The 115,343-nt window shown below is 60.7% G+C and carries 105 protein-coding genes, 1 pseudogene and 1 riboswitch (1 of these 107 running past the window's edge); of the genes and pseudogenes, 56 read left to right on the forward strand and 50 right to left on the reverse strand.

Annotated features, from left to right (window positions below):
* Positions 1–91 precede the first annotated feature (91 nt).
* Positions 92–415 (reverse strand): DUF1476 domain-containing protein, encoded by a 324-nt coding sequence (locus tag BXY39_RS12995; RefSeq protein ID WP_121939329.1) that lies wholly within the window; start codon positions 413–415, stop codon positions 92–94.
* 468 nt (positions 416–883) lie between these two features.
* Between BXY39_RS12995 and purC the strand changes: the two genes are divergently transcribed.
* The 10 genes from purC (at position 884) to BXY39_RS13045 (ending at position 9,533) form a co-directional block, all read left to right on the forward strand.
* Positions 884–1,645, forward strand: a complete 762-nt coding sequence (purC, locus tag BXY39_RS13000) for a phosphoribosylaminoimidazolesuccinocarboxamide synthase (RefSeq protein ID WP_121939330.1) — start codon at positions 884–886, stop codon at positions 1,643–1,645.
* A gap of 54 nt (positions 1,646–1,699) precedes the next feature.
* Positions 1,700–1,939, forward strand: coding sequence for a phosphoribosylformylglycinamidine synthase subunit PurS (gene purS, locus BXY39_RS13005; RefSeq protein WP_121939331.1), 240 nt, complete (start codon positions 1,700–1,702; stop codon positions 1,937–1,939).
* Positions 1,940–1,945: 6 nt separating this feature from the next.
* Positions 1,946–2,599, forward strand: a complete 654-nt coding sequence (purQ, locus tag BXY39_RS13010) for a phosphoribosylformylglycinamidine synthase subunit PurQ (RefSeq protein WP_121939332.1) — start codon at positions 1,946–1,948, stop codon at positions 2,597–2,599.
* Between the two features lie 12 nt (positions 2,600–2,611).
* Entirely contained in the window at positions 2,612–4,858 is a 2,247-nt protein-coding gene (gene purL / locus BXY39_RS13015; RefSeq protein ID WP_121939333.1) for a phosphoribosylformylglycinamidine synthase subunit PurL, read from the forward strand.
* A gap of 34 nt (positions 4,859–4,892) precedes the next feature.
* A complete protein-coding gene (locus tag BXY39_RS13020) occupies positions 4,893–5,399 on the forward strand; it encodes a glycosyltransferase family protein (RefSeq protein ID WP_121939334.1) in 507 nt (168 codons plus the stop codon).
* Complete coding sequence (locus tag BXY39_RS13025; protein WP_170163833.1) at positions 5,396–5,854, forward strand: glycosyltransferase; 459 nt, start codon at positions 5,396–5,398, stop codon at positions 5,852–5,854. Before BXY39_RS13020 ends, BXY39_RS13025 begins: the two co-directional genes overlap by 4 nt.
* 77 nt (positions 5,855–5,931) lie before the next feature.
* Entirely contained in the window at positions 5,932–6,165 is a 234-nt protein-coding gene (locus BXY39_RS13030; protein WP_121939336.1) for a BolA family protein, read from the forward strand.
* Between the two features lie 145 nt (positions 6,166–6,310).
* Positions 6,311–6,658, forward strand: a complete 348-nt coding sequence (gene grxD, locus BXY39_RS13035) for a Grx4 family monothiol glutaredoxin (RefSeq protein ID WP_121939337.1) — start codon at positions 6,311–6,313, stop codon at positions 6,656–6,658.
* A gap of 63 nt (positions 6,659–6,721) precedes the next feature.
* Positions 6,722–7,777: an aldo/keto reductase gene (locus tag BXY39_RS13040; protein ID WP_121939338.1), complete on the forward strand. Its 1,056-nt coding sequence runs from the start codon at positions 6,722–6,724 to the stop codon at positions 7,775–7,777.
* A 205-nt stretch (positions 7,778–7,982) separates the two neighbouring features.
* Positions 7,983–9,533: a patatin-like phospholipase family protein gene (locus BXY39_RS13045; RefSeq protein WP_121939339.1), complete on the forward strand. Its 1,551-nt coding sequence runs from the start codon at positions 7,983–7,985 to the stop codon at positions 9,531–9,533.
* A gap of 105 nt (positions 9,534–9,638) precedes the next feature.
* On the opposite strand, the gene BXY39_RS13050 is transcribed toward BXY39_RS13045, so the two are convergent.
* Entirely contained in the window at positions 9,639–10,517 is an 879-nt protein-coding gene (locus BXY39_RS13050) for a glycosyl hydrolase family 18 protein (protein WP_121939340.1), read from the reverse strand.
* A 730-nt stretch (positions 10,518–11,247) separates the two neighbouring features.
* Here BXY39_RS13050 and BXY39_RS13055 point away from each other — a divergent pair.
* The 3 genes from BXY39_RS13055 (at position 11,248) to BXY39_RS13065 (ending at position 13,986) form a co-directional block, all read left to right on the forward strand.
* On the forward strand, positions 11,248–11,979 hold the full coding sequence (locus BXY39_RS13055) for a dienelactone hydrolase family protein (protein WP_211332243.1): 732 nt from the start codon (positions 11,248–11,250) through the stop codon (positions 11,977–11,979).
* Positions 11,976–12,680: a phosphoribosyltransferase gene (locus tag BXY39_RS13060; protein ID WP_121939341.1), complete on the forward strand. Its 705-nt coding sequence runs from the start codon at positions 11,976–11,978 to the stop codon at positions 12,678–12,680. Before BXY39_RS13055 ends, BXY39_RS13060 begins: the two co-directional genes overlap by 4 nt.
* A gap of 109 nt (positions 12,681–12,789) precedes the next feature.
* Complete coding sequence (locus BXY39_RS13065; RefSeq protein WP_121939342.1) at positions 12,790–13,986, forward strand: BaiN/RdsA family NAD(P)/FAD-dependent oxidoreductase; 1,197 nt, start codon at positions 12,790–12,792, stop codon at positions 13,984–13,986.
* Positions 13,987–14,193: 207 nt separating this feature from the next.
* Here the strand turns inward: BXY39_RS13065 and BXY39_RS13070 are convergent, their stop codons facing one another.
* The 6 genes from BXY39_RS13070 to BXY39_RS13105 all read right to left on the reverse strand — a co-directional run bounded on the left by BXY39_RS13070 (position 14,194) and on the right by BXY39_RS13105 (position 20,189).
* Positions 14,194–14,781, reverse strand: a complete 588-nt coding sequence (locus tag BXY39_RS13070; RefSeq protein WP_121939343.1) for a YceI family protein — start codon at positions 14,779–14,781, stop codon at positions 14,194–14,196.
* Positions 14,782–14,818: 37 nt separating this feature from the next.
* Positions 14,819–15,448: a cytochrome b gene (locus BXY39_RS13075; RefSeq protein ID WP_121939344.1), complete on the reverse strand. Its 630-nt coding sequence runs from the start codon at positions 15,446–15,448 to the stop codon at positions 14,819–14,821.
* Between the two features lie 67 nt (positions 15,449–15,515).
* Positions 15,516–16,148 (reverse strand): YceI family protein, encoded by a 633-nt coding sequence (locus BXY39_RS13080; RefSeq protein WP_121939345.1) that lies wholly within the window; start codon positions 16,146–16,148, stop codon positions 15,516–15,518.
* A gap of 223 nt (positions 16,149–16,371) precedes the next feature.
* Positions 16,372–18,027, reverse strand: coding sequence for a response regulator (locus BXY39_RS13085; RefSeq protein WP_121939346.1), 1,656 nt, complete (start codon positions 18,025–18,027; stop codon positions 16,372–16,374).
* The gene (locus tag BXY39_RS19190; RefSeq protein WP_147453578.1) at positions 18,024–19,586 is read right to left on the reverse strand and encodes a sensor histidine kinase; all 1,563 of its coding nucleotides are present in this window, start codon (positions 19,584–19,586) and stop codon (positions 18,024–18,026) included. Before BXY39_RS19190 ends, BXY39_RS13085 begins: the two co-directional genes overlap by 4 nt.
* A gap of 159 nt (positions 19,587–19,745) precedes the next feature.
* Complete coding sequence (locus BXY39_RS13105; protein WP_170163834.1) at positions 19,746–20,189, reverse strand: baeRF12 domain-containing protein; 444 nt, start codon at positions 20,187–20,189, stop codon at positions 19,746–19,748.
* A gap of 267 nt (positions 20,190–20,456) precedes the next feature.
* On the opposite strand from BXY39_RS13105, the gene BXY39_RS13110 reads away from it, so the two are divergent.
* The 7 genes from BXY39_RS13110 to BXY39_RS13140 all read left to right on the forward strand — a co-directional run bounded on the left by BXY39_RS13110 (position 20,457) and on the right by BXY39_RS13140 (position 26,774).
* On the forward strand, positions 20,457–21,776 hold the full coding sequence (locus tag BXY39_RS13110) for a hypothetical protein (RefSeq protein WP_147453579.1): 1,320 nt from the start codon (positions 20,457–20,459) through the stop codon (positions 21,774–21,776).
* Between the two features lie 239 nt (positions 21,777–22,015).
* The gene (locus BXY39_RS13115; protein WP_121939351.1) at positions 22,016–23,185 is read left to right on the forward strand and encodes an SPFH domain-containing protein; all 1,170 of its coding nucleotides are present in this window, start codon (positions 22,016–22,018) and stop codon (positions 23,183–23,185) included.
* Positions 23,186–23,190: 5 nt separating this feature from the next.
* Positions 23,191–23,664: an NfeD family protein gene (locus BXY39_RS13120; protein WP_121939352.1), complete on the forward strand. Its 474-nt coding sequence runs from the start codon at positions 23,191–23,193 to the stop codon at positions 23,662–23,664.
* Between the two features lie 260 nt (positions 23,665–23,924).
* Positions 23,925–24,278 (forward strand): cupin domain-containing protein, encoded by a 354-nt coding sequence (locus BXY39_RS13125; protein ID WP_121939353.1) that lies wholly within the window; start codon positions 23,925–23,927, stop codon positions 24,276–24,278.
* Positions 24,279–24,337: 59 nt separating this feature from the next.
* Positions 24,338–25,207 (forward strand): cyclase family protein, encoded by an 870-nt coding sequence (locus BXY39_RS13130; RefSeq protein ID WP_211332244.1) that lies wholly within the window; start codon positions 24,338–24,340, stop codon positions 25,205–25,207.
* A 92-nt stretch (positions 25,208–25,299) separates the two neighbouring features.
* Positions 25,300–25,959: a TetR/AcrR family transcriptional regulator gene (locus BXY39_RS13135; RefSeq protein WP_170163835.1), complete on the forward strand. Its 660-nt coding sequence runs from the start codon at positions 25,300–25,302 to the stop codon at positions 25,957–25,959.
* Positions 25,956–26,774, forward strand: coding sequence for a dienelactone hydrolase family protein (locus BXY39_RS13140; RefSeq protein ID WP_121939356.1), 819 nt, complete (start codon positions 25,956–25,958; stop codon positions 26,772–26,774). Before BXY39_RS13135 ends, BXY39_RS13140 begins: the two co-directional genes overlap by 4 nt.
* Before the next feature lie 132 nt (positions 26,775–26,906).
* On the opposite strand, the gene thiC is transcribed toward BXY39_RS13140, so the two are convergent.
* From thiC to rpsD, 5 genes are all read right to left on the reverse strand, one after another.
* The gene (gene thiC, locus BXY39_RS13145; RefSeq protein WP_121939357.1) at positions 26,907–28,811 is read right to left on the reverse strand and encodes a phosphomethylpyrimidine synthase ThiC; all 1,905 of its coding nucleotides are present in this window, start codon (positions 28,809–28,811) and stop codon (positions 26,907–26,909) included.
* A riboswitch (TPP riboswitch) is annotated at positions 28,809–28,942 on the reverse strand. It overlaps the preceding gene by 3 nt.
* A 76-nt stretch (positions 28,943–29,018) precedes the next feature.
* The gene (locus BXY39_RS13150) at positions 29,019–29,651 is read right to left on the reverse strand and encodes a LysE family translocator (RefSeq protein ID WP_121939358.1); all 633 of its coding nucleotides are present in this window, start codon (positions 29,649–29,651) and stop codon (positions 29,019–29,021) included.
* Between the two features lie 65 nt (positions 29,652–29,716).
* Positions 29,717–31,807, reverse strand: a complete 2,091-nt coding sequence (locus tag BXY39_RS13155; RefSeq protein ID WP_121939359.1) for a S9 family peptidase — start codon at positions 31,805–31,807, stop codon at positions 29,717–29,719.
* A 105-nt stretch (positions 31,808–31,912) separates the two neighbouring features.
* Positions 31,913–32,410, reverse strand: a complete 498-nt coding sequence (locus BXY39_RS13160) for a GNAT family N-acetyltransferase (RefSeq protein WP_121939360.1) — start codon at positions 32,408–32,410, stop codon at positions 31,913–31,915.
* A gap of 158 nt (positions 32,411–32,568) precedes the next feature.
* On the reverse strand, positions 32,569–33,180 hold the full coding sequence (gene rpsD, locus BXY39_RS13165; protein WP_121939361.1) for a 30S ribosomal protein S4: 612 nt from the start codon (positions 33,178–33,180) through the stop codon (positions 32,569–32,571).
* A 425-nt stretch (positions 33,181–33,605) separates the two neighbouring features.
* On the opposite strand from rpsD, the gene BXY39_RS13170 reads away from it, so the two are divergent.
* Complete coding sequence (locus BXY39_RS13170) at positions 33,606–35,297, forward strand: ATP-binding protein (protein ID WP_121939362.1); 1,692 nt, start codon at positions 33,606–33,608, stop codon at positions 35,295–35,297.
* Between the two features lie 85 nt (positions 35,298–35,382).
* Here BXY39_RS13170 and BXY39_RS13175 read toward each other — a convergent pair whose 3' ends face one another.
* Entirely contained in the window at positions 35,383–36,279 is an 897-nt protein-coding gene (locus tag BXY39_RS13175; protein ID WP_121939363.1) for an NAD(P)-dependent oxidoreductase, read from the reverse strand.
* Between the two features lie 203 nt (positions 36,280–36,482).
* On the opposite strand from BXY39_RS13175, the gene BXY39_RS13180 reads away from it, so the two are divergent.
* The 9 genes and pseudogenes from BXY39_RS13180 to BXY39_RS20055 all read left to right on the forward strand — a co-directional run bounded on the left by BXY39_RS13180 (position 36,483) and on the right by BXY39_RS20055 (position 47,580).
* On the forward strand, positions 36,483–39,008 hold the full coding sequence (locus tag BXY39_RS13180) for a penicillin acylase family protein (RefSeq protein WP_121939364.1): 2,526 nt from the start codon (positions 36,483–36,485) through the stop codon (positions 39,006–39,008).
* Between the two features lie 241 nt (positions 39,009–39,249).
* On the forward strand, positions 39,250–40,176 hold the full coding sequence (locus BXY39_RS13185) for a flagellar motor protein MotB (RefSeq protein WP_121939365.1): 927 nt from the start codon (positions 39,250–39,252) through the stop codon (positions 40,174–40,176).
* Between the two features lie 208 nt (positions 40,177–40,384).
* A complete protein-coding gene (locus BXY39_RS13190) occupies positions 40,385–42,223 on the forward strand; it encodes an SLC13 family permease (RefSeq protein ID WP_121939366.1) in 1,839 nt (612 codons plus the stop codon).
* A gap of 29 nt (positions 42,224–42,252) precedes the next feature.
* Positions 42,253–42,981, forward strand: a complete 729-nt coding sequence (locus tag BXY39_RS13195) for an arginyltransferase (protein WP_121939367.1) — start codon at positions 42,253–42,255, stop codon at positions 42,979–42,981.
* A gap of 233 nt (positions 42,982–43,214) precedes the next feature.
* Positions 43,215–44,426 (forward strand): TRAP transporter substrate-binding protein, encoded by a 1,212-nt coding sequence (locus tag BXY39_RS13200; protein WP_245999181.1) that lies wholly within the window; start codon positions 43,215–43,217, stop codon positions 44,424–44,426.
* Between the two features lie 28 nt (positions 44,427–44,454).
* On the forward strand, positions 44,455–44,970 hold the full coding sequence (locus BXY39_RS13205) for a TRAP transporter small permease subunit (RefSeq protein WP_170163836.1): 516 nt from the start codon (positions 44,455–44,457) through the stop codon (positions 44,968–44,970).
* Positions 44,967–46,526 carry a TRAP transporter large permease gene (locus BXY39_RS13210; protein ID WP_121939370.1) on the forward strand — a complete coding sequence of 520 codons (1,560 nt, stop codon included), beginning with the start codon at positions 44,967–44,969 and terminating at the stop codon, positions 46,524–46,526. Before BXY39_RS13205 ends, BXY39_RS13210 begins: the two co-directional genes overlap by 4 nt.
* Before the next feature lie 165 nt (positions 46,527–46,691).
* Positions 46,692–47,096 carry a VOC family protein gene (locus BXY39_RS13215; RefSeq protein ID WP_121939371.1) on the forward strand — a complete coding sequence of 135 codons (405 nt, stop codon included), beginning with the start codon at positions 46,692–46,694 and terminating at the stop codon, positions 47,094–47,096.
* A gap of 111 nt (positions 47,097–47,207) precedes the next feature.
* Positions 47,208–47,580: pseudogene (locus BXY39_RS20055) on the forward strand (VOC family protein).
* A gap of 46 nt (positions 47,581–47,626) precedes the next feature.
* Here BXY39_RS20055 and parC read toward each other — a convergent pair.
* From parC to folK, 10 genes are all read right to left on the reverse strand, one after another.
* Positions 47,627–49,879 carry a DNA topoisomerase IV subunit A gene (gene parC, locus BXY39_RS13225; RefSeq protein ID WP_121939372.1) on the reverse strand — a complete coding sequence of 751 codons (2,253 nt, stop codon included), beginning with the start codon at positions 49,877–49,879 and terminating at the stop codon, positions 47,627–47,629.
* Between the two features lie 64 nt (positions 49,880–49,943).
* Positions 49,944–50,678: a DNA repair protein RecO gene (gene recO / locus BXY39_RS13230; RefSeq protein WP_121939373.1), complete on the reverse strand. Its 735-nt coding sequence runs from the start codon at positions 50,676–50,678 to the stop codon at positions 49,944–49,946.
* Positions 50,679–50,712: 34 nt separating this feature from the next.
* Entirely contained in the window at positions 50,713–51,651 is a 939-nt protein-coding gene (era, locus tag BXY39_RS13235) for a GTPase Era (protein WP_121939374.1), read from the reverse strand.
* The gene (rnc, locus tag BXY39_RS13240; protein ID WP_211332247.1) at positions 51,648–52,343 is read right to left on the reverse strand and encodes a ribonuclease III; all 696 of its coding nucleotides are present in this window, start codon (positions 52,341–52,343) and stop codon (positions 51,648–51,650) included. Before rnc ends, era begins: the two co-directional genes overlap by 4 nt.
* Positions 52,340–53,113, reverse strand: a complete 774-nt coding sequence (locus tag BXY39_RS13245; RefSeq protein WP_121939375.1) for a pyridoxine 5'-phosphate synthase — start codon at positions 53,111–53,113, stop codon at positions 52,340–52,342. Before BXY39_RS13245 ends, rnc begins: the two co-directional genes overlap by 4 nt.
* Before the next feature lie 5 nt (positions 53,114–53,118).
* Complete coding sequence (locus BXY39_RS13250) at positions 53,119–53,718, reverse strand: DUF2062 domain-containing protein (RefSeq protein WP_211332248.1); 600 nt, start codon at positions 53,716–53,718, stop codon at positions 53,119–53,121.
* 108 nt (positions 53,719–53,826) lie between these two features.
* The gene (gene pyrE / locus BXY39_RS13255) at positions 53,827–54,411 is read right to left on the reverse strand and encodes an orotate phosphoribosyltransferase (protein ID WP_121939377.1); all 585 of its coding nucleotides are present in this window, start codon (positions 54,409–54,411) and stop codon (positions 53,827–53,829) included.
* Between the two features lie 115 nt (positions 54,412–54,526).
* Positions 54,527–56,665 (reverse strand): RelA/SpoT family protein, encoded by a 2,139-nt coding sequence (locus tag BXY39_RS13260; RefSeq protein ID WP_170163837.1) that lies wholly within the window; start codon positions 56,663–56,665, stop codon positions 54,527–54,529.
* 231 nt (positions 56,666–56,896) lie between these two features.
* Positions 56,897–57,292 (reverse strand): DNA-directed RNA polymerase subunit omega, encoded by a 396-nt coding sequence (rpoZ, locus tag BXY39_RS20060; protein WP_121939378.1) that lies wholly within the window; start codon positions 57,290–57,292, stop codon positions 56,897–56,899.
* 165 nt (positions 57,293–57,457) lie between these two features.
* Entirely contained in the window at positions 57,458–58,036 is a 579-nt protein-coding gene (gene folK, locus BXY39_RS13270; protein ID WP_121939379.1) for a 2-amino-4-hydroxy-6-hydroxymethyldihydropteridine diphosphokinase, read from the reverse strand.
* Between the two features lie 223 nt (positions 58,037–58,259).
* On the opposite strand from folK, the gene BXY39_RS13275 reads away from it, so the two are divergent.
* Together BXY39_RS13275 and BXY39_RS13280 are read left to right on the forward strand one after the other, a co-directional pair.
* Complete coding sequence (locus tag BXY39_RS13275; RefSeq protein ID WP_245999183.1) at positions 58,260–58,928, forward strand: LabA-like NYN domain-containing protein; 669 nt, start codon at positions 58,260–58,262, stop codon at positions 58,926–58,928.
* Between the two features lie 81 nt (positions 58,929–59,009).
* Entirely contained in the window at positions 59,010–59,693 is a 684-nt protein-coding gene (locus BXY39_RS13280) for a uracil-DNA glycosylase (RefSeq protein WP_245999185.1), read from the forward strand.
* A gap of 102 nt (positions 59,694–59,795) precedes the next feature.
* On the opposite strand, the gene BXY39_RS13285 is transcribed toward BXY39_RS13280, so the two are convergent.
* The gene (locus BXY39_RS13285; protein WP_121939380.1) at positions 59,796–60,041 is read right to left on the reverse strand and encodes a hypothetical protein; all 246 of its coding nucleotides are present in this window, start codon (positions 60,039–60,041) and stop codon (positions 59,796–59,798) included.
* Positions 60,042–60,386: 345 nt separating this feature from the next.
* Here BXY39_RS13285 and BXY39_RS13290 point away from each other — a divergent pair, with 345 nt between their 5' ends.
* Positions 60,387–60,860: a hypothetical protein gene (locus BXY39_RS13290; RefSeq protein WP_121939381.1), complete on the forward strand. Its 474-nt coding sequence runs from the start codon at positions 60,387–60,389 to the stop codon at positions 60,858–60,860.
* Positions 60,861–60,956: 96 nt separating this feature from the next.
* On the opposite strand, the gene BXY39_RS13295 is transcribed toward BXY39_RS13290, so the two are convergent.
* Entirely contained in the window at positions 60,957–63,179 is a 2,223-nt protein-coding gene (locus BXY39_RS13295; RefSeq protein ID WP_121939382.1) for a TonB-dependent receptor family protein, read from the reverse strand.
* A gap of 208 nt (positions 63,180–63,387) precedes the next feature.
* Between BXY39_RS13295 and BXY39_RS13300 the strand changes: the two genes are divergently transcribed.
* Positions 63,388–64,227, forward strand: a complete 840-nt coding sequence (locus tag BXY39_RS13300; RefSeq protein WP_170163838.1) for a cyclic nucleotide-binding domain-containing protein — start codon at positions 63,388–63,390, stop codon at positions 64,225–64,227.
* A 37-nt stretch (positions 64,228–64,264) separates the two neighbouring features.
* Here the strand turns inward: BXY39_RS13300 and smpB are convergent, their stop codons facing one another.
* The 3 genes from smpB to BXY39_RS13315 all read right to left on the reverse strand — a co-directional run bounded on the left by smpB (position 64,265) and on the right by BXY39_RS13315 (position 66,532).
* Positions 64,265–64,747: an SsrA-binding protein SmpB gene (gene smpB / locus BXY39_RS13305; RefSeq protein WP_121939384.1), complete on the reverse strand. Its 483-nt coding sequence runs from the start codon at positions 64,745–64,747 to the stop codon at positions 64,265–64,267.
* Positions 64,748–64,843: 96 nt separating this feature from the next.
* The gene (gene dapA / locus BXY39_RS13310) at positions 64,844–65,731 is read right to left on the reverse strand and encodes a 4-hydroxy-tetrahydrodipicolinate synthase (RefSeq protein ID WP_121939615.1); all 888 of its coding nucleotides are present in this window, start codon (positions 65,729–65,731) and stop codon (positions 64,844–64,846) included.
* Between the two features lie 273 nt (positions 65,732–66,004).
* Complete coding sequence (locus tag BXY39_RS13315) at positions 66,005–66,532, reverse strand: EF-hand domain-containing protein (RefSeq protein ID WP_170163839.1); 528 nt, start codon at positions 66,530–66,532, stop codon at positions 66,005–66,007.
* Positions 66,533–67,085: 553 nt separating this feature from the next.
* On the opposite strand from BXY39_RS13315, the gene BXY39_RS13320 reads away from it, so the two are divergent.
* The 3 genes from BXY39_RS13320 to BXY39_RS13330 all read left to right on the forward strand — a co-directional run bounded on the left by BXY39_RS13320 (position 67,086) and on the right by BXY39_RS13330 (position 72,192).
* Positions 67,086–68,090, forward strand: coding sequence for a sensor domain-containing diguanylate cyclase (locus BXY39_RS13320; protein ID WP_170163840.1), 1,005 nt, complete (start codon positions 67,086–67,088; stop codon positions 68,088–68,090).
* Positions 68,091–68,327: 237 nt separating this feature from the next.
* Positions 68,328–68,762 carry a hypothetical protein gene (locus BXY39_RS13325; RefSeq protein WP_147453582.1) on the forward strand — a complete coding sequence of 145 codons (435 nt, stop codon included), beginning with the start codon at positions 68,328–68,330 and terminating at the stop codon, positions 68,760–68,762.
* Between the two features lie 187 nt (positions 68,763–68,949).
* The gene (locus BXY39_RS13330; protein ID WP_245999195.1) at positions 68,950–72,192 is read left to right on the forward strand and encodes a zinc-dependent metalloprotease; all 3,243 of its coding nucleotides are present in this window, start codon (positions 68,950–68,952) and stop codon (positions 72,190–72,192) included.
* A gap of 41 nt (positions 72,193–72,233) precedes the next feature.
* Here BXY39_RS13330 and BXY39_RS13335 read toward each other — a convergent pair whose 3' ends face one another.
* From BXY39_RS13335 to BXY39_RS13380, 9 genes are all read right to left on the reverse strand, one after another.
* Positions 72,234–73,034: an SDR family NAD(P)-dependent oxidoreductase gene (locus tag BXY39_RS13335; RefSeq protein ID WP_121939618.1), complete on the reverse strand. Its 801-nt coding sequence runs from the start codon at positions 73,032–73,034 to the stop codon at positions 72,234–72,236.
* Between the two features lie 211 nt (positions 73,035–73,245).
* Positions 73,246–73,524 (reverse strand): SEL1-like repeat protein, encoded by a 279-nt coding sequence (locus BXY39_RS13340; protein ID WP_121939387.1) that lies wholly within the window; start codon positions 73,522–73,524, stop codon positions 73,246–73,248.
* A gap of 270 nt (positions 73,525–73,794) precedes the next feature.
* On the reverse strand, positions 73,795–77,016 hold the full coding sequence (locus tag BXY39_RS13345) for a type 2 lanthipeptide synthetase LanM family protein (RefSeq protein WP_121939388.1): 3,222 nt from the start codon (positions 77,014–77,016) through the stop codon (positions 73,795–73,797).
* 124 nt (positions 77,017–77,140) lie between these two features.
* A complete protein-coding gene (locus BXY39_RS13350) occupies positions 77,141–77,341 on the reverse strand; it encodes a mersacidin/lichenicidin family type 2 lantibiotic (RefSeq protein ID WP_121939389.1) in 201 nt (66 codons plus the stop codon).
* 649 nt (positions 77,342–77,990) lie between these two features.
* Positions 77,991–78,347, reverse strand: a complete 357-nt coding sequence (locus BXY39_RS13355; RefSeq protein WP_342779463.1) for a GMC oxidoreductase — start codon at positions 78,345–78,347, stop codon at positions 77,991–77,993.
* Between the two features lie 91 nt (positions 78,348–78,438).
* Positions 78,439–78,786, reverse strand: coding sequence for a calponin homology domain-containing protein (locus BXY39_RS13360; RefSeq protein ID WP_147453583.1), 348 nt, complete (start codon positions 78,784–78,786; stop codon positions 78,439–78,441).
* 74 nt (positions 78,787–78,860) lie between these two features.
* Complete coding sequence (locus tag BXY39_RS13365) at positions 78,861–79,061, reverse strand: mersacidin/lichenicidin family type 2 lantibiotic (protein ID WP_121939392.1); 201 nt, start codon at positions 79,059–79,061, stop codon at positions 78,861–78,863.
* A gap of 659 nt (positions 79,062–79,720) precedes the next feature.
* The gene (locus BXY39_RS13375) at positions 79,721–81,364 is read right to left on the reverse strand and encodes a GMC family oxidoreductase (RefSeq protein ID WP_121939394.1); all 1,644 of its coding nucleotides are present in this window, start codon (positions 81,362–81,364) and stop codon (positions 79,721–79,723) included.
* Positions 81,364–81,777, reverse strand: a complete 414-nt coding sequence (locus BXY39_RS13380; RefSeq protein ID WP_170163841.1) for a gluconate 2-dehydrogenase subunit 3 family protein — start codon at positions 81,775–81,777, stop codon at positions 81,364–81,366. Before BXY39_RS13380 ends, BXY39_RS13375 begins: the two co-directional genes overlap by 1 nt.
* A gap of 67 nt (positions 81,778–81,844) precedes the next feature.
* Between BXY39_RS13380 and BXY39_RS13385 the strand changes: the two genes are divergently transcribed.
* Positions 81,845–82,891, forward strand: coding sequence for a methyltransferase (locus BXY39_RS13385; RefSeq protein WP_121939396.1), 1,047 nt, complete (start codon positions 81,845–81,847; stop codon positions 82,889–82,891).
* Here BXY39_RS13385 and BXY39_RS13390 read toward each other — a convergent pair.
* Positions 82,886–84,064 carry an ATP-binding protein gene (locus BXY39_RS13390; protein ID WP_121939397.1) on the reverse strand — a complete coding sequence of 393 codons (1,179 nt, stop codon included), beginning with the start codon at positions 84,062–84,064 and terminating at the stop codon, positions 82,886–82,888. The genes BXY39_RS13385 and BXY39_RS13390 overlap by 6 nt on opposite strands.
* Positions 84,065–84,452: 388 nt before the next feature.
* Here BXY39_RS13390 and BXY39_RS13395 point away from each other — a divergent pair, with 388 nt between their 5' ends.
* Positions 84,453–85,019, forward strand: coding sequence for an outer membrane lipoprotein (locus BXY39_RS13395; RefSeq protein WP_121939398.1), 567 nt, complete (start codon positions 84,453–84,455; stop codon positions 85,017–85,019).
* A 172-nt stretch (positions 85,020–85,191) separates the two neighbouring features.
* Here BXY39_RS13395 and BXY39_RS13400 read toward each other — a convergent pair whose 3' ends face one another.
* From BXY39_RS13400 to gatC, 4 genes are all read right to left on the reverse strand, one after another.
* A complete protein-coding gene (locus BXY39_RS13400) occupies positions 85,192–86,307 on the reverse strand; it encodes a glycine zipper 2TM domain-containing protein (RefSeq protein ID WP_121939399.1) in 1,116 nt (371 codons plus the stop codon).
* Between the two features lie 138 nt (positions 86,308–86,445).
* Positions 86,446–87,948: an Asp-tRNA(Asn)/Glu-tRNA(Gln) amidotransferase subunit GatB gene (gene gatB / locus BXY39_RS13405; RefSeq protein WP_121939400.1), complete on the reverse strand. Its 1,503-nt coding sequence runs from the start codon at positions 87,946–87,948 to the stop codon at positions 86,446–86,448.
* Between the two features lie 3 nt (positions 87,949–87,951).
* Positions 87,952–89,451, reverse strand: a complete 1,500-nt coding sequence (gene gatA, locus BXY39_RS13410; protein ID WP_121939401.1) for an Asp-tRNA(Asn)/Glu-tRNA(Gln) amidotransferase subunit GatA — start codon at positions 89,449–89,451, stop codon at positions 87,952–87,954.
* Positions 89,452–89,463: 12 nt separating this feature from the next.
* Positions 89,464–89,754 carry an Asp-tRNA(Asn)/Glu-tRNA(Gln) amidotransferase subunit GatC gene (gene gatC, locus BXY39_RS13415; RefSeq protein WP_121939402.1) on the reverse strand — a complete coding sequence of 97 codons (291 nt, stop codon included), beginning with the start codon at positions 89,752–89,754 and terminating at the stop codon, positions 89,464–89,466.
* A 153-nt stretch (positions 89,755–89,907) separates the two neighbouring features.
* On the opposite strand from gatC, the gene BXY39_RS13420 reads away from it, so the two are divergent.
* The 9 genes from BXY39_RS13420 to rnr all read left to right on the forward strand — a co-directional run bounded on the left by BXY39_RS13420 (position 89,908) and on the right by rnr (position 101,568).
* Positions 89,908–90,498, forward strand: a complete 591-nt coding sequence (locus BXY39_RS13420; RefSeq protein ID WP_170163842.1) for a GNAT family N-acetyltransferase — start codon at positions 89,908–89,910, stop codon at positions 90,496–90,498.
* Positions 90,495–91,706 carry a DUF3089 domain-containing protein gene (locus BXY39_RS13425; protein ID WP_121939404.1) on the forward strand — a complete coding sequence of 404 codons (1,212 nt, stop codon included), beginning with the start codon at positions 90,495–90,497 and terminating at the stop codon, positions 91,704–91,706. Before BXY39_RS13420 ends, BXY39_RS13425 begins: the two co-directional genes overlap by 4 nt.
* Complete coding sequence (ruvX, locus tag BXY39_RS13430; protein ID WP_121939405.1) at positions 91,703–92,179, forward strand: Holliday junction resolvase RuvX; 477 nt, start codon at positions 91,703–91,705, stop codon at positions 92,177–92,179. The genes BXY39_RS13425 and ruvX overlap by 4 nt, the downstream gene beginning before the upstream one ends.
* Before the next feature lie 70 nt (positions 92,180–92,249).
* Entirely contained in the window at positions 92,250–93,266 is a 1,017-nt protein-coding gene (locus tag BXY39_RS13435) for an aspartate carbamoyltransferase catalytic subunit (RefSeq protein WP_121939406.1), read from the forward strand.
* Positions 93,263–94,537: a dihydroorotase gene (locus BXY39_RS13440; protein WP_211332249.1), complete on the forward strand. Its 1,275-nt coding sequence runs from the start codon at positions 93,263–93,265 to the stop codon at positions 94,535–94,537. Before BXY39_RS13435 ends, BXY39_RS13440 begins: the two co-directional genes overlap by 4 nt.
* On the forward strand, positions 94,531–95,124 hold the full coding sequence (gene plsY / locus BXY39_RS13445; RefSeq protein WP_121939407.1) for a glycerol-3-phosphate 1-O-acyltransferase PlsY: 594 nt from the start codon (positions 94,531–94,533) through the stop codon (positions 95,122–95,124). Before BXY39_RS13440 ends, plsY begins: the two co-directional genes overlap by 7 nt.
* A gap of 54 nt (positions 95,125–95,178) precedes the next feature.
* Positions 95,179–96,351, forward strand: coding sequence for a DNA-processing protein DprA (dprA, locus tag BXY39_RS13450; protein WP_211332250.1), 1,173 nt, complete (start codon positions 95,179–95,181; stop codon positions 96,349–96,351).
* 148 nt (positions 96,352–96,499) lie between these two features.
* Positions 96,500–99,148, forward strand: coding sequence for a type I DNA topoisomerase (gene topA, locus BXY39_RS13455; RefSeq protein WP_121939408.1), 2,649 nt, complete (start codon positions 96,500–96,502; stop codon positions 99,146–99,148).
* Positions 99,149–99,270: 122 nt separating this feature from the next.
* Positions 99,271–101,568 carry a ribonuclease R gene (rnr, locus tag BXY39_RS13460; RefSeq protein ID WP_245999202.1) on the forward strand — a complete coding sequence of 766 codons (2,298 nt, stop codon included), beginning with the start codon at positions 99,271–99,273 and terminating at the stop codon, positions 101,566–101,568.
* A 17-nt stretch (positions 101,569–101,585) separates the two neighbouring features.
* Here the strand turns inward: rnr and BXY39_RS13465 are convergent, their stop codons facing one another.
* Positions 101,586–102,353 (reverse strand): response regulator, encoded by a 768-nt coding sequence (locus BXY39_RS13465; RefSeq protein WP_121939410.1) that lies wholly within the window; start codon positions 102,351–102,353, stop codon positions 101,586–101,588.
* A gap of 286 nt (positions 102,354–102,639) precedes the next feature.
* On the opposite strand from BXY39_RS13465, the gene rpmG reads away from it, so the two are divergent.
* Entirely contained in the window at positions 102,640–102,807 is a 168-nt protein-coding gene (gene rpmG, locus BXY39_RS13470; protein ID WP_121939411.1) for a 50S ribosomal protein L33, read from the forward strand.
* Positions 102,808–102,869: 62 nt separating this feature from the next.
* Here the strand turns inward: rpmG and BXY39_RS13475 are convergent, their stop codons facing one another.
* Together BXY39_RS13475 and BXY39_RS13480 are read right to left on the reverse strand one after the other, a co-directional pair.
* Positions 102,870–104,249: a PleD family two-component system response regulator gene (locus tag BXY39_RS13475; RefSeq protein WP_121939412.1), complete on the reverse strand. Its 1,380-nt coding sequence runs from the start codon at positions 104,247–104,249 to the stop codon at positions 102,870–102,872.
* Between the two features lie 3 nt (positions 104,250–104,252).
* Entirely contained in the window at positions 104,253–104,618 is a 366-nt protein-coding gene (locus BXY39_RS13480) for a response regulator (protein ID WP_121939413.1), read from the reverse strand.
* Between the two features lie 235 nt (positions 104,619–104,853).
* Between BXY39_RS13480 and BXY39_RS13485 the strand changes: the two genes are divergently transcribed.
* The 7 genes from BXY39_RS13485 to BXY39_RS13515 all read left to right on the forward strand — a co-directional run bounded on the left by BXY39_RS13485 (position 104,854) and on the right by BXY39_RS13515 (position 110,524).
* Positions 104,854–105,144 (forward strand): DUF3572 family protein, encoded by a 291-nt coding sequence (locus tag BXY39_RS13485; RefSeq protein ID WP_170163843.1) that lies wholly within the window; start codon positions 104,854–104,856, stop codon positions 105,142–105,144.
* Positions 105,141–105,803, forward strand: coding sequence for a hypothetical protein (locus BXY39_RS13490; protein ID WP_121939415.1), 663 nt, complete (start codon positions 105,141–105,143; stop codon positions 105,801–105,803). Before BXY39_RS13485 ends, BXY39_RS13490 begins: the two co-directional genes overlap by 4 nt.
* 9 nt (positions 105,804–105,812) lie before the next feature.
* Positions 105,813–107,087, forward strand: coding sequence for a DNA polymerase IV (locus tag BXY39_RS13495; RefSeq protein ID WP_121939416.1), 1,275 nt, complete (start codon positions 105,813–105,815; stop codon positions 107,085–107,087).
* A gap of 121 nt (positions 107,088–107,208) precedes the next feature.
* Entirely contained in the window at positions 107,209–107,937 is a 729-nt protein-coding gene (locus BXY39_RS13500) for a GGDEF domain-containing protein (protein WP_121939417.1), read from the forward strand.
* 141 nt (positions 107,938–108,078) lie between these two features.
* On the forward strand, positions 108,079–108,540 hold the full coding sequence (locus BXY39_RS13505; RefSeq protein ID WP_121939418.1) for a RidA family protein: 462 nt from the start codon (positions 108,079–108,081) through the stop codon (positions 108,538–108,540).
* A gap of 22 nt (positions 108,541–108,562) precedes the next feature.
* Positions 108,563–109,321 (forward strand): glycerophosphodiester phosphodiesterase family protein, encoded by a 759-nt coding sequence (locus tag BXY39_RS13510; RefSeq protein ID WP_121939419.1) that lies wholly within the window; start codon positions 108,563–108,565, stop codon positions 109,319–109,321.
* A gap of 42 nt (positions 109,322–109,363) precedes the next feature.
* Positions 109,364–110,524, forward strand: coding sequence for a GNAT family N-acetyltransferase (locus tag BXY39_RS13515; protein WP_121939420.1), 1,161 nt, complete (start codon positions 109,364–109,366; stop codon positions 110,522–110,524).
* 44 nt (positions 110,525–110,568) lie between these two features.
* On the opposite strand, the gene BXY39_RS13520 is transcribed toward BXY39_RS13515, so the two are convergent.
* From BXY39_RS13520 to pgmG, 4 genes are all read right to left on the reverse strand, one after another.
* Entirely contained in the window at positions 110,569–110,976 is a 408-nt protein-coding gene (locus tag BXY39_RS13520) for a VOC family protein (protein ID WP_121939421.1), read from the reverse strand.
* 91 nt (positions 110,977–111,067) lie between these two features.
* The gene (clpA, locus tag BXY39_RS13525) at positions 111,068–113,476 is read right to left on the reverse strand and encodes an ATP-dependent Clp protease ATP-binding subunit ClpA (RefSeq protein WP_121939422.1); all 2,409 of its coding nucleotides are present in this window, start codon (positions 113,474–113,476) and stop codon (positions 111,068–111,070) included.
* A gap of 115 nt (positions 113,477–113,591) precedes the next feature.
* Entirely contained in the window at positions 113,592–113,924 is a 333-nt protein-coding gene (gene clpS, locus BXY39_RS13530) for an ATP-dependent Clp protease adapter ClpS (protein ID WP_121939423.1), read from the reverse strand.
* 166 nt (positions 113,925–114,090) lie between these two features.
* Positions 114,091–115,343, reverse strand: the 3' portion of a protein-coding gene (gene pgmG, locus BXY39_RS13535; protein WP_121939424.1) for a phosphoglucomutase/phosphomannomutase PgmG. The gene runs 127 nt beyond the window's last position; 1,253 of the gene's 1,380 nt are visible here — the last part of the coding sequence; its start codon lies off the right edge, out of view; its stop codon occupies positions 114,091–114,093.

The following is a 115,343-nucleotide window of genomic DNA, read 5'->3' on the forward strand; positions in this document are numbered from 1 at the left end:
GCTCAAATCAAAACGCGCCATCATCCAACTCCTTCAAGGAGCTTGAAGCACAACCCACTCTATTTGGGAACCCTGTTTATGGGTACACTGCCTAGTCCCCTGTCAGCATCTGGGCCTTGGCCTCGGACATGCATTCCTCGAGATGTTTTTCCAGCCTGTGATCGGACATGTCGACGCCGTGTTTCTCAAAATCGGCGCGCACCTTGCGGATCACATACTGATCGCCGGCGTCCTCCAGGTCCGCGGCAAGGACCGAGTCGACATAGGCCGATATCTCGGCCTTGGGCATGTCCAGCGTTTGCGCGACCCATTCGCCGAACAGGCGGTTCCGTCGGGCGCGGACCTTGAACATAATTTCCTCGTCATGGGCGAATTTGTCTTCGAAGGCCTTTTCCCGGCTGTCAAAGGTGGTCATCAGGGCTCCCCCTCGGGCTGAATGAAAATGGAACTGGCTGTGCCGGCGGACAGAGACAGTCGGTCGCCAAACATACGGCACCCGATACCCAATATCCGGCCCACACGCAACCATCCGACAGACGCCGAATAATCAGACAGACACCAAATATCAAGAGGCCGGCGACAGCGGCCTATCCCTTCCCGCTATATTACGGCAGGGCCCCGATGCCACAAGGCTCTTGTGGGCGGGTCTTGCAGATTGGGCATACACGGCGCCCGCGCGCCGGGCGACGGACCGGATCACGGGACAGGCGGCCAATAGTTCAGGGCGTGAAAAAATGCGGGCCGATAGTCCAGTGTCAGCCACCGGCCTGTCTGAAACGCGCGCTAAAGCGTTGCCGCAGGCGTCCGCATATCTTATAGAAAGCGCGCATCCGGTATATGCGAGACGCGCTCGATCACCGGCAGCCAGGAGACACATCCGCGCATGAACCGCCGCAACATGGTATATGAGGGCAAGGCCAAAATCCTCTATGAGGGGCCGGAGCCCGGAACCCTGATCCAGTATTTCAAGGACGACGCCACCGCGTTCAACAAGAAGAAGACAGGCACCCTGTCGGGCAAGGGGGTGATCAACAATCACATCTCCGAGCATATCTTCAAGGCGCTGACCGACATCGGCATCCCCAACCATTTCATCGAGCGCATGTCCATGCGCGAGCAGTTGATCAAGGCGGTGGAAATCATCCCGGTCGAGGTGATCGTGCGCAATATCGCCGCCGGCACCCTGTCGAAACGGCTGGGCATCGAGGAAGGCACGCCCCTGCCCCGCCCGCTGGTGGAATATTGTTTCAAATCCGACGAACTGGACGATCCCCTGATCGCGGAGGACCATATTCTGACATTCGGCTGGGCCAATGACTGGGAACTTGAAGACATGACCCACCTGGCGCTCAGGGTGAATGATTTCCTGTCGGGCATGTTTGCCGGCATCGGCATCAAGCTGGTGGATTTCAAACTGGAATTCGGCCGCCTGTATGAAGGCGAAGAGGTCATCACCCTGCTGGCCGACGAGATCAGCCCCGACGGCTGTCGCCTGTGGGACATGGAAACCGGTGAAAAAATGGACAAGGACCGGTTCCGCCGCGATCTCGGCGGTGAAATGGAGGCCTATGCCGAAGTGGCGCGCCGGCTCGGCATCCTGCCGTCGGCGGATGTGAAGGATCTGTCCAGCCATCGCAAGGGATGAGCCGGAACGAAAATCCGAATTCGAAACGCTGAATTCATGAAGGGGAAATTGTCCATGAAGGCCCGTATTTACGTGACCCTGAAAGAAGGTGTGCTGGACCCGCAGGGCGCCGCCATTCGCGGCGCGCTTGCCAATCTCGGCTTTGAAGGCGTCGAGGGCGCCCGTCAGGGAAAGTTCATCGAACTGGTCCTGATGGAAGACGACCGCGACAAGGCCGAAGCCAGCGTGAAGGCGATGTGCGAAAAGCTGCTCGCCAACACGGTGATCGAGAATTACAGCTTCGAGCTGGAGTAACGCCCCATGGACAGCGCCGTTCTTGTTTTTCCGGGGTCGAACTGCGACCGCGATATGGCCGTCGCGCTGGAAAGCGTGACAGGCCGCACACCGATCATGGTCTGGCACAAGGAAACAGACCTGCCGAAGGTGGACGTGATCGCCATTCCGGGCGGGTTTTCCTATGGTGATTATCTGCGCTGCGGCGCCATGGCGGCGCAGTCGCCCATCATGCCGGCGCTTGCAGGCGCCGCCAGGGCCGGGATGCCGATCCTGGGCGTGTGCAACGGCTTTCAGATCCTGACGGAAAGCGGCCTGCTGCCCGGCGCCCTGATGCGCAACGGCAAACTGAAATTCGTCTGCCGTGACGTCAAGCTGACAGTCACGGCGGGCGACAGCCGTTTTACCGCCGGCTACGGCCGGGGGAGCGCCATCCATCTCCCCGTGGCACACCATGACGGCAATTTCGTCGCCGACGGCGATACGCTTGACAGGCTGGAAGGCGATGACCGCGTGGCCTTCACCTACAGCGACGACATCAACGGGTCCGCCCGCCGGATTGCCGGCATACTGAGCGAGAACCGCCGCATCCTCGGCATGATGCCGCATCCGGAACGCGCCGTCGATCCGCTGCACGGCGGCACCCATGGCCGCGCCCTGTTTGAAAGTCTTCTCGGGTAAGGACCGAATGTTATGAACGAACACACCGTCACAGCCGAGATCGTGGCCGAACACGGCCTGACACGAGAGGAATACACCCGCATCGAGGCCGCCATGGGCCGAGCGCCGAACCTTCTGGAGCTGGGCATCTATTCCGTCATGTGGTCGGAGCACTGCTCATACAAATCATCGCGCCGTCACCTGAAAAAGCTGCCGACCGAAGCGCCCTGGGTCATTCAGGGGCCGGGCGAGAATGCCGGTGTTATCGACATCGGCGACGGCCAGGCCGCCATCTTCAAGATGGAGAGCCATAACCATCCCAGTTTCATCGAACCCTATCAGGGGGCGGCAACCGGCGTGGGCGGTATTCTGCGGGACGTGTTCACCATGGGCGCGCGGCCCGTGGCCAATATGAACGCCCTGCGTTTCGGGGCGCCCGACCACCCGAAAACCCGCCATCTGGTCGAAGGGGTTGTCGCGGGCATCGGCGGTTACGGCAACTGTGTCGGTGTACCGACGGTGGGCGGCGAGACCAATTTCGATCCGGCCTATAACGGCAACATCCTTGTCAATGCGATGACGGTCGGCGTGGCGGATACGGACAGGATTTTCTATTCGGCTGCTGCCGGGATCGGCAATCCGGTGGTTTATGTGGGGGCCAAAACGGGCCGTGACGGTATCCACGGTGCGACCATGGCCTCGGCCGAGTTTTCCGAAGACACGGAAGAAAAACGCCCGACCGTTCAGGTGGGCGACCCGTTCACGGAAAAACTGCTGATCGAGGCCTGTCTGGAACTGATGTCCACCGACGCCATTGTCGCCATTCAGGACATGGGGGCTGCGGGCCTGACCTCATCATCCGTTGAAATGGCGTCAAAAGGCGCCGTCGGCCTGCGGCTGGACCTGGAGCGCGTACCGCAGCGCGAAAGCGGCATGGTGCCCTATGAAATGATGCTGTCGGAAAGCCAGGAGCGGATGCTGATGGTTCTCAAACCCGGCCGCGAGGCCGAGGCCGAGGCGATTTTCCGCAAGTGGGACCTGGATTTCGCGGTCATCGGCGAGATTGTCGAAGGCCGCAACCTGACCCTGACCTTTCACGGCGAGACGGTCGGCGACATTCCGGTGCCGAGCCTTGTGGACGACGCCCCCGATTATGACCGTCCGCACACGCCGACGCCCGCACGCGACCGGGCCGAGGTCCCCGCCCCCGGTGATCCGGTTGGCGATTTGGTCGACGATTTGGCCGGAGCGATCAAACGGCTCATCGGAGGCCCGTCGCTGGCCAGTCGCCGGTGGATCTGGGAACAGTATGACAGTCAGGTCATGGCCGACACGGTGGCCGGCCCCGGCGGTGACGCGGCACTGGTCCGGGTGCACGGCACGGACAAGGCGCTGGCCATATCCACCGATGTGACACCGCGCTATTGTTACGCTGACCCGTTCGAGGGCGGCAAACAGGCGGTGGCGGAAACGTGGCGGAACCTGACCGCCACGGGGGCGACGCCGCTGGCCATCACCAATTGCCTGAATTTCGGCAATCCGGAACGGCCCGACATCATGGGGCAGTTCGTCGGCTGTATCGACGGCATGGCGGCGGCGTGCGCCGCGCTCGACTATCCGGTCGTCTCGGGCAATGTCAGCCTGTATAACGAGACAAACGGTGTCGGCATTCTACCCACCCCGGCCATCGGCGGCGTGGGACTGGTCAGGGATGTCTCGGCACGGGCCGCCGCGGCCTTTGCCGGCGCGGGGCAGACCATTCTGCTGATCGGGAAGACAGCCGACGAGCTGGGGTGCAGCCTGTACCAGCGGGACATTCTGGGTGTGCCGGTGCAAGGAAACACGGGCGCCCCGCCGCGCGTCGACCTGACGGTTGAAAAAAGCAACGGCGATTTCGTGCGCGGCCTGATCGGGGACGGCACGGTGACCTGCTGCCACGACCTGTCGGACGGCGGCCTGATCGCCGGTGTGGTCGCCATGGCGCTGGCCGGCGGGGTCGGCGCGCACCTGAGGCTGCCGGACACGCTGCCCCTGCATGTCACCCTGTTTTCCGAAACCCAGGCGCGGTATCTTGTCGCGGTGGAGGACACGGCGGCGGATGACGTCCTGGCACGCGCCGGACAGGCCGGCATACCGGCCATCCGGATCGGCCGGACGGACGGGGACAGTGTCCGGATCGAAGGCGATGGAGACAACGCCCTGGCCCTTCCGATTGACCTACCCTTGGTCGAGCTGCGACAGCTGAGCGAAGCCTGGCTGCCCGACCTTATGGGGGACTGATCCGCACCCGTGATCCTGACGGCCGGGAGATGCCATGCCGCCGACCACTGACAGACCCAGGCTTCTGATGTGCATTCACGGGGGTGGATTCGTCACCGAATCCGCGATGATCGCCCGCGGTATCGGCGATGCGGTCGATCTGATTTATGCCATTGTGCGGGATGAAGTCAGTCTGGAGGGCCTGCCGGTACCGGACGGGCCGGTGGTGTATCTGAGCGCCATACGCACATGGGGCAGCCGGTCCCCCCTGCGGCTGATCCGGGGCATCGCGGCGAATGTCCGGGCCATACGTGCCGCTATCCGCGTCCATCGGTGCGATACGGTGCTGGCGGTGGGGTCCAATCTGGCCCTGCCGTGCTTTCTGGCGGCCCGGCTAAGCGGCCGCAAAACCGTTTTTATCGAAAGTCTGACCCGTGTCGACGGCCTGTCGCGCACGGCCCGGCTTTGTCTGGCCCTGCGTCTGATCGACCGCTTTTACGTTCCCTGGCCGGAGCTGGTACAATATTCAAAGCGGGCGGTTTACAAGGGGACAGTGGTGTGATCTTCCTGACCGTTGGCACCGGTCTGCCCTTCGACGCCCTGGTTGCCGAGGCCGACCGGCTGGCCGGGCTGGGTGTCTTTTCAAGTCCCCTGACATGCCAGATCGGCAATGGCACTTATGAGCCTCAACACGGCGACTTCTTCCGCTACAGCAAGAATATCCGCAGCCTGATCCGGGATGCCGACCTGGTGATCCTGCACGGCGGGATGACGGTGTATGAATGCCTTATGTTCGGCACGCCCTTCATCACGTTTCCCAACCGGACGGTCGCGGACGATCACCAGTATCATTTTCTGGAAAAACTGTCGTCGGTTCTGCCGGTGAACTGGTCACCCGATCCCGGCGACCTGGAGGCATGTTACAAACGACGGGATCGCTACCGTCCGGACACAGACGGGCTGCAATGCCTGTACGGCGATCTCAAGGCCTATCTTCTGGATCAAAAAACAGCCTGACCGGGCCGGCCCCGATTGCCAAAAAGCACACGGGGGATTATCTGATGGGGACCGCCAGTCAAGAGGGAGCGGCAATCATGGCCATGCACGCGGAAGACATTGAACAGCTGATCAAGGAAAGCCTGCCGGGCGCGGAGGTGCGGATCGAGGATCTGCGCGGCGACGGCGACCATTATGCGGCCCATGTGGTGTATGAAGGATTTCGCGGCAAATCCCGCGTCCAACAGCACCAGATGGTCTATAAAAGCCTGAAGGGACGGATGGGCGGCGAACTGCACGCCCTGGCTCTTCAGACCAGTGCCCCGGAATAGGCCGCCGCATGTCGGCCGCCCCCATCTGCAAAGCCGCCTTTTTCCCGTGATGAAGGCAGGTTTGCCTTGGCAAAAAGCGGACCGCACCCTATGTCATGGGGGAAACATGACTGTTTTGGTAACTTTTTAGACAGGAACTCATCGCATGACCGAAATCTCGACCCAGGATCATGATACCCAGGCGCGCATCCGGGATTATGTGCAGAAGGACGATGTCGTCCTGTTCATGAAAGGCACGCCCGTCTTTCCGCAATGCGGCTTTTCCAGCGTTGTATCGCAGGTTCTGAGCCATCTGAATGTGGCTTATGAAAGCTACAACGTTCTGGAGGATGCCGAGCTGCGTCAGGGGATCAAGGAATTTTCCGACTGGCCGACCATCCCGCAACTGTATGTGAAGGGCGAATTTGTCGGCGGCTGCGATATCGTGCGCGAAATGTTCGAATCCGGTGAATTGCAGCAGCTGATGACGGACAAGGGCGTGGCAGCGGCCTGACGCCGCCGCCGCTATTCCGCGCCTGCGGTTTCTCACACCCGTTTCCGGAAGGGTCTTTTCTTTATGGAACAGCGTCCGCTTGGCCGCACCGGCCTGTCGGTCAGTCTGATCTGTCTCGGCACCATGACCTGGGGCCGTCAGAATACGGAAGCCGACGGCTTCACCCAGATGGACATGGCACTGGACCGGGGCGTCAATTTCTTCGACACGGCGGAAATGTATTCCATTCCGGCGATTCAGGAGACATACGGCGCCACCGAGACCATCATCGGCAACTGGTTCGAGAAAACCGGCAAACGGGACAAGGTGGTGCTGGCGACCAAGGTCGTCGGACGGTCGAAGACATTTCCCTATATCCGTCCGCATCTGCACGACGGCCAGACCCGCCTGGACCGGGCCAGCATCACGGAAGCACTGGACAACAGTCTGCGGCGCCTGAAAACGGATTATATCGATCTGTATCAGGTGCACTGGCCGGAACGTCCGACGAATTTTTTCGGCCAGTTGCGCTACCGCGACCGCGACGACAAGGGGGCCATTCCGCTGGAGGAAACGCTGGGCGTTCTCGGTGATCTGGTTGACGCGGGCAAAATCCGCGCCGTCGGCCTGTCGAACGAGACCGCCTGGGGCGTCATGCATGCGCTCAGCCTGTCGCAGACGAAGGGCGTGCCTCGGATCGCCAGCGTGCAGAACCCGTACAATCTTTTGAACCGGTCTTACGAAGTTGGACTGGCGGAGGCCTCCATCCGCGAGGAGTGCGGCCTGCTGGCCTATTCGCCGACCGGCTTCGGCACATTGTCGGGAAAATTTCTGGACGGCGCCAAGCCGGACGGGGCGCGCCTGACCCTGTTCGGCCAACAATTCCCCCGTTATCTGGGAGACCGGGGGGTGGAGGCCACGCGGCGGTATGTGGCACTGGCACGCGATCACGGCATGGACCCGGTGACCATGGCGCTGGCCTTCATCAACAGGCAGCCCTTTGTCACGTCGACCATCATCGGCGCCCGCACGACCGACCAGCTGGAGGTCGCGCTGAACAGTGCCGGTATCGTCCTGCCGGATGATCTGGTGAAAGCCATCGACCGCATCGACGACGAGATCACCTTTCCCTCGCCCTGATCTCCCGTCCCGGCCACCCTCCCGGCCCATAACCGGACAGAACCCTGTCCCGTCACGGAGACGGACCGTCAAGGCCGTACGTCATGACAGGCCGCATGCGGTCCCGGCATTTGCCGCCAGCCGTTGTTTTTTTTCACAGACGGGGTAGAGTGGCGTCGGATTTTCCGGGTCCGTCCTTCCAACATGCGCTTTGCAGGGGCTTGCCATGCGCTGTCACACCCCGTTTTCCGCCACGCCGGCCACGACCATGACCGATGCGCCGCGCGTCCTTCTCCCGATGGTTTTGACAGTGCTTTTGGCCGTTCTTTCGGCCGCCTGCGCATCGACGCCGCAACTGCCGGCGAACGTGTCGGGATGCGGGACCTTTTTCTACGGGTATGAGGGACAGACGGGCTATACCGACATCCGGCACGGTGACGGCAGCCTGCGGCGCCAGCCGAAACCGCCGATTTTCGTCGGCCGCAGCCCGTTCGCGCAAACGCAGCAACCGGTTATGTACGACCTTCTGGGGGCAGTGAATGCGGTTGCCGCCCTGGACAGGCCGCCCATCACCATTGACGGTACCCCCACCAAAACCGTGAACATCCTTGTTCTGTCGGGCGGGGGGCAGTGGGGGGCGTATGGTGCCGGGTTCCTGACCGGCTGGTCGCTGGCCCGCGATACGCGCGACCGGCCCGGTGCGACCGCCGGCGCCCCGTTTGGCCGCAGCGAGATTGACGTGATCACCGGGATCAGCACGGGCGCGATGCAGGCGGCCCTTGTGCTGCCGGGCTCGGTCGACGGGGATGTGGACGGCATACCGGCGGAGACCATACGCCGGAAGGCGGACTGTCGGCTGACGCGGGAATATACCGCCGACACGGTGCAGCATCTGGTGAAGGAACGGTCCTTCTTCGCGTTTCTGGGCAATCCGGTCTCACTGTACCGGATGGACGGACTGGAAAAGCGGACCTATGAGGGCATTGCTGAATTTCTGGACGTCTATCGCGGATTGCCGTCCCGCAAGCGCGCCTATGTGGGGGCCGTCAATCTGGATGACAATCTTTTTTATGCCATTGACATGAAAGCGATTGCCGAACGCGTCCCGGAGGACGACGCGGCCGGCGCCTGTCTGGCGGAAACGGTGCTGGCCTCGGCCGCCATTCCGCTGGCCTTTCCCCCCCGCCAGATCGAGGGGGAATTATTTGTCGACGGCACGACCCGCAGCGGCCTGTTCTGGCCGACCATCATGGGCTATGACGCACTGGCGCAGGCGCTGGAAACAGGCGGGCTGAAACTGCATGTGTCGGTCATCATCAACGGCAACCAGTCATCACGCGATTTCAAATCCGTCCAGCGCGATCCGAACCCGGACCTGTTTTCCATTGCCGAATCCTCGTCCAGAATTGCCATCGACCAGATGTTTCAGGACGGCGTGTACTGGCTGGAAAACAGTCTGAAAAGCACGATCGGCGAAGGGGATTATCTGTCACGCTACACCTATCTGAGCAATCACGACATTCAGACCAGCGACGACCCCGACTGCGTGGCCGCACGCACCAACGGGAAAACCGAGCAATTCGATCCGTATTTCATGCGTTGCGCGTATAAAATCGGCTTTGCCCGGGGGCGCAACCAGCGGACGGCGTGGCTGCAATTCGATCTGATGCCGGGTGTCACACCGGCGCCGAAGGAAGACATGGCGCTGTTTGGCGGCCGGCAGGAAGCGGACGGCGCCCTGACCTGCCCGTACGATCTGCTGCCGGTACAGCCATAAGACACCCAAGCCGCAGCCACGCCGCCGTATCCACGCAGGGTGGCGCACCGCATAGCTTCACTCCGCCCAGTCGGGCACGGTTTCACTTTCCGGACTTGTCCGGTTTTACTCGGCGGCCCTTGTGGCGGACTGAAGATGCAGGGCCGCGCCGATCGTATCCACCCAGGTATCCTGCGGGTCGCTGAGAAACTGCCAGCCCATCATGCCCGCGAATGTGGGAAAGGCCTTGGAGACCGGCGCGATGATTTGCGGGGGGATCTGGTCCAGGGGCACATAGCCGCTGCCGGCATCGCCCGCCGTGACCGGCAGGCCGATGACCATGCGGCTCGGGTCTATCGGGGTCTGACCGTTCGCGCCATCGGCCCAGTCGGTATAGCAGGACAGAATGTCGCTCGGCCCTTCAAAGCCGGGATTGTTGTAAAACTGGATATTGAGATAGTCGATGGCATCGCCGGTGTTGGCCAGCACCTGCTGGTAGGCGAAATTCCAGCCTTGGACGAAATAGGGCCCCTGCGGCGCGTGAGTGATATATTTCTTCTGCCCCGGAAAGGTGCTTTGAAACGCCGCGGCGAGGGCGTTGGTCAGGTCCGAGATGAAGGCGACACCGTCATAGGGGTCACCATATGCGAGGGCGCCGGTATCCTCATAATCCAGATCGATCCCGTCAAAGCCGCCCTCGGCGACAAAGCGGGTCAGTGCGTCGGCCACGGCCGTTTCGTGACCGACAAGGGGCTGATAATTCGGCGAGCCCATGGTGCCGCCGCCGAATGAGATCAGCACGCGCTTGCCGGCTGCCTGGACGGCCTCGACCTCGGATTTCAGGGCGCTGACATCACCGCCGCTGAATGTGAAGGTCATCGGATCCTCGGAGGTGTTGATAATGAAGGTCACGATAAAGTCGGTGATCGGCGTCGATACGACATCGGAAAGCCGGTCGGCATTCTGCGTATACAGAACCAGCCTTTGCGCGGATGTTCCTGTCATGATCTGTCTCCATAATGGATAAGGGGTGAGTGAAGACGCGAACAAAATACAATCATTGATTTTATAATGACACAAGTTAGACTTTTGCGATAGCTCTATCCCCCCTGTAACACCATGCCCGCATCCGGCGGCATGACCGGCCGCCGGGTCACAGCGGGGCCCCACACCGGCGGCAGCGGCGTTCCATGAAAAGAGCCTCTTTGTCGGGACCGTACCGGCCCCCCATATCCCGGCCGCCAGAATTCGGGGTTTACGGGGTCACGGGATTTACCGGGTTACACTTTCATACGGCGCCCGCGCGCGAGACCTTGATCTATCTATCGATAGGTCAGTTTGTTGAAAAATCCGCATATATACCGGGAAATGACCCGGTGGACCGCTGTCTTCCGGACGGTCCCTGGCCGGTCCCCGACTGATCTTTGGCCGGTCCACGACAAGCCACGGCCCCCGCCCATACAGTCATAAGGCCACAGGCGCACAGTCACAGAAATTGATACTAACGCACTGAAAATAAGAGACTATATAGCTGTCAGGAGAAACCGGACATAAGCGTGGGGGGACCCTTCGCGGGTTCTTTGATCCTGCGCAAACCACCGCAGGCGCCCTGTGATACAATCGGGTTTTTCACAGAGCTTTCGCGTGCGGGATTTTGTCTATCGATTGGTAGGTAGAATTGTATGGGAATGGCCCGTATGTGCCGAATGGAGGGACGACAGAGGGGATTTCAGCCGTGCCGATACAGCCGACGGCCGATACAGGCACACCCGTCAGCCGGGATGTGATCATCCCGCCCTATGACCTGCCGGGACGGCTGTGTGTGCCGGCGAATGCGCTGGGTATGGTCGTCTTCGCCCACGGCAGCGGTAGCAGCCGGCACAGCCCACGCAACATGCAGGTTGCCGAAAGTCTGCAAAAGGCCCGGCTGGCAACCCTGTTGTTCGACCTGCTACACGGCCATGAGGCCCAGGACCGCGCCCGTGTTTTCGACATACCGCTTCTGGCGCGGCGCCTTGCCGCCGCCGGACACTGGACACGGGACGATCCGGAAACAGCCGCCCTTAACCTTGGATATTTCGGGGCCAGCACGGGAGCGGCGGCGGCACTTGTGGCGGCGGCCGAGGGCGCACCGCAGGTGCGGGCCGTGGTGTCACGGGGCGGCAGGCCGGACCTTGCGGGCAGCTATCTGACCCGTGTACAGGCCCCCACCCTGCTGATCGTCGGGGACCGGGATACCGGCGTTATCGAGCTGAATGAACAGGCCCGCGCCCAGCTTGCGGGCCGGCGGGAGATGCGCCTTGTTCCCGGTGCCACCCACCTTTTCGAGGAGCCGGGCTGTCTGGAGGCGGTGGTGGCACTGACGGTAGACTGGTTCACCCGTCATCTGCCGGATGAACCAGTGGACGACCCGGCGGACAAAGCAGAGGATACTCCAGAGGGCGCGGGGGTGGAGATACACCGATGATACGCGACCGGCAGGATGCGGGACAACGGCTGGCCGAGCGGCTTGCACGGTATGGCGGGGACGCCCCGCTTGTGCTGGCGCTGCCGCGTGGCGGCGTGCCGGTGGCCGCCGAAATCGCCCGGGCCCTGGACGCGGCCCTGGATGTGGTGCTGGTGCGGAAAATCGGCGCGCCGGGCCAGCCGGAACTGGCCATCGGCGCCATTACCGACGGCAAGGCCGTTCACATTGCCCTTAATGACAGTCTGATCGAGCAGTGCGGTATTTCCCGCGCCTATCTGGAACGGGAAGAGAAACGGCTGCTGAAAGCGCTGGAAGCACGGCGCAGGCGCTATGCCGGCGGCAGGCAGCGCAAACCGGCGACGGGACGGACGGTCATTCTGGTGGACGACGGAATCGCGACCGGAGCGACGGTGCGCGCGGCCATTCTGGCCATCCGCGAGGAAAACCCGAAACGGATCATCCTGGCGGCCCCAGTGGCACCGCCCGACAGCATACAAGTCCTGAGACCGCTGGTGGACGATCTGGTCTGCCTGGAGACACCGGCGGCCTTCCGCGCGCTGAGCCTGCATTATGCCGACTTCGAGCAGGTCAGCGACGATGAGGTCATCGCCTGCCTGTCCGCGTTCGGCACAGGGCCGGACCGGGCCGGGTACAGAGACGGGCACAGGAACGGCGATGGGGACACGAACGCGGACGTCTGAGAAATCCTGTCCCGGACCGCCGGCCCGTGGTAAAGCCCCTTCCAGGTCAAAACAGGCAGGCCAAGGCACAAAAGCAGCCTAGGGCGCAACAAGCGGGCAGGACAGTTTCGTGCAGCATTTCGATGTGGTCGTCATCGGCGCAGGCGCCGCCGGTCTTATGTGCGCGGGCGAAGCGGGCAAACGCGGACACCGCGTCCTCCTGATCGAGCATAACAAGAAGCCAGGGGCGAAAATCCTGATTTCGGGCGGCGGGCGCTGCAATTTCACCAATCTGGACGTACGCGCCGAGCGTTTTATCAGCCGCAACCCGCATTTCGCCAAATCAGCTCTCAGCCGTTACAGCGCCGGGGACTTCATGACCATGATGGCCGCACACGGCCTGAGCTGGCATGAAAAGACGCTGGGACAGCTGTTCTGCGACCAGAAGGCCGGCGCCGTGGTCGACATGCTGCTGGCCGAGTGCCGCAAGGGCGGCGTACAGGTGGCGCTGGGCGCCAGAACCACCGCCGTCAGCCGCGACGGCGACGGTTTCCGTCTGACGGGCAGCATGGGCGACATCCGGACGGCCAAGCTGGTGCTGGCCACCGGCGGCCTGTCCATCCCGAAAATGGGGGCGAGCGATTTCACCCACCGGATCGCACGGCAGTTCGGCCTGCCCCTGGTCCCGGCGGAGCCGGCCCTGGTGCCGTTCACCTTCGCGCAGGATGACAGGGCCTTCATGGCCGCGCTGTCCGGCGTGTCGCAGCCGGCGACCGTCGCCACCGGCGCGGGCAAGGGGGCCATGCGGTTTGCCGAAAATCTGCTGTTTACCCACCGCGGCCTGTCCGGCCCGGCGATCCTGCAGATTTCCAGCTACTGGACCCCCGACACCGCGATCACCGTCAATCTGCTGGCGGATGTGGACGATGTACCCGCATGGCTGGCGGCGGCCCGGCAGGCGCGCCCCAAGGCGGCGGCGGCCACTATCCTCGGCGAGCGGATGCCCAAACGCCTGGCCGATGCCCTGACCGAACAGGCCCGGATCATGGGCGCGACAATGGCGACCCTGTCCAACAAGGCGCTGGCCCGGCTGACCGACATGCTGACGGCATGGCGCCTTTACCCCGCCGGGACCGAAGGCTACGCCAAGGCGGAAGTGACGAAAGGCGGCGTCGATACCGCCGCGCTGAACCAGAAAACCATGGAAGTAAAAGACCAGCCCGGCCTGTTCATCATCGGCGAGGCGGTGGATGTTACCGGCTGGCTGGGCGGCTACAATTTCCAGTGGGCCTGGGCCAGCGGATGGGCCGCCGGACAGGCTGTCTGACACTTCGCAAGGCGATTGGCCCGCAGGCCTTGGAAGAAACCCGCCTTACTATAACGGTCAACGCCCCGGGGCCGGAGACGGCCGGCCCTCGGGCCTGACACGTATCGATCTGACACTGGTCAGTCCGAGACGCGTTAATTCGGGACTGGTCGATCCGAGATTGGCCGGTCTGTTAATCCTGATCCGAACTATGGCCGGATCATTCCCCTATTCCGCGCGGCGGACCGCTTCGACATGCAGACGGACATCGATGTTGGGCGACACCCAGTCACCGGTGGCGTCCGAGCCCGCGCCGATGGCGAAGTCCAGCCGGTTCAGGCTGACGGCCGCATCCATCACGGCGCGGTCGCCGTCCATCGCCACGGTGAAGGGCAAATCCAGCGTCACGCCGGTGCCACGGATGGTGACGGTGGCGCGGGCGCTGTAGGCGCCGCCCCCGGTGTCCTGAAAATCCCGCACGCTCACCGTGGCCTCGGGATGGGTCGCGGTGTCGAACCAGTCCTGTTTGACAAGCGTGCTGTCATAGAGCGGCGACCCGGTCGCGGCGGACCCGGTCGCGATGGTCACATCGGCCCTGGCGGCCGGCAGGGTGTCCGGTGCGAAAACGATATCCGCGCGCCAGTCGGCAAAGCGGCCCTCGAAAGGCTGGCCGGCATGGGTCCCGGCAAAGGCAATATGGCTGGCGCCATGATCGACCGTCCAGCCGCCGGCATGGACGGCGGAGCCGCCCGCCGCATGGACCACTGCCAGCAGGATCACGGCAAAAGACATCAGTGTTATGCGGATGTTTAGCATTGGGGGTCTCCTTGTCCTTGACGCTTTCCGGGGGTGGTCAGGCACCAGCTTCGGGGTGGGGATCGGGGTCGGGTTTGCGTTTCGGTTTCAGCATGGGGATCATGCGCGACAGAATATCGTCGCCGTCGATAACATGGTGTTTCAGCGCCGCGCCGGCATGGATCAGGACGATGCCTGCCAGGCCGTAGGCCAGCAGCCTGTGCACAGTCTTGAGCGTTTCCTCCACCGGCCCCTTGCGGTCCACCGGCAGATCGGCAAGGCCGGGCAGATGAGGCCATTCAAACAGGCCGAACCAAATGGTCGGCAGATCCCATACGCTGGCGGAGACCATGGCCCATCCGGCCAGCGGTATAGCCGCCATCAGGACATAAAGCGCCCAGTGGGTGACATGGGCGATGCCCCGCATCGCCTTCGCCATGGTGGCCGGCAGGGCGGGCGGGCGGTGCGTCAGGCGCCATGCCAGCCGTACGGCCAGCAACACCAGCAGGCTGAGCCCGAAGGATTTGTGCAGCTGATAGACGCGGAAGGCCAGCGCGCGGTCATCCGCCCGGTCGATCGCCCCGGTCATCCACAGGCCGGAGACAACCATGCCGGCAAGGGCAAAGGCCATCAGCCAGTGCAGGATGATCGCACCATATGTGTATCGGCTGCGGGGTGCTTGCGGCATGGGTGTCTCCATCCATATCGGCCGAACGGGCGGGCCGGGCGTGGGGGCGATGTGCGGCGTGACGCGGTTATCGGGCGATAAACTCGGCCTCGATCAGCACGGTCACATCGTCGCCGATATAGGGCACCAGATGCGTCATGCCGAAGTCGGAGCGTTTCACCACGGCCCGCGCCGAAAAGCCCAGCGCGGCCTTTTTGGCATAAGGGTGTTCGGCCATGGAGCCGTTCAGCGTCACATCCAGAACGACGGGCCGCGTTTGTCCCAAAAGGGTCAGATCACCGTGCAGTTTGCCCGTTGTCTCGCCGGTGAGTTGAAGGCGGGTGGAGGTAAAGGTGATCGCGCCGTATTCGGCGGTGTTGAAAAACTGGGGTCCGCGCAGTTCGGCGTCGAAATCGGTTTGATCGGCGAAGGGATAATCGGTTTCAAGAGACGCGGGGTCTATGGTGACGGACACGCGGCTGTCCGCCGGGGCGGCGGCATTATAGTCGATGCTGGCATCCAGCCGGGTAAAACGGGCGGTATAATTGGACAGGCCCAGATGATTGACCTTCCAGGTGACGCTGGCATGGGTCGGGTCCAGGCCGTAAACGCCGGACGGCACATCGGGCGCGGCCGATACCGGAACGGCGGCCGTGACGGCGGCGAGCAGGGTGCCGGCAACCGCCAGCGATGAGAGGGTTTTGCGATGCGTCGGTTTCATGGAGGCAGTCCTTTTCACTGTGTCGGCTTTACCGGGCCGGGTTCACTGTAGCGGCTTTATGTGTCTGGCCGGTCCGTCCGGCGATTGACCGCCCCCATATTGCCGTACCGCATCCCGGACACCAGACCCTGAAACGCGAAGCCCGTGTTGCCGAACATGCAACACGGGCCCTGTCCGAGCGCTTCGCCGTTCAGACCGGGCACCCTATGAAGGTTGGAAACCGTTAGAGAGAGACGGCGCGCGGTTTTCCGAAAAGCTCTGTCTGCCCATCCGCATAATCGACCATGATCTGCTGAACATAATCCAGATTGCGCGTCAGGACATCGACAATGTCCGGGTCGAAATGGCGGCCTTTTTCGGATTTGACCAATGTGTAGATATCGCCGAGCGCCCAAGCATCCTTGTAGCAGCGCTTGCTGGCCAGGGCGTCATAGACATCGGCAATGGCGACGATGCGCCCGTAAATATGGATATCCTTGCCTGCTTTTCCGTTCGGATAGCCGGTACCGTCCCATTTTTCGTGGTGTTCGAGGGCGATAATGGCGCCCGCCTTCAGGATCGGCTTGTCCGACGATACCAGCATGCGGTGACCCAATTCCGAATGGGTTTTCATCACCTCCCACTCCGCCGCATCCAGCTTGCCGGGCTTGTTGAGGATCGCGTCCGGGATGGCGATCTTGCCCACATCATGCAGGGGCGAGGCATACATGAGGATTTCGGCCTCGTCCTCGCTGAGACCGTATTCAAGGGCCAGCAGCTTGCACATGGCGGCCACCCGTTTCAGGTGATTGCCGGTTTCCATCGAGCGAGTCTCGACCGCCTCGGCAAGGCGGTAGACGACCTCGCGCTGGGTTTCTTCAATCTGCCGGTGCAGATCGACATTTTCAAACGCCACGCCGACATTGCGGGCATAGAGTTCGATCATGTCCCGGTCGATGGTTTCCATATCCACGTCGCCGCCGACATAGAGAAAATTCTCATGACCGCTGGGGCCCTTGTGGTAGCTGAGAATCTGCCGGTCCATGATGATATTCCTGTCGGCCGCCCTTTCCAGCAGTCCGCCGATCTCGGCCGGTAGTTCGTCCATGGTGTCTGGCATGGTATTTGGCATGGTGTCTGACATGGTGGTGTCGGGCATCCCCCCCTGGGACACCTGCCTTTCCGCGCGCGCGTACTTGCCGGTACCGGCCAGGATTTCAACCCGGCTGTCCTTACGCAGGGCGGCCATGGCATCGATGCGGCGGCCATAGAAGGCGTCCCCCTTCTTGACGCGCAGCAGGGACAGCAGCTGTTCCAGCGCCCCTTCGGCGAATTTCTGCATCGATGTCTGGGTAAAGATGTTGGCCGATGCGTCGATGATCTTCTTCAGGCCCCGACGGCTGTCTTCCAGCGCCACCATGTCGCGGTAGGACCTGAGGGATGCGCTCATCAATGTGAACAGTTTCTGCGCCGTCAGCTCGGTTTTTTCCTTATAGTCATTGATGTCGAAATCGATGATAACGCGTCTTTCGGGGGCCTGCCCCGGCTGACCGGTGCGCAAGACGATCCGTGTCAGCCTGTTGCCCAGCGTTTCCCGGATATAGCCGACCACGTCGAGGCCGGCATGCTCGGTCTCCATGACCACATCCAGCAGCACCAGCGCGATATCGTCATGCGCGGCCAGGATATCCCGAGCCTCGGCCCCGGAGTGGGCATCGAGAAACTGCAATCCCTTGCCGGCGAAGCGGTATCCGTTCAACGCCAGTTTGGTGACGCTGTGGACTTCCGTTTCATCGTCGACAATCAGGATTTTCCACGCGCCCTTTACCGGCCCGGCATCCCCTTGCGGGCTTTCCCCGACAGGACTGCGTTTCAGTTTCAGAGGCGAAGACCTGGTCATGATACGGTTCTCTCGGATGTGCTTTTCCTGTCCAGTTGGGAAATCGTCTCGCACGGGAAGCGGATGATGAATTCCGTACCCGCGCCCGGCGTGCTGTCGCATGTGACCGTGCCGTCCAGATTTCCGGTCACCAGATTGTGGAGAATGTGCAGGCCGAGCCCGGTTCCGCCCTGCCCCCGTTTCGTCGTGACGAAGGGGTCGAAAATTTTGTCCTTGATGTCCTTGGGGATGCCGGCGCCGTCATCGGCGAAGCGCAGGGTCAGACGGCCCTGCGCCTGGGTTTCGAAACGGATGCGGATCTGCCCCCCGGTGCCGGGCGGATAGGCGTGCAGCAGGGCATTGGTCACCAGATTGGTGATGATCTGACTGAGTGTGCCGGGATAGATTTCGACGATCAGGCCGTGCGGGCAGTCGACCTCGATATGGACCGGTGATTTCTTGGTGATGGGGCGCAGGCTGGTCAGGATGTCGTAGACATATTCCTTGAGAATAACGGGACGTTTTTCGTCCATTGTCTGGTCGACGGAGACCTGTTTGAAACTTTTCACCAGCTCCGACGTGCGCGTCAGATTGTTCTGAATGATCTCCAGCCCTTCCACCGTTTCCTGGAAATAGGCCGTCAGCCCTTCTTCCGTCAGGGTTTCCGCCTCATAGGCACCGCGTGTCTGCAGGGTCTGTTCCCGGACATGGCTGGCGGCTGTCAGACAGACACCGACGGGGGTGTTGATCTCATGCGCGACACCCGCAACCATGGTTGACAGGGATGTCATTTTTTCTGCCTGGATGACCTCATTGCGCCTGCGTTCGCGGATCAGCCGCCGGCGGGTCATGGCCAGATCGCGGTAGTCCCGCGAGATACCGGACGACACCACCAGCCCGAAAAACGGGACGGCAAGTCCCTTGGCGATGACCATGCCCAGCACGATCAGAAAGACACTGGACACCGTCTTGTCGACCAGGGGTTCAAATTCCTCGCTGTTGGCGGAAAATCCGTCGATGGTTTCTTCAAGCACATGCACGATGGCCAGACGGTCGCCATTCACCCCGTCCGCCCTGGCCACTCCGTCCACCCTGTCCACCCCGTTCATCTGGGCATGGTTTTCCAGCATGGTCAGGGTCCGATTGGCCAGATCGATATCCTCGCGGCACAATTCCAGCGCCCTGTGGGTGCCGAGCAGACGCATCACCATACGGTCGACGACATTGACGGCCTCGAGGCATGCCATGGGCTGTTTGCGAATATCAAGGACCACAGACTGTATCCTCTCAAGCGGGACCGTACCGCTTTTGTAGGCGCTGACCTGCTGATTGAGGATATGGACATGTTTCTGGTGCAGATAGTTCAGATTGTGCATGGTGCTGCCGAGCTGGATCTCATAGGCACCGAAGACGCTGAGCATTCCGGATATGAGGACGAGGCTGTTCAGCAGATTAAGCCTGAAGGGCACGGACAGGCTGGAGATTTTCTCCCGCCTTTTACGCCGAAGCCTTGCGCGCGATGCGCCGGCGGCGGGTATGGGCCCCAGACCATTTTCCAGTATCGACGATTTGGCACGCACCGCAGACCCCCTGCGACCCCCATCGCATGCGCAGTGTCTGGCTTTTCACAAACCTAACACCACGGCTGTGGCGCAGACAGGCGGACAGGCTGAATCGCGCCCGCCCCTTTTCATTTTGCAGCGGAGACGGCCGGCAATATACTTTATGGGGTTGTTTTACTACAAAAGGTCGCGCAGCTGCTCGGTCAGGTCATGCTCGTTCAGATGGACCAGATCGGACGGCTGTTCCACCGCCAGGCGGTTTTGAGCCTGTTTGTGCAGGTGGCCGCGTAATTCGCCAAGCGCCTTCGGCGGCGCGATCAGGACAAGCCGGTCGTACCGGTCCGCCAAAGCGCCCTTGTTCAGTCGGTCCGCCAGATCGGCGAGAAAACGGGTCTTGGCGTGGGCGCGCGGGTCCGCCCCCTCAAGGCGGTGACGACCCTGGCCGCCACTGTCGAAGGTCCTGCCGCGTGTGTCGGCCGTTCCGCGCGGCAGGCCGGCTTCCAGATCGGCGACACTGTCGTCCAGCTTGGTCAAACCGTCCTTTTTGCCGTGGCTGACAAAAATCCGCGCCTGTCCGCCATCGGCAACCACCAGCCATGTGACTTTTGTCTGCACCCGCATTGTTCGACCCTCCGTTCCTGTCCAGATTTGTAAAGCGTGTCTGTCGGCCATGTTAACACTTTGCCGCCATCCCGCACGCGGGAAATGACGTGTCTCGGGCACAAGGCAACGGCAATGGTATCGACACTGACAGTCGCGGCGGCGTTGGTGGCGGCACGCCATGACGAACATCCCTAAATAAATTGTATGTTTTCTACTTATGCTATATTAATCAAATGTATTAACCAGTTGTTTCTTCAATCGCTTTTCAAGGAAGGGGAAAAAGCCATGAAGACCAGCCTGCATCGTTTTGTCCTGATCAGCGCGGTGGCCGTGCCCGTCTGGCTGGCGGCGCCGATGACACCGGCCACGGCGGCGGACCGGGACGGCGACGGTATCGAGGACCCGGTGGACCCGGACATGGACGGTGACGGCATCGCCGACGACCCCAACGGCAACGGCAGGGTCGACCCCGGCGAGGACGGCAGTCCGTTCGATCTGGATAATGACGGTATCCGCGACGAACTGGACAAGGACATGGACGGGGACGGCACCCCCAATGACCGGGACCCCTTCCCCCGCGATTATGACGATGACGGCCTGCCCAACGATGTCGACCCCTTTCCACGCGATCATGACAATGACAACATCCCGGACAGCGAAGACGACGACGATGATAATGACGGCATCAAGGATGCCGACGATCCCAGCCCGCGCGACGGTATCGCCGACCCGGATGGCGACGGCCTGATCGACACGCCGGTGCCGGGCGTTCCCCTGCGCCCCGGACAGCGCGATCCCCATCCCGGCGATCATGACAATGACGGCAGTCCCGACAACGAGGACGACGATGACGACAATGACGGTATTCCGGACAGCCAGGACCGCTATCCGCGCGACCATGACAATGACGGTATCCCCGACGGCACCGACAGGGATGACGACAATGACGGTATTGCCGACGGCCGGGACGCCAGCCCGTACGACCATGATAATGATGGAAACGACGACAAGGATGACAGCGATGACGACGGGGACGGGACACCGGATATCCGTGACCCCCTGCCCCATGACCATGATAATGACGGCGAACCCGACCGCACGGACAGCGACGACGACAATGACAACAGACCCGACACGGCGGAAGACACCAATGGCAACGGGCGGGTGGATGCAGGTGAAACCAGCCCGGTCAACAGGGACACGGACGGGGACGGAACCCCCGACGGCGAGGACAGCGCGCCCCTGAACGGCGGCATGGCCGGTGACCTGGACGGCGACGGCGTCGACGATGTCGCCGATAGTGACGATGACGGCGACGGCATCAACGATGCGGATGACGCCCACCCTCGCGACCTGGACAATGACGGCGATCCGGATGTCACCGACCCCGACGATGACGGCGACGGTGTCCGCGACAGTGTGGAACGCCAGGCCGGGTCCAACCCCCGCGATGCCGCCAGCACACCAGGTGCCATATCCACCGCGCCCGGCCGAGAGACAGCAATTGGCGGCGGGGTTTCCGTGACGGCGCTGATTGCCTCCCTTCTGGCCGGACTTCTCGGCGGCCTGATCGGTGTGCGCCTGTTCAGGCGGCACGACGGCTAGGACCAAGAAGGCGGCCGGCCCGGCAAAGGCGGGCCGGATAGAAGCAATTTGCATATGCAAATTGTATATGCAAATTGCGGGCGCGGCGCGGCGTGAACACGGCACCACCTTGAACCGGGCGGTGACACCGCAAATATGCCCTAAAGCCCTTTCAGGCACCGCAAACGGACCGAAAGGGCTTTAGGAAAACGGCAAAGGCCGTTGCAAACGCGCCTGCGAAAGCAGGCAGGGGGAGCTTTATGGTAGAAACACTGATCCTGTTCGGTGTCCTGATACTGGTCGCCGTCATTCTGGTTTTTTCCGCCGTCGTTCTGGTACGGCAGGGCAATGAATACACGCTGGAACGGCTGGGCCGGTTCGTGAAGACACTGCGCCCCGGCTTTCATGTCATCATCCCCTTCATCGAGCGCATCGGTGCCCGCATCAATCTGATGGAGCAGGTGCTGGACATTCCGACCCAGGAGGTGATCACCCGCGACAATGCCATGGTGGCCGCCGACGGGGTGGTGTTTTTCCAGGTCATGGATGCGGCGAAAGCGGCCTATGAGGTGCGCAATCTGAACCTGGCCATTCTCAATCTGACCATGACCAATCTGCGGACGGTGATGGGGTCCATGGATCTGGACGAACTGCTGTCCAAGCGGGACGACATCAACGCCCGCCTGATGAGCGTGGTGGACGAGGCCACCCAGCCCTGGGGGGTGAAAATCACCCGTATCGAGATCAAGGACATCGCGCCGCCCCGGGATATCGTAAACGCCATGGCCCGCCAGATGAAGGCCGAGCGCGAGAAACGCGCCGCCATTCTCGAGGCCGAGGGCCAGCGGGAATCCGAAATCCTGCGCGCCGAAGGCGAAAAGCGCGCCGCCATTCTGGAGGCCGAAGGCCGGCGCGAGGCCGCCTTCAAGGATGCCGAGGCACGCGAACGCGAGGCCGAAGCCGAGGCGAAGGCGACGGAAATGGTCTCGACCGCGATCGCGGCGGGCGACGGACAGGCGATCCAGTATTTCGTGGCGCAAAAATATGTGGATGCGCTGAAGGATTTCGCCGCCTCGCCCAATGAAAAGCTGGTCTTCATGCCGCTGGAAGCGTCCAGCGTGATCGGAGCGATCGGCGGTATTTCCGACCTGCTGGGCGACATCGGCGGCAGGGCCGGCGGCGGCTCCGGTGACGGGCGCGGAACGGGGCGCGGAAAAACCCCCGCGCCCCTGGACAATGACAGAGCCCACAGGCCGTCCCCGGACAGCTCTGCATCCCCTGCACCCTTTGGGTCGTCCGGGTCTTCCCGGGCGTCCGCATCGTTCGGGACACCGCGGATGACCACCGGCTACGGCGCAATGCCATACGGCCTGGCGGACACCGGCGGCACACGCCGCACCAGCGACAGCGGCATCCCGACGGTGGAGTGACGATCATGGAAGGAAGTCTGGAAGGATTTATCAGCTGGCTCCTGGCCAATGGCGCGTGGCTGTGGCTGGCCATCGGACTGTTGATGCTGGCGGGCGAAATGGCCCTGCCCGGCGTCTATCTGCTGTGGATCGGACTGTCGGCCATGGTCACAGCGGGTTTTGCCGCGCTGCTGCCGGACCTCGGCCTGGTATGGCACGGGCTTGTCTTTGTCGCGCTGGCCGCCGGGTCGATCTATTCCGCCAACCGGTTTTTCTACGGGCGGCGCGGCGAGGCGGACGAGGCCCGCGTCAACCGGCGCGGCGGGCAGCATGTGGGCCGGGTGCTGACCGTGGTGGCGCCCATTGAAAACGGACGCGGCCACGTACAGATGGGCGACACGCGCTGGCTGGCCAGCGGCCCGGACACGGCGGCGGGCGCCAGGGTCCGCGTGACCGCCGTGGACGGCAGCCTGCTGATCGTGGAACCGGTGGAGGGCTGAGGCCCTTCCGCCCTCCCCCGACAGTGAACGATCGCTGACCGATTATTGGCGGATCATTGGCCGATCAGGTGACGGTAACCGCGCGTCTCGCGCATCGCATCGCTTAGGCCGACGGCAAAGGCGGTGATGTCGGCCTTCCGCTGTGGCGGGCATGGCGACTGTCCCTGTCAGAAAACTGTCCCAGCCTGTCCGGCATTGCGCCCTTCAAACCGGGCCGCACAATAGGATAGTGTTGCGGGATCAACGGTGCGGAGACATCCATGGCCATCAATGTAACGGAAAAATTCAACGCCTTCAGCGACCGGTGGCAACCCAAGCGCATCGCCGGGCTGAACGATTATGACGTGCGCATCGCCAAGATCGAGGGGGAGTTTGTCTGGCACGCCCATCCGGACACGGACGAACTGTTCCTGATCTGGAAGGGCGCGATGGATATACAGTACCGCGACAGAACCGTGTCCTTGAAGGAAGGCGACCTGCATGTGGTGCCGAAAGGCACGGACCACCGGCCGGTGGCGCACGGGGAATGCTGGATCATGATGATCGAACCGTCGGACACGGTGAACACCGGCGATACCGGCGGCGAAAGAACGCGCGCGGTGGAGACACTGTGAGTAGCAGGGTGAGTACCGGCTGACGGCGGCCCGACCGCCGGATTTGAAGGGGAAAAGACATGACAATCTTTCGGCGCCATCGGGGTCCAATCCGTACCACACACGGTATCAGGAGCCTGCCACCGCGTATAAAAGCCTGCGCGGCCATGCTGTTCGTGGCGGCCGGGGTCTTCGGTCCGGCGGCGCAGCACGCCGCGCGCGCAGCCGACACCATTGTCGATCTCAGCCATGCCTACGGGCCCGACACCATTTACTGGCCGACGGCGGAAAAGGGGTTCGAGCATACCGAGCTGGCTTACGGCGAAACGCCGGGGGGCTATTTCTATTCGGCCTATGCGCTGGCGACGGCCGAGCATGGCGGCACCCACATGGATGCGCCGATCCATTTTTTCGCCGAGCGGCGCACGGTCGATCAGATCCCGGTCGGCGACATGGTGCTGCCGGTGCGGGTGATCGATGTCTCGGCCCGGGCGGCGGCTGAGCCCGCCTACCGCCTGACGGTGGCCGATATCACGGCGTTTGAAGCCGCGCACGGACCGGTCCCGGCCGGCAGCGCGGTTCTGATGCGCACGGACTGGTCAAAACGCTGGCCGGATACGAAAGCCTATATGGGCGACGACACGCCGGGCGATGCCTCAAACCTGATCTTTCCGGGGTTCGGCGCGGAGGCGGCGCGCCTGCTGGTGGCGCGCGGCGTGAAGATGATCGGCGTTGACACCGCCTCCATCGACCATGGGCCGTCGACGGATTTCATGGTCCACCGCGTCGTGGCGGACGCCAACATTCCGGCGCTGGAAAACCTGACAAACCTGGCAGACCTGCCACCGACCGGTGCGACGCTGATCGCCCTGCCGATGAAAATCACCGGCGGATCCGGCGGACCGGCACGGGTGATCGCACTGGTCCCGGAACAGGACGGGCGCGACTGAAGGGCTGGTACCAGCCGGGCCCGCCACCAGCGATTTTGCCATGCAGATTCCGCTTGACGATGGATCTCTCACTCGTAAATATAATCACTGTTATGCCAAAAAAAATCGACCTCACCGCACAGCGCCACATGATCACCGATGCCGCCATCGGCGTCATCAACCGGACCGGGCTGGACGGCGCCCGCCTGCGCGACGTTGCCCGTGCCGCCAATGTGACGACCGGTGCGGTGACACACTATTTTGACGGCAAGGACGCGGTTCTGGAAGCAACGCTGGAGGAAGTTGTCCGCCGCACGCTGAAACGGATGACCGCCGCCACCGGACCCGGTGCCACCGAAAGTCCGGAACGCTTCATCCAAAGTGTCTGCGGGTATCTGCCGCTGGACGCGGAGAGCCGGGGCGAATGGCGCGTCTGGCTTGCCTTTTGGGGCCGCGCCATTTCCGACGAACGCCTGGGCCGCGTGCACCAGGGGTATTATCGCGGCATCACGCACCGGCTGATCACACCGTTGCGGGCGCTGGCCCCCGAGGGGCGCAAACCATCCCGCAAGCGGGCACTGGCATGCGCGGATGGCCTGATCGCCGCACTGGACGGCGTTGGCACCCGTGCCACGCTTGAACCGGATCTGTGGCCGCCCGACCGTCAAAAGGAAACCCTGACCGGCCTGCTGCTGCCGTTGCTGACGGCGTTTACCAACGGCACGGACACTCCGCCCCATGATCAAACCAGGCAAAAGGATGACGCGTCATGACCGCACGCAATCAACGGCGGGACGATCCGCTTGACGATTTCGACCGCCGCGCGATTACGCTGAACGGCACCACGAAAAACGTGTATGTGGCCGGCCACGGGCCCGGCGTCATCGTCATGACCGAAATGCCGGGCATCAGCCCCGATGTGGCGCGCTTCAGCCGCTGGGTGCGCGATGCGGGGTTCACGGTCCATATGCCGTCCCTGTTCGGCCGTGACGGCGCCGTGCCGGACGCCGAGGAAGGCGGCGCCGTGTTCAGGAAGGCGTGTGTCAGTGCGGAATTCCGGGCTTTTGCCGCCAATGGCTCAAGCCCGGTGACGCAGTGGCTGCGCGCACTGGCCCACCTGGCGCATGAAGAGTGCGGCGGGCCGGGCGTGGGCGCCATCGGCATGTGTTTCACGGGCAATTTCGCACTGACGATGATGCTTGAACCGGCGATGCTGGCACCGGTTCTGTCGCAGCCGTCGCTGCCGCTTGACGATCCGGCGGGGCTGGAGATCGCGCCGGATGAGCTTGCCGCCGTGCGCCGGCGCCTTGACCGGGACGATCTGAGCGTGCTGGCCTACCGGTTTGAAGGGGACCGGTTTTGCAGGGCGGAACGCTTTGCCGCCTATGCCGAGGCGCTGGGCGACCGGTTTCAGGCCCGCGTCCTGCCGGACAGCGCCGCCAACCCGGATGTGCCGCCATTTTTCGCGCAGCATGTGCAGTGCGCGCACAGCGTGGTGACAGCCCATCTGATCGACGAGGCAGGCCAGCCGACACTGGCGGCCCGCGACGAGATCTTGTCCTTTTTCACCGGGCGCCTTGCCCCGTAAGCCCCTGTGTTCCATGGCGGCCGCCGGGATAGCCGTCGGGATTTCCGTATAGTGCCGGTAGGCCGGCACCAAAGCGTAAAAAGCGCCCGCAGGCGCTTTTTAAGACGGCTTCAAGTTCGGGCTGTGTGCGGATTATTCCGCCGGACCGGGTGTCTTTTCCGCCGGCAGATACACTTCCGAACCGCGCTTTTTGAACTCGGCCGACATTTCGGCCATGCCGCGCTCGCGTTCCTCTTCCGACATGCGTTCCAGATCGCGTTTCTGGTTGTCCGTCAGGCCGTCGGCATAGTCGCGCACTTCCTGCGTGATTTTCATCGAGCAGAATTTCGGCCCGCACATGGAACAGAAATGGGCGACCTTGTGCGCCTCTTTCGGCAGGGTCTGGTCGTGGAAATCGCGGGCGGTTTCCGGGTCCAGGGACAGGTTGAACTGATCCTCCCAGCGGAATTCGAAGCGCGCGCGGGACAGGGCATCGTCACGGATCTGCGCCGCCGGGTGTCCCTTGGCCAGGTCCGCCGCGTGGGCGGCCAGCTTGTAGGTGATGACGCCCGCCTTCACATCGTCACGGTTGGGCAGGCCCAGATGCTCCTTGGGCGTGACGTAGCACAGCATGGCGGTGCCGAACCAGCCGATCATCGCCGCGCCGATGGCGGACGTGATGTGGTCGTATCCCGGCGCCACATCGGTCGTCAGCGGGCCGAGGGTGTAGAAGGGCGCCTCATGGCAGTGCTTCAGCTGCTCTTCCATATTGACCTTGATCTTGTGCATGGGCACATGGCCGGGACCTTCGATCATCACCTGCACATCGTGCTTCCAGGCGATTTTGGTCAGTTCGCCCAGCGTGCGCAGCTCGGCGAACTGGGCTTCGTCATTGGCATCGGCGATGGAGCCGGGCCGCAGGCCGTCGCCAAGGCTGAAGGACACGTCATAGGCCTTCATGATCTCGCAGATGTCCTCGAAATGGGTGTAGAGGAAGTTTTCCTTGTGATGGGCAAGGCACCATTTCGCCATGATGGAGCCGCCGCGGCTGACAATGCCGGTCACCCGCTTGGCCGTCAGATGGATGAAGGCCAGACGTACGCCGGCATGGATGGTGAAATAATCCACCCCCTGCTCGCACTGCTCGATCAGCGTGTCGCGGTAAATTTCCCACGTCAGGTCCTCGGCGACGCCGTCGACCTTTTCCAGCGCCTGATAGATCGGCACGGTGCCGATGGGCACGGGCGAATTGCGCAGGATCCATTCACGGGTGTTGTGAATGTTGCGCCCGGTGGACAGGTCCATCACCGTGTCGCCGCCCCAGCGGGTAGCCCAGACCATCTTGTCCACCTCTTCCGCGATGGAGGAGGTGACGGCCGAATTGCCGATGTTGGCGTTGATCTTGACCAGGAAATTGCGGCCGATGATCATCGGCTCGTTTTCCGGGTGGTTGATGTTGACGGGGATGATGGCGCGGCCGCGCGCGATCTCGTCCCGGACAAACTCGGCGGTGATGAAATCGGGGATTTCGGCGCCGAAATCCTCTCCGTCGCGGGCTGTTTTTGCGGCCTCTTCCGCCGCTTGCGCTCTCGCTAAATTCTCGCGCACGGCGACGAATTCCATCTCCGGCGTAATGATGCCGGCGCGGGCATAGGCCAGCTGGGTCACCGCCTTGCCGTCCCTGGCGCGCAGGGGCTGGACCTTCACCGGAAATTCGGGGGCGAGATATTTGTCATCCACATTGCCGTTGTCTTCCGGACGGATGTCGCGGCCGGTGTAGCGTTCCACATCGCCGCGCCCCTCGACCCAGTTTTGGCGCAACGGCGGCAGGCCCTTGTAGATGTCGATCTCGGCCGCCGGGTCGCTGTAGGGGCCGGAGGTGTCATAGACGCGCACCGGCGGCTCATTGGCCGTCGGGTGCAGATGGATTTCGCGCATGGGCACGCGCACATCGTCCATACGCTCGCTTGTCACATAGATTTTCTTCGAGCCCGGCAGCTCGCCGGTGGTGACGGAAAATCCGTTTGAATCGGTTTTCGGGTGTGCAGTATCAGGCATGGGTCAAGCTCCTGTCCCTTCGCTGGTGTCAGCCAGATCAGGTTCTAAGGGTCTGCCCGCTTGCCGGACACTCTCAGCCGTGGATTGCCTGACATCGGTAACAGGCGCGCACGGCTCCCCTCGGAACGGTGTTTAGGGGTCCTGTCTACGCCCGCCGCCGGTTAGCCGCAAGGAAAAGCGATATTTACAATTTTGGCGCGCGCACTCTCACGCGTCCGTCATCAGCCGGACGCCGAGGGCGGAGAGAAAGGCGCCCGTCACCCGGTCTGTCCAGGCCTTGACGCGCAGATAGGCATCGCGCAGCCGCCGGATGGAAAAGGCCCGCGCCACCGCCATATACCAGACGCATTCATTGACGAAGATCACGGCCAGCACCAACGCGACCGTGGCCGGGCTCGGGTCGGCCGGCAACAGCGTGACAAAGACCGAGCCGAAAAAGACCGCCGCCTTCGGGTTGGACAGTTGCGTCAGAATGCCGAGACGGATGCCCCGCCCCGCCCCGCGCTCGGGACTGTGGCCGGGACTGGCGGCGGCGGTGAGGGGGTCGCGCGCATGCCGCCACAGCATGACCCCGAGAAAGATCAGATACAGCGCCCCGGCCACCTTCATGCCCGCATACAGCCACGGCAGCTGCCGGAACAGCAGCGTCAGGCCGAACAGCGCGGCCATCGCCCAGATCACCGAACCGAGGCCGAGCCCGACGGCGATCCACGCACCGTAGCGGCGCGAGGCCGCGACCGAGGCCCGCGCCACCACCAGAAAGCTGGGGCCCGGACTGATGACCACCATCAAATGCACGGCGGCAAACCCGATCAGCAGCGTGGCGGTCTCCAGCATCATTCTTCTCCCCGTTTGCGTCATCTCTGCGCCCTGGCTGGCGGCAATGATATATCAGACCGGGCCGGTCACTCCTCAACCGGTGGAACCGGCGCGACAAAATCGGGCGCCTCCGCCCCGAACAGGTGATGGCGCATCCACAACAGCGCGTGTTCGGCAATCGCACGGCGGGTTTTCGGTTTGCGGGGCCCGTGGCCCATGCCGGCATAGACGACCATGTCGGCGGGCACGCCCTTGTCCCGCAACAGCTGGCGGAACTGGTACGCATTGGCGATGGGTACCCGTCTGTCATTTTCGCCGTGCTGGATCAGAACCGGGGTTTCCGCCCTGTCGATATAGGTCACCGGCGAGGTTTTGGCATAGACCGCATCGTCTTCCAGCGGGGTGGCGCGGAAATACTGGGTCGTGAACTGGGTGATGTCGGTGTTGTAATAATAGGTGCGCCAGTCGCTGATGCCCGCGCCCATGATGGCCGCCGTGCACAGGGTGGAATATGTGGACAGCATGGCGGAGATATGCCCGCCCTGGCTCCAGCCCAGACAGGCGATGCGGTTTTCGTCGACCAGACCGTCGGCGATCAGTTTGGTGACGCCGGCGATGATGTCACGCGCCGGGCCCAGCCCCAGATTGCGGCGGTTGCTGGTCTGAAACGCCTGGCCGTAGCCGGCGCTGCCGCGGTAGTTGACCTGAAGCACAAGGGCACCGCCCCCCTCGGCGGCCAGCACCTCGGGCGCGTAGATCGAGCGGGGCGAGGCGGCGGCCAGCGGCCGGTCGGTGCCGACGGGACCGCCATGGGTCAGAACATAGAGGGGATAGGCGCGTCCCTCTTCAAAACCGGCCGGCCTGGTCAGAACGGCCTCGATCTCCAGCCCGTCGTCACCGGTCCAGCGGATAAGCTCCTGCGCCGGCAGGTCGATACCGTCAAGCTGGGCGGAAAAATCGCTCAGGATCCGGCGCTTGCGTCCCTTGGCGGCCAGCAGAGCCACTTCCTCAAGGCCCGTTCTCGATGCCAGCCGCGCGGCAAAGGCCGACCCGTCCCGCGACACGCTGGGCAAAAAGACATAATCGCCGTCCCGGCTGATCCGGCGGGTACGGTCCCGGCGCACATCCCGCTCGAACAGAGCGCGGTCGGTCCGCTCGCTGGCGGAATAGCGCAGCACGTCGCCCTCAAACCACAGCAGGGCAGGATCATGCACGGTCATGTCGATCACCCGCGCCGGCGCCCCGTCCAGAGGGCGGATCACGATGTCGCTGTATTCGGCAAAGCCTTCGCCATTGGTGTAAGCGACGGCGCCCATATCCGCGCGCCACACGGGGGCCGATTTATAGCCCGGACTGTCGTCCAGAAGCGCCGGCTCGCCGCCAGCGGCGGGCATCAGATACAGGCGCCCCTTCAACAGATCGACCAGACGCGGGCTCGGCCATGTGGAAAAGGCGATACGTCCGCCGTCCGGCGACAATGTATAGTCGACGATGGAAAACGCCCGCCCGTCGGTCAGCTGCTCCGGCTCGCCCTCGGGCAGACCCGTGTCATCCAGGGCGATACGCCAGAGATGACGGTATCCGCCGTCGCTGCGCACCACCGTATAGTCGCCGTACCGCTCCTTGCGCGCCTCGGACTTTTTGCCGGCCTGGGTGTCGTCGCCGGTTTCGGACAGATAGTAAAGATAGGCGCCGTCGGCGCTGAACTGAAGATTGCCGGCGTCCTTGAGCGTGTCGGTGGCCTGGCGGGCCTCGCCGCCGGCGGGGTCGATCAGGTGCAGACGGCCGTCCCGCATGAAGGCCAGCGACCGGCTGTCCGCCGTCCAGGCGACCTCACCCACCGGCTTATCGGCAAAGGTCAACTGGCGCGGCGGCGTGCCGGACGCCGCGACCACCCACAGCTGGGTCCTGTCGGTATCGTCGTCAAAGGCGTTTTCAAACACCGTGAAGGCGATGCGGCTGCCGTCCGGGGCGATGACCACATCGCGCACGGAGCGCCGCGCCATGACGGCGTCCAGACGCGGCGAAACCACGAAACTGTCCGCCCCGGCCTTTTCGTCAGCCGGGCCTTCGGCGGGTTCGTCCGCCATTCGTGTTCCGGATGCCATGGCGGCACCGGTGCAAAAACCGGCAACGACCAGAAACCTGACAACCGCCGGCAGCACGCGCTTCAGCATTCTCGTCTCCCCCCTGAATGACGCCGTGGTGGCAGCCTATGACAGAAAGACGGCCCGGGCCAAGGTGCCGGGGGCGGAAAATCCGTTAAAACCTCAATCCATAAACTAAAGTTCTTTGATGAAATGCAATTCGGTCGTGTCCGAAATGTCACCGAGTGACCGCGTTTCATCCATGTGGTTGTAGCCTTCGCGGCGATAAAAACTGTGGGCGCGGGTGAAACGGCTGTCGGACCACAGCTCCATGGTCTTGCCGCCACGGCCGCGGGCGATCATCTCCACATGGTCCACCAGCGCCCGCGCGAACCCGCCGCCGCGCCGGTCCGCCTGGACGTAAAGGCGCTTCAGCTCGAACCGTCCGCCGCCATGATCGGCATAGGAGACCAGCGCGATAATCTCGCCGTCTTCCTCCACGACGAAGGCCTCGCCGCCAAGGGTCGCGATATGGCTGGCATAGGCACGCAGATCGCTGTCCAGATCGTCCAGATCGATCACCACGCCCTGGTCGGCATATTCGCGGAAACACCCGTCGATCAGACGGATGAGACCGTCGGCGTCACCGTCCCGCACCGGGCGCCAGTCATAATTCTCGTCAATACCGTGCATGGCCTCAGCCCCCCCTTTTGACTGAAAACAGTTATGATTTGACAATCTGATTGTCACAGGGTTCCGGCGCGGGCAAGACGGAATGAAATTACCGGGCACGAAAAAGGGGCGGCCCGAATACAGGCCGCCCCCTCATTTTTCCGGACTGTCCGGTCCCGTTAACGGGAGTAGAATTCGACCACCAGATTGGGTTCCATCACGACCGGGTACGGCACCTCGTCAAGGCTGGGCACACGCACGAAGGTGGCCTTCAGGCCCTCGACCGAGACATATTCCGGCACGTCGCGCTCGGGCGACTGGCCGGCTTCGATCACCATGGGGATTTCCCGCGCCTTTTCACGCACTTCCACCACATCGCCGGGGCGCAGCAGCGCGGACGGGATGTTGCAGCGGCGGCCGTTCACCAGAACATGGCCGTGATTGACGAACTGACGCGCGGCAAACACGGTCGGCACGAACTTGGCCCGGTAGACGATGGCGTCCAGACGGCACTCAAGGATGCCGATCAGGTTTTCGCCGGTGTCGCCCTTGCGGCGGTCCGCTTCATTATAATAGCGGCGGAACTGCTTTTCCGTGATGTTGCCGTAGTAGCCTTTCAGCTTCTGCTTGGCGCGCAGCTGTAGGCCGAAGTCGGAAATCTTGCCTTTGCGGCGCTGGCCGTGCTGGCCGGGACCATATTCGCGGGCGTTCACCGGGGACTTGGACCGGCCCCAGATATTTTCGCCCATACGGCGGTCAATCTTGTATTTCGCTTGTATACGCTTGGACATAGCCGAATCGCTCCTTTCTCTCAAGCGCCACAGACACGGTGTCGTATCGCCCGTATCGAACCATCCCCGGCACTGCATCGGCAGTGCGGGAACATCCGGGCGAGACGGCACATATTTGCCTGTGCGGACAGGACCACCGTTGGTCCTGCCCATTCGTGGATGGGCGGGGGATAGAGGCAGAGCCGGCAAAAGTCAACCGAAAAGCCGCGCAAAATCAGCGGCCGTCGTGCATTTTGACGCAAGGCCAAGCATTAAAGAAGTGTCATTAAGAATTAAGCAAGCCCTGTTCGCATAGTCTGGTCGCTCATTCCGGTAACGCGGTCAGGCCGATACCTGGGTCTGACCGATCATTCGGCTTGGTAAAATGGCCCCGGCCATTCGGGAAACCGGTCACGGACGGACACGGACGAATACGGCGGCACCGCATGAAGACACTGAAAAAACTGACCATACCGATTGTCCTGGTCATTGCCGGACTGGTCGTGATCTCGGCGGTTTGCGATCATCTTCTGATGCTGGACCGCCAGTGGGCGCTGAACACTCAGCGCGATCTGGTGCGGGCCCAGGCCTCCGTGGTCCACTCAAAAATAGAAAATGAAGCCAACAGCACTTTTTTCCTGATCAGCGGGCTCGCCGCGACGATCGGCAGCGATCTGTCCATCGGCAAGGAGGATTTCAAGATGCTGGCCGCCGATATTCTGAAACGAAAACCCTATCTTCAGAATGTATCGGCGGCGCACGATTTCACCATCAGATATGTCTACCCGCAGGCCGGCAACGAACAGATTATCGGCCGCGACTACAGAGACATGCCGGACCAGTGGCCGAGCATTCGCCGCGTGGCGGAAACCGGACATGCCGTACTGGCCGGCCCGGTCGATCTGGTACAGGGCGGCCAGGCCTTCATTGCCCGCTTTCCCGTGTTCGCGAACCCGCTGTCCTATGGCGGCGGGGCGTCCGACACCCCGCTTTGGGGCATATTGTCCATGCCGATCCGTCTCGGCGCCTTCTACCGTCAGACCGGGATTGAAAAGGCGCATTCCGATATCCGGATCGCCCTGCGCGGTACCGATGGGCAGGGGGAACGGGGCGCGGTCTTTCTGGGGCGCGAGGACTGGTTCGCCGCAGGATCGGACGCGGTGCTGATGACCATTCGCCTGCCCGGAAACGGTGAATGGATACTGGCGGCCAAGCCGACGAACGGCTGGATCGTCGAAGGACCGGACACATATCTGATCTACGGCACCTGTATCCTGATCGCGGTCATCTATATCGCCGTGGTGTCCCTGATCCTGGGATATATCCGCAAGGAACGGCACCAGCGCCAGCTAGAAGGGGACATATCCGAAGCCAAATCTCATTTCATCGCCAATATGAGCCATGAAATGCGCACACCGCTGAACTCCATCATCGGCTTCATCGACCTGACGGCCACCACCACGCCGCTGACCGACAAGCAGCGGGATTATCTGGAAACCGCCGGCGACGCGGCCCACCATTTGCTGCGGATCGTCAACGATACGCTGGACCTGGCCCTGCTTCAGGCCGGGCGTCTGTCCATCGTGACCGAACCGGTGGACATCGCCGGACTGGTGTCGCGCTGCGGTGCCGCGGCAAAGCGCAAGGCGGCGATCAAAGGTCTGGATTTTATCTGCACCCTTGAAAACGGGATCGAGACAGCGGCCCTGACAACCGACCCGTCCCGCGTGCGGCAGATCGTCGACAATCTTCTCGACAACGCCATCAAATTCACATCGTCCGGCAGCATCAATCTGTCCGTCCGCATCGCAACGCCGCCCTCCGAGCAGAACGGCGCCGCGCCCGCCGAAATCGTGATCGAGGTCCGCGACACCGGGTGCGGCATCGCGCCCGAGGCCAAAAGCAGAATGTTCGGACGGTTCGAACAGGTGCACAAGGATTACGCCCGCAGCAACAAGGGGGCCGGCCTCGGCTTGGCCATCTGCCGCGACCTGGCCGCGCGCCTGGGCGGGCGGATCACCCTGGAAAGCGATGTGGGCAAGGGCTCGATGTTCCGTCTCTTCCTGCCGCTGGACCCGCCGGCGGAGGAAAAGGGAACCGGCAAGCCACCCGCGCCGGAAGACGACACCATGCTTTAAGGCGGGGCGCTTTAAGTACAGGACGGTGTTCGTGACCGGCAGCCTTGCCGTCCGCGCGTTGTCCTTCACAAGGGGTATCAAATCGTTAGTCCCGGAGGCGGCGGATCAGGCTGGAGGTGTCGTTGCGCCCGCCGCCCATGGCCTGGACATCGCCGTAAAACTGGTCCACCAGCGCGGTCAGGGGCAGACTGACACCCAGACGCCGCGCCTCATCCAGAACGATGGCCAGATCCTTGCGCATCCAGTCCACGGCGAACCCGAAATCGAACTGGCCTTCGATCATGGTGTGCGCGCGATTGTCCATCTGCCAGCTTTGCGCCGCGCCTTTCGAAATCACATCGACAACCATGTCACCGTTCAGCCCCGCCTCAAGCCCGAAATGCAACGCCTCAGACAGGCCCTGAAGAATGCCGGCGATACAGACCTGATTGACCATTTTGGTCAACTGGCCGGAACCGGCCGGCCCCATCAGACGCACGGAACGGGCATAGGCCTCCATAACCGGCCTGACCCTGGGAAAGGCGGCTTCGTCGCCGCCGCACATCACCGTCAGGGCCCCCGATATGGCCCCGGCCTCACCGCCCGAGACAGGGGCGTCGATAAAGGCGACATCACGCTCCACGGCCGCCGCATCCATGGCACGGGCACAGTCGGCACTGGCCGTTGTATGGTCGACAAAAACGCTGCCCGGCCGCATGCCGGCGAACGCCCCGTCCTCGCCCAGGCAGACGGCGGCGACATCCTTGTCGGCCCCCACACAGGCAAAAACGAAATCGGCGCCCCCGGCGGCCACGCGCGGCGTATCGGCAAACGCGGGGGGCGCATCCTGCGCGGCACCGCCCGCATCCCTGTGATGCGACACCCATTCCTCGGCACGGGCACGGGTGCGGTTATAGACCGTCACCTCGTGGCCGGCACGGACCAGATGACCGGCCATGGGATACCCCATGACGCCAAGACCGATAAATGCAACCTTGCTCAATGGTCTCTCCCCGCTAAACTCATGCCTGTAAACGGCCCCGGCCGGTCGCCGATGACACAGCCGAGAGTATAAATGGCAAATTGGCCATACGATATGCCTGCATCCATGACCGCCGAAAGGTTAAACAGATAAGCGGAGCCGGGAACAGAGTCCAGCGCCACGCCCGGCCTGCCAGCCCGATACGACCAAGGAGACAAGCCCCCATGCGTGCTGTTAAAATCAGCGGACTGATTCTTGCCGGACTGATCGCGGTCATTCTATTCATCGGCTATGGCGTGATGCGTTCCAGCCTGCCGCAGACGGCTGGCACGGTGACATTGCCGGGTCTGACGTCACCGGTGACCGTCGCCCGCGACGCCCATGGCGTGCCGCATATTTCCGCCGCCAACGCACAGGACCTTTTCTTCGCCCAGGGCTATGTCCATGCCCAGGACCGGCTGTGGCAGATGGATTTCAACCGCCGTGTCGGCAGCGGCCGCCTGGCGGAAGTGATGGGGCCCGCGGTGCTGGATCTGGACAAATATTTCCGCACTCTCGGCTTCCGGTCCCGCGCGGAAAGCGCCTATGCGCATTTGAACGCCGAGGCGCAGGCGATGCTGAAGGCCTATGCCGCAGGGGTGAATGCCTTTCTGGACACCCGTCGCGGTGCCCTGCCCCCCGAATTCATGCTGCTGGGCGCGGAACCGGACCCATGGTCCCCCGTCGATACGATGGTCTGGCAGAAAATGATGTGGCTTGACCTGTCGGGCAACATGGGCACCGAACTGGCCCGCGCGCGGGCACTGATGGCATTGCCGCCGGAAAAAGTCGCAAGCCTGTATCCGACCTATCCCGGCGACAGCGAAGCCCCCCTGCCGGCCCTGGCCGATATTTTCGAGGATTTGCCCGTCAAACAGCTCTCAGAAGGCTTCATGCGGGAAAAACCGGCTGGCTACGGGTCCAACAACTGGGTGGTCGACGGCAGTCTGACGACCACCGGCAAACCCCTGCTGGCCAATGACCCCCATTTGGGTCTGTCCACCCCGTCCATCTGGTATCTGGTGCGGCTGCACAACAGGGCGCTGGACGAAAATGTCGTCGGGGTCAGTTTTCCGGGCTCGCCCGGCGTGGTGCTGGGCCGCAATGACCGCTTTGCCTGGGGGTTCACCAATACGGCGCCCGATATCCAGGACCTGTATGTGGAAAAGCAGGTCGGCGACACACAGTATCTGACGCCGGACGGACCCGCGGATTTCATCATCCGCGAGGAAGTCATCAAAATACGCGGACAGGCGGATGTGACCCTCACCGTGCGGGAGACGCGCCACGGTCCCGTGGTGTCGGACGTGGTCAGCGCGGCGCGCGATGTCATGAAACCGGGCTATCTTCTGTCCCTGCGCTGGACGGCCCTTGATGCCGAAGACAGCGCCGCCATCGGCATCGCCCGGCTGAACGGGGTCCAAAATTTCGAGGATTTCAAGGCGGCGGGCCGCTATTATTTCGGGCCGCAGCAGAACATGATTTACGCCGATGTGGACGGTAATATCGGCTATCACGCCCCGGCGCGGGTGCCGGTGCGCCGTCCGGACAATCCCATTGGCGGGCGCCTGCCGTCCCCCGGATGGGACGCGCTGTATGACTGGCAGGGCTTCATACCGTATGAGGACCTGCCCACGCGCTACAATCCGGACGGCGGCCTGATCGCCACCGCCAATGAAAAAATCGTCGCAAACGGCTATCCGCATTTCATCACCCGCGACTGGTCCCTGCCCTATCGCGGCAACCGCATCCGTCATCTGCTGCGCAGCGGCGCGCCGCACGATACGGACAGTTTCGTCCGCCTGCACATGGATACGGTCTCGGACATGGTACGCGACGTGAAACCATGGCTTCTGGCGCTGGCCCCGCAGGATAATCCGCTGGTGGCGGCGCTCAAAGCCTGGGACGGGGACATGGCGGCCGACAGGTACGAACCGCTCATCTTCCAGACATGGCTGCTGACCTTTCAGGAAAAACTGATCGCCGACGAACTGGGCGACGATCTGTATCCCCTGTTCCGGCGCCTGAAACCGCGCCTGCTTAAAAGCGCGCTTTACTGGTCCGGCCCAATGTCTGGCGGTCAGATGGCCGGCGATCCGGTGGACACGGATGCTTATTTTGCCCTGCCCGTTCTGGACAAGGATGTGTCCCTGTCCTGGTGTGACAATGTCACAACCGGGGACCGGGCCGAGACCTGCAACATGCTCGTCGCCGATGCATTGAGCGAAACGCTGATCTGGCTGAACGGCGGCGATGTCGCGGACGATAACGTGGATAAGGTTCTGGATAATGTGCTGAACAATGTTCTGGACAATGTGCTCGGGAAACAGAAATGGGGCGACAGTCATATTCTGACACAGGCCCATAGACCTTTTTCGCAGATCCCGCTCATCGGCAACTTTTTTCACCTGAAGGGCGCACAAGGCGGCGGCCGCTACACCATCAATGTGGCCGGCAGCAGTGCCGATCCGGATACGCTGCACGCCTCGGGCTTTGGCCCCAGCTATCGCGGTATTTTCGACCTGAGCGATCTGGACAAATCGCTCTATATCCAGCCGACGGGTCAGTCGGGGCATCTGCTGTCACCGCATTATGACGACCTGTTCCCACTATGGCGGGAAGGCCGTTATATCCGGATTCCGACGAACAGTCCGGTGCCGGACGGGTCATCCGTCCTGACACTGAAACCGTCCCTGAAACCGGCCCCGTGAGCGGAAACCGGCGACAGAGGTGACGGCCATGACATGGCCGTTTCGCTGTCCGCCGGTCCGGGCTGTTTCATTGCAGGGTGGAAAACCGCACGCAACGGCACTTGACGCGGGGCGGCAAACATGTCGGAAACTATGGAATTAGCCGGATATTAACCATACATTGTAACACTGGCATCCGCATGGATCCGATATCCATGACATGCGGGCCGCACCCGGAGCGGTTTGAAGAGTATCAGGCAGTATGTCGGACAGTAATGAACAAAGGCCGATCATCAAGAAGGTGATCAAGGTGGAAGGCGGCGGCCATCATGGCGGCGCCTGGAAGGTGGCCTATGCCGACTTCACCACCGCGATGATGGCTTTTTTCATGTTGCTGTGGCTGCTGAACGTGGCCCCGCCGGAAACCCTGATGGGGCTGGCCGATTATTTTTCACCGACAACCGCCGCCACATCCGGCACATCCGGTATCGAAGAACTGAACCCGCCGACGGAAGACGGCAGGGGCCTGAATGCCTCGCCCATCGTGGTGATCAGCAATCCCGGCACACCGCAGGACAATGCCGGCCCCAGCCAGGGCCGCGACAGCGGTGCCGACGCCGACCAGCAGTTCGAGCCCGGCGGCAACATCAACGACGCGCTGGCCGAACGCATACGGGCACAGGAAGACAATGATTTCAACGTGACGCAGGAAGAACTGCGCATTGCCATTCAAGCGTCTCCCACATTGGTGCAGCATTCCGATCAGGTGATCATGGAAATCACCGAAGACGGCATGAAAATCCAGCTTATCGACCGGGACCGCCGACCGATGTTTCAGCCCGGCACCGCCACCCTGTTCGATTTCGCCCGCGAGCTCATCGCCGAAATCGGCGAAGCCGTGCAAAGCCTGCCGAACCGCATCAGCGTGCAGGGCCATACCGACAGCGGTAGTTTTCGCCGGCCTGACGGCTACAACAACTGGGACCTGAGTTCCGAACGCGCGAACGCGGCCCGCCGGGTTCTGGACGGTTCGGGCGTCAGCAGCGATCGCATCTTCGAGGTGGTCGGCAAAGCCTCAAGCGATCCGCTGTATCCCGACACACCGGGCCGGTCGGAAAACCGCCGTATCACCGTATTGGTGCTGCGCGAGGCGCCGGTGGTTCCGCCCGGAATTGCAAGCGACCGGTAAAACGCCCTGCTCTCCTTACGTCCGCAACACGGTTTGTGACGATCCCGCTTGCCGCCCCCATATCCAGTCTGTAACACTGCCGGTTTGTAACACTGACACGGGCACACGCTGAAAGCGTTACAGCCGGCGCCTGGGGCGCGGCGCGCCGTGATGTCCTGCGGTGTCTGCGCTACAGTGACGACATGTTTAAAGGGCCGACCTCCGTTTTATGGAACTGATTACGCCGACACTGCAAATGTGGTTGACGTTCGCGATCATTCTGGGCGCGATCGCGGCGTATTCCTATGACCGTATTCCTCTGGAAATTTCATCGATCACGACCGTTGCCCTTCTGCTGCTTGTCTTCGAATTGCTGCCGCTCACCGGCGATGACGGCACGCCGACCGTCACCGTCAGACAGCTGCTTGCCGGCTTTGCCGACCCGGCGCTGATCACCATCATGGCGCTGCTTGTCGTCGGCCAGGGACTGGTGCAGACCGGTGCCCTTCAGGGACCGGCACGGGCCCTGATGATTCTGGGGGCACGATATCCGGCGGGCACCGTTATATTGTGTTTTCTGGTGGTGATGATCGTCTCGGCCGTTCTGAACAACACCCCCGTCGTCGTCATGTTTATTCCGATCATGGCAGCCCTTGGTGAAAAACTGGGTCAGCGCGCGGCAATGGTGATGATGCCGCTGAGCTTTGTCGCCATCCTCGGCGGCAACATGACGGTCATCGGCTCCAGCACCAATCTGCTGGCCATCGGTGCCTATGGGCGCGCGGGCGGCGAGGCGGTGGGCTTTTTTGACTTCACCGTGCCGGGCACCGTCCTCGCCTTTACCGGTCTGTTGTATGTCATCACCATCATGCCGCGCCTGCTTGTGGACCGGTCGGGCATGGCGAAACAGCTGGCCGGCAGCAGCGGCAAGCAATTCCTGTTTCAGATCGAACTGGAACCCTCCAACAAAATGGTCGGGCAGCAGGCGGTTGCCGGACTGTTTCCCGGCCTGAAGGACCTGACGATCCGCATGATCCAGCGCGGACCGGAAAAACTGCTGCCCCCTTACGATGATGTGACCCTGCGTACGGGCGATGTGGTCATGGTGGCCGCCACCCGCAGCGTGATGATGGATATGCTGAACGCCAGCCCCGACATGCTAACCAGCGCCGAGGGAGAAACGGACGAGGACAGTGAAAACGACGGCGGACGGCGCATGGTCGCCGAAGCGGTGATCGCGCCGGCCTCGCGCCTTGACGGACGCACGCTGGCCCAATCGGGTTTCCGGGCCGAAACGGGATGTACGGTTCTCGGCGTACAGCGGCGCAGCCGCATGATTCGCGCCGCCCTGTCACAGCTCAGGCTGGAGGCGGGCGATGTGCTGCTTGTCATGGGAACACGGACCAATGTGATGTCCCTGCGTGGAAACCGGGATGTCCTGCTGATGGAATCGTCCGCCTCGGACGTGCCGCATCAGGAATTCGCCCCCCGCGCGCAGTGGATTTTCGCCGGTGTCGTCCTGACAGCCGCCAGCGGGATGCTGCCCATCACCATCACCGCCATCGTCGGCGCGGTTCTGATGCTGATCACACGCTGTCTGAATGTCCGTCAGGCCGGCCGCGCCATAGATCGGCGCGTTTTCACCATCGTCGGGGCCGCTCTCGCGCTTGGGACGGCCCTACAGGGCACCGGTGGGGCCGCCTGGCTGGCCCACACGGTGATCGAAGTGCTGCGCGGCGCGCCGGTCTGGGTACTGCTGTCGGGCTTTTTCCTGCTGGTGGCACTGCTGACCAATGTGTTGTCGAACAATGCAACCGCCGTTCTGTTCACACCGATCGCTCTTTCCCTGGCGACGGAATTGGGTGTGCCGCCCATGCCCTTCCTCCTTGCGGTAATCTTCGGCGCGAACTGCAGCTTTGCAACGCCCATGAGCTATCAGACCAATCTGCTGGTCATGGCGCCCGGTCACTATCATTTTGCCGATTTTGTGCGAGCTGGGACACCGTTGATTTTTCTTGTCTGGCTGGCTTTCACAATCTTCGTGCCGTGGTATTATGGCCTCGTTTAAGGCATGACAGCCCGGCTTGCGGAGCGCCAATGACCGATCAGGGACTGCAATTTCCTAAATTCTACGTCACGGCCCCGGCGCCGTGTCCCTATTTGTCAGGAAAGGTCGAGCGCAAGGTTTTCACCGAGCTGCGCGGGCCGGATGCCCCCTCCCTGAACGAGGCGCTTGGCCGGGTCGGCTTCCGCCGCAGTCAATCCGTGGTCTACCGCCCGGCCTGCGAAGGGTGCACGGCCTGCGTATCCGTCAGGGTGCGCGCCAGGGATTTCACCCCGAGCCGCTCGCTGAAACGGATCGCCCGCCGCAATACCGATCTGAAAAGCGTTCTGCGCCCGGCGCATGTGACGGAAGAACAATACGACCTTCTGCGCCATTATCTGAACGCCCGCCATGCGGACGGCACCATGGCCGACATGAGCCAGGGCGAATATCGCGACATGGTGGAAACCAGCCCCGTCAAAACGGCCCTGATCGAATATCGTCGCAGTCTCGACAACAAGCTGATGGCCGTGGCCCTGACGGATGAACTTTCAGATGGTTTGTCAATGGTTTACAGCTTTTTCGATACGTCCGAGAATGGCCGTAGCCTTGGCACCTACATGATCCTCAATCATATCGACAGGGCCATGAAAGACGGCATGCCCTATGTCTATCTCGGCTACTGGGTCGAAGGCAGCCGCAAGATGGATTACAAACGCCGCTTCAATCCGCTGGAACGGCTGGGACCGGAAGGCTGGTTCGATATGCCCCCGGTGAAATAGCACGCCCATCCGGCACAGCGGTCCATCCGGCCGGAAGTGCCGCCCGCAGGCTGGCGTATCCGTTTGATCGTTTCCCTTCCGTTACCGGTTTTCCCTTTTTAGGGAAATTCTCCGATCAATCCCGTGTCATCATGCGCCATGCCCTCTTGTTGTCAGCGCGAAGACTTCTATACTGTGGCGCCAAAATGGGACTGTCGGGCAAAACCCGGCTGTCCACCAGGGGAGGTTCCGGAGTGCCAAAGAAAACCGTCAATCAAGACCAGCTTAACAAAGCCAGACGATCGGAGGCAGGCACCCCCGCACCGGCCCCACATACCGTCAGCCGCCGAACGCTGATCCGGGGCGCCGGCGCCATCGGCGCCGCCGGGCTTGTGGCGGCTTGCGGCCAGGGCGGCAGCACACCCGACGGCCAGGAACAGGGCGGTGCCACGGCAGTGGCGCGGCGGAAACGGGCCCTCACCATGGTGACAGCCTGGCCGAAAAACTTTCCCGGCATCGGTACGGGGGTCGAACGTCTGGCCCGGCGTATCGCTGATCTGTCGGATGGACGCCTGACTGTCAGGGTCTATGCCGCAGGCGAACTGGTCGGTGCGCTTGGCGGATTTGACGCCGTTTCACAGGGCAAGGCCGACATGTACCACGCTGCCGAATATTACTGGCAGGGCAAGTCACCCGCCTTCAATTTCTTTGCCGCCGTACCGATGGGAATGACCGCCAGCGAGATGGCTGCCTGGATCCGTTTTGGCGGCGGACAGGAATTATGGGACGAACTGGCCGCCCCGTTTAACGTCAAACCCATGATGGCGGGGAACACCGGGGTTCAGATGGGCGGCTGGTTTGCCCGCGAAATATCGTCGCCCAAAGATTTTCAGGGTCTGCGCATGCGCATGCCCGGCCTCGGCGGCGAGGTCATGGCAAGACTGGGAGCCACGCCGGTCACCAAGCAGGGCGGCGAAATCTTTCAGGCCATGGCACAGGGCAATCTTGACGCAACCGAATGGATTGGCCCCTGGAACGATCTGGCCTTCGGCTTCCATACCATTGTGAAAAACTATTATTATCCGGGTATTCACGAACCGGGCACCACACTGTCTCTCGGCATCAACAAGACACTGTGGGAGGATTTGAGCCCCCAGGACAGAGCCATTATCCAAAGCGCCGCCGATGCTGAAAACGATATCATGTATGCCGAATTCAATGCGAACAACGCCCGGGCGCTGGAAACCCTTGTGAAGGATCACGACGTCACGTTACGCCGTTTTGACAATGCCATTCTGCGACGTCTGGCTGAAATTTCGGCCGAGGTTCTGGCGGAAGCGGCCGCCAGGGACGAAATGACAGGCCGCGTCTTTAACAGCTTCCAGGCGGCCCGTGCGGGCGGGATGCGCTGGGGCGAAGTGGCCGAAGAGGCTTTTACCAGCGCCCGTCGTCTGGCCGACCTGTAGACGGACCGCGCTTCATATGGCTTTCAATATGGTAGGGACAGAAAAGGTCGTCGCCGGTCTCGACCGTGTGACGGCGGGCACCGGTGCCATTCTGGCCGTGACGCCGCTGGCCCTTGTCATTGTTCAGTTCAGCGTTGTTCTCATGGTTTACGTATTCGGGCGCGGCAGTGTCCAGCTTCAGGAAAGCCTGCAATATATCAATGCGCTGATGTTTCTGGGCGGGGCGGGCTACACCGCCCTGAAGGATGACCATGTGCGGGTCGACCTGATCTACAGCCGCCTGTCTCCACGCAGGCGCACCTGGGTCAATTTCGTCGGCACCTGCCTTCTTCTGGTGCCGTTCCTGGCCATGTTCTGGTGGGCCAGCCTGCCCTATGTTCTGGCAAGCTGGTCCATCGGCGAAGGCAGTGTTGAGGCAAGCGGCCTGCCTTTTGTCTATATCCTGAAATCGACACTGCTGCTGTTTGCCCTGACGCTCAGCATCAACACGCTTGCCGATCTGCTGCGCTTTGGACAGCGCCTGTTTTCCGGGACACCGTCATGACAGGCCTGACACCGTGGCTGACCGGCGGCATGTTCCTGGTGCTGGTCGCCGTCCTTATGACGGGGTTCCCCGTTGCCTTTGCCATTGCGGGCACCGGATTGCTGTTCGGCATTATCGGCGTCGCCAGCGGCGTGCTTGACCCCGGTTTCCTGGAAATCCTGCCCAACCGGCTGTTCGAAAACGTCATCCGGAACGAATTGCTGTTCGCCGTGCCGCTGTTCATCACCATGGGTGTGATGCTTGAAAGATCGAAAGTCGCCGAGGATCTTCTGGACAGCATGGGCCAACTTTTCGGTTCGTTACGCGGGGGCCTGGGTATCGCCGTCACCGTTGTCGGCGCTCTGCTGGCGGCCTCCACCGGTATTGTCGGCGCCACTGTGGTGACCATGGGTCTTTTGAGCCTGCCGACCATGTTGAGGCGCGGATATGACCCCGCGCTGGCCACGGGTTCGATTGCCGCCGCCGGTACCCTGGGCCAGATCATTCCGCCATCCATCGTGTTGATTCTGCTGGCTGATGTCATGTCATCCGCATGGCAGCAGGCGCAATTGAACCAGATGATTTTCGCACCAGAGCCGATGAGCGCCGGAGAGCTGTTCGCCGGGGCACTGGTGCCGGGCCTTATTCTTGTCGGACTGTATATCCTGTATCAGGCCGCCATGGCTCTTTTCAGACCCGATTCCAGCCCCGCCATGCCGCAAACGCAGGACGGCCCTTTGGGTCCTGCCTTTTACGGGCGCCTTCTGACCGCGCTGCTGCCGCCGCTGATACTGATCGTGGCGGTGCTCGGGGCCATACTGGGCGGAATCGCCACCCCGACGGAAGCTGCATCGGTCGGCGCTGTCGGTGCCTTGCTGCTTGGCGCGGCACGTCAGGGGGCCGCGCGGACCGCCATTATCGGTGCCCTGTCAGGGACGGCCCTGTTCGCACTGGCTGCCCTGCTCGACCTGAGAACCACGGACGACGCCCTCCTCCACCTGCTGGCTTTCGGCATTCTGATGATTTTCACGGCCGCATTCGTGTATGCGCTGATCACTGTGCATCGCAGCGGCGTCCTGAAAGAAGTGCTGTCATCCAGTGTCCGGCTGTCGACCATGATCTACGCAATACTGATCGGTGCCGCCCTGTTTTCCCTCGTTTTCCGTGGGCTTGGCGGTGACGCCGCAATCGAGGCCATGCTGCATGCCCTGCCCGGCGGCACGGTTGGGGCCCTGATCGCGGTCATGCTGCTGATGTTCGTTCTGGGGTTCTTTCTGGACTTTATTGAAATCACCTTCGTTGTCGTCCCCATTGTGGCACCCGTACTGTTGGCAATGGACGGCATCGCCGGACCGATATGGCTGGGCGTACTGATGGCAATGAACCTGCAAACGAGCTTTCTGACCCCACCTTTTGGATTTGCACTGTTTTATCTGCGCGGAGTGGCGGATGCATCCGTGCCCACCGGAGCCATGTATCGCGGCGTCATCCCCTTCATCATTATTCAGGTGATCGCGCTTCTTGCCATTGCCCTGTTTCCGGACCTTGTCCTGTGGCTACCGGACCATCTTTTTTGATAAATGAAAATTATATTTGTATGATTTTCGGATAAACTTTCATCGCCTGTGATTAAACTAAAGCTGGGAAGCCCCTTCTGTTTCAACATGTTACGGTAGAGCGCCCGTAGAAAGTCATTATATGTAAAAACATCAAGGCGGGCCTGTGAGGGAGACCCGCCAGCGATGCTTGGCCATATCATGCTCGGCACCAACAATCTTGTGAAAGCCGGTGAATTCTATGACGCGCTTCTTGCGGAGCTGGGAGCCGCGCGGAACTGGGAAGACAGCACCTTTATCGTCTGGGGTACCGAAGAGGACCCTTTGTGCTTTTCCATCACCAAGCCTTATGACGGTCGGCGGGCGACCCCTGGCAATGGCACCATGATTACCTTCCGCGCCCAAAGCCAGGAGCAGGTGGGCAGGGTTCATGCCAAAGCCCTCTTGCTCGGCGCGTTGAACGAAGGGGCGCCCGGCTATCGCGGTCCGGAAGAGGATGGTTTTTATGCCGGGTATTTCCGGGATCTGGACGGCAACAAGCTGAATGTCTTTCATTTCACGCCCCCGACGCGCCTGGGCACAGCGAACTGACCGTCGATTTCAGAAAACACGGACAGAACCGGGCTGAAAGCATTCGGGCTGTGGATCATGCATTCGGCCGATGATAGTGTGTCATCCGGATCAATGCGGGGAGATACTGAAATGATTGGCTACACAATGTTCGGCACCAATGACATGGACAAGGCAACAGCCTTTTATGACGGGGTTTTCGAGGCTCTCGGCTATAAACGCACCTGGAATGACGAAGCCTTCCGCGTTTGGGGGCCGCGGCTTTTGCATTACCAAACCCCATGACGGTAAAACCGCCACGTCTGGCAATGGCACGATGATCGCGCTGACAGCCCCGTCACATGACATTGTGGACAAGGTTTATGCCAAGGCGATGGAACTGGGCGGCCAGGATGAAGGGGCTCCCGGCCCGCGCGGTGCACCGGAGATGGGCTTTTATGCCGGCTATTTCCGTGATCTGGACGGCAACAAGCTCAACGTTTTTCACATGAAGGCACCGGGCTAGGTAAAGCCAGCCGTGTCCGGGCGGGGCGGTCTCAGCCTATCCTGGGCTATCTGAATTTATTTGACCGTGGAAATCCCATGGGCGGCAGGCGACCGGCGGAAGCTCGCTTGCCCGTCCATGGGGCAAGCTCCGTTTCGGTACGCCAGCGGTCGGAATTGCCCCCCATGGGCCATGTCAACCCGTCCGCATTGTGGAAGGTGAGGATGTCGCTCATGCCGCCATCCCGGTACCGTTGCAACACCACACCCTGTCCCCGGTTCATCACGGGCAGTTCACCCAGGGCGAAAATCAGCAGTTTGCGGTTTTCACCAATGACGGCGACGCTGTCCCCGTCGATGATGGCGCAATGGGTGGCCACGGCACCGGAAGACAGGTTCAACACCTGCCGCCCGCCACGGGTTGAGGCCACGACATTGTCGCTGTCGACGCGAAAACCCTTGCCGATGGAACTGGCGACCAGAAGCTGGCCCCCCGGACGATAGGGGATAAGCGCGACAGGCTCGTCATTCTTGTCCATGTCGACCATCAGGCGTACGGGTTCGCCGTGGCCACGTCCGCCCGGCAGTTTGTCGCAGCCAAGGGTATAAAGCCGGCCGCTGGTCGCCATGAGAAAGACCTTGTCCGTGGTATAGGCATGAAAACGAAAACGTTCCTCGTCACCATCCTTGTATTTCAGGATCTCTTCCGGTTTGACGTGGCCTTTCATGGCCCGGATCCAGCCGCGCTTTGACAGCAGCACGGTAATCGGTTCTTTCTCGACCATGGCTTCAAGCGGAACGGCTTCCACTTTCGGGGCGTCGCCGAAAGTGGTGCGGCGCCTGCCAATCACCGTTTCGGGTCCGAAAATATCTTTGACCTCCGACAGCCTGTCGCCAATGGCGATCCATTGGCGCGAGGGTGATCCCATCAGCGCCTGAAGGTCCGCCTGTTCCAGCGAGAGGGCATCATGTTCCTTGCGGATTTCCATTTCTTCCAGTTTGCGCAAGGACCGCAGGCGCATGTTGAGAATAGCCTCAGCCTGTCCTTCGTTCAGGGCAAAGGCGGCCATCAGGGACGCCTTCGGGTCGTCCTCTTCCCGGATGATGCGGATCACCTCGTCCAGGTTGAGATAGGCGATCAGATAGCCGTCCAGCACATCCAGACGCCTGGCGATCTGGGACAGTCTGTGCTCGGTCCGGCGTTTCAGAACCGTGAGCTGGTGGTCAAGGAAACTGCCGAGAATCTCTTTCAGCGACTGCACGCGCGGACCGCCGTCCAGCCCGATCACATTCATGTTGAGAGAAAACCGCACCTCCAGATCGGTCAGCTTGAACAGGCTTTCCATCAGCAGTTCAGGTTCCACGGTACGGTTTTTCGGCTCCAGCACGATGCGGAGGTCTTCACTGGATTCATCCCGTACATCGGCCAGAATGGGTAACTTGCGGTCGGAAATCAGTTCGGCGATTTTCTCGATCAGTTTCGATTTCTGGACCTGATAAGGGATTTCCGTGACGATGATGGCATATGCACCGCGTCCCAGATCCTCTTTCGTCCAGACGGCCCGCAAGCGCACGGCACCACGGCCGGTTTCATACGCCTCCAATATGCTGGCGGCGGGTTCGACGATCTGACCGCCGGTGGGAAAGTCGGGTCCGGGAATGCGCTCCACCAGGTCGCGGACCGTGACCGCACGGGCGGGATCGCGCCGTTCCTCGATCAACAATTGCAGGCCGTCCACCAGTTCGGCCACATTATGGGGCGGGATGGATGTGGCCATACCGACAGCAATCCCACTGGAACCGTTGGCCAGAAGATTGGGGAAAGCACCGGGGAAAACGACCGGTTCATCGTCTTCGCCGTCATAGGTCGGCCGGAAATCAACGGCATCCTCGTCCAGGCCGTCCATCAGCAGACGGGCGACCTGGGTCAACCGGGCCTCGGTATATCGCATGGCCGCGGCATTATCCCCGTCGATATTGCCGAAATTGCCCTGCCCGTCCACAAGGGGAAAGCGGACGGAAAAGTCCTGTGCCAACCGGACCAGCGCATCATAAACCGACTGATCGCCGTGCGGATGATATTTACCGATCACGTCGCCGACGACACGCGCGCATTTCTTGTAGCCGGCATCCGGGTCCAGCTTTAACAGCCGCATGGCATACAACAGCCGTCTGTGCACAGGCTTCAGGCCGTCCCGCACATCAGGCAGCGACCGTGACATGATGGTCGACAGAGCATAGGCCAGATAGCGCTCGCTCAACGCATCGGCGAAAGGGGTATCGATGATGGTCTCGGGACTTAGATCAGATGGCTTGCTCATGGGCAGGACTATAGCAGCGCTGCCCGCCTGCGCCACATTATGTTGCGGCCTTGCCGCTCTTTTTCTATGCGAAACACGCGGCGAAACGTTCCCGCGCCGGCGGCTGGCCGCGCCCGTGCACGGACCAGACATGCCGGTCCAGAAAATACCGCGTCAGGCGCAAACCGTCCGCCACGCTTTCCCTGTCGGGTGCAAGACTGTTCCCGCCTCTCAGAAAGGGGGGCAGCGGCAACAGCTTGTCATGATAGGGTCGTCCGGCCATGACCGACACGGCCCGCCCCGTTTTCGGCGAGACATAAACCAGATTGGCCGCCGTGCCCGTTGCGGCACACCTGTCCAGATCGAGCCCGAAACCAAGGGTGGCCAAAAGCCCTACTTCCAGATGGACAAGGGCCGCGGCCCAGTCACACTGCTGCGTATGCTCAACCGCGATTAACGACAGCAGCGCCTCCAGCGCCGTGTGCACACCGGGGACGGCCTCGCGTTCCGGCACGGTGGCGGCGATCACGGCGGTCGCCGCACTCAGCGCGGCAAGACGGGCACCATCGCCCAGCAAATGCCCCAGGGGCGATGACACCAGTTCCACGGTGAAACGGCCAAGGTTTTCTTCCAGGCGGGCCGCCCATGTGACGGAAACGCGGTTGCCGGCCTGCAGAACCGCGCGCTGACGCCGGCCGCTGCCGCCCTTGACGAAACCGCGGGCCCGCCCGTGTGCCGCGGACAACACATCCAGAACCGCATCACTTTCACCGTGGCGGATTGCCGACAGCACGATGGCTTCATCGCGCCATGTCTTCACCGGCTAGCGTCCTCCATACTGGCTGGTTGCGCCATCAATCCACATAATCCAGGCCCATATCGCTGTAGCGCCCCCTGTCTTCCGCCCAGCGCTCCGTCACCCGCACATGTAAAAAAAGGTGTACACGGCATTCCAGCATGGCCTCCAACTCCTCACGCGCCATGCTGCCGAGTGTTTTCAACATCGCACCGCCCTTGCCGATCACCATGCCCTTCTGGCTGTCGCGCTGGACATGAATGACCTGTTCGATCCGTACGGATCCGTCTTTACGCTCTTCCCATTTTTCGGTCTCGACCGTAATGGCATAGGGCAGCTCGTCATGCAGACGCAGATATACTTTTTCACGGGTCACTTCGGCGGCTAGCATACGCATGGTGATGTCGGCCACCTGGTCTTCGGGATACATGAAGGGGCCGGCCGGTGCCATTTCCGCCAGATGCGCCTTCAGATCGGCGACGCCATCACCGGTCAGGGCCGAAATCATGAAGACATCGCTGAAGACGCCTGTCTCGAACAGTTCCTGGGATAGGGCAAGCAACATGTCGCGTTTGACGGTATCAATCTTGTTCAGGGCCAGTATGGCCTTGCCGCCGCCTGCGCGCAGCCCGTCTATAATGCGCGACACGTCATCCGTCAGACCCTTGCGGGCATCGACGATCAGCACAACGGTCTCGGCATCTTCCGCACCGCGCCAGGCGGCGCTGACCATGGCGCGGTCCAACCTGCGCCGCGGCTGAAAAATGCCGGGCGTGTCAATAAAGACAAGCTGGGTGTCGCCCTCCATCGCGATGCCGGTGATGCGGCTGCGCGTCGTTTGCACCTTGTGGGTGACAATCGCCACCTTGGCCCCGACCAAAGCGTTCAACAATGTCGACTTGCCCGCGTTCGGCGCACCGATCAGGGCGACAAAACCGCAATACGTGGCGGGCGACGATGCCACAGAAGCATCATCGGATGTGGTCTGATCCGTCATATTCGGGCCTTTTCAAGCTGTGTAAGCAGGACCTCCGCCGCGGCCTGTTCAGCCACACGTTTGGCCGGCCCCTCTGCCCGGGCCGCACCGCGATCACCCAGCACCACCTCAATGGTGAAGACGGGGTCATGATCGGGACCGGTGCGGTCCAGTTGGCGATATTCCGGCAAGGACCAGCCGCGTCCCTGGGCAAATTCCTGTAAGCGTGTTTTGGCGTCCTTGGTAACCGCCGGTCCCTTTTCAAGCAGGCCAGCCCAGTGACGGCGGATAAAAGCCCGCGCGGCCTCATAGCCGCTATCGAGATAAATCGCGCCCAGCACCGCCTCGCACACATCGGCCTGAACGGCCTCTTTTGTGCGCGCGCCTTCGGTCTCGGCCCCCGGCATCAGTTTCAACGCCTTGTCGAACCCCAGTGCCCGTGCCCGTTCGGCCAGGGTCTCACGGCGGACCAGCGACGACAGACGGCGGTTCAGCTGGCCCTCGTTTTCCCCGGGAAAATGATCCAGAAGCCATTCGGCGATGACCAGCCCGAGCACCCGGTCACCCAAAAACTCAAAGCGCTGATAATTCAGCCGACCGTCAAGCGACGGGTGGGTCAGTGCTTCCGCCAGCAGGCTGGGTTTTTCAAATCCATATCCGGCAATTTCCACCATGGGTTCAGATCGCGGATTTTTCGGGGACACCGGTGTCATGCCGGCATCCCGGAGGCGCCTTCGCCCTTTGCACGCCCGGCATCCATGGCCCGGCGCATCCCCCGGATGGCCTCTTCAAGGCCGACAAAAATCGCCTCGCCAATCAGGAAATGCCCGATATTGAGCTCATGCAGTTCAGGAATCGCCGCAATCGGGCCGACCGTTTCATAGGACAGGCCATGGCCGGCATGCATTTCCAGACCCAGCGATGCGCCAAGCGCAGCCGCATCGCGCAGACGCCCCAGTTCCGCGACGCGTTCGTCACCGTCGAGTTCGCAGTAAAGGCCCGTGTGCAGCTCAACGACCGGGGCCCCCAGATCAAAGGCCGCATGCACCTGAGCCGGCTCGGGGTCAATGAACAGACTGACACGAATGCCCGCATCCGACAGGGTGCGGACGATAGGGGTCAGTCTGTTGTGCTGGCCTATCACATCCAGCCCGCCTTCCGTCGTCAACTCCTGCCGCTTTTCCGGTACGATACAGGCAGCATGCGGCTTGTGGCGCAACGCGATTTCCAGCATCTCGCGGGTCGCCGCCATTTCAAGGTTCAGCGGAACACTCAGGCTGTCGGACAGGGCGGCAATATCATCGTCGGAAATATGCCGGCGGTCTTCGCGCAAATGCGCGGTGATACCGTCGGCACCCGCCCTGACAGCCATGGCCGCGGCCCGGCCCGGGTCGGGATGTCTGATACCGCGCGCATTCCTGATGGTTGCCACATGATCAATGTTCACGCCCAGGCGCAGAGAAGGGATGGATCGATCTGTCATATCGTTTATGCACCGCTTTCCAACGTCGATTCCACTGCTGTTTCCACCGCACCGACGGAAAGAGCCGCATCCCGGTGATCCGTTGCCTGCCGGCGTTCCAGCCGCCGTCGGCGTGCCTCCCGGTAGCCCATGGCCAAACCCCGGTATCCGAAATAAAACAGCACCCAGACGATGACCGCAGCCGGCAGCCCGCCCACGATAAGCGGAAAAACCAGATTGAGAAAGGCATAGACATACCCAAGCGGGTCGGTAACGAAGGTATCCAATGACGCCAAGGGCACGTTATTTGAGACACGTTCACCGAGAAGAGCGGTGCCGATTTCACTGGTCAGGGTGAAAATAAAAGGAAATGTCCATGGATTGCCCACCGCCGTACCGATTGCCGATGCAATCAGATTACCACGTGTCATGGCCGCCACGGCAAAGCCAAGCAGGAAATGAAACCCGATAAAAGGCGTGAAGGATACCGCCACACCCGAGGCGAGCCCGGCCGCGACGCGATGTGGCGTGTCAGGCAGCCGCAACAGGCGGTACCCAAGATAGCGCCAGCCGCGATAAACACCCTTACGGGGCCACAGCCAGTCCCGCAGGCGTTGCCACCACATTCTTTTATTACGCCTTCGAAATAACATTTATTTCTTACTCTGCACCTTGAGCCGGTCTCCGGCTGTCCGCCATGAAAGCCGCCCCCATTGTCACCCGCGCGGCGAACATCATACCTTCATATCGCGGCTGCCGGGCTTGACCGCCGGTATCGCCGCCAATGCCGGCGGCAGCACGTCGGCTTCATATATGGGCGCATCAATCTCGGCCAGCGAGACCAGCGGCACGCCCACATCCGCTTTACCGCCGGACCGGTTGATCAGGCACCCCGCCGCAACGACGGTTCCGCCGGCGGCCTGAATGGCGGCGATGCATTCCCGCGATGACAGACCAGTTGTCACGACATCCTCCATCATCAACACCTTTGTCCCCGGCTCGACGGCAAACCCCCGCCTCAGGGCAAAGACACCGTCCACACGCTCCATGAACACGGCGGGGCATCCAAGCTGACGACCGACCTCATAGCCGACCACCACCCCGCCCATCGCGGGGCTGATGACCATATCGACCGCATGACCGGCATCGCGGAGCTTTTCAGCGAACGCCCGGCACACGGTCTCACCCCGGCGTGCATCCATCATCACCCGCGCACATTGCAGATAAACAGGACTGCGTTTTCCCGACGACAGAATGAAATGCCCTTCCAGAAGGGCCCCGGCCTCGCGGAACAGGTCCAGCACGGTCGATCGATCCATAATATTATCCTTACATGTTCATGCCATATAGACATTTGGGACAAATCGCCGCTCTTATCAGACAGATTGCAACGATTACGACGTCAGACGTCGACAGTCCGTCCGCGAAACTCTCCTAACCCAGAATACGGTCGACGGAGCTGACCACGCGGCTTGCCCTGAGAGTCCTTGAAATATCGCTCAGATGTTTCACATCGCGGACTTCGACATCGACCAGCATGATGTAGAATTCGGGATCACGTTCCGGGATCTGAAGGTTCGAGATATTGGCGCCGCCTTTCGACACCGTTCCCGCAATACTGGCCAGCGCGCCCATTTCATTGACCACCTCCAGGCGCAGCCTGCCGACATAATAGGCATCGTCTCCGCGCCCGCCCTGCCAGGCCAGATCAACCCACACATCCAGCTGGTCGTCATATTCATCAAGCCGTGAACAGCTGATCGCGTGAATGGTGACGCCCTCGCCCGGCACACGGATACCGACGATACGGTCACCCCGCACCGGATGGCAGCATTCGGCCAATCGAATCACGGAGTCGCGCGATGCGCCGTACACCGGAATCACATGATCCTCATCCATGGCGCCGCTTTTGTGCACTGTCGGCAGCCTGTTGCTGCGGGCATCTTTTTCAAAGCCCGGATAGGCGGCGCGCAGCACGGCCTCCTCCGTCAGGACACCCTGGCCCACGCGTGCCAGCAGATCATCGCGTCCATGCAGATTGAGGATGCCGGCAGCTTCCCGCAACGCCTCTTCATTATAATCGAGGCCATTGCGCCGGCAGGCCTTGTCCAACAATGACTGACCAAGCTGGATGTATTCGCTCTCACGCTGATGGCGCACGTACCGGCGGATTGCGGAGCGGGCCTTGCCAGTGATCACGAAGCTTTCCCAACGCGGCGAAGGCATCTGTTCCCTTGAGGTCAGGATCTGCACCTGGTCACCGTTTTCCAGCTGGTAGCGTAACGGCACCATGCGCCCATTCACCTTTGCACCGACACAGTGATCGCCCACCTCGGTATGAACGGCATAGGCGAAATCCACGGGCGAAGACCCGCGCGGCAGAGAGATCAATTCCCCCTTGGGCGTGAAGCAGAAAACCTTGTCCGTGAACATGTCCAACTTGGTGTGCTCAAGAAATTCTTCCGAATCAGAGGCATGTTCCAGAATTTCCAGCAGATCGCGCACCCATCGGTACTGCGACCCTTCCTTCGGGTCGGCTCCCTGCTTGTATTGCCAGTGGGCGGCAACGCCGTATTCGGCTTCCTCGTGCATGCGCTGGGTTCGGATCTGGATTTCCAGACGCCGGTTATGCGGACCGATAACCGTCGTGTGCAGCGATCTGTAGTAATTTCGTTTCGGTGTCGAAAGATAATCCTTGAACCGTCCCGGAACCATCGGGAAAGCCTGATGCACAATGCCCAGGGCCCGGTAACATGTCTCCACATCCTGGACGATGATGCGAAAAGCCATGACATCCGACAATTGTTCAAAGGCAATATTCTGGCGTTCCATCTTGCGCCAGATCGAATAGGGCCTTTTGATCCTGCTGGACAGGCGGACCTCGATCCCGTGTTCGGCCAGAAGGGACTTCAGAACCTCGACCATCTCTTTTTCAAGATAGGGATTTTGCTCGATAAGGTAATGCAGGCGGGCAGTTATCGTCTGCATCGCTTCCGGATCAAGATGCTGGAAGGACAGGTTTTCCAGTTCATCCTTCATTTCGTGCATGCCGATCCGCTCGGCAAGCGGGGCGTATATCTCAAGCGTTTCAAGCGCAATACGCCGGCGCTTTTCCTCTTTCTTGATATAGCTGAGCGTGCGCATGTTGTGCAGGCGGTCAGCCAGCTTGACCAGCAGCACCCGAATATCGTTCGACATGGCCAGCAGAAATTTGCGGAAATTTTCCGCCTGCCGGTCGCTTTCGGCCTGCAGTTCGATCTTGGACAGTTTGGTGACACCATCCACCAGTTCGGCCACCTTGGACCCGAAGAGTTCGTCGATTTCGCCGATTTCAGCGACAGTGTCCTCGACCACATCATGCAGCAGGGCGGTGGCGATGGTATCGCCGTCCAGCTTCATATTTGTGAGGATACCGGCGACCTCAAGCGGATGCGAGAAATATGGGTCCCCTGAGGCACGGCGCTGTGTGCCATGCGCCCGCATGGCAAAAACATATGCCCGGTTGAGAAGTGCTTCATCCACCTCCGGGTCGTAACTCTTGACCTTTTCGACGAGTTCATACTGGCGTATCACCGCCTGTGGTTCCTTATGTCCTGCATCATCCGCCTATTCAGGGGCCTGGACATGTCCATCCCGCGAACAAGCCCCATGACGTCAGCCGCAGGCTTCCAGGGTACCGGCCCTCAATGCCTGCGGGATATTATATCCGTACGGCCCAGAAAAACCCGGCCTCGCGCGAGACCGGGTTTCCATCATGCAGCGCGCACTTTTCAGCGCGCAAGGTCCGTATCCGTGATACGGCCTTTAGCTATCCCCGGACAGTGCGCCGTCTTCGGCAACGCCCTCTTCCCCGGAAGCGTCGCCTTGCGCGGCGGCGCTGCCCGTCCCGTTCGGCACGGCGGGCGCGCCTTCACCGCCCGTTTCCATGCCGGACATGAGGATGGACATGTCCACTTCTTCCGGTTCATCGGATTCAACAATCTTACGCAGGCCTGAGACGACAGATTCAGAAAGGTCCTCGGCAATGACTTTTTCTTCGGCAATCTCACGCAGTGCCACAACCGGGTTTTTATCATTGTCACGCTCGACCAGAAGCGGCGCACCGGAAGAAATCTGACGCGAGCGCTGTGCCGCTGCCAGGACAAGATCAAACCGGTTCGGCACCTTGTCGACGCAATCCTCGACCGTTACACGGGCCATAAGGTTGTCTCCTAAATATACTGGAACTCCGGACCGTCAAAAACTCAGACCGCCGCGCGGAGCCACGAAATTCTATCAGGCGCCCGCTTATAACGCCATGAACAGGCCGTGTAAACATCCATGCGGCGGCCATGAGCCCACCTTTGCCGGACGGGTTTGTGCGCATCACAGGGCCGGCAAGACCACCTTTTCATAGCGGTTGTTGCCACTATGGTCGACACGGTTAAGCATTTGCGCGGCAGTCAGCCGCAAAACCGGATGACACCAGTCCGCCGCGATATCGCACAACGGCCTTAAAACGAAATCACGCTTGTGCAAAGCGGGATGCGGCAGAACAAGCGGAGCGCGGGGCAGTGCACCGGGCGCATCATCCGCAGCCACCTTCCAGATTACAGGGTCCGGCAACACAGCATCTCCATACGACAGAATATCGATATCCAGACTGCGGGCGGCCCAACGCACATCGCGCACACGCCCGAAAGCGGCCTCCGTCCCATGCAGGACAGTCAACAGTGCCTCCGGCGGCAATACGGTTTCCACCTGTGCGACCAGATTGACGAAATCAGGCTGTTCCGACGGTGGCCAGGCCGGTGTCGCATAGGCTGGCGAGACCGCCGTCAGACACACGGATTTTTCGCCCTTTATCCGTTCGAGCGCCATGGCGATCGTTGTGGCCGGACCTCCCGCCGCCGACGGCAGATTGGCCCCGAAGGCCAACAGTACGGATACCGGAACACACTTCATGAAATACCTTTTCCTATTCTAGGTCGAACGATACCGCCAACTTGGGAACACAAATGTCAATTTGGTGATTTTTCTGTAGAATTTCCGTCTCGGCCGCGCCATTGTAGTATTATTGACGTATTTACTGATTAAATGCAGTCGCCCGGCCATATGGCAACACCAATGGTCCCGATAATATGTTTAACAGTGCGTTTATTTTGATTTTCCACCGATAGGAACTTTCATGATTTTTTATCCTGAAGAGCGGCTTGCTCTTTTCATCGACGGTGCAAACCTTTACGCCACAGCCCGTGCTCTGGACATGGAAATCGACTATAAAAACCTGCGGGCCCATTTCGCCGGTCAGGGGCGCCTTGTCCGCGCCTTTTATTACACCGCCATTCTGGAAGACCAGGAATATTCACCGCTTCGCCCGCTGATAGACTGGCTTGATTATAACGGCTTTACGCTTGTGACAAAGCCGGTGAAGGAATTCACCGACGAACATGGTCGCCGCAAAATCAAGGGCAATATGGATATTGAAATCGCGGTGGACATGCTGAACATTTCGGATGCGGTCGATCATGTGGTTCTGTTTTCCGGCGATGGGGATTTCCGGCGCCTTCTCGAGGCCGTTCAGCGGCGCGGCGTCCGTGTCACCGTCGTCAGTTCAAACACCACGCAACCCTCCATGATTGCCGATGAACTACGGCGCCAAGCCGATCAGTTTGTCGATCTGGCGCGTCTGCGCAATACACTCGGCCGGAAGGGCGCCCGGCGGGCCGCGACCTATGATGACGATGTCATGGATCCGCAGGATGCCATGAACCCGGATATGTCGGAGGACGACGACGCCCCGCAGATTGACGACGCCGATATATATGGTGACAGCCTCGCCGCGCCGAAGGACTGAAGATATTTCCGGTCTCATATGATTACGTTGCCGTAATATTATCATGCACACAGGCTGCTTCACCACGCGCAGAGGTCAATCGTGACACTTCCCGACAAAGGCACCGCGGTGCCTGCGGCAAGCAAGGTGCCTGCCGAGCCGCCGCATGACTGCACACTGTGTCCGCGTCTTGCCGACTTTCGCCGGAAGAACCGGGAACTCTATCCCTCTTTCCACAACGGCCCCGTGGAAAGCTTCGGGACCATTGACGCGCGGATCCTCGTGGTCGGCTTGGCCCCCGGCCTGAAAGGGGCCAATGCCACAGGGCGGCCTTTTACAGGCGATTATGCCGGGGACCTGCTTTACGCGACCCTTATGAAAAAGGGACTTGCCTCGGGGACGTATGACCGCCGCCCCGATGACGGCTTCCATCTGGACGGGGTCATGGTCACCAATGCCGTCCGCTGTCTGCCCCCGGAAAACAAGCCGACCGGGGCCGAGATCAACAGCTGCCGTCCCTTTCTGCTGGCCCGCATGGACAGCCTGAAACATATGAAAGTGATCCTGGCGCTGGGCAAGATCGCCCATGACAGCACGGTCCGCGCACTGGGGGCAAAGCTGAAGGATCATGTCTTCGCCCACGCCGCCGTCCACAGACTGCAATACAACGGGCAACGGCTGACACTGGTGGATAGCTATCACTGCTCACGCTATAATGTGAACACGGGCCGGTTGACACCGGCCATGTTCGAAAATGCCGTCGATGCCTGTATAGCGGTCTTATAAAACCGAAACCCTGGTGAACACGCGGGCAGCTGCGGCTTCACGCGCTCGGACCCTGTTTAACGGGAACAATGGCCAGAATGCCGGTGATACGGCCTCTATCGGTCAGTGGGATGTCAGGTCGTTGCCCACGTCGCTCTGACGGCTCAGCCAATGGCCGACAGTGTCCAGAACGTCCCCTGCCTGGGATGTCGCATCCAAGGCGGCGGCCGCACGCGGTCCGTTCAGCAGACCGTAAAGCCGCCTCGCGGACAGGGTATCCCCGCTATCAACGGCAGAGCGGACCGCCCGCATCAGACTGGGCCGCAAAGCGGCAATGGAGAGGCCGCCACGGCCTGATGAATATCTCATAACCTGTCTCCTTCGTCAGGTTGGCCTTCGCCTCAAGGCGAAAGACTGAGAAATCCGTCCCGGCATTTGTATCTGTTTTATTAGGCCCTACAATATATTGTGCCGATGACGCCCCGGAGACTCTTGGCGGACTCTTTCAGGACTCTTTCGAGACTCTTTCTTGACAGACGGCATGACTGCGGTGCCGGAAATCCGGCCGTGCCTTTCACCCCGGATATGGGGCGGTGCCCACCAGGCTATCCGTCTGATGGCATCTCCATTCCATTAACCTTCCATTAGTCTTCTGTCCGCTAGCCTGCCGGCGCAGCCTGAAATCCCGAGGATACGGGCCGCGCAGAGGGGCAGATGCAGGATGATCCGCAAAATGGCCGGGATCAGTCGCCAACCATCATCGATGGTCCGACCGTTCCCCAGACGCAGCACGTCCACGATTTGTGGGTGGCCGAAGCCGTCGATGGTTTCCTGCCCCGCAGCCGGGTCACCATGCAAAACCTGGGGGAAATCCGCCCCAATATATACATTCATGAATACCATCCCGACCGGGATGACTGGCGGGTCCGCCTGTGGGGACTGGGTGCCGTGCACCTGACCGATATCGATCTTCAGGGCCAGTGGTCCTCCGCACTGCCGGCAGAGGTGCAAAGCAAATACAGACCGCTTTTCAGCCGAGCACTGGAAACCCGCCGCCCTGTGACCGCGCACAACCGCGCCGCCGAATACAATATGCCCCTGAAGGTATTCGAAATCGTCTTCGTACCGATGATTTTTGAAGCCAGCGGCCTGACCGGAACACTCGGGGCTTTCTGGCCGATAGCCTGACCGCCCCCCTTGAACAGACGGCCACCATGTCATCTGATGGAAAACGGGGCCGGCACACATGCCAGCCCCGAATATATTGCGACATGCCGAAACGTCTTAAAAGGTGATACGCACCCCGCCGATCGCCGTACGCGGCAGGCCCGGTCGCGCACCGATGGGCAGGCGGCCCGCCACATAGGTCTCGTCAAACAGATTCCGGACAGTGGCAAAAAGCTCAACCGTGTCCAAAAGGAAATAATTGGCCGATACATCGAACAGAACCCGGTCATCCAGACGCTCGCCCGACGGGATATCCCCGCTGCCGGCGCGCGATCTGGCTGCGGATAAATAATTCATCTGAAGCGACGCCCGGAACCGGTCCTCCGTCACACCGAGGCTGGCGGTCAGCTGATGTTTGGGCAGGTCGGGAAAACTGTCCCCTGCCTCGACATCGCCGAAGAAGCCGTCGGAAAAACTGGTCTCGAATTCGGCGTCCGTGAAAGTATAGGTCACCCTGACCGGAAGCTGCCAGCCGCCGCCCAAATCGAAGGCATATCCGCCCAGAAACTCCAGGCCGAGGATCCGGGCCTCGCCGCCGTTGAACTGGTCGCCGATCTCACCGCCCCGACAACCCGTGGACTCCGTGCATGTGCCGAGAATGTTGTCATAGTCGTTATAGAAAAAGACCGCCTCACCATAGAGACCGTCACGGTCGAAAATGGCGCCGACCTCATAATTGATGCTTTCTTCCTCGTCCGCGCCGGCACTGCTGGGTCCCGGAGGGTTGAACCCCTTGAAAACACCGGCTGTCAAAGTCAGATTGTCATTGACCTGATAATTGACGCCGAGGCCGGGAATAAAGGCATTCACGGTATTGTCGCGCTCGCCCGTCGGACCGCCGCTGCGGTCGGGATCGTCCCCGGCAAAATCCACACGGCGCAGATCGATCGTTTCAAAGCGAACACCGGGCACAATGGTCCAGCGTCCCAGTGTGATCGTATCCTGCATCATGAAAGCCCAGGCACCGGCACTGACAACACGGTTTCCGCGCCGGCCGACGGTTTCCACTTCGCTCAACACCAGGGTTCCGTTCAGCATCTGAAAGTTTTCGTTGAACTGGGCGCGGTCTTCCTCGTCCTCGTGATAGCGGACGGAAAATTCCAGATCATGCACGGCCTCGCCCGTGGCGAACGGAATTGCCACCAGGCTTTGCACACCGGCGCTGTAATATTCACGTGCATTGTGACGCAGACGCACGGCGCCGGGGTCACTGTCAATCTCGCCGCGCAGAATCCCCAGTTCAGTGGCAAAGTCGCCCGGATTGGCAAGCACGGTGGCGGCGTTCACCGTCTCGCCGCCGATGGACAGGTCATGAAACTTGAACCAGTCCCGCTTGAAATCATTGTAATAGCCCGTGGTCACCACTTCGATGCCGCCGGTCTTTAGCACATGGGTCAACATATACTGGTCATGATTGCTGTCGATGCGGTCCAGGTCGCTCGCCGCGTAACGCTGATAAGGGTCCGTATCGAAATCGGCGTCAGTCAGGCCCAGATAGGTTTCATTGGAATCATTGACCGTATGGCTCAGCTTGACATGCAGGGCTTGATACACATCCGCGTTCCTGTCCGTCTCAAGACGGAATTTCACGAGATAATCCTCAACGTCGAAGCCGGTGTCGCGTCCGCTCGGCAATTGCTTGAAACCGTCATTGGTGCTGCGGAACACTTCCACAAGACCGCCGATATGCCCGGTTGAGCCCCCTATGGCCGTATGGCCGGTGACAAGCCCGTCTTCGCCCACACGCAGATCGACAAACCCGGCAAGGGCCTCATCCGGAATGGACCGGCTGACTAGGTTGACGGCGCCCCCGACCGTGCGCGGGCCGAATTTGATGGAACTGGACCCTTTGCGCACCTCGACCGCGGTCATGCGGGCAATGGTGGGAAAGTAATAGGCGGACGGCGATGCATAGGGTGCCGGTGCGATAAGGACGCCGTCTTCCATCAGGGTGATTTTAGCCGACCTGTCGGCACCGGACCCACGCAGGCCGATATTGGGGCGCAGGCCAAAACCGTCTTCTTCGCGGATATTGACACCCGGCACTTCACGCAACAGGCGATGAATATCCTGATATTTGAATTCCAGCAGATCTTCTTCATTCAACCGTGTCGCCGATCCGATAACCTGTGACCGGTCGACACTTTCACCGATGACCTGGATCCTTTCAATGGAGACGTCCACATAGTCCGGGGCGGCCCCGCCGCTTTCCTGCGCACGGGACGGCAGGGCAGCGGACAGGGCACAGACGGCGCACGCCGTCAGCAAACGGGGAGACATAGATATTCCTTCTCTTGATAGTCATTCTTATTTTTGATTGACGCCTCGTCCCCCTACCATCCGGCCCTGCAAGCTGCAAGCCATTCTTATACACACCCATTAAACAGGGATCATTCTATAGGCAGCCTTGATAAAGACTGCTATTTCCCGGATATGTCACATGTTTATGGTGCGATACCGCGCTTCATACGGCGGTGAAGGACGGAGTATGGCAAAACCGGTAGATATGGCAGAAAAACCGAACAGCGGCGAAGCTCGGGAAACGTTGCGGAGCGAAACAGCTTTCGAAAAGGGAGAAGTCATCTATCTGCAAGGCTCTGACCCGGATGGCGTTTATCTGATCCTGGAAGGCGAGATCGATATTTCTCTGGGAGAGAAGGACGGCAATGTGAAAATTGCCCGGCTGGTCACGGGCGACCTGCTGGGAGAAATCAGCGCCATCGAAAACAAACCGCATTCGGTCACAGCACAGGCCGCCAGTGTCTGCCGCACCCTGTTCATCCCCAGGGATGCGTTCATGCGCAGTTTCTCAGACCCGCTTGTGCGCAAGGTGGTGCATACACTGGCCGCCCGTTTGCGTATCAGCGTCGCGTCAGGCGCCGCAAGACCGGAAGAAGACCGGGCCGACATCCCGCTGCCGAAGACGGTCTACATGCCGAAACTGGACCCGAAAAACCCGCTACAGCTTGTGCCCGCCAGTCCGCCCATGCAGGACCTGCTGGAGGCCCCCGTCAGGATCGACAGCCTGCCCTTCCGCGTGTGCCGTCAGACCGGCAAGGCGAAGGCCGCCAAAGCGATGGGCGACAGGCTGCTGCTGCCGGCCAAGGGCACGGTGGAACTGGCCAATGAACATTTTGAGATTTTAGTACGCGATGAACGACTGTCGGTGCGTGACCTGGGCAGCGCACATGGGACCATCGTGAACGGCGAAAAACTGAGCCGGTTTTCCAGCAGTTCCATCGCCCGGCTGCGGCCCGGACGCAATGAACTGGTGGCAGGAGGGCCGGACAGCCCCATACGCTTCACACTGATTGTGCAGGGGCTCTGATCGGATCCCGTCTTCGCGGCGGCAATCCGCACCCAGGTCAGCCGTGATCCTTGAGCAGGCGGGCCTTCTGGCGCTGCCAGTCCCGCTGTTTTTCGGCTTCACGCTTGTCATGCAGCTTCTTGCCCTCGGCCAGACCCAGAATGACCTTTGCCCGCCCGCGGTCGTTGAAGACAATTCTCAACGGCACCAGTGTCATACCCTGCCGCTGGATGGCACCGGCGATCCGATTGATTTCCCGCCGGTGCATCAGAAGCTTGCGGGGGCGGCGCGGCTCATGATTGAAACGGTTGCCATGGGCGAACTCGGGAATATTGGCGTTGACCAGCCATAATTCACCATTTTTGGCCTCGGCATAGGCTTCCCGTATACTCGCCTCACCGGCGCGCAGGGCTTTGACTTCCGTCCCCTGAAGAGCAATACCCGCCTCCAACTCGTCGCGAATATGATATTCATGACGTGCTTTGCGGTTATCGGCGGCGATACGGCGGGGCGGGCTTTTATCTTTTTTCTTTTTGGCCATAACCGGCTTCACTTACGCATCCGCATGACCGTGGTCAAGGGCGCTGTTTGCAGAAACGCTCCCTGTCCCCCGCCAGCGGCTTATCATGCGCGACGCTTACAGGCTGATCGGTCCAAGTCCGGCTTTGCCAATGGCGGATGCCACCATCGCGCGGCCCGCATCGCTCATCGGCAGCAAAGGCGGACGGACCACGGCCTTACCCAATCCGAGCAGCTCCAGGGCGGCCTTTGCCGGCGCCGGGCTGGGTTCGGCGAACATGGCATCATGCAATGCCATCAGACGATCCTGCAGGGCCAGTGCTCCGGCATGGTCACCGTTCAGACAGGCGGTCTGAAATTCAGCGCACAGCCGGGGGGCCACATTCGCCGTCACGGAAATACAGCCCTGACCGCCCATGGCATTGAACCCGAGGGCCGTCGCGTCCTCGCCCGACAACTGGATAAAACCGGGCCCCATGGCGACCCGCTGTGCGGCACAGCGGGCCAGATCACCCGTCGCATCCTTGACGCCCGCGATCCGCTCCAGCTCAAACAGGCGTGCCATGGTCCGTACCGACATATCGACCACTGAGCGTCCCGGAATATTATAGATAAAAATCGGCAACCCGGTCGCGTCGTGGATCGCCTTGTAGTGGGCGTAGAGCCCTTCCTGACTGGGTTTGTTATAATATGGCGTGACGATCAGCGCGGCGTCCGCACCCGCTTTTTCCGCATATTGCGTCAGTTCGATCGCTTCGCGCGTGGCGTTGGAACCGGTACCGGCCATGACCGGCACCCGGTCGCCGGCGGCCTCGACACAAAGATCGATCGCCATGCGGTGTTCATCGTGGGTCAGTGTCGGCGACTCCCCGGTCGTTCCCACCGGGACAAGACCATGCGATCCTTCCCTGACCTGCCAGTCGATAAAGCGCTGGTAAAGATCGCCATCGACAGAGCCATCCTCACGCATGGGGGTTATCAAGGCGGGAATGGAGCCCTTGAACATGTCCTGCTCTCCGCTTGCCGTCCGGGTGATGCCGCAAGGCATGCCGCACAGACGGGTCCGTCCATCAAAATTGCCGCGCACCCTACCCGTCCCGCGTCACAAGAACAAGTCCATCCGGCAAATGCCGGACCCGGGCCGGCCCTCGGCGCTTCCGTCTGAAAACCGTGAGACGCAGGGCCATAAAAAGGCCGGGTGGCGATCGAGAGCGGATCGCACACCCGGCTTTCCCAAAACCGGGACAGTGGGGAGGAGAAAATCAGGATGGCGGCGCGATCAACCGCCCTGATGGTGACGACCGCGGCGGAACCGGCGGCGCATGGCCTCTTTTGCTTCGTCGAATTCGGCCTGTGTCACGGCACCGTCACCATCGGCATCCGCGCGTTTGAAGCGTTTAATCATGGGGGCGGTAAATTCATCCACGCTCAAAAGTTCATCGCCGTCATTGTCCAGACGGGCCATGAAACGCATGCGCGTCGGCTTGCGCTTGACTTCGCCGTCCCCCTCGCCTGACGCATGGTGGCGCATACGGCGTTTTCCCATCCCCGGCATTTCCCGCGGCAATTCCTCAAGCGCGAGAAACCCGTTGCCATCCGCATCCCACTCCGCGAAGCGATCTTGTGCACGGGTCAGCATTTCATCATGGCTGACGACGCCGTCGCCATTGGTATCCGCCTGAAAAAAGCGGTTCTGCATTTCACCGCCATCCGGTCCGGATGTCTGGGCGGCGACCGCCGGCACGGCGGCCGCAGTGCTTAGAATCAAGACATGAACTGCTCTTTTGAGCATCATACGTTTTTTCATAATTGGAATGTCCTTTCCTCTCTCGCTGCCGGACATCGGTCACCGGCGAAACGCCGCCCCTTGCCTCTACGGTCAGCCGGCGGTCATTTCTGCTACGGCGGAAAGAACGGGTACCCTTCGCCACGGGATTTTATTTTCCCCTGTAGCGAACCGGCTTATGGACCGGCATCCCCCTACACACACCCCTAAAGCGATCTGAGTGTTGCCGCAGCGCCCCATCGGGTCGAAGCGCCTACATAATGAATGTCACTAAAACCATAAGCAGGACTTGACAAGCATACACGGGTGGTTTCCCCTTCGACCATTGGGGATATCGCGGTTGGGCAAATCGGCATTCGTTGTGAATAGGACAGTGTCATTCCTATGGGGCATGATGGTTTTTGCCGGTTTGACAACCGGTTTGCTGCTCAGTCCCGAATCAGACTTACATCGTTTTGTCTTAGGGTTGACAGCGGTTTTCACAGCCGCCTTTCTGATTTTCCAGACCGTCTTCGCCCTGCGTCAGCACCCTGTGAATGATCAAAAAACAGACACTGATTCACCCGGCACAACAATGCAACCAAAAGCACACTCTGAAGATACATCGGCAAACTGGTGTTTTGATCCTGATATCCTGCCGGACGCCATTCTGGTCTGCCAGCTGGATGGCCGGATCATCCTGAAAAACAGGGCTGCCCGTGACATGCTGGGCGACGTCATGAATGGTACGGACATGATCAGAAGTGTTTTCAGTTCATGGCACCGGCAGCTTGTCGAGCGCGAGCAGGCAGACAATGTGGTTGATGCCATCATGGCCTCGCCGGACATGAAGTTCAGCGAGACGCTGGGTTTCAGCAATGGCAAGACCTATGAACGGCAGACACGACCCATCAAGAATCAGGCCCTTCGCCTTTGGCTTTTGCGCGATGTCACGGTCTTGCGTCAGGCAGACAGTGACAGCGCCATGCATCAGTCCATGGTGGAAGCGGACGCCGCCCGTACGGCGGAAATGGCGGAACAACTGTATATGGCAAAAGCGGAGCTGGAAGAAAAGCAGGCCGAACTGACCCGCCTTGCCAACACGGACTCACTGACGGGACTTTACAACAGACGGCGGTTCATGCAGCTGGGCAACGATGCCGCGACAGACAACCGCACGGGTGAAAACGCGGTCTGGGTCCTGATGCTCGACATCGATTATTTCAAGCGGGTGAATGACACATACGGACACGGTGCCGGGGATACGGCCATCCGGGACTTCGCCATCATCATCGGGAACTGCATCGGCGATGACGGTTTTGTCGGCCGCATGGGGGGCGAGGAATTCGCCTCGGTCCTGCCTGACGCGACAGTGGACGATGCCGTGCGCGTTGCCGAGCGTATTCGGCGTCGCACGGCCGACAATCTGAGCCGGTGCGGAAAACAGACCTGCCGTTTTACCACGAGTATCGGCATCGCCTGTACCCAGGACGGGGAAGACAGCATCGAGCCCGCTCTTGCCCGTGCCGATAAAGCGCTCTACAGCGCCAAATCTTTTGGGCGCAATCGCGTGGTTGTGATGGAAAGTCAGCACATATAGCCCAACTATATCCATTAACCAAAGGCAACGGATGCGGCAAAGACTTGTCTTTTTGCAGCCGCCGGGGCAAGGATGACAACGCGCATGCGTGGGGCTGAAGCCGACCGGGGCCCCTAAAGATGATGCCACTGTCGGACGGTCTGAAAACGGACACCATACGGCCACAAAATGGCCAGGACCATGCGGAAACTCTGAATGCCGATGATATGCTGCTCTAAATCGCGTTGGGTCAAATCCATGTCTGCCGCTATGGCGATCGCCGGTATTGCGGGGGCGCTGATAATGGGGCCCGGCACCACTGCGCTGGCGCAAGGACAGTCCGGCCAGCAAGTACAGACCGGCCAGCCCCGCCCCACCACCGGACAGGCCGGTGCCAATGGAAATGCTGGCGGTGCCTCCTTCTGGGCGGAGCAAAATATCATGGTCGTTGCGCGATCCGGCGCCGGGCTCGCCGGTGCGGCACGCTACTGTGTCCTGGACGAAGACATGGTCGATGAATTCATCACCAAAACCGAAGGGCGTATTGCCGCTTTGGCGCGTGACGAATTTGAAAAAGTCGTCGCCCGGCTGGAATTCAAAAACCTTCTGGCCGCCACCAGCGCGACAGCCCCCCGGGAAGGCTGCGACACTTTCGCATCCCGCTTCAGCAGTATAGCGCGCGCCCTGCCCTAATCCCGCCGGACGGCCTTGAGCAAAACGGATACCATGTCCGATTGACCTGCGCATCGGGGCGGGAATCGATGACCGGTTTACATCCTGCGACGGATAACGGCCCGGTGCGTTGACATCGCGGCGGCGCGGACAAAAACTAATTGTTGCCGGTCAAATTCCGGTCCAGTGAATGAGGCATAAGTTGAGCATGCGATTTTTACCGCGTTATCCGGCAAAAACGGCACGGTCCCTGGCCGCCGTTCTGACGGCCGGCACTGCCTTTATTCTCAGTGCGGCAGGGGCCACCGCCGGTTTTGGCTCCCAGGACCTACAAAGGGCCTTATCGTTTCAGACCATTCCGTCACAGGATGACCCAAAACCGCAAGACGACAAACCGGACGCAAAAGCCGATGAACCGCCCGCTGAAGAGGACGGAGACGGCAAAAACGAGGATGACGGCAAGGACGGCCAGGAAAAAGACGAGCCGGGAAAAAGCGATCAGGACAAGACAGAGGAAGGCGGCAACGATGCTGCCGCGGATCAAAAACCGGCCAGCGCCTCGGAACCGACAGGGACACCGGCGAAGAATACCCCCACCAAATCCAAGCCGGCGCGGAAAACCCCTCAGAAAAAAAGCCAATTTCGCAGCATTGCCTCCGTCATCAAGGGGCATAAAAAATTTGACGGCCTTTTCCCCCTCTACCAGGATCCCGAGACCGGGCGCCTGCGGATGGAAATCCGTGAAGATCAACTGGACAGGGAATTCATCTATTTTTCCCATGTGATGGACGGTGTGGTCGAGGGCGGCCATTTTCGCGGTCAGTATCGGCAGCAGAAAATCATCCGCATCAACCGCTATTTCAACCGGATTGAATTTGTCGAGGAAAACCCCTTTTTCTATTTCGATCCCGACAATCCGCTGGCCAGGGCACGGGATGCGAATATTTCCCCCGCCATTCTGGCCGTCGCCCGTATCGAGGCCGCCAGCAGCGAAGAGGGGGCCGAGGATACACCGGAACCAAGCGAAGCCGAAAAACATGAGGCGACTGGCACGGACGCAGCGGACACACCGTCCGATAGCGCCGCGGAGGATGAAGCCACCGCCCCCGAAATACCGGAAAAACCAGCGGACGATAGGAAAATGCTGGCGTCCGCGCGGACCGATGCCCCACAGACAGCAACAACCGACCCGGAGACCGGCGCTGAAGACAGTGCGGATACCGATCAGCAGGCTGGTGAAGAAAAAACCGGCAAGGATGAGGATGCGCTTGAGGATACAGCCACTACACCGCCACTGAAACGGTACCTCATCCGGGCCGACGGACTGTTTGCAAGCGAGGCCCTGGACCAGATCAAACCCTCACGCGCGCCGGGCCAGAAAAGCGGCGACCGCTTCGGGCTGGGCAAATTGAGCAGTGCCAAAACCAAGATTTCCGCCATCGGCAATTATCCGGAAAACACGGCGGTGACGGCCGATTATGTTTATACCAATCCGCAACCGCCCGCAGTCGGAACCGGATTGGAAATCACGGACCCGCGGAATGTGACCGTCAGGGTCCAGCATACCCTGCTGCGCATGCCGGATGACGGGTACAGCCCCCGCCTGGATGACCCACGTGTCGGGTATTTCCTCAACTATGTCAACGACATGACCAGCACGGACGTGACGCCGTGGCGGGATATGATCAACCGTTGGCGTCTGGTAAAAAAAGACCCGCAAGCCACCCTTTCAGAACCGGTCAAACCGATTGTCTGGTGGGTTGAAAACACCACGCCCGAGGACCTGCGCCCCGTTATTGTCCGCGCGGTGGAAAGCTGGAACATAGCGTTTGAGGCTGCCGGTTTCAGGAACGCCATTCAGGTCCGGATACAGCCCGATGACGCCGACTGGGACGCGGGCGATATCCGCTATAATGTCATTCGCTGGACCGCATCGCCAACGCCGGCCTTTACGGGATACGGCCCCAGTTTCACCAACCCGCGCACCGGGGAAATTCTCGGTGCCGACATCATGCTGGAATACAGCTTCTTCTCGGACCTGATGCGCGTGGGCCGCAGTTTCGACCTGGAAACTTATGATCTGGCAACGATGGATTTCCGCAAAGGCCCGTCAGGCGCCCGGATATGGCGGCCCAACGGCGGAGCGTCCGGTCACACGCACACACACCACAATCCGGGCGATGCAAAAGGCTGCACGATATCCAGCCACCTGCGCCGCAGCGTGGCCCTCGGCAAAACCCTGGCCGCCACACTCAAGGGCGGTAACAGCCACAGCGACCGCCTGCTGGAAGAAGCCTTATATTATCTGGTCATCCATGAGGTCGGCCATACACTTGGCCTGACCCACAATATGAAAGGCAGCTTTGGCCGCCCCTATGCCAGCGCCCACGATATTCTGGCACAGGGCGGCGGCTTGGTCGGATCGGTCATGGACTATCCGGCCGTCAATATCGCGCCGCCGGGCGAACCGCAGGCTTATTTTTATACAACACGGCCGGGCCCGTATGATGTATGGGCTGTTCAGTTCGGGTATGACACGCGTCTTGACGACCCGGACATACGCCGCGCCCATCTGGAGCGGTCCAGCGATCCGGCACTCGCCTTCGGCAATGATGCCGACGATATGAGCATCCCGGGCAAGGGCGTCGACCCCCGCGTCAATGTTTTCGACTTTTCAGACGATCCCGTCCGCTATGCCGCCGATAGGCTGGAACTGGACAGGCAGGCCATGGCGCGCCTCATGGAACGCTATCAGACCAATGGTGACGAGAGCTATCAGGGTCTGCGCAACGCTTTCCTGACCATCGCATGGGACATGCTGTGGCAGGGGCGGGTGGTCAGCCGGTATATCGGCGGGGTTTATGTGGATCGGGCCACCCCCGGTCAGCCCGGTGCGACCGCGCCCTATCGTCCGGTGGCAAAATCGGTGCAGAAACAGGCCATGGGGGTCCTGACAACCGGCATGTTCGCGCCGGATGCCTTCGATATTGACGGCGACCTGGCCCGTCATCTGGCGATCCAGCGTCGCGGGTTCCGGCACTATTTCGGCACGGAAGACCCGAAATTGCATGATATGGCGCTTGGCATTCAGGCCGACATCCTGGCGCATCTGCTGCATCCCTTCACCCTCAGACGGATGACGGATACCGGTCTTTACGGCAATGACTACAGCGTCCCGGAGATGATGGGCGACCTGACCGGTGCCATATTCGACACCGACAGTCGCGGTGCCGTCAACACCATGCGTCAGGGTCTGCAACATTATTATGTGGACAGGCTGATCGGGGTTTTCGGCAGCGTCTTTTACGATGAAGTGGCACGGTCAAGCGCCCTTGGCAATCTGCGCCGCATCCGCCGCAGCATGGACCGCTGGCGCGGCGATGCCGCCACCCGCGCGCACCGGGATCACATTGCCTTTAAGATTGACCGCGCCCTGGAAACCGGGCGCTGAACACCGGACAGGCGGCTCCTTTGGGCCATGACAGTCGCGGTTCACCGCACATAACTGGCGCCGTTGATATCAAAGGTGGCGCCGGTTGCGTGATCCACCTGCCCGCTCATCAAAAAGGCGATCATGTTGGCAATCTGCGCTGGCGGCGCCGCATCGCCGACAGGGATTTCCGCAAGCATATGCTCATTGCCGGGCAAATAAGCCGTCGCCGCCATGTCCGTCTTCACCCAACCGGGCGCGATGATGAAGGCATAGATACCCTCCCCCGCCAGCGCACGGGCGAGAGAGCGCGTCAACGCAACCACCGCCCCCTTACTGGCGGCGTAATGCACGCAGTCCTCGGTATCACCACGAAAAGCCGCCCGGCTTGCCACATTGACAATACGTCCGCGCGCGCCCTTGCGGCTGCTATCGCTGCGAAAAGTGCTGACTGCCAGACGGCACAGATCCGCCACGGCCTGCACATTCACGGCCATGACCCGCGACCAGTCATCCTGCCAGCGCTCCTCCGGCACGGCGAGCGGTGTTGACGGCATGATCCCGGCATTGTTGACCAGTCCATCAATGCCGCCCGCGTCCGCCGCCCAGTCCCGCGCGCGCCGCCACAGGCCGGTCGCCGCGCCGGGCTGTGCCAGATCGGCATGAACGGCGAGAACACGCTCCCGTCCATAATCCGCCATAAGGGCGTCGAGTGCACCGGGTGTATTGGCATAGCTGCCGATAACACGCGCACCGCCGGCCAGAAGGCGGCGAGCCGTTGCGGCACCGATGCCGCGCGAGGCACCGGTGACAAGAATGGTTTCGGAAGGGGCCGGCGCAGGGCCGGTGTCTGAGACGGACATGATGACAAGGAACTCCAAGCCTGCGTAACGGAAAGAGCAGCCGTTATCGTTATGCAAAGCAGGACCGCAGCATCAAGGCAAGTCTGTTTTGTTGTCTGTTGGGGTGAAAGACCAGTTGTCAGATATGAAAATCAGGAAGCGAACGGACAGGCAGCCGGCACAGGCGGGATAATAAGAAATACCCTTACCCGAAACTCAGGCTCACTGAGGCTCAGTGCCTGGCAAGCCATTCACGCGCCTGTCTCTGGGCCTTGGCGATATCGCGGACATTCATGTCACGCGCCAGTTCGCCCCTGTCAACAGCGGCCCGGTGCAAACCGTTTATGGCAGCCAGATTGAACCATTTGTGGGCCTGAACATAGTCACGGTCGACGCCCTGGCCGGTGGAATATAAAAGGCCAAGGTCGTAAAAGGCGTCGGTTTTACCATTTTCAGCCGCGGCCAGACGATCCGCGACATAATGCGTAAGGTCGGTATCTTTCCTTCCCATATCCCGTCTCCAGCAAGCTAACAGGCTGCCACGCTATCCTACGCGGGACAGGCGGCAGGGGGTCAGTCCCTGCACAAATGCGGCGCAAACAGGAACAGACCGGGCATCAGCGGTCGAGCGGATATGCTGACGAGGCCCAATTCGGATCAGGCCCCTTTATCTGGTTTCTTTATAGCAAAGCCGGCGCGCATTCAGAAGCGAAAGACATAGGCAGAAGCAAAAGAGACAAGTCTCACCCCACCCATGCGTGGCACTTCCCCGGACAGGCGGTCACACTACCATGCCCTCCTGTTTGCCGACTGCCTGACGGGGCGGCATCTCCAGCGCCAGCACTGAGGGCACCTTATCAGGCGCCGCCAGTTTCAGCAGGGCAAGACCGATTCCGGCCAGTCCCGTCATCAGGCCGAGGGGCTCGGTCCCCGACGGAAATCCCGTATGCCACCCCTGCCTGCGCCCCACATCGACAATGCCGGCGGCAAGATGGTGGCAGGCAGCCATAAGCCCCTCGTCTTTATCCGCATCGACGACCGCGCCCAGAAATTCCAGATTACCGAAATCGCCGTGGCAAAGGCTATGATTACGGCCAAAACCGTCGTCTAGTGTTTTGGACACCGCGATGCGGATTTCGTCACGGCAACCATCATCATCCATCAGGTCCCTGATCAACAGCCGGCTCAGCCCCACACCGGGTGCGCCGTGACACCATGCCACCAGATAATGCTCGTCAACGGCAACGCTCTCGCCAGGACGGGCCCCTTCCCTGAGGTCCCGCCAGTTCTCCTCTTCCGGGGAATACAGGCTGCGGTCATAGTCAAGCGCGCGGACGGCCGCGTCCCGGAAGCGGGTATCACCTGTATGGAACGACAGGAGAAGCAGCGACCAGGCAATCCCGGCCGCCCCATGGGAAAACCCGCCAAGCGGTTCAGCGCCCGCCACTTCCAGATGCCAGCCAATCCCGGTGTCCATGTCCTGGGCATGCGCCAGCAGATGTTCGCCGCAAGCCCTGCAATGATCAAGCAGGCCGGAATGTCCGTCACCCACCAGGGGCAGCGCACAGGCAAGAAAACCGGCCGCTCCGCCAACCAGGTCATAAGTCCGGTCATTGGCTACCAGATCGGCCGGGCCCGGCAACCTGTCAATGACGCCCTCCAGGAACGAATCGTCTTTCAGCACGGCACTCAAATGACGGGCCGCATATAACAGCCCGCCCCAGCCGGTAAAGGCACCCGGATTCTGCACGGCATACCCGGGGTTTTCCAGAATGTGTTCGACCGTTTTCCATATCTGACGGGCGAGCAGGCCATAATGCGCCTTACCCGTGACAACGTGCAGATAGCCGAACAAGAGGCACATGCCCGGAAGACCACCGTAAAGGTCGTTTTCCATCTCGGCATAAATCCAGTGCCCCACACCGGCGGGCGAGCAGGTCATCCAGATCATACTGCCGTCGGCGGCGGTGAAGCCCAGTTCAGCCAGACGATTCGCGACGGCCTCGGCCTCTTTCAGATAGTCTTCGGATGCAAGAACGGGCAGGTCGCGCGGAACCGGATAGTCGTCATACCCGACCAGCCTGTTCCGGAGCGGCAGGGTCGCGAGCGTCTTTTCCACCAGCCAAAGCTGGCGGGCGCGGTCACCCGGCCCCAGTGTTTCCAGCTTCTCCCGCACACGGTCCATAGGGGTCTGCGGCCATATATCGGCAATCCTGTCCCCGTCGGCTGTCCATATATGGGTATGGCCAGGCCGGATATAAAACCCGGGAATATCATTGCGCCACATGTCGCGGCGTTCGGCTTCGATGATTTTCGGTTCCAACCGGCGCAAGGGGACATTCATCCACAACCGGTCCAGATACAGGTCACGCTCAAGACCATCCCGCAGAACGTCGGGATGGAAGGCATCCATCATCAAAAGGCCATAATAATACGTCGCCCGTAGGATAACCCGCGCCTCGACATCCATGAAACCGTCAAGGGGGCCATCCTTGCCCAACAGGCCTGCACGATGCGTCAGGATAAAATCATAAGCCTCGGCAAAACCGTTCGTGAAGGCATCGGTATGCTCCACGACGTTGACGGGGTCGCCATTCAGCGTGGGCAGATGCCGTGCCGGCGGTACCGCAACCGGTTTGCGCACCAAACGCATCCGATCGGTACCGGCCTCCTCCAGAACAAGACTGGCAACCGGCGACATCTCTCCGGCCGCCCCCATGCCGCTCATGTCGATACCGCCTTCCTTGCCGCCGTTTCGGCCCCATATGCGGCTCGGCAACAGTCCGACAGTCATGACAGTGCCGTATACTTCGCTGCCGGCGACGGCAAATCCCCCGGCCAGTCCGACAGTGGTCAGGTCCGGCTGAAACAAGGTTTCAAGATCAACGGGCACGGGGTGCGGACCGGCGGCAATGAGGTTTTCATGATGAAAATCATTGCCACACAGAATGTAAAATACGGCAAGCCAGGCCCCTTGCCGCTCATAAAAGGACGTTATTTCATCATCCGACCGGCACGCCGCCTGATCGATAAATTCGGCCCATCCATATGTGCCCCGGTCCAGACTGTGCGGTATTTTCAACGCGATGCGGAAACCGCGCGCGCGCATCCAGTCCAGAAGATGTGCAAGCGCGACATCAACGGCCAGTGAGCGGGGTTTGTAGACAACGCTTTTGCCCCCGGCAAAATGCAGAAAGCAGACTGTCCGGCCATCGCGGTGATGATCCCCTGCCTCCAGTGTCACACTGTCGAGCGGACCGAGAGAATTTTCATCCGTGAAATTTTTCGCCAGCGTTTCAAAATCGTCGGCGTAACGATCCAGCATTTCCAGCGTAACCGTTTCCCACCGGTCCACCGTGAGCATCAATTGACGGGCAAGCACGGGATAGGCCGTCAGAAGGTCATCGGCATAAGAAGATTGCGTCAGCAGGTCGCAAAAACTTTCAAAACGGTGTTCCGACGTATTGCCGGACAGCAGTCCGCTTTGTTTGGCCTTGTAGAGTTCCAGCAGCACCACACGCTGCGCCATGCGTGCCACTCGCCCCGCAAGATGGGAAGAAGCCGACAGCGCGACATGCTCAGGCACAATCGGGACCCTGTCCGCCAGTGTCGTGCAGGCTGTCAGTACGCGCCGATGGGCTGCCACAAGAAGCGGCCCAATCAGGGATGAAAAGGCTTCAACCCCTTCGGCCTTGTGCGGCTTAATGCCGGCCAGTACCGTCTGCCAGTCCGGATGATCCGCCCGTGCGGCAGCCATGGTCGAGACAACATCCGCATCGGTGGACGTCCCGTTCGTATCTTCGGGAATATCAAGGCTGATCGCCGCCTCGAAAACAGACCGTGACAGGCCAGCGGCATTCAGCCGTTCATCCAAAACGGACGTGTCCTGAAACGGCTTCTGGGACTGCCAGCGCTTCAGCAGGGAAGAATTGAGCCTATCAGGCGGCACAGCACCTTTCACATGGGCCGCGCGTTCCTGAAGGGTCAGGGCTCTGTGACTCATAAATACCACTCAACCATCGGCACCGCTCTCGGCATTGGGGACGCCCCATCCGGCCGTGCCATCACGATATGCAAAAACCGGAAACCGGCCCGCATATGCGGGCCGGCTTATGACTGTCAAACGATCAGAAGCAGTCCCGCGGCGGGCACGGGCTGCACAGGGCGGAGGTAGCACCTCCAGGACACCCGCAACCACCGGCCACACTGGCCAGAGCCTCATCCTCGATATCCAGCATGGCACCTGCGGGGTCTATCGCATCCTGCACGGTCTCGTCCGCCGAGACCTTACCATCCGCATAGCTTTCAGCCTGAAACTTCGTTTTCATGGAATTTCACCTCATTGTGGGGTCGCCGGAATTGGCGACGGTTGAAAATTATTGAACTGATAACTACGACCAAAATACATATATAAATTGTTTTCTCTCAATCAACATAAATCAAAAATTTTATTACAGATAAAGCCATTAAAAGATGTTCTTTATACCACAAAATCCTCTTTTAGGAGTATCAATAAAATGACATACCGGCACCAGAAGACACTCATCAGGCGGCTCCTGGCACCGGCGAAACACTTCAGGCGGTTATACCGCCCGCGCTCTGCAGCGGGATGTCAGGCGCCGCAATTCAACGGCGGGCAAGGCGTGCAAAGAACGGAACCCGCACCCGGAGGGCACCCACAGCCACCCGCAACGCTGGCGAGTGCTTCATCCTCGATATCGAGCATATCACCGGCAGGGTTATCGAACGCCGCGCTATCATCCCGGTTAAATTCCGCACTTTTTACAGCCTGGACAGTCTTTTTCATGTGTAAGCTCCCTCTTTCGATGTTCATCGGAATAGACAGAAAAATTAAACCTAGAATCGTTTTATATACGTTTATGCATATAAAAATTGTATCAAGAATACAACCTTGACTGATAATTTTATGAAAACCTGTGCGGGATTTTTATGATGATTTGACAATTAAAAGGCGTATCATTCGATGCTGGCGCCCTGAAAATGTTGCAAAAGATGATCGGCAACCCGGAAGCTGTTGGCCAGAATTGTCAATGTCGGCGGCCCTACCCCTGAGGACGGCATGAAACTGCCATCAACGACATACAGGTTTTCAATACCGTGAACCTTACAGGTGATATCGAGGACCGACGTATCCGGGTCATTTCCTGCCCGACAGCTTCCCATGACAAGATAGGACGAGGCGCCGCCCACATCCGATAGCGTCACTTTATCCGCCCCCAGATCGTCCAAAAGCTCGCCGGCCCGATCCCCCACCCAGCGCCCGGCCATTCGGTGATGCGGGTGAATATCCAGACTGATCCGCGCAACCGGCAGGCCCCAGCGCTTCCCCGGCGTTCAAAGCGCGCCGATACGCCGCCACAAGAACCGGACCGATCAGAGATGGAAACGCTTCGACATCTTCGGCCTAGTAAGGCTTGATGCTGGCCAGCACCGCCTGCCAATCGGGATGCTCCGCCCGCGCGATATCCATAGCCGAAACAATATCCGTATCAGCGGATACCACTTTCGTATCTTCTGGAAAATCAAGGCTGGTCGCCGCCTCAAAAACGATGCGTGACAGACCTGCGGCATTCAGGCGTTCATCCAAAACAGATGTATCCTGGAATGGCTTCTGGGATTGCCAGCGCTTCGGCATAGCGGAATTGAGCCTATCAGGCGGCACAGCACCTTTCACATGGGCCGCACGTTCCTGAAGGGTCAAAGCTCTATGACTCATAGCATTGACATAGCTATCGGCATTCGGAGAGGCCATTCGGCCGTGTCACACAATATGCAAAAACCGAAAACCAGCCCGCATACGCGGGCCGGCTTATGATTGTCAAACGATCAGTAGCATTGCAGCGGCGGGCACGGGCTGCACATAGCGGAACCCGAACCGGGAGGGCACCCACAGCCACCGGCCACGCTGGCCAGAGCGTCATCGTCAATGTCCAGCATGGCACCGGCAGGATTTACCGCGTCCTGTACGGTCTCGTCCGCCGAGACCTTACCGTCCGTATAGCTTTCAGCCTGAAACTTAGTTTTCATGGAATTTCACCTCATTATGGGGTCGCCGGAATTGGCGACGATTGAAAATTAGTGAACTGATAACTAGGACTAAATACATATATAAATTGTTTTCTCTCAATCAACATAAATAAAAAATTTATTACAGATAAAACCATTAAAAGGTGTTTTTTATCCTACAAAATCTCCTTTTAGGAGTATCGATAAAATGACATACCGGCACCAGAAGACACCCATCAGGCTGCTCCTGGCACCGGCCAACACTTCAGGCGGTTATACCGCCCGCGCTCTGCAGCGGGATGTCAGGCGCCGCAATTCAACGGCGGGCAAGGCGTGCAAAGAACGGACCCCGCACCGGGAGGGCACCCACAGCCACCGGCCACACTGGCAAGCGCTTCATCCTCGATGTCGAGCATTTCACCGGCGGGGTTGTCGAACGCTGCGATATCATCCCGGTCAAATTCCGAACTTTTTACAGCATGGACAGTCTTTTTCATGTGTAAGCTCCCTCTTTCGATACTCATCCGAATAGACAGAAAAATTAAACCCAGAATCGTTTTAAGTACGTTAATACATATAAAAATTGTACTCTGGATACAACCTGAAAGGATAATTTTACGAAAGCTGTCCCGGTGTGGGTGTTACATCCGGTTTTTCACCCGGAGGCACACCACATGGCATCAGTTGGCAGCACCATCGCCGAACCGCGTCAACAGATGATCGGCAACCCGGAAGCTGTTGGCGAGGATTGTCAGTGTCGGCGGGCCGCCACCTGACGACGGCATGAAACTGCCATCAACCACATAAAGGTTTTCCACACCGTGAACCTTGCAGTTGACATCAAGGACCGAGGTATCCGGGTCGCATCCCGCCCGACAGCTTCCCATGACAAGATAGGCTGAGGTGCCGCCCACATCCGATAGCGTCACTTTATCCGCCCCCAGATCGCCCAAAAGCTCGCCGGCCCGGTCCCCCAACCAGCGCCCGGCCACCCGGTGATGCGGGTGAATATCCAGACTGATCCGCGCAACCGGCAGTCCCCAGCGGTCGCGGATATCGGGATCCAGGCTGACATATGTGTCCCGTGTGGGCAGAAAATCGTGAAACACCTCAAAATAGATACTGCGTTCCCGATGGACGGCGTTATGCAGCTTCTGTTTGAGGTTTTCGCCCCAGACAAGGCCGCCTTCGCGCCCCAATACCCTGCGGGCTGTGGCCAGCGGCGTTCTGGGCACAAAACCGAATCGCAGGATGCCGCCCTTGTTCAGTTCGGAAACGCCAGGCGGTAAAAAATAATAATCCATGACGGACCGCCCCAGAAAAGGATGCGGATCGTCCAGCAGTTGATCGGGCAAACGCCCAGGCACAAAATCACCCTGTCCCATCGTAACCGCATGGAACTGCAGATGCCGGCCGACAAGACCATTGCCATTGCCAAGGCCGTCGGGGTGGCGGGCCGATTTCGACAACAGCAGCAGACGCGCTGATTCAACAGCGGAACAGCAAACACAGACAAGGGCGGCCTCGACCTCCACATCGCGGCCGTCCGGATCGCGGTAGACACACCCCCTCGCCCGGTTGCCGGCATCGGTCAAAAGCGTATGCACCATGACATCGGGCAGAATGGTGCAATGTCCCGTTGCCTCCGCCCTGGACAACAACGCGGCCTGCGACGATCCCCGCGCCCCTGTCGGGCACCCGTAGCCCGAACAGCTTTCGCAGAAGGCACAGGCAGGGCGACCGCCATACGGCCTGGAATTAATGGCCCTGGGCGTGGGAAAGGCTGTCAGCCCCCGGGCGGCACACAGGGCCTCAAGCTGCCGGCTGACCGGGTGGGCGGGCAACGGCGGCATGGGATAGGGGCCGGACCGCCTGCCCTCGAACGGATTGGCACCGGCAAGCCCCGAAACACCCACCTCATGCTCGGCCATGGCGTAATACGGTTCCAGTTCCTCATAGGAAAAGGGCCAGTCCGCGAATCCGTCCAACGCACCGAAATGCGAACGCATCTTGAAGTCAACAGGATGAAACCGATAGAGGTAAGCCCCCATATGCTCGGTGCCGCCCCCCACACAGGACGCAACCCATCCAAGCGCCATGCGGGTCGGCGTTTTTGTCTTTCTTGTGACGACGGCATGCGGATCGGTCGCGGTGTCGGGTGTGAACATCCCGCGCTCAACCGCAAGCTCATCATGCGCGTAATCCAGCGGCCCAAGCCTTGGGCCCTTTTCCAGCACCAGCACCTTCATGCCGGCGCCGGAAAGCCTCAGCGCCAGGGGGCCGCCGCCGGCACCGCTGCCGATGATCACGGCATCGTAGCGCATCAGCCGGCGCCCACTTCAGGAACACGCAACCCCAGATATCGCCATCCGGCATATCCACGGTTGCCGCCCTGGCGGGGATGACACAGAAATCCCTCGACCGACAGCCAGACAAGGTAAGCTGCCGCTGTACGGTGTTCTTGCGAACCGGAACCACCCTCAGCGACGGCATCCGCGAACAGCCTGTCCCTGTGGGACAGGTCCAGATTATGGAAATCCTGCCCGTGGCCCTGAACAGCCGCTGCATTCAGATCTGACAAAAGACGGCATATACGCCTGCGGACAGGCTGGATTGCCGGTTGGACGAGCATTTTCTCCACATAATCGGATGTCGCCGATTCCACCGCACCGGGGCCCTCACTGGACGGAATCAGGATTTCGACTAGGGCGGCTAACGTTTCCGGATACTCTTCCACCGTGACAAACCTCGCGCAGTATGCAATCAAAACACGAGTATACAGCCATGAAAGGAGCAATATTTCAATGGCTTCGTCCGATCCCGGCCCACAGGCACGCCTACGCCGGCTTGCCAACGCCTATCAAATCTCCTGCGCCGTTCATGCGGCGGCGCATATCCGGCTGGGGCATCACCTTGAACAGGGACCTTTGCGGATATCCGAGCTTGCACGCCGCGGCAAACTGGATGAGGAAACGCTGCGCCGGCTTCTCAGGTTTCTGGAAACGCTGGATATCGTCAAAATAGACAAGGACGACCATATCAGCGCGACAGACCTGACACGCCGGGTCGATGATATCGACAACATCGCCGAAGGTCCGGAAGCGTTGAAAGCCTGGGCCAGCCTTCCGGATATACTGCAAACAGGCGGAAATGCCTTTGAAAAGGCCCATGGCACCCCCTTTTACCGGTTTGCCGCCAATCATCCGGACAAGGCCGGGCGCTGGGCCGCCCGCAACCGTATGGTGGCGGACAGCTGGGCCGCGACAGCCGCCGCCGCCCTGCCCCTTGACGGCGGGGAAAGGGTGGTGGACCTGGGCGCCGGCGGTGGTGCCTTGCTGGCCGCGCTGCTGCGTGTCCACCCCGGTATCAGGCCAATGCTTTATGAACTGCCGCACGCGGTCGATGCCGCCCGGGCGGACCTGGTCCGTCATGGCATAGAAGACCGGGTGCAGGTCCTGACCGGCGATCTGACGTCTTCCCCGCCGCCGGAGGCGGACACGTTCATTCTGTCACGGGTTCTTCTCAATTTAAGCGACGCGGATGCGGTCAGGGTTCTGTCAAACTGCCGCCGGAGCATGTCCGCCGCATCCACCCTGATCATCGTGGACACACTGATGCCGGACCCTTCATCGCCCGGACGGCAGGCGCACTATGCCCATGATCTGCACCTGCTGCTCATGTGGGGGGGACGACAGCGGACACGGGCGGAATTTTACGCCCTTCTCGAAAAAGCCGGTTTCACAGTCCAGGACTGTTCGGACATCTGTCCCGGTGACGGACTGTTCCGGCACATTCTGACATGCCGCAAGGCCCCATCCGGCGACGCGCAGACAGCGGGCGGGCGGCTATAACGCGACGAGCGGCGCGCCCTTGCGCGAGAAACTGCGCGACGGCGGAAAGGTGACAATGGCCGTGGTGCCGACGCCAAGCGCGCTTTCCAGACGGAAACTGCCGCCATGGGCCTCGGCAAAGGCATTGACGAGGGGCAAACCAAGACCGGTGCCCTCGTGTCGGCGGGCAAAGGCACCATCCGCCTGTACAAAAGGCTGCATAACCCTTGCAAGGTCCGTTTCCGACATGCCCGGCCCCTTGTCGATGACACGGAATTGAATCCCGCCGTCCTCCGTCCCGCCCAGCACCAGACGCACCTTTCCGCCCGCCGGGGAAAACTTCACCGCATTCGACAGCAGGTTCAGCAAAATCTGCCGCACGACCTGCAAGTCCGCAAAGAGGTCGCACAATGTCTCGTCCCCCTCCAGAACAACGGTCACATCGTGCGTTTTGGCCTGCCCCGCGATAATCCGGACAGCCTGTTCGGCGATAATAACGGGGTCTTCGTAATCCTCGCGCAGTTCGAAGGCGTTGGCTTCCAGTTTCGACATATCCAGGATTGAATTGATGACATTCAGCAGATGCTGGCCGCTGTCGCGGATGTCGCCGACATAGCCCATATGCTCGGTCATGTCGGTGCCTTTTTTCATGCCCTCGATGATGAATTCGGAAAACCCGATGATCGCGTTCAGCGGCGTGCGGAGCTCATGGCTCATATTCGCCAGAAAATTGGACTTGGCACGATTGGCGGCCTCCGCCTCAAGCTGCGCCCGCTCCAGCGCCTGCATGCGCTCCTGCGCTTTTTCCATATTGGCCTGCAACAGGGTATAGGCTGTCCCGATGCCCTTATAGATCCCGTTATCGACCACGATGAAACCATGCTGGATGGCCGCCTGTTGTTCCGTCACCAGCAGGGTATTCAAATCCTCGATCGAGGTCTGGGTTTCGACAAGCAGGGGGGCGGCATCCATCAGGGTGGTGACGGGACGTCGTTCAAACAAGGGCCGACCGTATCGGTCAGCCAGCTTGACCAGAAAATCAGCGCGCCGCATCAGACCGACGGGACGGCCGTTTTCCACCACAGGGATCGCCACCAGGCCGGCATCGTCGGTAAAACGATCATACACCTTGGCACAGAGATCCTGCGGCAGAACCGGCGGCACCAGTGTGGCGACGATGTCGACTTTGGTCATAATCAACCCTTCACACCCCGGATCAGACTAACCAGAAATGTTGCGACCTGATGACAGGCGATAAAAAGCGGGTCGCTCTGCCGCACCGCCGGACAGAAGCATTCACTGCAGTCCAAATACCTGAGAAAAGTTGACAAGACCTTTCCATTCATTTCGCATTCAACAGAAAGGGCATATTCATCGTGCAGGTGGCCCCGAATACCCGGCAACAGCCGTGCGCATATCGAAAACGGGGGTCACATGCGAAACGGCGCGGCAAAACCGCGGAACGGCGGGAATGACACCATCATGCCGTAATTAACGCCTAGACTTGGCGGGTCTGTAATATTCGGGCATGCCCATAAAATAATGACGCTTAAAACTACGTACGAAGACAGGAGCAGAGACAATGGCCACGGCCACGACAGCACACAAACCCACATCGATCCTTAGTCCCCTTGTCAGGGCGGTGGGCCTGACCGCCCTTCTCCTGACGGTGGGTGCATGCACGCGCGACCTGTCATCGGACAGCTATTCACGCGGCGCCACCGGGGAAGTGCGGCGCGTGGAGCGCGGTACCATCGAAAGCTACCGTTTCGTCGAAATTGAAAATACCAGTACCGGCGTCGGCACGGTCGCGGGCGCGGGCGTCGGCGCGGCGGCAGGGTCCAGCATCGGTGACGATGAGGTGGCCGTCATCGGCGCTATCGGCGGTGCCGTCATCGGCGGGCTGATCGGCAGCGGCGTGGAAAAGGAATTAACCGACACCAAAGGGTATGAATATATCATCAGGACCGAAAGCGGGAATCTCGTCACCCTCGTCCAGGCGGACAAGACACCGCTGCCGCGCGGTACACCCGTCATCATCCTGTTCAGCCGGGATCGCAGCCGCGTCATCGTCGACGAAAGCGCCTTCAATCAGCAACCCAGTCCGGTTCAGCAAAACCAAAACCAGCAACCGGGGTCGGGGCGCTGACACCGGACCGGAACCAGGACACCCGGACATTATGGATAGGCCGGTCCTGCATTGGACCGGCTTTTTCCCTGTGTAGTGGGGAAGCCTGAGCCTTATCGACCGCGCGCCCTGCGCCGCTCTCCGCATTTTCTGACACGTTTCGGGACGTACGGGGCGCGGATAGGCGACTGCCTCAGTCGCGAAAACCCCATTCGGTACAGCGGTAAGAGCCTTCAATATAGCGGTAGCTCAGACAAATACGCTCTTTCCTGCCGGCGCTGGCCGGCGGTATGTAGCGACCGTGGTCGGGACCGCCATATTGCCCGTCCGTAATCCGTCCGGAATAGGCCCCACCATCGCTGCGTTCGATGACATATGTACCCCGCGCGGCCTGCTGCGTTACGGCATTGCCGAGGACAGCACCGGTGACAGCGCCGATGACGGCACCCTCGCTGCGGTCGCGGCCGCCATCGATTTCAGCGCCGACAAGACCGCCGACGACACCGCCGGCCAGCGTGCCCAAGAGGGAGGCTCCGGGTGCGGCCCCGCCGGACCGAATGCCGAACGTATGCGCCGTCGGCTGGACGGACACCCTGCCGGAGTGCAACGCCGGAGCGTGATAGGCGCCATAATCCGGCAACCAGTAATGATGGTGTATCTGCGGACGGCCCCACCAGTATGGCCGATAGCCCCAATATCCCTGATGTGGCCAACCCCACCCCCAGCCATGGCGCCGGTTGAAAGGACGGTAATGCCGGTGATAGGCAAATCCCCAGAAGGGATCATACCTGCCCCAGCCCCAGGGACTGCCGAAACCGCTGCCGACCCAGATGGACCCGAAAAAACGGTCGTTCGAACGGCGCCCAGCCCGGAAGCCGCGACGGAACGCCCGCCGCTCGTCACGGTAATACCGGTCACGGCGATAGGATCTGCGATCCTCGCGGAAATCCCGCCGGTCACGGCGCAAACGCCTGCGGTCGTCACGCAGGTCGCGCCGGTCTTCCCTCAAACGTCTGCGATCTTCACGAAGGTCCCTACGGTCGTCACGCAACCGCCGCCGGTCCTGTCTGATGTCGCGGCGGTCATCGCGCAGATCACGGCGATCGGCGCGGCGTTCCCGACGGTCTGCCCGGCGACGCTCCGCCCGTCTTTCGGCACGACGCTCGGAAGACCGGACGGCCTTTTTCCGGTCTCCATCCGAATAGCCGCTGCGCTCATAATCATTGCGAAGAGAGCGTTGGGCATCGGCCCCATTGCTCAGCACAAAAACAGCAACGGCAACAAAACCAAAAAGCAACAGGCGTAACACAGGCGGCCTCCTAAACTGTGGAGCATTGGCCTTAGCTTACAATCCTGACAATGAATGGGGGCTGAATTACGGCAAAAGCCGTTCTTCAGCCCACAGTACCGGCAGACTTATTGGAAAATCACCTTACGGGGTACATCCTTATCCGTCCAGCTTGGGTTTCAGCAACTGGTTGACCACTTGCGGATTGGCCTTACCACCGGTGGCTTTCATCACCTGGCCGACGAAAAAGCCCATGACCTTTGTCTTGCCCGCGCGATATTGTTCCACCTGTCCATGATTGTCGGCGATGATCCCGTCGATGATCGCCTCGATCTCGCCGGTGTCGGATACCTGGCGCAGACCTTTGTCCTCAACGATCCTGGCGGGCGCGTCCCCGGTTTCCACCATCACCTCGAAGACATCCTTGGCGATCCGGCCGGAAATGGTGCCGTCTTCGACCAAGGCCAGCAGCTCGGCACCGTGGTCAACGGTGACCGGGCTGTCAGACACCGTCTTGCCCATCTTGTTCAACGTGCCGAACAGGTCGGAAATCACCCAGTTGGCGGCCTTGGTCGCCAGTTTTTCAGCCGATTTTCCTGTCTTTTCGGCCAGCGCGGCAAGAAGCTTCTCGAAATAATCGGCGGATTCCTTCTCCGCCACCAGCACACCGGCGTTATAATCGCTCAAGCCTAGGCTCTCGACAAAGCGCGTGCGCTTGACATCCGGCAGTTCCGGCAGGCTGTCGCGCGCGGCAGTGACGAAAGCATCGTCCAGTTCCAGCGGCAACAGGTCCGGATCGGGGAAATAGCGGTAATCGTGCGCCTCTTCCTTTGAACGCATGGAGCGCGTCTCGCCCTTGTTCGGATCAAACAGGCGCGTTTCCTGATCGATCGTGCCGCCATCCTCGATAATGTCCACCTGCCGCCGGGCCTCATACTCGATGGCCTGGCGGACGAAACGGATGGAGTTGACATTCTTGATCTCGCAGCGCGTGCCGAGCGGGTCCCCCGGACGGCGGACGGACACATTCACGTCCGCGCGCATGCTGCCCTGTTCCATATTGCCGTCACAGGTGCCGATATAGCGTAGAATGGTCCGCAACTTGGTCAGATACGCCCCGGCCTCGTCCGGCGAGCGCATATCGGGTCTGGAGACGATCTCCATCAGTGCCACGCCGGACCGGTTGAGATCCACATAGGTCAGCTCCGGGTGCTGATCGTGCATGGACTTGCCCGCATCCTGTTCCAGATGGATACGCTCGATGCCCACCTCTTTCGTCTTGCCGTCGCCAAGATCGAGCAGGATCGTCCCCTCGCCCACGACCGGATGCTTGAACTGGCTGATCTGATACCCTTGCGGCAAATCGGCGTAGAAATAGTTTTTCCGGTCGAAGACGGAATAATGATTGATCTCCGCCCCGAGCGCCAGACCGGTACGCACGGCCTGCACCACGCACTCGCCGTTGATGGTGGGCAGCATGCCGGGCATGGCCGCATCCACCAGACTGACCTGCGTGTTCGGCTCGGCACCGAAATCCGTCGCCGCGCCCGAAAACAGTTTGGAGCGGGAAATCACCTGCGCATGAACCTCAAGGCCGAGCACCACTTCCCAGTCGCCCGTGGCGCCCTGAATACAGTACGCACTTCCAACGTCAGCACTCATGGCTCAGGCCCTCCACCAGTCTTGCGGGCGCGCGGTGAAGCCCGCGGCCTCCTCCAGCACGCCGGATACTTTCAGCACGGTTTCCTCGTCCCATGCCCGGCCAAGGATTTGCAGTCCCAGCGGCAGGCCGTCAGCGTCCAGCCCGGCCGGAACGCTTGAGCCCGGCAGACCGGCCAGAGACGCCGGTACGGTAAACACATCGTTCAGATACATGGCGATGGGGTCGTCCGACTTGTCGCCAAAGGCAAAGGCCGCGCTCGGCGCCGTCGGCGTCAATATGGCGTCCACTTTTTCATAGGCCCGCCTGAAATCGTCGGCGATAAGCTGGCGGACCTTCTGCGCCTTCAGATAATAGGCGTCGTAATAGCCCGCCGAGAGCACATAGGTACCGATCATGACGCGGCGCTTGACCTCCGGCCCGAAGCCCTGCCCCCGCGTCGTCTCGTACATATCCGCCAGGCCGCCGCCCTGCGGCACGTCGCGCAGGCCATAGCGCACGCCGTCATAGCGCGCCAGATTGGACGAGGCTTCCGCCGGGGCGACGATGTAATAGGTCGGCAGCGCATATTTTGTATGCGGCAGATTGATGTCGACAATCTCCGCACCGGCTGCCTTCAGCCAGTCGATGCCCTGGTGCCAGAGGGTTTCAATCTCCACCGGCATACCGGCCAGATGATATTCCTGCGGGATACCGATTTTCAGGCCGCGGATATCGCCAGTCAGAGCCGCCTCGAAATCGGGCACGGACCGGTCGACGGAGGTGCTGTCCTTCGGGTCATAGCCCGCCATGGCGCCCAGCATGATGGCACTGTCCCGCACCGTGCGTGTCACCGGCCCGGCCTGATCGAGCGAGGAGGCAAAGGCCACCATGCCGTACCGGCTGCACCGGCCATAGGTCGGCTTGACCCCGACAGTCCCGGTAAAGGCGGCGGGCTGGCGGATCGATCCGCCGGTGTCGGACGCCGTCGCCCCCATGGCGGCATAGCCCGCGACGGACGCGACGGACCCGCCGGACGAGCCGCCGGGCACATAGTCGCTGTTCGACCCCGTGGCCCGCCACGGGTTTTTCACCGGACCATAATGGCTGGTCTCGTTTGACGAGCCCATGGCGAACTCATCCATGTTCAGCTTGCCCAGCATGACGGCTCCGGCGTCCCACAGATTTTGCGTGACGGTGGACTCATACGCCGGCTCAAAGCCGCTCAGGATATGGCTGCAGGCCGTGGTGCGCACGCCCTCGGTCGCGAACAGATCCTTCACACCGATGGGAATACCGGTCATGGGCGCGGCATTGCCCGCCTTCAACCGCGCATCCGCCGCATCCGCCATGGCAAGCGCCTTTTCCGGCGTTTTGACGATATAGGCGTTGAGCGGATCGGCAGCGTCCACGGCGGCGATATGCGCCTGCGCCAGTTCACGGGCGCTGATCTCGCCGCTCGACAGCATATCGCGGGCCCCGGCGATGGTGAGTTTCGTCAAATCTGACGGTTTTGCATCGGACATGGCAGAAGCCCTTTACTCAATCACTTTGGGAACGGCGAAAAAGCCGTATTCGTCATGCGGCGCATTCTTCAGGACCTTGTCGCGCACATTGCCGTCGGTCACGGCGTCGTCGCGCCAGCGCAGCTTGGCATCCACGGGACTGGACATGGGGGCAATATTGTCGGTGTCCACCTCCGACAATTGCTCCACCCAATCGAGGATCTTGGTCAGTTCGCCGGCCATCGGCTCCAGCGCGTCCTCGTCGATTTTCAACCGCGCCAACCGCGCGATTTTGGCCACAGTCGCCCTATCAATTTCCGACATGGGTACCCTTTTTCGGCTAAGGTAGGTGAAATCTCTTGCCCGCCTGCGGGCAGCGCCGCAACTTAACGCCTGCACCAAGGCCCCGCAAGCGGGAATGCGGCGCGGAAAAATCACCACGGACCGACAGTTACGGACCGGAGGAAAGGCAGGCCTGTGGCGGACGGCGAGCAAAGACCGCAATGCAGTATCCGGGACCGGCAGGATATTATCCTGCGACAGGCCGTGCCCGGCGATGCCAGACCGCTGAACCATTACATCCGCCACACCTTTGCAACGGCACACCACCTGATCACCCGCGAAGATGAATTCAAGATGGGCCTGCTGCGCCAGCGCCGCTGGATCGCGCGGAAAAAAGCGCACCCCCTGGAAACCTGCCTTCTGGCAATCGGGGATGGCGGCATTATCGGCATGTTGGACAGCTGGTGCGATGCACGTGCACGCGTGCGCCATGTCACCAGTTTCGCCATGTCGGTGGCGGAAGGCCATCGCCGCCGGGGCATCGGGCGCAGCCTGCTGCGCGAATTCTGCGCATGGGTCCACAACCACGACACCCTTGAGAAAATAGAACTTCACGTCCACAGTGACAACACTGCCGCCATTGCCCTCTACACCGATCTCGGGTTTACGGTTGAGGGACGGCGGGCACGCGCCGTCCGATACGAGGACGGACGGGAAATCACGGACCATCTGATGGCGCTCTGGCCCGGAGAAGACAGGCGCTGGATGGACCTGACAGATATATGACGGAGGCGGACATGGCGGCAAAACGGCGGCATCCGGCAATTATTTTCCTCGGGGTCATGGCTGTCCTGGCCGTTATCGGCGCGGGCGTGTCCTTGTGGTTTTTCTATAATCAGGATGCTCTTATGCGCACCATGTTTGTCCCTGAGCACGCAATCGCCGGCGAACCGCTCGGACCGGCACCGGACTATGCCGACAACAGCGCCTGGGCGGCCCGACCGGGCATGGCGTCACGCGCAAGCATGCTGCCCGAAGGGCTCTACACCACCATGCAGATCCCACTGGCGGACGTTTTCTACATCCATCCCACCACATTTCTGGAAAACACGCGCTGGAATGCGGATTTTGACTCTGAAGAAGCACGGCCCTTCCTCGAGCGTCTTGGCTTGCAGCATCAGGCCAGTGCCTTTTCCACCGCCGGACGCGTGTTCGCACCCCGCTACCGTCAGGCGGGCATCGGCGCCTTTTTCGATGAAAGCGGCCAAGGCGCGCAGGCCATTGTCCGGGCACATGGCGATGTTCTGGCCGCCTTTGACCATTATATGGAAAATGACAATGCAGGGCGCCCCTTCATCATCGCCGGACACAGCCAGGGGTCATTGCACGGCCTGCTGCTGCTGGCGGAGCGCATTGTGGCGCGCGGTCTGCAGGACAGGCTGATCGCCGCCTATCTGATCGGCTGGCCGGTCAGCATGGAAGGGGACATCGGCGCCCTGCCCGGTCTGTCCCCTTGCGAAAAGGCGGACCAGACCGGCTGTATCATATCCTATCAGAGTTTTGCCCAGGGCGGAGATGCCGGCAGCATCGTCAAGGCATTTGAAATGCTGCCGGGACTGAACGGACAGCCGCATGCCGGGACCACCATGCTGTGCACCAATCCGCTGAACTGGCAGATCGACGGCGCCGCGCCGGCGGGACTGAATGCGGGCGCCCTGATGCTGGCCGAGCCGGACACGCCGTCCAACGCACTGGAAGCGGGCCTGACAGGCGCCAGTTGCGGCGGCGACGGCATTCTGTACATCAATCCGCCGCCGAAGGACGGCTGGACCGATTATCTGATGCCGCAGGGCAATTACCATGTCTATGACATCAACCTCTTTTATAAAAACATCATGGACAATGCCGTCGACAGGACCCGGGCCTGGTTTGACGGACGTCCGGATGTCCTTCCGGGCGCCGTGCCGGGTGCCGCCGGGGACATGCCGCAGTGAGCCTTAAGGCATCGGACACACCGATCCTGTCCATCGGAGAGTTGCGGTCCAGCCTCCAGCCCGGCAGCAGACTTCTGGGACTGGATGTGGGCAGCAAAACCATCGGCCTTGCCCTCAGCGACACCACGCTGACCGTGGCCAGCCCGCTGGAAACCATCCGGCGCGGCAAGTTCCGCGCCGATGCCGCGCGCCTGAAAGAAATCGTCGACACGGAGACCGTCGGCGGGTTCGTCATCGGGCTGCCCGTCAATATGGACGGCAGCGAAGGGCCACGCTGCCAGTCCACCCGCGCCTTCGCGCGCAATCTGGTCGGCGCCGTCACTCTGCCGATAGCCTTCTGGGACGAACGCCTGTCGACAGCAGCGGTCGAACGCACCCTGATCGAGGCGGACAGAAGCCGCGCCCGCCGCAAGGAACTGGTCGATAAAATGGCCGCCGCCTATATTTTGCAAGGGGCGCTGCACGCGCTTTAAACTCTTTACCGTCGGCGGCCGATATTCTCCTTGCGGGACCGATGCCCGGTACCTATAAGCTCAGATTTTAATGACGGATGCGCATGACAGTGATGCCTATGCCCGTGCGGAGGTTGCCCCGCCGTCCGGCTCCTATTTTCCCCATAAAGACCTGCTTGGAACCTGGGAACTGGACCCGGTCACCATCAAGTTTCTGCTGGACGAATCGGAAGCCTACGCCAACACACCCCGGCGGCGCCAACTGTCCGGCCTAACCCAGATCAACGTTTTCTTCGAAAACTCAACCCGTACGCTGATGAGTTTCGAGATCGCCGGGAAACGCCTTGGCCTCGACACGGTGACACTGATTCCGGAAGCTTCATCAATCAAAAAGGGTGAAACGCTTCTGGATACCGCCGCGACACTGAATGCCATGCGGCCCGACATACTGGTCGTACGGCATGGTGACAGCGGGGCCGTGCGTCTGCTCAGCGCCAAAATGGACTGTCCGGTGATCAATGCGGGCGACGGGCGCGCAGAACATCCGACCCAAGCCCTGCTGGACGCCCTGACCATCCGCAAGCGCAAGGGCCGGCTGCATCAGCTGATCATTGCCATATCCGGTGATATCGCGCACAGCCGCGTGGCGCGCTCCAACATCTATCTGCTGAACGCCATGGGCGCGCGGGTCCGTCTGATCGCACCCCCGACACTGATGCCGCGCGATGTGGCACAGTTGGGGGTGGAGGTCTTTACAGACATGGAAGCGGGCCTGAGGGATGCAGACGTCGTCATGATGCTGCGCCTGCAACAGGAACGGATGAAAGGCGCTTTCCTGCCCTCTCTCAGGGAATATTTCCAGTATTGGGGCCTGACACGGGAAAAACTGGCCATGGCAAAGCCGGATGTGCTGGTGATGCATCCGGGGCCGATGAACCGTGGCGTGGAAATCGCCTCCGACGTGGCGGACGATGTGGGGCATTCCGCCATTCAGGAACAGGTGGAAATGGGGGTGGCCGTGCGGATGGCGTGTCTTGACATTCTGACACGCGACCGCCGGGACGCAGACACGGAACACACCGCAAAGGCCGGCGGAGGTGCCGCGTGAACCGGACACTGTATACCAATGCGCGGCTGATGGACCCGGCCAGCGGTCTTGACAGCCACGGCAGCCTTCTGGTCAGGGATGGCCGGATCGCCGACCTCGGCAACGATCTGTCCCCGCAGGACAATGATGAAACGGTGGACTGCGGCGGCCGCATCCTGTGTCCCGGCTTCATCGACATGCGGGCACACGGCGTACAGATCGATGCCGCCCTGAAAGGCGGTATCACCACACTGATTCTGCAACCCACACAAACGACACTGATTGACACCGATGCCGTGGTGGAGCGCATCCGGCGCCGTGCGGCGGACACAGGGCGACTGAATATCTATCCCATGGGGGCGGCGACGAAACGTGCCCAGGGTCTCGAAATATCCGAGATCGGCCAGATGCAGGCCGCCGGTGCGGTTGCCTTTACCGACGGCAGGAAAGCCGTCGCGGATGCACGGGTGATGCGCCGGCTGATGGAATATGCCGGTCATTTCGGTGCCCTGATCGTGCAATTCGCCGAGGAACCGCAGCTGGCCGAAGGCGGCGTCGCCCATGAGGGCGAAACCGCCATGCGGCTCGGCCTGCCCGGCATTCCCAGCGCCGCGGAAGTGATCCAGATCGAACGGGACCTGCGCCTTTTGGAGATCACCGGCGGACGACTGCATTTCGCGCTTCTGTCGAGCCGCGCGGGCGTGGAGGCCGTGCGGGCCGCCAAGGCACGGGGCGCGCGCGTCAGTGCCTCTGTCGCACCACCTTATCTGCATCTGAACGAAAGCGCCGTCGAGGGATACAGAAGCTTCGCCCGCCTGACCCCGCCGCTGAGAAGCGAGGAAGACAGACTGGCGCTGGTTCAGGGTCTTGCCGATGGTACAATCGACACCATCGTCTCCGATCACGACCCGAAAGCCGAAGACCAGAAACGCCTGCCCTTTTCCCAAGCCGCGCCCGGCGTCATCGGCCTGGAAACCATGCTGGCCCTGTCGCTGTCTCTGGTCCATGCGGGCAAATTGCCGCTGATGCGGGTGCTTGACGCCCTGACCAGCCGTCCGGCTGACTTGCTGGGCCTTTCCAGTGGGCGCCTTGCCGTCGACGCCCCCGCCGATCTGACCATTTTCGACCCGAACAAGCCCTGGCGCATAGAACGGGAGGCCTTTGGTCCCAATGGCAACAACACCCCCTTCGACACCCTGCCGGTACAGGGCCGCGTGTGGCGAACGGTTGTGGCCGGCCGGACCGTCTATGGGGATCAGGCCGGCGCGGTGACGGGGCCGGCAGGGTGCTGAACCTTGAAAATATCCTTTTTCTGGTCGCCGCCTATCTTCTCGGCGCCGTGCCATTCGGTCTTGTCATCACCAGACTGGCCGGACTGGGGGATATCCGCGCCATCGGGTCGGGCAATATCGGCGCCACCAACGTTCTGCGTACGGGACGGAAGAATCTGGCGCTGGCAACCCTCCTCCTCGATGCGGGCAAAGGCGCCATCGCCGTTTTGAGCGTGGGCGCCCTGACCACCCCGACAGTGGCCGCCGCCGCCGGTGCCGCCGCTTTCCTTGGCCATTGCTATCCGGTTTATCTGCGCTTCAAGGGCGGCAAGGGAGTTGCGACCTTTTTCGGTACCCTGGCCGCCATCAGTCCTGTCCTGGCCCTGGCAGCCGGCGGCCTGTGGTTGCTGACCGCCCTGCTCCTGCGCATATCGTCGCTGGCGGCCCTGATCGCCAGCGCGGGTGCACCGGTGATCGCCTATGCCATCGGACACACCGATCTGCTCCCATTCGTCGCCGTCATGACAGCCGTGATTTATCTGCGCCACCGCGCCAATATCATCCGGCTGCTCGCGGGCGAAGAGCCACGTATCGGCAAAAAAGACTGACCCCCCTTTACCCAAGGTTGACTGTACCGGCACGGGGTCACAGACTGGCCGCCCATGACCGATATGCCTCTTCATGCACACAGTGCCGCCACACGCGGCCTGACCGAGACGGAACGTCTGGCCCGGCTGCGCCTGATCCGCACGGACAGAATCGGCCCTATCACATTCCGGCAACTGATGATGCGTTTCGGTACGGCGGTACGCGCCCTTGACGCCGTGCCGGACCTGTCGGCGCGCGGCGGCAGGGGCACCCCGCTGAGCCCGCCGCCCGCGACTGTCGCCGAGCGGGAGCTGGAAGCGCTTGACCGCATGGGTGGCGAAGACCTGCATCTCGGTACGGCCGAGTATCCCGCGCGCCTGGCCGAACTGGACGATGCGCCGCCGGTTTTGCTGACACTGGGACGGCGTACCCTGTTGAGGCACGACATTATCGGTGTGGTCGGCGCACGTAATGCCAGCGTCAGCGGCATCCGCATGGCGGAACGGCTTGCCAGCGATCTGGGCGATAGCGGCCTTGTCATTGCATCCGGTCTTGCACGCGGGATCGATGCGGCCTCCCACCGCGCCAGCTTCAATACGGGCACCATTGCCTGTATCGCAGGCGGTCTGGATATCGCCTATCCGCGTGAAAATGCCGAATTGCAGGCCGCTATCGCGGAAAAGGGGCTGCTTGTCAGTGAAATGCCGCCCGGCACACGCCCCCAGGCACGCCATTTTCCCCGACGCAACCGGATTATCGCGGGTCTCAGCCTTGGCGTACTGGTGATCGAGGCGGCGCAGCGTTCCGGCTCGCTCATAACGGCCCGCCTGGCGGCAGAAGCCGGCCGGGAGGTTTTTGCGGTTCCGGGGTCTCCGATGGATCCACGGTCACGCGGGACCAACAGACTGATCCGCGACGGTGCGGTTCTGACCGAGACGGCCGACGATATATTGGAAGAACTGGCATCGCTGCATGGCGGCATTCGCCGCCTTGCCGGACAGCAACCGGCCGACATGGCCCCCATACCGGAACACACTGCGGGCACCGTGCCGGTGCCGGCCATTGACGACGCCGAACGAAAAACCGTCTTCGACCTTCTCAGCCCCGGCCCCTGCGCGGTGGACGACCTGGTCCGGCTCAGCGGGCTTGCATCCGGCGCGGTTCTGGCCGCACTTCTGGAACTGGAACTCGCCGGCAGCGTGCAACGCCATCCCGGCAACCGCGTCAGCCGGCTGGAAACGCCATAAAATTCCTGCCCACATAACACTTTATGGTTTTTATTTCGGCATGGCGGGACGCCGCTATCAAAGAAGCCCGTTGCAATCCCCGGCACTTGGCTCTAGGTGAAGAAAACCGGCCTGCCCCAGCGATGGCAAGCCCGGCAAAGGGTTTGGTATGAATGTTGTGATCGTTGAATCGCCCGCCAAGGCGAAAACCATCAACAAATATTTGGGTAAGGATTTCAAGGTCCTGGCAAGTTACGGCCATGTGCGTGACCTGCCTGCCAAGGACGGCTCCGTCGACCCGGATCAGGACTTCACCATGCGTTGGGAAGTCGACCGCGACTCCCGCAAGCGCCTTAATGATATTGCCGCGGCGGTCAAGGATGCGGACAGACTGTTTCTGGCGACCGACCCCGACCGCGAGGGGGAAGCGATCAGCTGGCACGTCATGGAAGTGCTGGCACAGAAAAAGGCCCTGAAGGATGTCGACGTCAAACGCGTCGTCTTCAATGCGATCACCAAATCGGCCGTTCTGAAGGCAATGTCCGAACCGCGCGATCTGGACGGCGAACTGGTCAATGCCTATCTGGCGCGGCGGGCGCTTGACTATCTTGTCGGTTTCACCCTGTCACCGGTGTTGTGGCGGCGGCTGCCGGGCGCCCGCTCAGCCGGGCGGGTCCAGTCCGTGGCCCTGAGATTGATCTGTGAGCGTGAGGCCGAGATCGAGCGCTTCACCCCGCAGGAATACTGGACCGTGACCGCCGACCTGTCCGGTAGCGGCAATCCGTTTTCCGCCCGTCTTTACGGTATGGACGGCAAGAAACTCGGCAAATTTGACCTGAATACCGAGGCACTGGCGCACAATGCCGCAAATCGTGTTTCCTCGACCGCACTCAGCGTGGCGGATGTTGAAAAGAAACCGGCCAGGCGCAACCCGCAACCGCCCTTCACCACCTCGACCCTTCAACAGGAAGCGGCTCGCAAGCTCCGCTTTACCGCCAGCCACACCATGTCGGTGGCGCAGCGTCTGTATGAAGGCAAAACCATTGACGGCGAAGTGACCGGCCTGATCACTTATATGCGGACCGACGGTGTCTCGATGGCGGAGGAAGCCATACAGGCGACCCGCGCGCTTGTGGGCACCCGGTACGGCGACAAATATCTGCCCCCCCAACCCCGTCGTTACAAGACCAAGGCGAAGAACGCGCAGGAAGCGCATGAAGCCATACGGCCGACCGACCCCGGTCGCCTGCCGCAGCATGTCATGCAGGCCCTCGACCAGGATGAACGCAAATTATATGAACTGATATGGCGGCGGACACTGGCCAGCCAGATGGAAAGCGCCAGCCTGGAACGCACCACGATCACCATCACCGATGCGGCGAGGACACTGGAACTTCGCGCGACGGGCTCCGTCATCACCTTCGACGGCTTTCTGGCCGTTTACGAAGAAGGCCGCGACGATGAGGACGAGAAGCGTGAAACCCTGCTGCCGAAACTGACAGCGGGCGACAGGCTGACAACGGACAAGGTCACGCCTTCGCAGCATTTCACCGAGCCGCCGGCCCGGTACAGCGAAGCGACCCTTGTGAAAAAGCTCGAGGAACTGGGCATCGGCCGCCCGTCGACCTATGCCTCGATTTTGTCCAAACTGCGAGACCGCGACTATGTCGTCATGGACAAAACCCGTTTCGTACCGGCGGACAAAGGCCGTCTTGTCACGGCCTTCCTGGAAAAATTCTTCGAACGCTATGTAGAATACGGGTTTACCGCCAATCTGGAAGAACAGCTTGATCATATCTCGGCCGGGGAAGCGGACTGGAAAGCCCTGCTCAGAGACTTCTGGGCGGCCTTCAAACCCGCCACGGAAGAAGTCATCAGCCGCCGCAACTCGGAAGTGATCGACACGCTCGACGCTTTTCTTGAGCCGATGATGTTCCCGCAGATCGCAGACCAGGAAAACAGTGACGGGGCCGACGCCCGCCAATGCCCAAGCTGTTCCATCGGACGCCTCGGCCTTAAGATCAGCCGGCATGGTGCCTTTATCGGCTGCTCACGATATCCGGATTGCACCTATACACGGCCTTTCGGCAAGGCGGGGGACACGGCCGACACAGGGGCCGCCGACGGTGGTCCGAAAGTACTGGGCCAGGATCCCGATACCGGTCTGGATGTCGCCCTGAAAGACGGACGTTTCGGCCCCTATATCCAGCTGGGCGAAGCGGTGAAAGGCGAAGAGAAACCAAAACGCGCCGGCATCCCCAAGGATATGGATGTCGGCAGTGTCGACTTCGACATGGCACTGAAATTGCTGTCGCTGCCGCGCACCATCGGCATGCATCCGGAAACCGGTAAAGCCATTTCAAGTGCCATTGGCCGTTACGGTCCCTATCTGGCGCACGACGGGGCATATGCCAAACTGCCCTCCAGCGATGAGGTTTTTACCGTCGGTCTGAACCGTGCCGTCAGCCTTCTGGCCGATGCGGGCGCCAAGAAGCGCGGCGGCACCAAAACCGTGCTGAAGGATCTGGGCACCCATCCGGAGGACGAGGCGCCGATCCGTGTGCTTGACGGACGATACGGTCCCTATGTCAACCATGGCAAAATCAACGCCACCCTGCCCAAGGGGACGGAACCCGCCGACGTGACGCTGGAACAGGCCCTTGAATGGCTGGCCGCCAAGGCGGCGAAAGGCACTGGCCGCAAGAAAGCAGCGCCGAAAAAAACGGCCGCCAAGAAAACCACGGCAAAGAAAACGACGGCCAGGAAAACCGCCACCCGCAAAAAAACGGCAAAAAAGACCGAGGAAACGGCATCCTGACCGGTACGGTATGTCATCACCCTTGGGCGGCCCGTTTGAATGCCCGCCCGAATACGGGAAGGTGACGGCAACAGCATGGTATGGACCATGAAAACGACCCGGCCGCAAAAAAGGACGAAGCGGTGAGCAGCAAAACCGATCCCGCCCCCCCGCCAAGCCGGGACGAAATCCTTGCGTTCCTCAAAACCGCGGACGGCAAGATCACGAAACGGGAAATCGCCCGCGCTTTCAATGTGCGCGGCCCCGACAAGGTTCTCCTGAAAAAAATGCTGCGGGAAATGGCCGAGGACGGTCTGATCGCCAAGGATGCCGCGCGTGCCCTGCGGCCGGCCGACCGGCTGCCGGGTGTACAGGTAGTGGAATTCGCCGGACTGGACGACCACGGCGATGTTCTGGTCCGCCCGGCGGGCTGGAAGGACGAGGCGGCCCCGCCCAGGATTTATCTGGATGAACGCAGGCGGGGACGGGGAAAAGGGCCGCGCGTATCGGCCATGGGTCCCGGAGACAGGGCACTTGCACGGCTGATCCCCATTGACGATGGCGGCACACGCTATCGGGCGCATGTGTTGAAACGCCTGGAAAGCCTGCCCGACGATATTCTCGGTATTTTTCACGGCGGTTCAGGGGGCGGTCGCCTGCATGCCATCGACAAGAAAAATCGCGACGACTATCTGATCGCCGAAGGGGACACGGGCGGCGCCGTCGAGGGCGAACTGGTCCTGGCGCAGCCCGTCGGACGCGGCCGCCGCCGAGGCAGCGGCCCGCGCATGGCCCGCGTCAGCGAACGGCTGGGCGATGTCACAGCGGCACGGTCCATCAGCCTGATCGCGATCCATGCCCACGACATCCCTCATGTTTTCCCGGATGACGTTCTCAATCAGGCGAAAGCCGTCACACCGCCCCCTGTGGGCGCGCGCACCGATCTGCGCGCAATACCGCTGATCACCATCGACCCTGCCGATGCCCGCGACCATGACGACGCCATTTTCGCCGAAGCGGACAACGATCCCGGCAATCCCGGCGGCTGGCACATCATCGTCGCCATTGCCGATGTCGCCCACTATGTCAGCCCCGGCAGCGCACTGGACTGCGAAGCCCGCAAACGCGGCAACAGCTGCTATTTCCCCGACCGTGTGGTGCCCATGCTGCCGGAAGAACTGTCAGCCGGGCTGTGCAGCCTGAAACCGGGCGAAGACCGCGCGGCCATGGTCGTCCATATCTGGCTGGACGCACAGGGCCACAAACGCCGGCATCGTTTTGAACGGGCCATGATAAACAGCCACGCCAATCTGACATACACACAAGCGCAGAGGGCGCTGGACGGAATGGTGGGTGAGGCCGCAGGCCCCCTTCTGGACAGTGTTCTGAAACCGCTGGCAGGGGCCTTTGGCGCTCTGATGACCGCACGGGAGAGACGCCAGCCGCTGGATCTGGACATGCCCGAACGCCGGATTGAACTGGACGATGCCGGTCGTGTCACAGCCATAGCCTTGCGGGAAAGGCTGACCACCCACCGCATTGTCGAAGAATTCATGATACTGGCCAATGTCTGCGCTGCCGAAACGCTTGAAAAGCATCGCATGCCGCATCTTTACCGTATCCACGAAGAACCGCCCATGGACAAGCTGGAAACGCTGCGGGATTTTCTGTCCACGCTGGGCCTGACCCTGACGCGCGGTGCGGTCATGCAGCCGCGCCTGTTTAACGGTATCCTGGCACAGGTCGAGGGCAGCCCCCATGAACGTCTGGTCAATGAAGTCGTCCTCAGAAGCCAGACACAGGCCTATTACGGCGCGGACAATCGCGGACATTTCGGGCTGGCGCTGCCACGATATTCACACTTCACCTCGCCAATCCGGCGGTATGCGGACCTGATTGTCCATCGCGGCCTGATACGGGCGCTGAAACTTGGCAAGGACGGTCTCATCGACGACGAGATGGAAAACCTGGACGACACGGGAGAGCATATTTCCGCGACGGAGCGCCGCGCCATGGCGGCGGAGCGGGATTCCACCGACCGGTATCTCGCCGCCTATCTGACCGATCGTGTCGGTCAGACGTTCAAAGGGCGTATCAGCGGTGTGTCACGCCACGGGCTGTTTGTCGCGCTGGAACCATCGGGCGGGGACGGCCTGATCCCCATTTCCACCCTGGGACAGGATTATTACCGCCTGGACGAAACCCGACACAGCCTTATCGGCGAAAATTACGGCGAGGAATTTCGTCTTGGCGACGCCGTGGACGTCAAGCTGCTGGAAGCCAACCGCTTTACCGGGGGCCTCAGGCTGGAACTGGCCGGCGACCGGGACCTGCCCGCTTTCATCAGCGGCAAGCCGAACAGGCGCCCCAGACAACGCAGCGCCGGTGCATACGATAAAAACACCAAACCAGGCAAACGCCGAAGCAAAGCCCGCCGTTAGCCGGCCCGTTTGTGGGTTTACAGAATGCCCAGCTCGACAAAGACGTCGGCAACACTGTCGGCAAACTTGCTGCCCTTTCGCAGGATCGGCACGGTTTTCGGCAAGTCTTTCAGATGTTCGTCCTTACGGTCCACCGTCGCGATCAGCGCGACGGGAATGTCCCGGGTTGTCGGCATCGCCTTAAGGGCGCAGGCAAGGTCAATACCCGACAGTTCCGGCATAACGCGGGAGATGATCACCATATCGGGCCGCATGGACGGCACCAGATGAAAAGCATCCAGCGTGGAGGCGACGTTGACGATGCGATACCCGCATTCGATCAGCTCGCGGGTTACAATCTTGGTGGCGGTGCCGGGCTGCATCACCAGCATAACCTCGATATCGGTCACGGTGATGTCGCCGACTTCGAAACCACCCTTCATCGGCAGCTGGCGCACGAGGCTGGAAATATCCATCGTTTCACGCTTGACGAAGGCATCAAGGCACTCGGACATACGGTCGACAAAGACCTGCATGTCCCCCTGAATTCTGCCGTCCACCGCCTTGATATTGAAAAGATAGTCCTCAAAACGGTGGCACATCGCCTTCAGCGCCGTCATGTCGAAACTGGCGGCGACGGCCTTCAACGAGTGGGTATCCAGACGGATGGTGGCCAGGGTATCCTCCGACTTCACCATCCCGTCACGGAACTGAACAAGCACTTCGTTCATATTGGCAAGGCGATCCTCGGCCGCGTCAATGGCCTCGGTGCGAAGTTCCTGCATCAGATCTGCGTCGCTTATCATAAATCCCTATCCCACTGGCTTTGACGGTCTTTTAGGGGCATATCCCGGCCAAACCCGGCATGCACCCGTAACGATACGCGCCTTCATACACCCCTTGTTTCAGAAAAGTGTTACCGCACGGTTAGCACTGCTTTGTACGGTCTGACCACATTCGCGGTGCGCAATCTGGCCGAATTTGCATCTTGCGGTCATTGAGTCTTGACTTCTTGCCGCCGGCGACTATTGTCGCGCCCTCGAAGCGGCCGGATATGACGGGCCGACAGAATTTTCGTGGAGTTTAAGAGCCATGGCAAAACCGGCGAGCATCAAGATCAAACTGGTCAGCACAGCCGACACGGGTTACTTTTATGTGACCAAGAAAAATCCCCGCACCATGACCGAAAAAATGGTCAAGCGGAAGTATGATCCTGTTGTCCGCAAGCATGTGGATTTCAAGGAAGCCAAGATCAAATAGGACTTATGTCGATCTTTTCGTAAGCCGCGCCGGTTTCATCTGAGACCGGCGCGGCTTTTTATTTACCCATCGCGGTCGGCAACGACGACCTTGTTCCGGCCGCCTTCCTTGGCTGCATAAAGGGCCTTGTCCGCCACTTCGAGAAGCTGGCTGGGCGTTTCGTCGGCCTGACTGGCCGCAACACCAATGGAAACGGTGATGTTCAGGGGGCCGTCTTTCAGACCGACGTCAAAGGGATTGTCGGCAATTTCCTCGCGCAGGCGCTCGGCGATCATCAGGGCCCAGTCCACCGGCGTTTCCGGCATCATCACAACGAATTCTTCACCGCCATACCGGGCCGCCAGGTCGACACCGCGAATATTCTTGCCGATACGCATGGCAAATTCCTTGAGCACCCGGTCGCCGACGGCATGACCCTGCGTATCATTGACCCGCTTGAAATGGTCGATATCCATCATCAACACCGACAGGGTCTTGCCCTTGCGGTCGGCGGACTGAATTTGGGTCTCCATATGGCTGGTCAGATAGTGCCGGTTATACAGCCCGGTCACCGCATCCGTGGTGGCAAGCTGCATGGACATGTGGAAATTTTCCCACAATTTGTCGGCATAGCGTTTGCGCCGTAACTGCGTCTTGACCCGTGCCAGAAACTCCATGCGGTCAACCGGGCGCACCACATAATCATTGACGCCCATTTCAAGGGCCCGGACCAGCAGCTTGGTATTGCCGTCATCCACCATGACCAGAATGGGGACATGACGCGTTTCCTCAAAGGAGCGGAGTTTGGAACATACTCTCAGCCCGTCCGTATTGCGCATGGTCAGCGAAACAATGATCAGGTCGAAATTCTTTTCGCGCGCCCGTTCGGCCACATCGTCGCCGCCGGACATAAAGGTCAGTTCGCCCACATCGTCCAGCGCACGGGCAATCCGTTCCATGACGCGTTCCTGTTCGTCCACGATGAGAATGGACCCATCGGCCGGCAGATTGATTTCAAGCTCGGTGCTGGGCACGTTGTCCCAGCCCATATTGACGCCGGTGGCCTCACGGTTTCGCAGTTCATCCATCATGACCTTGAGACGGACCAGGGACCGCACCCGCGCAAACAGGGCCAGGTCCTGAACCGGTTTGGTCAGGAAATCGTCCGCGCCCGCATCCAGACCGGCCACACGGTCGGACGGCTGGTCCAGTGCGGTAACCATGACAACGGGGATGTGGGCAGTCACCTTGTCCGCTTTGATACGGCGGCAGACTTCAAACCCGTCCATGCCGGGCATCATCACATCAAGCAAAACGATATCGGGATGTTCACGACTGATGACTTCCAGCGCCTCCGGGCCGCTAAATGCCGTCAGAACATCGAAATATTCGCTTGTAAGCTTGGCCTCCAGCAGCTTGACGTTTGGGGGAACGTCATCCACCACAAGTACGCGTGCCGTCATGAATTACCCTACAAATTGTTTGACGGTCTCAAGAAAATGGCCGACCGAAATCGGTTTTGCGATATAGGCTTCGCAGCCGCCTTCGCGAATCTTTTCTTCATCGCCCTTCATGGCAAAGGCCGTGACGGCAACGACCGGTATGGCGCGCAGGTCTTCATCTTCTTTCAGCCATTTGGTGACTTCGAGACCGGACACCTCGGGGAGTTGTATATCCATCAGGATCAGATCGGGATGGTGCTCTCTCGCCAGATCAAGGGCGGCCATACCGTCACGGGTCTGGATCGTCTCATAATGGTGCGCTTCCAGAAGATCGCAGAACAACTTCATGTTAAGCTCGTTGTCCTCTACGATCAGGATTTTCTTCGCCATGATACACCCAGACTTTCCCGGCTTTTTTTAATGTGGCTTAATAATAGGCCGCTGCGAGTCTGCATGACAAGACTCTGTGACATGTTTAACTGAAGTCATTACATAACTGCAAAACTTGTACGGGCATGATGACCAAGGATTTATCTACGGGAAATGACGCCACAAATCGATACGATAGATCGGATATTAGGTAAAACAATTCCGTGATGGAATACCCGGTGTGATGGAAGGCCGTATGCTCAAGAATATGATGACACAGGACCGGGCCGAATTGCTTGCTCTTAGAGCCGTCGAGCACCTGATGCTGGAGGACGCGCGCCGGGATCGTTTTCTGGCACTGACGGGGCTCGACGAAGCGGCACTGAAAGAGACCATTGCCTGCCGCGAGGGACTGGCCGGGCTTCTCGACTTCTATGTCGGTTTTGAACCGGACCTGCTGTCCCTGGCCGATTATCTCTGCCTGCCCGCGGATGATATCACCACCGCGTGGGAGGTCCTGGCGGGGACGCAAAGGCACTGGACATGACCCTGAGCGCGGAACGCCATGCGGCACACGATCCGGATGACTTCGCCGGGACACTGGACAACCGTCCCCTGCTGCTTGTGGACGCGGATGAAGTGCTTTTGCGATTCGTCGAAAGACTGGAACGATATCTTGAAAGTCAGGGCCTGTTGTTGCGCCTGGACAGTTTCCGGCTAAGCGGAAATATCTTCACCCGGGACAGCGGCGCCCCCGTGCCGCCCGCGCATACCAAAGGGCTGATCAGCGATTTTTTTGATGCCTGTGTCGATGATATCGATGCGGTGCCTGACGCCGCGGCTGCACTTGACCGTTTGTCGGGCGCATACCGGATCGCCATTCTCAGCAATGTGCCGGCCCGGTGCCGGGACCGGCGCGCGGCAGCCCTTGCCGGTCACGGCATGGCCTTTCCCGTGCTGGCCAACAGCGGTGAAAAAGGTCCTGTCGTCCGCAGTCTTGCCGACCGGACACAAGGCCCGGTGGTCTTTATCGACGATCTGCCGCCGCAGGTCAGCTCCGTTGCCGCGCACGCCCCGGAAACCCACCGCATCCACTCGGTGGCGGACCCGCGTCTTGCCAGATTGATCGGCAAGGCGGAACACGCACATATCCGCCTTGACGACTGGACGGCGCTGGAAGCCCATCTTTTCGGTCTTCTGGCGTGAGGAAGGGTCATGACGTTCCTCTGCCGGGATTGCGACAGTGTGACCGACACGGACGGCGACCCCGCGCAAACCATCCCGGTGGACTGCCCTGTCTGCGGCCGGCCCCGCATATTGCGGCATCCCGAGCTGTTCAAGCTGAGTATCGCGCATGTGGACTGCGACGCCTTTTTCGCCGCCGTTGAAAAACGTGACAATCCGGATCTGAAAAACAAACCGCTCATCATCGGGGGTGGGCGGCGCGGCGTTGTCTCCACAGCCTGCTATATTGCCCGTATGAGCGGGGTCAGATCCGCCATGCCCATGTTCAAGGCGCGAAAGCTGTGCCCCGATGCGATCGTGCTGAAACCGGATATGGCCAAATACAAAACCGCCGGCGCCCAAATCCGCGAAATGTTCCAGGCACTGACGCCTCTGGTCGAGCCGCTCTCGGTGGACGAAGCCTTTCTTGACCTTGGCGGGACAGAACGGCTGCATGGTGTTCCGCCCGCCATTGCCCTTTGCCGTCTGGCCCGTGAGGTGGAGGAAAAGGTCGGCATCACCATATCCATCGGCCTGGCACCCAACAAATTTCTTGCCAAACTGGCCTCGGATATGGACAAACCCCGCGGTTTCACCGTTATCGGACAGGCAGAAGCCAAAGCCCGGCTGGCGGACATGCCCGTTACCCGCATTTTCGGCATCGGCAAGCGGACGGCAGCGCGCCTGACCGCCGACGGACTGACCGTCATCGGACAGTTGCAGTGTATGGAACAGGGCGAACTGATGCGCCGCTACGGTTCCATCGGCAGTCGCCTGTACCGGCTGTCGCGGGGCGAAGACAGCCGTACGGTCAAACCCGAAAGGGATGTGAAAAGCGTGTCCAGTGAAACCACGCTCAATTATGACGTCTCCGCCCCCGAAACCCTTGAGAAAATTCTTTGGAAACAGTGTGAATCCGTGTCGGCCCAATTGAAGCGCAAGAAGCTGGCCGGGCAAACGGTGACGCTGAAAGTGAAAACCAGCGTGCACAAAATCCGCACCCGATCACGGACGCTGGAAACCCCGACCCAGTTGGCGGATATTCTGTTCGATACGGGCCGGCAACTCCTCAACCCCCTGTGCGACGGGACGGCCTACCGACTGATCGGTATCGGCGCCAGCCATTTCCGCCCCCTGGACGAAGCGGACCCGGACGATCTGATCGACACGGCCCGCACCCGCCGCGCCCGGGCCGAAAGGGCCGTTGACAGTCTGCGGGACAAATTTGGCAAAAGCGCTGTCGTCAAGGGCCGCAGCCTGAAGTGATCCGGGCGCCACGCCCCGCTCACCCATCTTTTCAGAGAATATCGGCTTTTCGGAAAATATTGGCACACCCTTTGCTTATGAGCTTGCCGGGGGTGAAACATCTGTTGTTGGAGATACCCGGATGCTCGACCAGAACGCCACCAGATTGAAGGAAAAGGCTGACCTGAACCCATATGTCAGCGGGCTGGCCGCCCGTCTGGTTCAGCGTGCCACCGCATCCAGAATGAAGGTGGACAGCCAGGGCTGGCAACTGATCGCCGAGGTCATGAGCTATGCAGCCACGGCGGAACAGCGCATGGTCGAACTGCAGGAACGAATTTCCCACCTGGAAGAATTGTCCCAGACAGACGACCTGACGGGCATCCCAAACCGCCGGGGTCTGCGCAAGATGCTGGGCCAGACGCTGGCCAGTGCCGCACGCCACGGCGACAGCGGGGTTCTGGGCTTTATCGACCTGGACGGCTTCAAGGATATCAACGACCGGCACGGACACGCCGCAGGCGACGCTGTCCTGCGCCACGTAGCCGCCCTTTTGAAAAAACGCATCCGTCCCACGGATATTGTCGCCCGGATCGCCGGAGATGAATTCGCCATCATCCTGACGCGCTGCACAGCCGAACACGGCATGAAACGCCTGCAAACACTGAAGCAGATCATAGCCGGCAGTACGATCGAGTGGCATGGCCTGCCCATCCCCATAAGTTGTTCCATCGGGGGAGAAGCCTTTTCAGGTACCGCCGACCCGGCACAGCTGATCGCACGCGCCGACAAAGCCATGTACGCCGACAAAGCCGCCGGCAAAAACGCTGGCAAAGCCTGTCATGGACACATGGCCGCCACCGGCCGGTAAACCGCCTTTCCTCCTTGACCGTGCCGGCCGGGCATTCATTCCCTTTGCCTCGGGGGCTGCATCTGCTATAGGCCGAACTCTGCAAAATGCTTGAGTGGCCTACCCGCTCAGGGCCATCGCTGGTGAGCCAAGGAGACGACGATGTCCGTTGCAACGCGCCTGACCCAGATGGGGCTGGAAATCCCCATGCCGGTTGCCCCTGTCGCAAATTATGTTCCCTTCGTCCAAAGCGGGAATCTGATCAGTATTTCCGGCCAGATTCCCATGGGCGCGGACGGGCTGGATTATCAGGGCAAGGTCGGCGACGATGTCAGTGTGGAAGAGGCAAGAGCGGCCGCCCGTCTTTGCGCGCTGAATATCATCGCGCAACTGAATGCCGCAACCGGCGGCAATCTGGAACGCGTAAACCGCATCGTCAAACTCGGCGGTTTCGTCAACTGTGTGGACGGCTTCACCGAGCAGCCGCAAGTCATCAATGCCGCCAGCGATCTTATGGTGGATATTTTCGGGGAAAACGGCAGGCACAGCCGCTCGGCGGTGGGTGTCAATGCCCTGCCCCTCGGTGTACCCGTCGAAATCGACGCTCTGGTGGAAATCGACTGACGGTCGGTAATATGAGGGCTCCATGACGGCAAGGACCTCACACGACACGGACTGGATCGGCGCACGCGACATTGCACACCGTGGTCTGCACGGAACCGCACCCGGCAGGATTGAAAACACCCTTTCCGCGATTGATGCGGCGGCCTCAAAAGGCTATGCGGTTGAAATCGACGTTCAGGTCACGGTGGACAATCTCATCGCTGTTTTCCACGACAGGACAGCCGAGCGCCTTGCCGGGCAAAAACACCGTATCGGTGCCCTGACCCTGTCCGAATGTCAGCAGATGCCTTTGGCTGACAGTGATCAACGGATTCCAAGCCTGCCCGATACCCTGGACTGCGTGGCCGGCCGCGTGCCGATTTACATCGAACTGAAGTCCTGGTCCGACACCCCCCTGCCGCTGTTATGTGCCGGTGTGCGCAGGGCGCTGGAAGGGTATCGCGGCGATGTCGCCATCATGTCCTTTGACCGGAACATCGTGGAATGGTTCGCCCGCGTCGTGCCTGCCCTGCCGCGCGGGCTTGTAATCGGCCGGGGTGCTCTTCTCAATCTGCGGCACCGCCTGCGTCTGCCCCTCTGGCTGTGGCGGCAAAATCCGGCTTTTCTGGCATGTGACATCAATTTGCTTCCCAACGGCTTGTGCAGACGCTGGCGCGCCAGCGATAAACCGCTCCTCACCTGGACGGTCCGCGATAAAAAACAGGAAAATATTGGCCGTCAGCATGCCGACGCCCTAATTTTCGAAGCGCCGGCCATTGTCGGGAACGGTACGCAAGGTTAACGCGGCCGGCCGATCTTTGTATCAGGGTGCCAGGGAAAGACCATGCCAGACGACACCGGCAGTCTCATTGCCGAATTTCACAGCCGCATCGCCGATATTCCCGCAACGGACTGGGACGCCTGTGCGGGCCCGTCACATCCCTTTGTGTGCCACGCCTTCCTGAAATCCCTGGAAGATTCCGGGTGCGCAGATGGCGACAGCGGCTGGCAGCCCCAGCATGTGACGCTCAAAACCCCCGAGGATCACGCCGTTCTGGCAGCCATGCCGCTTTACATCAAAACCCATTCCTACGGCGAATATGTCTTCGACCATGCCTGGGCGGCCGCTTTTGAACGCGCGGGCGGCCGGTATTATCCCAAACTTCAGGCCAGTATCCCTTTCACGCCGGTCACGGGCCCGCGCCTTCTGGTCCGCAACCCTCTGGACCGACCACGGCTGGAACCGGCCCTGCTCAGCGCCGCCATGCAGTTATCGGAAAAAGTGGACCTTTCCTCCCTGCATATCACCTTCACCGAAACGGAGCAGGCCGACCGGCTCGCCGGTCTTGGACTTTTGCGGCGCACGGATCAACAGTTTCACTGGCGCAATCAGGGTTATGACGATTTTGACGACTTTCTGAACGCCCTGTCTTCCCGCAAGCGCAAACAGATCCGCAAGGAACGGCGCACGGCACTCGGCAACGGCATCACCATCCGCCACCTGCGCGGCGCCGAAATCACGGAACGGCACTGGGACGCCTTTTTCCGGTTTTACCTCGATACCGGGGCCCGCAAATGGGGCACCCCTTATCTGAACAGAACCTTCTTCTCGCTGATCGGCGACCGGATGGGGGACGATATCCTTCTGTTCCTGTGCGAGCGGGACGGCCAGCCCGTGGCCGGGGCACTGAATTTTATCGGCGCCGACACACTTTACGGTCGCTACTGGGGCTGTGTGGAGGATCATCCATGCCTGCATTTCGAAGCCTGTTACTATCAGGCCATAGACTATGCCATCGCACATGGCCTGAACTGCGTCGAGGCGGGCGCACAGGGGCCGCATAAACTGGCGCGGGGCTATGAACCGGTCATGACCCACAGCCTGCACTGGATCGCCGATCCACGCTTCCGGGCCGCCGTTGCACAATATCTGGACCATGAACGCCGCGAAGTGGAAACAGAAGTCGCCTGGCTGGCGGAACAGACGCCCTTCAAAAAAAGCTGATGCCGTATCCGGCACTGTAGGATCGGTGTCACACCTTTGCCTGACTAGCCGGATATGCCCTGAAAAGCCGTGTCCTGATCCACAAAACACAGGCTGTTGCCGAACGGGTCCTGGACATAGAAAGACCGCTCTCCCCACGGACGCATCCAGATATGACCCAGCGGCCCGGTATCGGGCGGCGAATCCGTTGGGAAACGGCCCCCTGCCTCAAGACAGCGTCTGTAGGCGCCTTCCAGGTCATCGGTAGCGAAATAAAGCGGCTCGCTTATGGGAACCGGCCGTTCCGGATCACCATCGGCAGCCGCGTCATAAAGCGCCAACGTCACGCCGTCACAGTTCAGATAATGCCGCCCCGGCGACACACGCTCACCCTGCTGCTGAAAGACCTGCGTGTAAAAAAACAGGGCGCGGCCAATATCCTCGACGGGAATAATAATACGAAAAAGGCGCATGTTCCTTCCCCGTTGTGCCCTGAAAGCCCGTTTATGCTGAAAGACAATGCCGGCCCCAACAGGGCCGGCATGCGTGACTGTTGCCCGGGGTTTAGTCCAGCGGAACCGGTGGTTTTCCGGGTTTCCGCTTGGCCGGCGGGTTTTTCAGCGGTTTGATGGCTGCTTTTTTCGTCTTGGCCGCTTTTGCCTTTTTGGGGGCCGGTGCATGGGGCGTCACCTCAAACGTCAGGGCATCGCCCTTCAGCTTGACCACAACTTCGCCGCCTTTGGCAATAGGGCCGAACAGCAGCTCGTCAGCCAGCGGTTTCTTAATGTTGTCCTGAATGACACGCGACAAAGGCCGGGCACCATACAGACGGTCATACCCTTTTCTGGCCAGCCAGGCTTTCGCCTCATCCGTGAGGGAAATCTCCACATTGCGGTCGGCCAACTGCATTTCAAGCTGCAGAATGAACTTCTCAACCACACGGGCAACCACCTCCGGCGACAGGAAGTCGAAGGGAATGGTCGCGTCCAGACGGTTGCGGAATTCAGGGCTGAAGGTCTGCTTGATCGCCTCTTCTGACGCGCCGGTATTGGTTTCCTGGCCAAAGCCGATCGCCGTCTTTGACAGATCCTGCGCGCCGGCATTGGTGGTCATGATCAGCACCACATTGCGAAAATCGATCTTCTTGCCATTGTGATCGGTGAGGGTTCCGTTATCCATGACCTGAAGAAGAACGTTGAACAGATCCGGATGCGCCTTTTCGATCTCGTCCAGCAGCAGGACACTGTGCGGATGCTGGTCGACCGCATCGGTCAACAACCCACCCTGATCGAATCCGACATATCCCGGCGGCGCCCCGATCAGGCGGGAAATGGAGTGCCGCTCCATATATTCGGACATGTCAAAACGGTGCAGTTCCACGCCCAGAAGGTCGGCGAGCTGACGGGCCACTTCGGTCTTGCCGACACCCGTGGGACCGCTGAACAGGTAGGACCCGATCGGCTTGTTCGCTTCACGCAGGCCGGCACGACTCAGTTTAATGGCGGCCGTCAGGGCTTCGATCGCCTTGTTCTGGCCAAACACAACCCGCTTCAGGTCCTTCTCGAGCGTCTTCATGACGCGGCTTTCATCACGGGTGACGGTTTTGGCGGGAATGCGGGCAATCTTCGCCACGACCGCCTCCACATCCTTGACCCCGATGGTTTTTTTGCGTCTGGACACCGGCAACAGCATCTGCGCCGCACCGGTTTCATCAATCACATCGATGGCTTTGTCGGGCAACTTGCGGTCACCGATGTAGCGGTCCGCCAGTTCCACGGATGATTTGATCGCATCCGCCGTGTAACGCACGCCATGATGCTTCTCGAAATAGGGTTTCAGGCCCTGCAAAATCTTGACCGCATCCTCAAGCGAGGGCTCATTCACGTCGATTTTCTGGAACCGCCGCAAAAGCGCACGATCTTTTTCAAAATGGCCGCGGAACTCCTTATAGGTCGTGGACCCCATACAGCGCAGACTGCCCGAGGCCAGCGCAGGTTTCAACAGGTTGGAGGCATCCATCGCACCGCCGGATGTCGCCCCTGCCCCGATCACGGTATGGATTTCATCGATAAAGAGGATGGCGTCGTCCTTGGCTTCCAGTTCCTTGACGACCGCTTTCAGGCGCTCTTCAAAGTCACCGCGATAGCGGGTACCGGCCAGCAGCGTCCCCATATCCAGTGCGTAAATGATGGCCCCCTTCAATACGTCGGGAACACTGTCCTCGGTGATACGGCGGGCCAGGCCTTCGGCGATGGCCGTCTTGCCGACCCCCGGATCGCCGACAAAAAGCGGATTGTTTTTCGAACGCCGGCACAGAACCTGGATTGTACGTTCCAGTTCTTTCTCGCGTCCGATCAGCGGATCGATTTTGCCGGCCCGTGCCTTGGCATTGAGATCGACACAGAATTGCGCCAACGCGGAATTCTTGGCCTTGGCATCCTCTTCCTCGCCCGGTTCGGACGGAGACGGGCCCCGGGCCTCCTCCTCTTCCTCGGAGACACCCCGGACACGGCGGTCCTCCTTCAATTCCGGCACTTTGGCAATCCCGTGCGAGATATAACTGACCGCGTCCAGGCGCGTCATATCCTGACTTTGCAGGAAAAAGACCGCGTGGCTTTCCCGTTCGGAAAACAGCGCCACCAGAAGGTTGGCACCGGTCATCTCCTCACGGCCCGAAGACTGCACATGCAGCAGGGCACGCTGGACCACGCGCTGAAACCCGGCCGTCGGCGTCGCTTCGACACCGCTGTCGTCCACTTTCAGGGAATCAAGCTCACCATCAAGATAAGCGGCGATCTCTTCGCGCAACTGGTCCATGTCGACGGCACAGGCCTTCAGAACCGCGCGGGCATCCGGATCGTCGATCAGGGCCAGAAGCAAATGTTCCAGCGTGGCATATTCATGGGCGCGCTCGTTCGCTTCATGCAGAGCGCGGTGCAATGTGGCTTCCAAATGAGGGGAAAAACTGGGCATGTGTATGTGCCTTCTCTGCTATCGTTGGTTGTGGCCCGCTTTCGGCGGGGCCTGCCTTGAACCGACCCGTCCTGTGCCGGACGGAGTCCGAGCCGATGCGTTCAGGCAGACGGCCTTATTCTTTTTCCAGCGTGCATTGCAGCGGCTGTTCATGGCTGCGGGCAAAGGACATCACCTGATTGACCTTTGTTTCCGCGACATCCAGAGGAAACACACCGCAAACACCGACACCCTTTTGGTGGACATGCAGCATCACTTCGGTGGCCTGTTCCAGATTCATGCGGAAAAAACGCTGCAACACATGCACGACGAACTCCATCGGCGTGAAGTCGTCATTGAGCATCAGGACCTTGTACATGGAGGGCTTTTTGGTCCTGGTTTCGGGTTTGTTCAGGATCGCTGTCCCGGTGCCCGTTCCACCCTGATCATCTTTGCGTTTATCTGACATTTCATCTCCGAACTTTCGTCCGAATTAATGTAACGCAATTTCGGCCTTCTAAAAGTGAACAAGTGACAATTTTTTGTGTGGCCGTCCCGAAATGCTCATGGCTGTCATTATAACAGCCATGATCATGGACCGGAACCCGAGGAGGCCGGCGCCCGGCTATCTTTCCTTAAAGATCGCCGGGCGCTTCAACTCCGGCAGCCTCCAGCGCCTGCGCGAGGGCCGCTTTCAAACGGGCAAGCCCGGCATCGTCACGGGCTTCGCAACGGGCCACAAGAACGGCCTGTGTGTTCGAGGCGCGCAGCAGCCACCAGCCGTCGTCCGTATTCACCCGGACACCGTCACCGGTAAACATGTCGGACCCCTCGGCCTCAAGGCGGGCACGAACCTCGTCGATCATGGCGAATTTGCGTTCTTCATCACAGGGGAAGCGCAGTTCGGGCGTGTTAACGGCCGGGGGCAGTCCATCTTTCAGTGCCGCCAGGTCACCGCCCTGTGCGGCAATGGCATTCATCAACCGCAGTGCCGCATACAGCGCGTCATCATGACCGTAAAACTTATGGCGGAAAAAGATGTGCCCTGACATTTCCCCGGCAAGCGGTGCCTGCATCTCGGTCATTTTCGCCTTGATAAGCGAATGGCCTGTCTTCCACATCACCGGTTCACCGCCAAGATCGGAAATGCGGTCGAACAATGACTGGCTGGCTTTCACATCGGCGATAATCGGTGCGCCGGGCAACTCCTTCAGCAGGTCGCCGGCCAGGATAGCCAGAATCTGGTCACCCCAGACGACGCGCCCATGGCGGTCAACCGCACCGATTCTGTCTCCGTCACCATCGAAGCCGAACCCGAAATCACACCCATGATCACGCACCACCTGTTTCAGCTGCTCAAGATTCTTCTCGACCGTCGGGTCCGCCTCATGATTGGGGAAAGTGCCGTCCACCTCGGTATTGATCGCGATGTGTTCACCCGGCAATGCACCGATCAGGGCTTCAACCGCAGTGCCGGCCGCACCGTTGGCCGGATCCCAGGCGACCTTGAACGCATGCCCGTCGAAATCGCCTAGAAGACGCTGGATATAGCGATCGAAAAGATCCACACGCCCATATGCACCGTCACCGGACACGAAATCACCGGACGCAGCGGTTTGGCCCAGGGCCTGAATGGCGGCCCCAAAGCAGGGCTTCTTTCCGAGCATCATCTTGAAACCGTTATAATCGGGCGGATTGTGCGACCCCGTCACCATGATACCGCCGTCGGCATCTTCTTCGAACACTGCGTAATACAGCATGGGTGTCGGCCCGAGACCGATTTCCTGTACCTCGATACCGGTGTCCATCAGACCCTCGATAAGGGCTTTTTTCAGTTCCGGGGACGAGACGCGCCCGTCATAGCCGACACAGACACGCCGCCCGCCAT

The sequence above is a fragment of the Eilatimonas milleporae genome (genome assembly GCF_003688555.1).
In the GTDB taxonomy this organism is placed as follows: domain Bacteria; phylum Pseudomonadota; class Alphaproteobacteria; order Sphingomonadales; family Kordiimonadaceae; genus Eilatimonas; species Eilatimonas milleporae.

Excerpts from the sequence above, each read along its gene's own strand:
- BXY39_RS13040 (WP_121939338.1), top strand. The coding sequence starts at position 6,722 with ATGGAACAGCGTCCGCTTGGCCGCACCGGCCTGTCGGTCAGTCTGATC.
- thiC (WP_121939357.1), bottom strand. The coding sequence starts at position 28,811 with ATGCCTGATACTGCACACCCGAAAACCGATTCAAACGGATTTTCCGTC.
- BXY39_RS12995 (WP_121939329.1), bottom strand. The coding sequence starts at position 415 with ATGACCACCTTTGACAGCCGGGAAAAGGCCTTCGAAGACAAATTCGCC.
- BXY39_RS13085 (WP_121939346.1), bottom strand. The coding sequence starts at position 18,027 with ATGACCAGGTCTTCGCCTCTGAAACTGAAACGCAGTCCTGTCGGGGAA.
- era (WP_121939374.1), bottom strand. The coding sequence starts at position 51,651 with ATGACGGATCAGACCACATCCGATGATGCTTCTGTGGCATCGTCGCCC.
- BXY39_RS13170 (WP_121939362.1), top strand. The coding sequence starts at position 33,606 with ATGAAGACACTGAAAAAACTGACCATACCGATTGTCCTGGTCATTGCC.
- BXY39_RS13315 (WP_170163839.1), bottom strand. The coding sequence starts at position 66,532 with ATGAAAAAACGTATGATGCTCAAAAGAGCAGTTCATGTCTTGATTCTA.
- purL (WP_121939333.1), top strand. The coding sequence starts at position 2,612 with ATGAACGAACACACCGTCACAGCCGAGATCGTGGCCGAACACGGCCTG.
- BXY39_RS13500 (WP_121939417.1), top strand. The coding sequence starts at position 107,209 with ATGCTCGACCAGAACGCCACCAGATTGAAGGAAAAGGCTGACCTGAAC.
- BXY39_RS13050 (WP_121939340.1), bottom strand. The coding sequence starts at position 10,517 with ATGACAGGAACATCCGCGCAAAGGCTGGTTCTGTATACGCAGAATGCC.
- BXY39_RS13285 (WP_121939380.1), bottom strand. The coding sequence starts at position 60,041 with ATGAGATATTCATCAGGCCGTGGCGGCCTCTCCATTGCCGCTTTGCGG.
- BXY39_RS13520 (WP_121939421.1), bottom strand. The coding sequence starts at position 110,976 with ATGCGCCTTTTTCGTATTATTATTCCCGTCGAGGATATTGGCCGCGCC.
- gatC (WP_121939402.1), bottom strand. The coding sequence starts at position 89,754 with ATGTCGGAAATTGATAGGGCGACTGTGGCCAAAATCGCGCGGTTGGCG.
- folK (WP_121939379.1), bottom strand. The coding sequence starts at position 58,036 with ATGAAGTGTGTTCCGGTATCCGTACTGTTGGCCTTCGGGGCCAATCTG.
- BXY39_RS13125 (WP_121939353.1), top strand. The coding sequence starts at position 23,925 with ATGGCCATCAATGTAACGGAAAAATTCAACGCCTTCAGCGACCGGTGG.
- BXY39_RS13290 (WP_121939381.1), top strand. The coding sequence starts at position 60,387 with ATGCAGGATGATCCGCAAAATGGCCGGGATCAGTCGCCAACCATCATC.
- BXY39_RS13070 (WP_121939343.1), bottom strand. The coding sequence starts at position 14,781 with ATGCTAAACATCCGCATAACACTGATGTCTTTTGCCGTGATCCTGCTG.
- clpA (WP_121939422.1), bottom strand. The coding sequence starts at position 113,476 with ATGCCCAGTTTTTCCCCTCATTTGGAAGCCACATTGCACCGCGCTCTG.
- BXY39_RS13110 (WP_147453579.1), top strand. The coding sequence starts at position 20,457 with ATGAAGACCAGCCTGCATCGTTTTGTCCTGATCAGCGCGGTGGCCGTG.
- BXY39_RS13390 (WP_121939397.1), bottom strand. The coding sequence starts at position 84,064 with ATGACCAAAGTCGACATCGTCGCCACACTGGTGCCGCCGGTTCTGCCG.
- rpmG (WP_121939411.1), top strand. The coding sequence starts at position 102,640 with ATGGCAAAACCGGCGAGCATCAAGATCAAACTGGTCAGCACAGCCGAC.
- BXY39_RS13350 (WP_121939389.1), bottom strand. The coding sequence starts at position 77,341 with ATGAAAACGAAGTTTCAGGCTGAAAGCTATGCGGATGGTAAGGTCTCG.
- BXY39_RS13375 (WP_121939394.1), bottom strand. The coding sequence starts at position 81,364 with ATGCGCTACGATGCCGTGATCATCGGCAGCGGTGCCGGCGGCGGCCCC.
- BXY39_RS13515 (WP_121939420.1), top strand. The coding sequence starts at position 109,364 with ATGCCAGACGACACCGGCAGTCTCATTGCCGAATTTCACAGCCGCATC.
- BXY39_RS13205 (WP_170163836.1), top strand. The coding sequence starts at position 44,455 with ATGGTAGGGACAGAAAAGGTCGTCGCCGGTCTCGACCGTGTGACGGCG.
- BXY39_RS13275 (WP_245999183.1), top strand. The coding sequence starts at position 58,260 with ATGATTTTTTATCCTGAAGAGCGGCTTGCTCTTTTCATCGACGGTGCA.
- BXY39_RS13045 (WP_121939339.1), top strand. The coding sequence starts at position 7,983 with ATGCGCTGTCACACCCCGTTTTCCGCCACGCCGGCCACGACCATGACC.
- BXY39_RS13080 (WP_121939345.1), bottom strand. The coding sequence starts at position 16,148 with ATGAAACCGACGCATCGCAAAACCCTCTCATCGCTGGCGGTTGCCGGC.
- BXY39_RS13215 (WP_121939371.1), top strand. The coding sequence starts at position 46,692 with ATGCTTGGCCATATCATGCTCGGCACCAACAATCTTGTGAAAGCCGGT.
- BXY39_RS13135 (WP_170163835.1), top strand. The coding sequence starts at position 25,300 with ATGCCAAAAAAAATCGACCTCACCGCACAGCGCCACATGATCACCGAT.
- purC (WP_121939330.1), top strand. The coding sequence starts at position 884 with ATGAACCGCCGCAACATGGTATATGAGGGCAAGGCCAAAATCCTCTAT.
- BXY39_RS13030 (WP_121939336.1), top strand. The coding sequence starts at position 5,932 with ATGGCCATGCACGCGGAAGACATTGAACAGCTGATCAAGGAAAGCCTG.
- BXY39_RS13185 (WP_121939365.1), top strand. The coding sequence starts at position 39,250 with ATGTCGGACAGTAATGAACAAAGGCCGATCATCAAGAAGGTGATCAAG.
- pyrE (WP_121939377.1), bottom strand. The coding sequence starts at position 54,411 with ATGGATCGATCGACCGTGCTGGACCTGTTCCGCGAGGCCGGGGCCCTT.
- smpB (WP_121939384.1), bottom strand. The coding sequence starts at position 64,747 with ATGGCCAAAAAGAAAAAAGATAAAAGCCCGCCCCGCCGTATCGCCGCC.
- dapA (WP_121939615.1), bottom strand. The coding sequence starts at position 65,731 with ATGTTCAAGGGCTCCATTCCCGCCTTGATAACCCCCATGCGTGAGGAT.
- BXY39_RS13075 (WP_121939344.1), bottom strand. The coding sequence starts at position 15,448 with ATGCCGCAAGCACCCCGCAGCCGATACACATATGGTGCGATCATCCTG.
- gatA (WP_121939401.1), bottom strand. The coding sequence starts at position 89,451 with ATGTCCGATGCAAAACCGTCAGATTTGACGAAACTCACCATCGCCGGG.
- BXY39_RS13465 (WP_121939410.1), bottom strand. The coding sequence starts at position 102,353 with ATGATAAGCGACGCAGATCTGATGCAGGAACTTCGCACCGAGGCCATT.
- BXY39_RS13295 (WP_121939382.1), bottom strand. The coding sequence starts at position 63,179 with ATGTCTCCCCGTTTGCTGACGGCGTGCGCCGTCTGTGCCCTGTCCGCT.
- BXY39_RS13190 (WP_121939366.1), top strand. The coding sequence starts at position 40,385 with ATGGAACTGATTACGCCGACACTGCAAATGTGGTTGACGTTCGCGATC.
- clpS (WP_121939423.1), bottom strand. The coding sequence starts at position 113,924 with ATGTCAGATAAACGCAAAGATGATCAGGGTGGAACGGGCACCGGGACA.
- dprA (WP_211332250.1), top strand. The coding sequence starts at position 95,179 with ATGACCGATATGCCTCTTCATGCACACAGTGCCGCCACACGCGGCCTG.
- BXY39_RS13330 (WP_245999195.1), top strand. The coding sequence starts at position 68,950 with ATGCGATTTTTACCGCGTTATCCGGCAAAAACGGCACGGTCCCTGGCC.
- BXY39_RS13435 (WP_121939406.1), top strand. The coding sequence starts at position 92,250 with ATGACGGATGCGCATGACAGTGATGCCTATGCCCGTGCGGAGGTTGCC.
- BXY39_RS13485 (WP_170163843.1), top strand. The coding sequence starts at position 104,854 with ATGCTCAAGAATATGATGACACAGGACCGGGCCGAATTGCTTGCTCTT.
- BXY39_RS13510 (WP_121939419.1), top strand. The coding sequence starts at position 108,563 with ATGACGGCAAGGACCTCACACGACACGGACTGGATCGGCGCACGCGAC.
- BXY39_RS13150 (WP_121939358.1), bottom strand. The coding sequence starts at position 29,651 with ATGATGCTGGAGACCGCCACGCTGCTGATCGGGTTTGCCGCCGTGCAT.
- BXY39_RS13395 (WP_121939398.1), top strand. The coding sequence starts at position 84,453 with ATGGCCACGGCCACGACAGCACACAAACCCACATCGATCCTTAGTCCC.
- BXY39_RS13160 (WP_121939360.1), bottom strand. The coding sequence starts at position 32,410 with ATGCACGGTATTGACGAGAATTATGACTGGCGCCCGGTGCGGGACGGT.
- BXY39_RS13020 (WP_121939334.1), top strand. The coding sequence starts at position 4,893 with ATGCCGCCGACCACTGACAGACCCAGGCTTCTGATGTGCATTCACGGG.
- BXY39_RS13320 (WP_170163840.1), top strand. The coding sequence starts at position 67,086 with ATGCAACCAAAAGCACACTCTGAAGATACATCGGCAAACTGGTGTTTT.
- BXY39_RS13385 (WP_121939396.1), top strand. The coding sequence starts at position 81,845 with ATGGCTTCGTCCGATCCCGGCCCACAGGCACGCCTACGCCGGCTTGCC.
- BXY39_RS13105 (WP_170163834.1), bottom strand. The coding sequence starts at position 20,189 with ATGCGGGTGCAGACAAAAGTCACATGGCTGGTGGTTGCCGATGGCGGA.
- gatB (WP_121939400.1), bottom strand. The coding sequence starts at position 87,948 with ATGAGTGCTGACGTTGGAAGTGCGTACTGTATTCAGGGCGCCACGGGC.
- BXY39_RS13245 (WP_121939375.1), bottom strand. The coding sequence starts at position 53,113 with ATGACAGATCGATCCATCCCTTCTCTGCGCCTGGGCGTGAACATTGAT.
- BXY39_RS13195 (WP_121939367.1), top strand. The coding sequence starts at position 42,253 with ATGACCGATCAGGGACTGCAATTTCCTAAATTCTACGTCACGGCCCCG.
- BXY39_RS13325 (WP_147453582.1), top strand. The coding sequence starts at position 68,328 with ATGTCTGCCGCTATGGCGATCGCCGGTATTGCGGGGGCGCTGATAATG.
- parC (WP_121939372.1), bottom strand. The coding sequence starts at position 49,879 with ATGAGCAAGCCATCTGATCTAAGTCCCGAGACCATCATCGATACCCCT.
- BXY39_RS13155 (WP_121939359.1), bottom strand. The coding sequence starts at position 31,807 with ATGCTGAAGCGCGTGCTGCCGGCGGTTGTCAGGTTTCTGGTCGTTGCC.
- BXY39_RS13120 (WP_121939352.1), top strand. The coding sequence starts at position 23,191 with ATGGAAGGAAGTCTGGAAGGATTTATCAGCTGGCTCCTGGCCAATGGC.
- purS (WP_121939331.1), top strand. The coding sequence starts at position 1,700 with ATGAAGGCCCGTATTTACGTGACCCTGAAAGAAGGTGTGCTGGACCCG.
- BXY39_RS13480 (WP_121939413.1), bottom strand. The coding sequence starts at position 104,618 with ATGGCGAAGAAAATCCTGATCGTAGAGGACAACGAGCTTAACATGAAG.
- BXY39_RS13490 (WP_121939415.1), top strand. The coding sequence starts at position 105,141 with ATGACCCTGAGCGCGGAACGCCATGCGGCACACGATCCGGATGACTTC.
- BXY39_RS13250 (WP_211332248.1), bottom strand. The coding sequence starts at position 53,718 with ATGTGGTGGCAACGCCTGCGGGACTGGCTGTGGCCCCGTAAGGGTGTT.
- BXY39_RS13115 (WP_121939351.1), top strand. The coding sequence starts at position 22,016 with ATGGTAGAAACACTGATCCTGTTCGGTGTCCTGATACTGGTCGCCGTC.
- BXY39_RS13340 (WP_121939387.1), bottom strand. The coding sequence starts at position 73,524 with ATGGGAAGGAAAGATACCGACCTTACGCATTATGTCGCGGATCGTCTG.
- BXY39_RS13300 (WP_170163838.1), top strand. The coding sequence starts at position 63,388 with ATGGCAAAACCGGTAGATATGGCAGAAAAACCGAACAGCGGCGAAGCT.
- rpsD (WP_121939361.1), bottom strand. The coding sequence starts at position 33,180 with ATGTCCAAGCGTATACAAGCGAAATACAAGATTGACCGCCGTATGGGC.
- grxD (WP_121939337.1), top strand. The coding sequence starts at position 6,311 with ATGACCGAAATCTCGACCCAGGATCATGATACCCAGGCGCGCATCCGG.
- BXY39_RS13345 (WP_121939388.1), bottom strand. The coding sequence starts at position 77,016 with ATGAGTCACAGAGCCCTGACCCTTCAGGAACGCGCGGCCCATGTGAAA.
- BXY39_RS13140 (WP_121939356.1), top strand. The coding sequence starts at position 25,956 with ATGACCGCACGCAATCAACGGCGGGACGATCCGCTTGACGATTTCGAC.
- BXY39_RS13365 (WP_121939392.1), bottom strand. The coding sequence starts at position 79,061 with ATGAAAACTAAGTTTCAGGCTGAAAGCTATACGGACGGTAAGGTCTCG.
- rnc (WP_211332247.1), bottom strand. The coding sequence starts at position 52,343 with ATGACACCGGTGTCCCCGAAAAATCCGCGATCTGAACCCATGGTGGAA.
- BXY39_RS13495 (WP_121939416.1), top strand. The coding sequence starts at position 105,813 with ATGACGTTCCTCTGCCGGGATTGCGACAGTGTGACCGACACGGACGGC.
- purQ (WP_121939332.1), top strand. The coding sequence starts at position 1,946 with ATGGACAGCGCCGTTCTTGTTTTTCCGGGGTCGAACTGCGACCGCGAT.
- BXY39_RS13130 (WP_211332244.1), top strand. The coding sequence starts at position 24,338 with ATGACAATCTTTCGGCGCCATCGGGGTCCAATCCGTACCACACACGGT.
- BXY39_RS13335 (WP_121939618.1), bottom strand. The coding sequence starts at position 73,034 with ATGTCCGTCTCAGACACCGGCCCTGCGCCGGCCCCTTCCGAAACCATT.
- BXY39_RS13060 (WP_121939341.1), top strand. The coding sequence starts at position 11,976 with ATGATACGCGACCGGCAGGATGCGGGACAACGGCTGGCCGAGCGGCTT.
- BXY39_RS13425 (WP_121939404.1), top strand. The coding sequence starts at position 90,495 with ATGACGGAGGCGGACATGGCGGCAAAACGGCGGCATCCGGCAATTATT.
- BXY39_RS13505 (WP_121939418.1), top strand. The coding sequence starts at position 108,079 with ATGTCCGTTGCAACGCGCCTGACCCAGATGGGGCTGGAAATCCCCATG.
- BXY39_RS13210 (WP_121939370.1), top strand. The coding sequence starts at position 44,967 with ATGACAGGCCTGACACCGTGGCTGACCGGCGGCATGTTCCTGGTGCTG.
- rpoZ (WP_121939378.1), bottom strand. The coding sequence starts at position 57,292 with ATGGCCCGTGTAACGGTCGAGGATTGCGTCGACAAGGTGCCGAACCGG.
- BXY39_RS13475 (WP_121939412.1), bottom strand. The coding sequence starts at position 104,249 with ATGACGGCACGCGTACTTGTGGTGGATGACGTTCCCCCAAACGTCAAG.
- topA (WP_121939408.1), top strand. The coding sequence starts at position 96,500 with ATGAATGTTGTGATCGTTGAATCGCCCGCCAAGGCGAAAACCATCAAC.
- BXY39_RS13180 (WP_121939364.1), top strand. The coding sequence starts at position 36,483 with ATGCGTGCTGTTAAAATCAGCGGACTGATTCTTGCCGGACTGATCGCG.
- BXY39_RS13360 (WP_147453583.1), bottom strand. The coding sequence starts at position 78,786 with ATGGCCTCTCCGAATGCCGATAGCTATGTCAATGCTATGAGTCATAGA.